The following is a 113,915-nucleotide window of genomic DNA, read 5'->3' as shown; positions in this document are numbered from 1 at the left end:
ATTGGAGGTTCAAGATGGCAGGGAAAGCACAAAGCCCTATCAAAGACGAAGAACTCTATGAAGAACTGCGCGAAGAGGGCAACTCCAAACAGAAGTCAGCACGAATCGCTAATGCCGCAGCTCGCGACGGACGTTCCGCGGTAGGTAAGCGAGGTGGAGAAGCTGGCGACTATGATGACTGGAGCGTTGCCGAACTTCGCAAGCGGGCCGGTGAGATTGGCATCAAGGGTCGTTCCAAAATGGTCAAGAGTGAATTGATCAAAGCTCTACGCAATTCCTAATTCTCGAATCTAGTCAGACAGATCAGGAGATCGTGATGGGTGACCGCAAGAATCCAGAAGAACCAGCACGCACGGCAGAAATTGATGAATCTGTAGAACCCGGCGACGAGCGCGTTGTACGTCGTGGCGAAGTGCAAAGCGACAACGCAGAATCAGCAACCTCAACCGACGATGATCGGTTTGATGCCGGATAGCCACTACGGTTCTGACAAGTAAGCACCGAAAACACCGACCACAGATGCCACTTGTGGCATTGAAATAGATGATCTGCACGCCCCACAGAAATGGAGAAAGATCATGGGATTTTTGGATAAGGTAAAAGATTTGTTCGGCAGTGCTAAAGAAACGTTGAAAGACCCAGACAAGAACTTGGTTGAGAATACCTGGCCAGCCGGGGAGCCAGATGACGAGCATGTCCCTGAGGACGGCGTAGAGCTCACCGAATACTCCGAGACCGACGCAGAACCGGTCACCCCTGATCACGCCGAACCAATCACCGGAGTGGATCCCGAGCTGGACGCTCCAGATGAGGCACAGTACAGACGAGACGAGCGGTAACCCTCTCTGGCGGTAGGGGATAGGTAGTTTCGTACGTAGGTAGCTCCCAGAACATAGCGTTCTGGAATGCCAAGCTGATCCGCCGCTAGTGCAGTGGCGGATCAGCTTTCTAACTTCCAGCTATTTGTCACGGAAAGGATAACCATGAGTGACAACGACATTCTTGATAGGCAACAGGTAAATCAATATCTTGAGGAGCTGCCCGAATGGCGATTAGTTCCCGGAGCTATCGCCGCAGTTTTTCAAACCAAGACTGCAGCTGCAGCCATTGAGCTGTTTGCAGATATTGCCAGCGCAGCGGAGCTAGATAATCATCATCCGGACGTCGACTGGCGATACAACATTCTTTTTGTCACCACAACATCCCATGATGTTGGCTCACAAGTCACCACCCGTGATATCGCCTTGGCGAGCAAAATCTCTGAGCGCGCTGCAGCCTTGGGAGCCTTCGCACGAACCGACCTGATTGGTGTTGTGGAGATCGCGGTAGACACTGCAGACGTGAATGAGATTAGTGCTCAGTGGGCTGCCGGTCTTGGATATAAAGAGAAGGGCGATGGCAGCTTGGCCGACCCTAATCATCGACTGCCAGCCATCTGGTTCCAGGAGACCCAAACGCCGAACGATAACCGTCTGCACCTAGATGTCTGGCGCGCCCATTCCGAGAGCCAGCCGGTGCTTGATGAACTGCAACAAACCGGAGCCAAACTTGATCACGAAAGTGCGCCCAGCTTTGTAGTGGTCACCGATGCTCAGAACAACAGATTCTGCATCTGCACGGAGAAGGACCGGTAACTAACTAGGGTGCCATAAATAGTTAGAGAAGCAAGATCAGGTGCTTGATTAGCGCCTATGATCGGCACCACCAGACCCTGAGATCATGCGGTCTTTTGAGTGACAAGATAGCGATTGACAAAAAACAATCGCAAGGATGATTCTACTTGTCGGTGCACCGGGTTAGACTGGCAATCGCTCTTCAATCATCGCGCCCTTAAACCGAAGTGGCCCCGGTGCCGGAGACCCTGATGTCAGCGAGGATTTTTCCACATGCTTCTCAAGCTCATCTTGAAACACTCCAAGCCTTATACAGGCTGGATTATTGCCGTAATCATTTTGCAGTTGGCGACCACCATGGCCACTCTCTATCTCCCTAGCCTGAACGCCAAAATCATTGACGTAGGCGTGCAGTCCGCAGATATTGACTACATCTGGCGTACCGGCGGACTGATGCTCATTGTTGCTCTCGTTCAGGTAGTCACCGCTGTGGCTGCCGTGTACTTCGGAGCCAAAACCGCCATGAGCGTTGGCCGTGACATTCGACAGTCTGTTTTTGAAAAGGTCTCCACCTTCTCGGCTCAGGACGTCAACAAGTTTGGTGCCGCCACCCTGATCACCCGTGGCACCAACGACGTGCAGCAAATCCAAATGCTGACCTTGATGGCATTAAACTTCATGATCAACGCACCAATCATGTCCATTGGTGGCGTCGTCATGGCTATCCGCGAAGATCCCGGATTGTCATGGCTGGTCTGGGTTTCGGTGCCAATGGTACTGATCGTTGTTGGCCTGCTGGTCATTAAACTGATGCCGCTGTTCCGTGACATGCAGGTACGAATCGATGGGATCAACGGGGTACTGCGCGAGCAGATCACCGGTATCCGTGTTGTTCGCGCCTTTGTCCGTGAAGAGCACGAAACCGAACGGTATGCTGACGCCAACCAGAAGCTGACCAACCTTGGTGTGAAGGTCGGTAACCTGTTTGTGCTGATGTTCCCAGCCATCACCATGATCCTTCACCTTTCCACCGCAGCAGTGCTGTGGTTCGGTGGTCACCGTGTAGATAACGGCCAGGTGGAAGTTGGCGCGCTGACCGCCTTCTTGCAGTACATGCTGCAGATCCTGATGGCCGTCATGATGGGCACCTTCATGGCCATGATGATTCCACGCGCCATGGTTTCAGCTGACCGTATTTCTGAGGTCCTAGATAGCGAGCCATCGATGAAGGACGCGGAAGATCGCGAAGTGGCTCTTCCAGAACCGGGCACCGTTGAATTCAAAAACGTGAGTTTTGGCTACCCGGGTGCAGAAGCCCCGGTGCTGTCCAACGTTTCCTTCACTGCCAAGCCTGGACAGACCACCGCAATTATCGGGTCTACCGGCGCTGGCAAAACTACCTTGTTGAACCTGATTCCTAGGCTCTACGACGCTACCGAAGGTGAGATCCTCATCGGTGGTGCGCCACTGACGGAACTGGGCCGAGAGGCAATTTCGCAGAATATTTCCTCTGTGCCACAGCGCCCGTACCTGTTCTCCGGAACCATTGCCAGCAACCTGCGCTTTGGTGCTCAGGACGCGAGCGATGAGCAGCTCTGGGAAGCCTTGAGAATCGCGCAGTCAGCAGATTTTGTTGCTGAACGTGATGGCCAGTTGGAATCCACCATCGCTCAGGGCGGTACCAACGTCTCTGGCGGTCAGCGTCAGCGACTATGCATTGCCCGTGCCTTGGCTGCCAAGCCAAACACCTACCTCTTTGATGATTCCTTCTCTGCTTTGGACGTGAACACCGACGCCAAGCTTCGCGCGGCCTTGGCTGAACCAACCAAGGAAGCAGCGGTCATCATTGTGGCCCAGCGAGTCTCCACCATTACTGAGGCGGATCAAATCCTCGTCTTGGATCACGGAGAAATTGTGGCCCGAGGAACCCATGAAGAACTCTTGGAATCCTCGGAAACCTACCAAGAAATTGTGACATCCCAGCTGAGCGTGGAGGAGGTGGCCTAAGTGGCGAAAAAACAGAAAAATGTGGAACCAGAGCAACTTGATAGCGAGCTCGCCGCAATTGATGAATTTGAAGTCGCCGCCGGTGCAGACGACTGGAGCGGTGGTGCTCCAGCGCGTAAAGCTGAGCGCTTCTGGCCATCGGCCAAACGCCTGGTAGGACTGATGTCCCCCTATAAGTGGGGCATGGTTCTCGTCTTTGCACTGATCACCGTGTACGTAGTGCTTTCGGTGATTGCCCCTCGCGTTCTGGGTAAAGCCATGGACGTGATCTTTGCTGGTCTGATCGGCAAGAATCTTCCTGCCGGAACTCCTGCCGACGTCATTGTTCAGCAATTGCGTGACTCCGGTCAGGACACCCAAGCTGACATGCTGTCTAAGGTGAATTTTGTCCCCGGTCAGGGCATCGACTTCACTCAGCTCTCGCAGTTCATCCTGATTGTGCTGTCCATGTACTTCGTGGCCTCAGTCTTCTCTTGGGCTTCAGGTTGGTTGCTGAACAAACTGGTCATGCGCGTGGTTTACAACCTGCGTAAGGATGTTGAAGACAAGATCAACCGTCTGCCACTGAACTACTTTGATACCCGCCAGCGCGGAGACATTCTCTCTCGCGTGACCAACGACGTGGACAACATTCAGAACGCATTGCAGCAGGCATTGAGCCAGTTGGTGCAGTCCATCATGACGGTTATTGGCATTGTCATCATGATGTTTGTGGTCTCTTGGCAGATGGCGTTGATCGCGTTGGTGGCGCTGCCACTATCCGGTGTGGCCGCAGGCTTCATTGGTTCCAAGGCACAGAAGCTGTTCACTGCCCAGTGGAAAAACACCGGTGCACTGAACGGCCAGATCGAAGAGTCCTTCTCCGGACATGAGCTTATGAAGGTCTTCGGCCGTGAAGAGGACATGGTTGCACGTTTCACTACCCGCAACGAAGAGCTGTACAAAGCTAGCTTCGGTGCACAGTTTGTCTCAGGCATGATCATGCCAGTGATGAACTTCGTGTCCTACCTGTCCTACGTCGGCATCGCCGTGGTGGGCGGGTTGCGCGTAGCCTCGGGTGCGATGAGCCTTGGTGATGCCACGGCATTCATCCAGTACTCGCGCGAGTTCACCCAGCCACTGGGCCAGATCGCTGGTGTGGCAAATATGCTGCAGTCCGGTGTGGCTTCGGCAGAGCGTACCTTTGAGCTGTTGGATGCCGAGGAACAAGATCCGGAAGACGCGCAGGTAGCACTGCCTGAACGCACCGACGGTCACGTCTCCTTCCAGAACGTCTCCTTCTCCTACGCCCCACAGCAGCCACTGATTGAGGACCTGTCCTTTGACGCTGATCCTGGGCACACCGTGGCCATTGTCGGACCAACCGGTGCCGGCAAGACCACCTTGGTGAACTTGGTGATGCGCTTCTACGAGCTGAACTCCGGGAAGATCTTGGTTGATAACCATGACATCACCCAGCTCTCGCGTGCAGATCTGCGTTCCAAGGTGGGCATGGTGCTTCAGGATGCGTGGCTGTTTGGCGGAAGCATTATGGAGAACATCCGCTACGGACGTCTGGATGCTACCGATGAGGAAGTCATCGAGGCAGCCAAGGCAACGTTCGTTGATCGATTTGTGCGTGCGCTGCCTGATGGCTACGACACCATTATCGATGAAGAAGGTACCAACGTCTCGGCCGGCGAGAAGCAGCTGATCACGATCGCGCGCGCGTTTGTGGCCAATCCATCCTTGCTGATCCTTGATGAGGCAACCAGCTCGGTGGATACGCGTACCGAGTTGCTGGTGCAGCAGGCCATGGCCGCCTTGCGCAGTGACCGCACTAGCTTTGTGATTGCTCACCGCCTGTCAACAATCCGTGACGCCGACACCATTTTGGTGATGGAATCGGGAAAGATTGTAGAGCAGGGCAACCACGAGTATCTGCTGAAAACGCAGGGTGCGTACTACCGGTTGTACCAGTCGCAGTTTGCTGGTCCGGCTGAGGATGTGGATGGAAATCCAGATACCGCCGCCGTTCCTGCAGTAGCTGCTGGTGCTCCGGTGGCTGCTGAGTTGGCGCCGGAAGCAAAGGAAGAAACCGAGTAGGTTTTCTTCGCTTCTAGGACCCCGATATCTGACAGATTTTCTGTCAGATATCGGGGTCCTTTGTTATATCTGACAGTGTCCCGGGCTCGATTGGTATGGCACGCCAGTAGGTCACCAATAGCGTTTCTCATCCCGATGATGATGCAATGTGATCATGATGCTTAGACAGCTGGAATATCTGGTGGCCTTGGCCAATGAAGGGCATTTTGCCCGGGCCGCTGAAGAATGCTCGGTGTCCCAGCCGGCCTTATCCGAGGGGATCCGAAAACTTGAGAAAGAACTCGGTGTCCCATTGGTTAGGAGGAACCACGCGTTCCAGAGCCTGACCCCCGAAGGGCAGACCGTGCTCAAATGGGCGCGAAAACTCTTAAAGGACCGTGAGTCGCTGAAACAGGAAGTTTCTCATCATCTTCATGGTCTGAACGGCACACTGCGCATTGGTGCTGTTCCCGCCGCCTCTTCCACGGTCGCGATGCTCACTGACAAGTTTGCGCGAGCCTATCCCGAGACACGCATCAATGTTCAAGCGAGTCTGCGTTCACAAGAGATTGTCCGACAGATCAGGAACTACGAGCTTGATGCGGGCCTGATCTACGCAGAGCCACAGGATGTGGCCGGGTTGCTGGTGTACCCGCTGTATGCAGAGGAGCATGTGCTGCTCACCGCGACGGGCATGCGTAAGAAAGATGCTGTTGAGTCATGGGCGACAGCATTGGAAATGCCGCTGTGTCTTCTCGATTCTTCTCTTCGCGGACGCCAAGTCTTGGACCAGACCCTCAGCCAGCATTCTTTGGAGGTTTCACCACGAATTGAATGTGATTCGATAGTGACCCTCTTGGCGCATGTGTCGACCGGGCATTGGGCCAGCATTGTCCCTCGCCAATGGCTGCCTCCATTGGGCGCCCTTCCAGGAATCGAGCTAACTCGGCTGGACAATCCGCAAGTCACCTCTCAAATCTCTGTGGTCATGGTCGATGACAAACCGTTAACTTTGATGACGCAGGCGTTAAAGGAGATTATTTTTGACACATTTGAGTTGAGCGATAAGTCAACCACTAGTGATCATAATGAATGATTATTGAATCATTGATTGTGATTGTTGGAATTGATCAAGTCTGATCCTTGATCCTAGAGGCAGACCCGAGCCCCAGAAACGAATCGGGTCATGCAACTAGATGCGGGGACAGTACAGTGGGACAAGTCAGTTCAAACAAGCGGCCAAGTGCCGTGCAGACTAGGTCTACGTGATGCCGGCGGGAAAACCGGCCGACGTTTTTGCGGCCATTCCAAAGGTCAAGTCGAAGATGGCTTCACTCGTGGACTGGCAACTCTTCCTCATCGCGCACAGCCCTGAGATCCGTCCGGCCCTGCGCGTAGGCCTCGGCTTGGGTATCCCAGGCAGTTTGTTGTTGCTGATGGGTCGGGTGGATCTACTTGCCTATGCGGTCTTTGGGTCAATTGTCGGAATGTACGGGCGCGATCCGCATCGTTGGCAACGGCTGAAGAACCAGCTGATTGCCATGGCTTTGATGCTCGGCGCCGGAATCTGCGGGATCGTTGTGGCCCCGATGGCAATACATGGGTGGCGGTTGCTTGCCGGGGCAATGTTTTGGGCTGCCTTCAGCTCGCTGGTCGCCGATCGATTTGGGATCAAACCAGGCGGCGCCTTCTTTCCGCTTTTCGCGTTTGGCGCCTTGGGAACCTTGCCGGTGAAGGACCTGCCCGCTGTGGATGGACTTATGGCGTTTGTGGTCACCGCGCTGTTCAGTGTCTTGCTCGGCCAAGCGACGCGATTCGACCGAGCCGCGCAACGGGTAGTAGCCGTCCACGATATTTATTGGCCAGGCATCCTGCGCAGGGTCAGAACCTACCTGATAGTCATTTTCCTAGCTGGGGCGTTGGGGATTTTCCTCCAGGTTGAGCACCTTCAGTGGACACTGGCTGGAGCGGCCGTTCCTCTGGCCGTCGGCAACGCCCGAGGTCGACTGCAACGAGGAGCCAACCGCATCGCCGGAACCCTAGCCGGCATCGTGGTGTTGATGGGAATTAGCTATCTTCAGCCCAATGAAGTCGCGGCCGGGTGCCTGATTATCGGACTGATGTTCCCGACTGAAGCCTACATGGTGCGTAACTACGGTCTTGCTCTCAGTTTTTTCACCCCGTTGGTCATCTTGATGCTCCAAGCAGCGAATCCGTTGGCAGGATCCCAAATGTTATGGGACTGCGCTATGGGCAATCTCCTTGGCGTTGTGGTCGGTATTCTGGCGGCAGCCATAGTTGAACGTCGGCCTGTAGTCGCATAACTGTCGGTTAGTTCCACCGCTAGTGAGGATTTGTCTTTTGTTACCAGCGTTTGTCACAAGCAACCCCAAAACTGCAGGCAAGCGACCTGACAAGAGAATACTTCGCGAGATGCATCGGAATAATTGGTGAAATCTCTATTCAGGTGTCCTTCGATGGACATAAGCTGACAGTGAACTCGCATTATTCATCGAGGAAAGGGAAAGAACGGATGTCAGACATTGCCGTGCCCACTGTGGGCGCAAAACTCTCGGCAGAATTCTTGGGCACATTTGTGCTGGTCTTCGGTGGCTGTGGTTCGGCCATCTTCGCCGCAAAGGTCATCGCGGATGAATCGGTCAACATGGGGATCGGATTTGTCGGTGTTTCACTGGCCTTCGGTCTAACCGTGCTGGTCATGGCCTACGCGGTCGGCCATATTTCAGGCGGACACTTCAACCCAGCGGTCACCCTCGGAACAGCCTTCGCCGGCCGTACCCCGTGGAAGGACGTTGGACCATACATCGTTACGCAGATTGTTGCCGCTTCGGTAGCAGGTGCCGTGCTGTTCGCGATTGCCTCAGGCAAAGACGGCTTCAGTGCGGTTGAATCAGGATTTGCTTCCAACGGTTATGGCGATCGCTCACCAGATGGCTATTCGCTGGTAGCAGCATTGATTGCTGAAATCGTGCTCACCGCCATTTTCCTATACGTGATTCTGGGTTCCACCGACGAGCGTGCACCAAAGGGCTTCGGTCCAATTGCTATTGGTCTATCTTTGACGTTGATCCACTTGGTTTCCATCCCGGTCACCAATACTTCGGTTAACCCAGCGCGTTCGTTGGGTGTTGCTTGGTTCGCCGGGCCAGAAGCCTTGGGTCAGGTGTGGCTATTTATCCTCGCTCCAATTATTGGTGCGGCCATCGCAGGCGTAACCTACAAGATCCTGTTCCCAGCATTTGTGGACAAGGGTCGCGAAGGTTTCGACCGCAACTAGTTTTGCATTGAGCTAGGGCTACGGCCGTGGCTCGAAGCGACCCCGGGATGAGTGCTGTGCACACAGCACCAGTTCCGGGGTCTGTCATGTCTGCAAGTTCTACGTGAAGCGATTCATAGGCCAGACAGCCTACAGTTTACGAATTCCATAGCTAACGACAGTAGGCTTGTACCATGCAACAGTGGCCCGAACACCCGACTCAGTATGCACCGCTCAGGCCCAAACAACGTGTCTTCAACGCTGGAAAATTCAGCAAGGGCGACCTGTTCACCGTCTTGGCCTACCTGATTTTCTTCATCGGGGGAGCAGCGAGCCTGATCGCCCTGATCCCTGGGTATATGGATGCCTTCGACACCCAAGATCAGGCGTTGTTCGGGATCAACCTGATCCTGTATGTCACGTTCTTTGTGCTGGCCATGATCCAGTGCGGGCCGCAATTTTTCGAGTCCTTCAAGACCATGCGCTACCACTCGTTAGCAAAATGGCTGATGCTGCCCGGTGGCTGGCTGCTGACCATCATGCTCAACGCGCTGGTGGCAGGGCTTACCGGTCAAGCGGTCACCAGCGAAAACCAGGCTGCCCTAGAAAGCATGGCCGGAACCGTCCCATTACCGGTCATGTTGGTTGTCACGGCGTTCTTTGGCCCCTTTGTTGAGGAATACTTCTTCCGTCATCTGCTCATCGGCAAGCTCTCTCGCAAGCTTAATGTCTGGATCACTTTACTGATCTCCACACTCTTGTTTGCCGGAATCCACTTTGTTGGAGCTGGCGTTAGTTCGTGGCTAGAAGTAGTTCCGTACTTCATGCTCGGAATCATGATGGGCCTTGCTTACATCCTCAGCGGTAAGTCGATGGCCTATTCCTACATGTTCCACGTGCTGAATAACACCGTGGCTTTGTTAGTTGTGTATCTGATCTACCCATTACTTCCTGCAGGAGTCTAAAGAAGTGTCTTTTACCGGACATGTTCCACGCACCCCGGCCTATCGTGGCATGCTGCTGGCATTATTTGCTAGTGGTGTTGCCACTTTCTCTCAGCTATACGCGGTGCAGGGACTGCTTCCAGTCATCTCCGACTACTTCCAGATCAGCTCATCTCAAGCTGCCTTGGCCGTCTCTTCGGCCACCCTGGGATTAGCGCTTGCGGTCACCCCGTGGGCCATCATCTCGGATCGAATTGGCCGGCGCAAGGTGATCTGCGCGGCGCTGATCGCGTCGGTTCTACTTGGCTTGCTCAGCACCCAGTCACCTAATTTTGAAACCCTAGTTGCCATTCGATTCTTTGAAGGGCTTGCCCTGGCCGGCGTTCCCGGATCGGCGTTGGCCTTCCTCGTTGATGAGGTTAATCCAAAAGCAGTGGCAGTAGCTAGCGGCACGTACATTTCAGGTACCACCCTGGGCGGGCTGGCCGGACGTCTGGTAGCCAGCTTTATCGGCGAACCCGCAGGATGGCGCTGGGGAATCGCAGCGGTGAGCATTATGGCCGGATTGGCCACTTTGTTCTTCTTGCTCAAAGCCCCGCCGGCCCGAGGTTTTGCCCCAATCCGAGGCCAAAACCTCAAGGGCATCGCCGCGAAGTTTGGGCGGGCACTGCGCGGCAAAATGGCTTTGGTTTACGCCCAAGGCTTCTTGCTGATGGGTGGCTTTGTCGCCGTATACAACTACCTCGCTTTCCGCCTGGAAGCCCCACCGTATCTGATCCCATCCTCGCTGGCAGCTCTCGTATTCTTGGCTTACCTTTCTGGCACCTACACCTCGGTGGCCAGTGGCAAAGTGGTGGCCAAAATAGGACGGCGTAATACCCTTCGCCTGAGCATCCTGCTCAGCGCGCTCGGCCTAGCCTTGACCCTGGCCGGAAACCTCATCGTGATTGTTGTCGGCCTGTTGATCTTCACCGCCGGATTTTTTGCAGCGCACGCGGTGGCCAGCGGCTGGGTTCCTGTCTTGGCTGCGGACGCTCGGGCCCAAGCATCCAGCCTGTACAACCTGTTCTACTACGTTGGTTCATCGGTGCTCGGATGGCTCATCGGTATTCCGTTCATGCACTTGGGCTGGGGCAGCGTTGTCCTCAGCGTCATCACGCTGCAGGCGCTGGCCATGCTTCTGGCGTCCTTCTTATCCAAGCGGGATCCATCCTTGGGTAAGGCCTAGTTTTTCAGCGATCCCCAGCGGACGAGCACTACCAAGAATTGTCTTGCCAGCTGGGCATGAATGGTGAAAGCTAGCGGTGCTTCGTAGAGTGGAGTCTGTGAGCTCATCAACCCCCATCGATTCCCCGAAGAACATCTCGCGGCAGATCCTTGCCCTAGCAGTGCCCGCCCTCGGTGCGCTCATTGCTGAGCCACTGTTCTTGATGGCGGACTCTGCCATCGTTGGCCACCTTGGAGTGAACGAGTTGGCCGGCGCAGCCCTGGGCACCACGGTGTTGCAGACCGCTGTGGGACTGATGATCTTCTTGGCTTATGCCACCACTCCGGCGGTGGCACGTGCCATCGGTGCCGGACGACCAGCCCAAGCCATGGCTGCCGGACGTGACGGCATGTGGTTTGCGGTTGTCATTGGTGTGCTGCTTTCGGTCCTCGGGTACTTCGGCGCCCGACCGCTGGTTCTGCTGATGGGTTCAGATGGGGTGACTGCCGACTTTGCGGTGGACTACATCCACTACTCGTTGCCGGGGTTGACCGCCATGCTGTTGGTGCTCGCTGCCACCGGTGTATTGCGCGGAATGCAAGACACCAAAACGCCACTCGTGGTTGCCACCGTGGGCTTTGGTCTGAATATCGTGTTGAACTTCGCCTTGGTTTATGGCGCCCACATGTCGGTGGCCGGTGCGGGCTTAGGTACTTCAATTGCCCAGTGGTTGATGGCGGCCGTCTACCTGTGGATGTTGCTACCGCGGATCCGTGAACAAGGGATCTCGCTGGCGCCGAGCTGGGCAGGATTTATCTCCACCGGTCAAGTTGGATCCTGGCTAATGCTGCGTAATCTGACCATGCGTGCGGCCCTGCTGCTCACGGTTCTTGTAGCGACGTCTTCGGGGACGCAGACCTTGGCCGCACACCAATTGGTCTTTACCATCTTCAGTTTCCTCGCCTTTGCCCTTGATGCTTTGGCGATTGCTGCTCAGGCGATGATTGGCCAAGAACTAGGCCGCGGTGATGCACAGCGCGTCCGCAAACTCACCGGCATCATGAGTCGTTGGGGAATCTACTTTGGAGCGGCCACCGGCATTCTGCTGCTAGCCACCTCATGGATCTTCCCGATGATCTTCACTCCTGATGAGCAGATCCGTCAGCTAACTACGGTGGGATTGTGGGCTCTGGCCTTGTCGCAGCCGTTGTGCGGGCTGGTGTTTGTACTTGATGGGGTACTGATCGGCGCTGGCGATGCCCGCTACTTGGGGTTGGCTTCCGTGGTGAACCTGGTGGTGTACCTTCCGATGCTGTGGGCTGTGCTGGCTTTGGCGCCCGAACCAACATGGGCAATTTGGTGGATCTGGGTGGCCTTTGCCCTAGGGTTCATGGCCTCACGCGGGGTGACCCTCGCGGTGCGCGCCCGCGGAACGGCCTGGATGCGCTTGGGCGTGTAGCGGAGGTAATTCGCAGCTTTGAAGATGCGAAAACTGAAACTGTTGATGTCCCTCGGCGAGAAGCATCATCACCCTAGGATGTGAGGAACCCCGGTCCAGCTGGCAGTTAGTTCTATGAACGGTAGAATAGAAATTGTGCCTGCACCAACAACCACCCCAGTTCAAGCCCAAGAAGTATTCCGCCCAGTCCTTATGCGCGGTGTCACTGCCGTTATCTACGCTCTGCTCTCCATCTTCTGGATCGGAGCGGACCAGAATGCTCTGGCCTATGTAACTGCAGCGTTCTTCGTGGTCACCGCCGCATTGATGTGGCAATACGTAGCGGTGGAAAGCGCGCCTGCAAAGTCGCGTAGCCCTTACGTTCTGGGTGCTGGGTTGATGATGTTGGCAGGTATCGCGACTATCTTTGTTGATTCGGTCGCCTGGATCAGCTACATTGCTGCATTCGCTTTCCTAGTCTCCGGTATTGCCGAGCTTTATGTCTTTACGAAGCTGCGCGAGCAGTTCCCGCCGTTTAGAAACCAGCTGGTATCCGGTGCAGTAGGCGTGATCTTGGCCATTGCACTGAGCCTGTCCGGGGGCATGGACGCCCATGCGCTCTTCGGCCTGATTGGTGGCGGCACCATTATTCTGGCGGTCTTCGAGCTGATTGCTGGCTTTGGGCATCGCCACGAAATGAAGGCAGCAACCGCGAACGCAAGCGATACACCAGAGCCGGAAAGCAACTAGTCTTAAGGCCTGCACGAAAAGTAGAAACGGAGTTCTTGGTGGGAAACGACAAGAAGAAGCAGCCGTGGAGCCAGTCAATCAAGGGTCCACTGAGCTTTTCGCTGGTCATGGCGCTCATCGCAGGAGTTGTCGGCCTGGTTAGCTCCACCGGCGGATCACAAAATCCTTTGCGCTTTGATATCGGCCTAGCATGCTTCGGCATCGCCTTTATCGCTTGCCTGCTGGTCATCTCGGTGATGACCATGGCCGGCAAGGAGAATGATCCAGATTTGGGCAAGGGAACCGGCGTGAACCGATCTTCCTCGAACCCGGACAAGAAGTTTGAAGACTGATAATAAAGCTTAACCACGCATCACGCGCTGGGACTGTCCACCATAGATAGTCTCAGCGCGTTCTCGTTTGCCGTAACACGTTCAAGGATTCCCCGTGAGTAGCACCAGCACCACCGAGCCATCAGGCAGCACCCCTCTGGGCAAGCAGTTGCGCCGACGCAAATCCATCAAGGCGATGAGCAACGACGCAGCCAACAACGCAGGGCTCGGGCAGCTTAAGCGCTCACTGGGCGTCTTGCAGCTGGTGATGATCTCCGTTGGTGCAACCCTCGGAACCGGCATCTTGGTGATCCTTGGATCTGCCGTTCCAGTGGCTGGTCCGGCGATCTGGATTGCCTTTGTGCTTGCCGGCATCACGGCGCTTCTTTCGGCAGTGTCCTATGCCGAGATGGCTGGCATGGTTCCGGTTTCCGGATCTAGCTACTCGTACTCCTATGCCACCTTGGGTGAAGGTGTGGCATGGATCTGCGGTTGGTGCTTGGTCTTGGAGTACGCAGTTTCAGCGGCCGCCGTTGCCGTGGGCGCTGGCGCGTATGTCAACCAGACCCTGCAAATCTTTGGCCTGTCCTTGCCTGATTCTTTGGCAGGCGGCCCGGGCGAAGGCGGGGTTATCAACCTCTCCGCGCTGATCGTGGTGGTTCTTGCAACCCTGTTGCTGGTACGTGGAGCGCGTGAATCTGCGCTAGCAAACACCGTGATGGTGTTGGCGAAAATCGCCATCCTGATCTTCTTTGTCATTGTTGCTTTTACCGCTTTTGATGCGGGAAACTTTGCTCCGTTGTTACCGATGGGCGCTGCCGGAGTCACCGGTGCAGCCTCCATGGTGTTCTTCTCTTACATCGGTTTTGATGCTGCCTCCACCGCGGGCGAGGAAGCAAAAAGCCCGCAGCGTGATCTGCCCCGGGCCATCATGATCGCCATGGTGCTGGTGACCGCGATCTATGTACTGGTAGCCGTTGCCGCTATTGGTGCCCGCCAGTGGGACTGGTTCGCTACTTCTGAAGCGGCGCTGGTTCAGATCGTTTCGGAGATCACAGGACAGAAGTGGCTGGTGCTGGCCTTTGCGTTAGCTTCGGTCATCGCGATTATCTCGGTAGTGCTCACCACCCTGTACGGACAGACGCGTATCTTGCTCTCCATGGGGCGCGATGGGCTGGTGCCAAAGTTCTTCGCCAAGGTTTCACCCAAGACCCACACACCGGTAGTTGGTACCTGGGTTACTGGATTGGTGGTGGCAATTGCCGCCGCACTGATCCCCTTGGGTCAGCTGGCCGAAGCAACCAGCATCGGTACGCTCTTTGCCTTTGCGCTGGTTGGTGTCTCGGTGATGTACCTGCGTAAAACTCAGCCAGATACCCCACGTACTTTCCGTGTTCCGCTCTACCCAGTCACCCCCATTCTGGGCATCGCAGCCTGCCTGTTCTTGATGTTCAACTTGGCCGGAATTACCTGGGTTGTCTTTGGGATTTGGATGCTTGTGGGCATCGGGATCTACGTTGGTTACGGCCGACGCCATTCACGCCTAGGCGCACTGAACGCTAAGGCCTACCAAGCAGAACTGGATCTGTAACAACTAACTTGTACTGGCTGGTACGTGGGGCACCGATATGCTGTGTTGTGGAACACCTTCGCAGATTCTAAGGAGCCCGAATGCAGCAGGAACCGATTAGCACTGCAGACCTCTATGACCAGCATGGTGAGGCTTTACAGTCCGTTAGTGTGCAATTCCAAGACTTCGGCGGACGCCTATCGTTTAACGGTCCAGCGCGCACAGTGAAGTGCTTTGAAGACAACGGGCTGATCAAGGAGCTCTTGAGCTTCCCCGGTGAGGGTGCAGTCCTGGTCGTTGATGGTGGGGGATCCCTGCGCTTTGCACTGATGGGCGACATGATTGCCGCCAGTGCGGAGCTTAATGGCTGGGCTGGCGTCATTATCCACGGCGCGGTGCGCGACCGCGCAGCGCTGGCGGAGCTTGAGCTGGGCATCAAGGCGCTTGGTAGCAACCCACGCAAGACGGTCAAACGTTCACATGGTGCGGTAGATGAAGTGATCACCATTGGGGACGTGAAGGTGCGTCCAGGTGCGATGGTCCACGCAGACATCGACGGGATCCTTGTTGAGCATTAACCTCAGCGAGCGCTAACCTCGGTTAGTGCTCGCTCACGGCTAGCGTTCTTGGTCGCCTGCGGATTCCCACTCATTACGGAATTCCTCCGGGCTGAGATTTTCTAAGTCTTCGCGAATCTGCACGATCAGGCGTTCGGCCTCTTCCAAACTGGAAGTGGTCATGCGCAACAGTACCGAATCATCCACACGTGAGTGCACAACGACCTGTGGCTCATTGGCTTCGAATTCACCGTCGCCAAAACTTGCTGAAGCCAGTGCCACTACCCAGCGACCAGCGGCCATCAACGGATTGCTGTGACCGGCTTCCAGACGTGCCTCGTAGTCATCTGATGCGTGCGTTCCTTGTGACATGACCTGTCCTTTCAGCTACTACAACTCCGGTGTACTGGTGGTGTGTTCATCATAGGGTGCTGATCGGGTTAAAGGCGAGGAATCACCGAGTCAAAACCGGTGATCACCGTACACAAGCGCAAATTGGGCCGCAGGTGCGTCGCTGGATGTGGTTGCTTAGGCGCCTTCGGTAGGCAGGGCACTGTCTACCTCAGTGATCACAGGACGAGGCTTGCGCCAGGTGCGGTTCACCGTCTTGTGGTGCGCTTTGAGCAACGCTGGGACGGTGATGTAAACGGTCAGCGGAACGACAATCATCGTCAGCACCAGGGAGCGAAGAACTGGATGCCACGGGGGAGCAAGCCACGCCAACACCAACATTCCCGCAGACACCATCGGGAAAATGGCTAGCCATGTTAACGCCGCTCTGGTGTGTACGGAGGGGAGTTTTGGTGGAGTCAGCAAATCTGCATAAGTCTCGTCGGTCGCTAGCTCGTTGCTCGTGGGGGTCATGAATCTCCAACTATATGTGTGAAGTCAGTTTACGTGTCCGGCGGAATAATTACCAAACAACTGTTTGGAGATACGATTGGCTCATGAGCTGGGATACGGAAGCGACTCGTCAAAAATTGCTCACCGCTGCGGTTGGAGAATTTGCAGACCGTGGGTTTGCTGGCGCCCGAATTCGAGAGATTTCAAATAAATCGGGATGCAACCCAGAGCGGATTTACTTCTACTTTGGCAACAAAGAGGGACTCTTTGAGGCGGCCTTGGTGCACGAATTGTCCACGGCCCTTGACGCCGTCACGGTGGTGGGTCAGGGCATCGAAAGTATCGTGGCATTCGCTGAAAAATACTTTGACTTCTCCTCAAAGAACTCAAAAATGGCACGGCTTGCTCATTGGGAAGGTCTTGAACATGGCAGTGCAGCTGGCGCCAAAGAACGCTCGGTGCGAGCTGAATCCAAAGTTCAAGAGATTCGCAATGCTCTGGGTATCAGCAACTTAGAGGACGCGCAGAACCTGCTGTTTGTTGTAGTGTCGCTGTGCAATTCTCTGCTGGCCACACCCAACGTTCACCAAGTGATCTTGGGGAAAAAATCAGTGGCTGGCCACAAGAAAATCGTGGCAGACACGATTCGTTCGCTGGCGCAGGACCTTGTCGAGAACGAATCCGAAGGTCAAATGGGCATGGCCGACAACGCGCAGAACCAAGAGCTCTCCAATGACTGAAGAAGTCAGGTACTCAGGGTAAGAGTACGAGTTTGCCGCAAGCCTTATCTGATTCCATTAGGGCATGGGCATCCTGAACTTCGCTGAGCTCAAAAGTCCGGTCTAGTGGAACGGTGGCGGAACCAGCGGCAACCTGATCCAAGAAGCGTTGCAGTACGGTGGCTGGAAGATCCCTCGATTCACCAGAATAGGCGGAGAGTCGCACACCGCGAGGCAGGTAGTCGATGGGGTAGAAGTCCTTCACTGTCCACTGGTTAGAAAGCATGCCGGTGAAACAAACGGTCCCGTGCATCCGTGTTGCCAAGAGCGTATCGCGAAGTGTCGGGGTGCCGACAAGCTCAACGGCCGCATCAACTCCTTCCGGATAGATTTCCCGTACTTGCTCCGCAACGTTTCCATCATCAATGATGATGTGGTCCACTCCAAGCTCACGCAACCTATCGCCCTTGGTTTTGTCTCGGGTGGTTGAAATGACGGTCATGTTCATCAACTTAGCCAGCACTGCAATGGTCATGCCAATTGAGGATGTTCCGCCCCGAATGAGGATGCTTTGTCCAGGCTGGGCATCCAGACCTACACTCAACGTTCCGTAGGAAGTTTGAAGCATCTCCGGTACTGCGCCAAGAACTTCCCATGGCAACTCGGAGGTAAATGGAATCACCTGGTTGACTGGAACGCAGGTGTATTCGGCGTAACCGCCGTCAAAGGTGCGTCCCATGCCACCCATCATGGTGGCCACCTGAGTTTCGGTGGTAAACGTGCCGCTGGGATCAAGGTCCACTGTGCCAACCGCTTCAATGCCTAGGACTCGAGGCATCTGCACTGAGTCGCCGGCCAACCCAAGCCGGGTGTGAAGTTCTGACCGGTTCATTCCCGCCGCGCGAACGCGGATGCGAATCCAGCCCTCGGTTGGTTCTGGAATGGGTAGGGATTGAAGCTGTAAGTTGGACACTGGTCCGGGCTGAGATAAGACGACTGCACGCATGGTCATTTGGATCATTTTCCTTCGTTGTCATTGAGAAGCTCGCGAATCCACTTGCGTTCTTCATTGCGCAAGGCGCGGGCGCTGCGCTGAGCACCTCTCCGGTATGGATCCGTCATGTCTGCAATCTTCACGCGAACTCCCTCATTTGAGTAGAAGCTGGCTGGTGCTTCGAGAAAGTCCAAGCGTCGCTGAAGCACTGCGTTTCTTTCTTCGGCATCAGGTAAGACAGAAAGGAAAGTGAGGACGGTGAAAAAATGTGTCAGGTCGGTGATGGCTAGTCCGGAAGCGTCCCGCAGAATTGCCAGAAGGCGAACGTGCCCAGCCTCGGTGAGGCCTAAGGTTTGCCGCTGAGCGCCCGCTACTCCGGGTTCGCTTTCTTTAGTCACGTACCCAGCTTTGGCAAGTCGGGTGATGGCTGGATAAAGGGTGCCGTCACTGATCTTGCGGGCGTGCCCACCGAGCTCTTCCATTCGACGTCGAAGCTCATAGCCGTGGAGACGGCCTTCAGACAAGAATCCCAGAATCATCAACTCAATCACGTGAACATCATACCTCGATTCGTGGTATATCGGAACGAGGTATAGAATTATCTGACCGTCTTGACCGGAAAGGTGATCCGGTAGTCAGGTATCGGAAACTGTTGAGCCGAGCTTGGGATCTGATCCTGAACTTGGCGTCACCGTCCAGGAGTGAGAAGGACCAATGGCAAAACCAGCCGGAAATATTGAACCAAAACCAATGCGCTGGGATGCTCAGAAAGACGCCGTTGAACGAGACGTCATCACTGGAGCTGCCGTACTAAAACTCTCGGGAGTCACCCGCACGGTTCGTACGCCGGAGTTCGCAGGAATCGAATTTCATGAAGTCGAATCCAAATCAGCACTGACTAAAGTGCCAGAAACCTCGCGAATGCCGTTTCGCTGGACCATCAATCCTTACCGAGGATGCACGATGGGCTGCCGTTATTGTTTTGCCCGCAGCACCCACGAATACCTGGGGCTCAATAGCGGGCCAGATTTTGACCAACAAATCATCGTGAAAACAAATATTGTTCAAGCGCTGGACCAGGAACTGAGAAGAAAACGTACGTGGAAGCGTGAACTGGTTGCGCTGGGATCAAACACTGATCCGTACCAGCGTGCTGAAGGACGCTATCAACTCATGCCGGGCATCATCCAAACGCTAGCGGCACACGATACTCCGTTTTCCATCCTGACCAAGGGCAGCTTGATTCGGCGGGACATCCCTCTACTCAAGGCGGCACGGGAGCGCGTAGATATTAGTATCAGCATGTCTATTGCGATCTTTGATGAAAGCCTGCGCGAGCTGATGGAACCCGGCGCACCAAAGGCCGAAGCCCGACTAGAGACGGTCAGGTTACTGACCAACGCGGGATTCGACGTCACCGTCTTCTTGATGCCCATCATTCCGTTTCTCTCGGATTCAGCGGAACACTTAGAGCGCGCTATGGAACTGATTGCCAGCTCCGGTGCCAAGGCTGTCATGCACGGGGTGATGCATCTTCGACCGGGCGCTCTCGAATCGATTCAAGCGTGGGTGCGCACGCATCGCCCTGAACTAGGCCCGCAATTTGAGAAGCTGTATGGGCGCTCTTCTAATGCACCGGTTGAGTACCGCCGGCGCATTAGTGAGACGGTACATGTCTTGGCGCACAAGTACGGGTTACATTCACTGGATGATGCGGATCAACCACTCGGACAGTGACTACGAGTGTTTTGCTGCCTTGCGCGCACGATAGGCGCGAACATGCTCACGGTTGGCACAATTGCCGATATCGCAATAGATCTTTGAGCGGTTTCGTGACAGATCTAGCAGGGCGTTGTGGCAATCGGAAGAAGCGCAGATTCGCAGTCGATCTAAACCGCCAGCACGAATGACCTCAGCAAGTGACATGGCTGCGTCCACTGCCAACCGGTCGTAGAGCGGAGTGCTGGTGGTTGTGGCGTGCAGGTGATATCCGAGGTTTTCACTCTTGATCAACTGTGGCTGGGCGTTGGCGTTACGAAGGATCTGATTGACCCTAAATACTGCTTCTTCCTCATCTCCAGTCCAGATGCTCTTGAGCTGGGAACGCAGCTGACGAATGGAACGAAGTTCGGCCTGGTTGTGAGCGCGGGAGCCTTCAAAATTTTCAGAGTCAAGGAACTCATCCAGATCAGCCACGGTGGAGAGCATGTCGATTATTTGCACCTCGGTGTTCAGGAGGTTCACGACGGTCTTAAGTGAGGCTTCGATGTCTGGAGCAAAGGTCATAATTCGTTCCTGAATAAGGGTGGATTGACTGCCTTACAAGCCTAACCGCATCGTGATGCCCGCGTGTTTGGTTGCCCTTGTGTGGGGCGGAAAATTCTTCCCAAAAGTTGTCATTAGGCATGAATGAAACCACTGATCCGAGGTTGCCACCATTGCTGGCACGTTGTTGCCCTTGCTGAGTCTGGCAACCGTAGAGTCCAGGAATCGAGAGGTGCTTTCGCGGAGGTTTTCTTGTGAGTCAACGAAACGTTGAAATTCTGGGTGAAGCAGGAATATAGTTAATGGCGCAGACCCCCCTCATATTCTTGAGATCAAGGGGGTCTAGCTGTTTAACTTTCAGATTTCTTTGCACATCAGGGTTTTTACCTTGCGCTCATCCCTCAGCGTTGCTGTTGCCGTCATGCGGATGTGACGTTCATTCGATTATCGGCTCAAACGGAAATAGTTTCGGGTTGAAATGATATTTTGAAGGGATGAACGACTTTCTGATTCCTCAGTTCCAATGGAACTCCCTGAGCTACCTGACCTCGCGGGCTGGACGTATAGGCACCCAAGAACTCACCGAGCTCATGGAATCAGAATCACTGACACGCAACCACTTCATGATCGTTTGCGCGCTCGCCGAGTTCGGGCCAATGTCGCAAAATGACTTGGCCAAGCATTCAAACCTGAACCGCGGGCACCTAGTGGCCTACTTGGACGAGCTGGCCGAACGAAAGATCTTAGAGCGCAGTGTTGACCCGGCGGACCGCCGGCGCAACATCGTCACACTGACGAACGCCGGCAAGAAGTTCACCGCACGGGCCACCGCCGTGGCGCAACGTAGCGAAGCTGACGTCTTTGGTGCGCTTGACGCCAAGCAACAAGCAACCCTGCGCTCATTGCTTCAGCAAGTAGCCACCAAAGATGGCGAGGCACGCTAATGAAACAACATGTCAAAGAAGTCCTCGCACGCAGTGTTGTTGTCGCGCCACCTAAACCCTCGGTGATCCCGGCCGCTAAGGCAGCGCTGGCACTGACCGTCCCGCTGGTGTTGGTCACCATCACCGGCCACCTGGACTGGGCAATGTATGCCGCCTTTGGTGCTTTCTGTTCGGTCTTTGGACGTTACGATTCCTACGCGCCACGTTTTTGGCAGCAGCTTTCCGTAGGTCTGGTGCAGCTGGCTGCCATGCTGCTCGGAACCTATTTCTCGTACATCCACGCGCCATTTTTCATCTGCGTCGTCGTGCTGGCGCTGATTGGTTTTGGCGCGCACTATGTTTCTCACGCAGCCCGATGGATGCCACCAGGACCTGTCTTTGCGGTCTTCGCAGGTGGCGCTTGCATCACCGTTCCCGCTACAACTAACTCGTTCATCGGTGTGCTGCTCGTTGGTGGCGGAACGATGATCTTCAGTCTGCTGTTCATGCTTGGTCTGTCGCTGCGTCGGGCGCACCTGTTCCACACGTTGGGTCGAGGGATCTCTTGGGCCCCATCGGCACGCGCCCTGCCCGAATCACTCCAGATGGGATCCGGCGTGCTACTGGCAGGCATCGTCGCTCAGCTGGTTGGTGGTGGGCACTGGTACTGGGCCAGCCTTGGTGCCATCGCAGCCGTAACTGGAATTGATACCTATGCGCGGGTGGCCAGAGGGCTACAGCGTAGTGTCGGAACCTGCGTTGGTGTACTGCTGGCCGCCGCGGTTTTTGCCTTCCAGCCGCCCATCTGGGTCATCTTGCTGGTGGCGATTATTGGTCAGATCTGCATTGAGCTGGTCATCTTGCGCAACTACGCCGTTGGCATGATCTTCATGACCGTCACCGCGCTATTGATGGTTCACATGGTCAGCCCGGAACCGGCTTCTAGCTTACTGATTGACCGGATCGCGATGACCGCACTGGGCGCCGGGGTTGGCGCAGTGCAGAGCATCGTGATCGGAGTATTAGCGAGTCGCCGAAAGACCGCCGCGTAGTACTTCCGGTTTGCCCTTGGGTTGGGCAGTGGTTTCTTGATTCAGATTGAGCACCACGCAGCTCAGTCGGTGCGCGTCCGTGGAAATGCGGCGGGCCAGTGAAAGATCCTGCTCGGTAATTTCGGTATTCAATTCATGGGCCAAACGAAGCGTGACAACATCAGCACGCCAATCCACCAGCGGGTGCAGGTCCACCTTCTCAGCGAGCAAGCCCACGAGGGTAATGAATTCTAATGCGGTGCTGCTGGATTCAAATCGGTAGGAAGCTCTGAATGAATCCTCGTCTGCTATCCAATCATCAAGAGCGGCTAAACGCTGCTTCAGATTTAATGCTGTTGGTGATTCATGAAATGGAATCTGTCGAAGGACAGTCATGGTGTATCTCCTGAAGGCGGAGGGTCATCCCATGGTGCTGGCCAGAGGCCGCCAAATTTCATCATCGCAGTAATTAGTCCCGAGGTACAGCGTCCACAGTGAATACGCAGGCTGCCCCGGACCCTAGGCCTAAGGTCCGGGGCAGCCGGCTGTCGCGCTGAGGTACCTTGGGCTACTTATGCGCCTTTTGCTCCAGAACCTTATCCGTGGCTGGAATATCGCGATGGCCAAACGCCTGAGCATCTCGGTAGGCCGCGGCTTCATAGCGTTCGTGGGCCACCTTGCCCACGTGCGCCATACGTAGCGCTTGGTGCCTCGGGTGGCGGCGGATCACGAGGTAGCCAATACCCAGTAGCAGGAACCAGATGGGTGTGACCAGTAGGGCAACAAGAGTATCTGGCTGAGTGGTCAAGGCCCACAGAATAAATCCGAAGAAGCCCAGAACTATGTACGGCATCACTCGACCACCGGGAACCTTGTAGGCCGACGCATCGTGCAGGTGAGGGCGGCGGGCGCGGAACACCAGGTAACTGAGCAGAATGATCGTCCATACAAACATGAAGCACAAGGCCGAAACGGTAGTAACCAACGTGAAGGCTCCCATCACCGAATCGCCACTGTAGAGCAGGACAACCCCGGCCAGCAGGAACATGCACGAGAACATCAGGGCGTTCTTGGGAACTTTGCGGTGCGAAAGCTCGGCAAAGCTCTTTGGAGCATCGTTTTCTAGGGCTAGGCCGCGCAGCATGCGGGAAGTGGAGTAGATGCCGGAATTGGCGCTGGAGGTCGCGGAAGTGAGCACCACAAAGTTGATGATGCCGGCCGCCCCAGCCAGCCCGGCTAGGGTGAACATCCCGACAAATGGCGAGTTTTCCGGGGAGAACAGCTTCCATGGTTGGACAGTCATCAAGATGATCAAGGCGCCGACGTAGAAGAACAGAATGCGGATCGGGATGGAGTTGATGGCCTTGGGCAGGGTCTTCTCAGGATCCTTTGTTTCGGCGGCAGTTGTACCCACTAATTCGATGCCCACAAAGGCAAATACGGCGATTTGGAACCCTGCGACAAAGCCCATGAAGCCCGTAGGGAACATTCCGCCATTGGCCCACAGATTACTCACCGATGCGGTGGCACCATTGTGTTGGAACCCGGTGATGATCATGACTAGCCCAATAATGATCAGTGCGCCGATGGCGATGATCTTGATCAGCGCGAACCAGAATTCGGTTTCGCCGAAGGCTTTCACGGTGGCCAGATTCAGCACGAGTAGTAGCGCGATGCAGCCCAGAGCGGGAATCCATAGTGGTAGCTCACCCCACCAGTAAGCAACGTAGTGGGCGATGGCCACGACGTCGGCAATGCCGGTGACCACCCAGCAGAACCAATAGGTCCAGCCGGTGAAGAACGCCGCCCAGGGGCCCAGCAGGTCTCCTGCGAAGTCGGCGAAAGTCTTGTAATTGAGGTTGCTCAGCAGTAGCTCGCCCATCGCCCGCATGACGAAGAAGAGCATGAAGCCGATGATGATGTAGACAAAGATGACTGACGGGCCGGCGACGGAGATCGTTTTACCCGAACCCATGAACAGGCCGGTGCCGATGGCACCGCCAATGGCGATGAGCTGGATGTGTCGGTTTGATAGTCCGCGTTTAAGTGTGGGATCAGAACTGGTGGTACTCATGCTGGTTGCCTTCCAGGAGTGTGGCGTGACGCCTAGCAACTTGCTTTGCTCAAGACGCCAGATTCGCCGGCTCCGGGAAGGCAACGTCAGCTCGCTGCGCTAAGAGCAGCTACTGCCTATGCCACTGGAGAGAGCCGTCGAATCTAATGCGCACAAAACGTCACTGTTCGTGGTCCCTCCCCAATCTGTATATGAACCTGAGAGTTTTCGCTTCAACCCGACTACTGGGCGAAGCTTGCTCCTTCGGTGAGCGCAGTTCATTCTGCGCTGCTTTCCAGAGTTGCCTTCTCGTGGCGGTACGGGGGCCTGAGAGTTTCCCGGGGAGGAAATTGCTCCTACGGCGCCCGCCCTTGCTGAGGGCGGGACTCTCCCGCCACGTATCAATGGCATTGTGGTGATTACCGTCACAGTATGCCCTGAGCGGTGAATGTGACGCAAGTCTCATGGCGCAAGGTTTCTTTGGGGGGCGTACCGAGGCATTAGTGATACCAAACCGAGGCAGTATCTTTATATCCGGACTCTTGATTAAAGGTCGGGTCAGTTTCATCATTGTGGACGGGAGAGAGGACCCCACAATGAAACCCATTCTCAAGTCGCTATCCAAGGGTGGCGCAGTACTGGCAGCGAGGCTTCTGCTTACCAGCAGTGCAGTTGCCATCGCAGCACCACCTGATCATGCAGGACGTCCGGATCATGTCGGCCCACCGGGCCATGCAGGTCCGCCGAGTTGGGCGCCGGCACCGGAGCATGCCGGACCACCAACTGCCAAGCCAACTCCGACACCTGAGCCAACGGAACCAACCGAAGATCCGGGGGTACCTGGCGTACCGTTTCGCTGTACAACGTCACCTTTGACCTGCCGCAAGACTGGGAAATCGTTGAAGATTGTGAATATGGATGCCAAGACGAGTATTCGGTCTACAAGATCTTGGATTCAAAGAAGAATCTCGCATTGGATCTTGAAACGACTAGTTTCAGGGACACTGACAACCCGAACACCTATAAGCGCGAGGTGCTCGACTCGGCCCCAGCGCCTGATTTGCAGTACGCACCGACCAGTGTGGTCTCCTACTACCGGGAAGCCAGCCTCGGCGACAGGGATTTGAGTGTTGCCGTCATCATCGATGATGTATGGCAAAACTGGACCGAAGCACCGGCAATTGATTACTTCAAAACCAGTGCCGAGGAAACCCCAATCATGGCCATGAATCCTGAGTACCTGCACGCACTGGGACTTGATGAGGACGGGGATACCACCCTCGACGAGGCCAAGACTTTCGTGGCAAGTGAGCAGTACTCAACTCTGAAGAAAGTCCTGACCAGCGTCAGGGAGACTCCGTAACCGCCGGGCTATTTGCCAAAGCTGCGAAGGCGCAGTGAGTTGGCAACCACCAGAACGGAGCTGGCTGCCATAGCGGCACCAGCAATCATTGGATTGAGCAAACCCAAGGCCGCGATCGGGATACCCGCAGTGTTGTAGGCGAAAGCCCAGAACAGGTTCATCTTGATCGTGGCCAAGGTTTTGTCCGATAGATCAATGGCGGCAGCGACCTGATGAAGGTCATTGCCCATCAGAGTAATATCTGCAGCTTCAATGGCAACGTCGGTGCCGGAGCCCATGGCGATGCCGAGATCGGCTTGAGCCAACGCCGGAGCGTCGTTCACACCGTCACCCACCATGGCCACAACCTTGCCCTGCTCCTGCAGCGAAGAGATAGCCTTGGCCTTTTCGCTTGGCAGTACACCAGCAAAAACATCGTCAGACTTGATGCCAACTTGTGTTGCCACCTTGGCGGCCACCGATGGGTTATCACCGGTAAGTAAAACTACCCGCAGACCACGGGATTGCAGTTCATTGATCGCTTCTGAAGAAGTTTCTTTGACTTGATCACCAACGGAAATCACCGCTTGGAACTGGGCATCGACCGCAACCAGAATCGCAGTGGCGCCGGCTGCTTCAGCCTCTTCGAGCAAAGAGCGGGCCGAGGAATCAAGTAGCGTTCCCTGGGCTTCAAGCCAGCTGGGCCGGCCAACAACAATGGTCTTCCCAGCCACGGTTCCCGATACTCCGCCACCGGGCTCCGAGCGGAAATTACTCACCTCGGGAAGCGTGCCAACGTTGGCACCGGCGGTGGCGATAGCCTGGGCAATTGGATGTTCTGAATGGTGTTCCACTGCTGCGGTCAACAGCAAAACTTCAGTTGCGTCCACTCCAGCGGCGGTGGTTGTGCCCGTATGTGTCATCACTCCGGTGGTGACGGTGCCGGTCTTATCTAGAACAATCGTGTCCAGTTTGCGTGTGTCTTCCAAAACCTGTGGGCCACGGATCAAGATACCCAGTTGAGCTCCACGGCCGGTACCCACCAACAAACCGATGGGGGTGGCAAGACCTAAAGCACAAGGGCAAGCAATGACTAGCACAGCAACAGCTGCACTGAATGCTTGATATGGATCAGCGGAAACCAGCCACCAAATAACAAAGGTGAGTACTGCGATGCCCAGAACAATCGGCACAAAGACGGCCGAGATACGGTCGGCAAGCCGCGCAATGGGTGCCTTGCCGGACTGTGCCTCGGAGACTAGCTTGCCCATCTGGGCCAGGGTTGTTTCTTCACCTACGCGGGTGGCTTCAATTACTAGACGGCCAGAAGTGTTCAGGGTTGCCCCGGTAACTTCGGAGCCCACGCGAACCTGTTGCGGTACGGATTCGCCAGTGAGCAATGAGGTATCTACCGCGCTATCACCGTGGGTGACCGTGCCATCGGTGGCGATTTTCTCACCGGGGCGCACCACAAAGTGATCTCCTGGCTGCAATGCACTGGCCGAGATCTTCACTTCTTGGCCATCACGCAGCAGTACAGCTTCCTTCGCTCCCAGACTGAGCAAAGATTTCAGCGCGTCAGATGCTGAGGTTTTGGCGCGATGCTCCAGAAAGCGTCCAAGCAACAGCAAGGTAGCCACAACGCCTGCGGTCTCAAAGTAGAGGGCATGCTCGCTCATGGGCATACCCACGTGTGCCGTCATCTGCGGATCCAGAACAAGCTGGGTTGCCGAGAAGAGATAGGCGGCCAGCACACCGAGAGACACCAAAGTATCCATGGTGGAGGACAGATGCCGGGCGTTGATTGCTGCTGCCTTATGGAAAGGCCACGCACCATAGAAGACCACTGGGGTGGCCAGGGCAAAGGCTACCCATCCCCAATGCGGGAACTGCGCGGCTGGGACCATGGAGATCACAAACAGCGGGATGGTGAAAGCCGCCGAAATGATCAGCCGTCGCAACAGATGGTTGGGGACCAAATGCTCATGACCCGAATGTTCATCCCCTTCGTGGTGATGCTGCTCAGGCTGCGCTGGCTTTTTTACCGAGGCGCCGTAGCCGGCAGCTTCAACGGTATTGATCAGCGTTTCGTCGCTGACATCCACCGGTACCTGAACCTTTGCTGTTTCCAGCGGGAGGTTTACCAAGGCGCTGACACCGGGCAGCTTGCCCAGTTTGCGTTCCACTCGGTTCACGCAGGAAGCGCACGTCATGCCTTGAATATCAAGATCGACGGTACGCAGTTCTGCGATTGGCTTCTGAGGTGCGTGGGAGCTCATTATTTCTACCTTGCACTTTCTGGCCCGTTGTTTACGGGCTGTGCCTGGCGCGGGTGGCTAGGCGTTGATTGCTTCGAGGGTGTAACCGGCCTCGTCGATCGCTTCGCGCAGGCTTGCTTCGCTCAGCTGCTGCGTTGCGGTGACGGTGGCCGTGGAGATGCCCTTGGCATCGAGTACGACGTCGACGTTTTGTACGCCGGAAAGTTCCTTGAGTTCTTCGGTGACCGAGGCGACGCAGTGGCCGCACGTCATGCCGGAGATCTTCAGTTCCGTTTGGATGTTTAGGGGAGTTGCCTGATCACGAGTGGTGATCTGTAGGCCCTGGGAGGTCTTCGAGTTGTTCTCATTGGAGCATCCGCAGTTGCATTCGTGGCTCATGATCTTGCTCTCTTTCGATGAATTTTGTGTGAATCGGAAATCTAGGCGAAAAAACGCTTAGCGGACCAGCCTCGATATTGCGGCGGTGGCCTCAGAGATTTTCTCCTGCACAATGCTCGGGTCCCCGGTTTCCAGCGAAGACTTCGCCGCATCAACCACACAATGGCCGATGTGGTCATCGATCAGCTGCACGCTGACCTTGTGTAATGCTGCGTTGATCGCCGAAATCTGGGTCAAGATATCGATGCAGTATTTGTCTTCATCAACCATCTTGGCCACTCCGCGAACTTGGCCTTCAATACGTTTCAGTCGGCGTTCCAGCGCGGCTTTATCCGCGTGGTAGCCATGATGTTGTGCATGCTCATCAACGCTCTGCGTGGTTTCCATACTCCTAGAATACCCCTATGGGGTATTAAGTCAAGTACCCCCTAGGGGTATTCAACCTCCCTACTTAAGTCCACGAAGCACGATAAGATTTCACCCGTGAGCCACAACGACCTGCACGTGCGTCCGATTACCAGCGCCGAACACTCAGTTTTCCTTGAGACCGCCCTCGACGTCAGCTTTTTGCAGCGTCCAGAATGGGCCCGAGTCAAGGGCGGCTGGCGTGGTGAATCCATCGGCTGGTTTGACCAAGACGAACTGGTAGGCACCGCGCTAGTACTGCACCGCGCTGCCCCAGTCATCAAGAAGACCCTGGCCTATGTGCCGGATGGTCCAGTGATTGACTTCCAGGCGCACCCAGCCGAAAAGGTCATCCGCCCGCTGGCTGCGTACCTGCGCAACCGTGGTGCCTTCCAGTTGAAGATGGGCCCAGGCCGCGAAGTACGCACCTGGGCAGCCGGCGATGTACGCAAAAACCTTGGCAAGGAAGGCTTCGCCCAGCTTTCGGACCTAGAGCTGAAAAGCTCCTCGGTCCAAGCGTTGGCCTTGAACGATGCCCTGCTAGATTTGGGCTTCACCAAGGAAGACGTCGGCCTAGACTTCGGCGCAGGCCAGCCCGAATACGTCGCTCGGGTAGCCCTGCAGGATGAAAATGGCACCCAGCTGGACGTTGAACAAGTGATGGCCAGCTACTCCGCGACCACCCGCAACGAAACTCGCAAGGCGCTCAAGAGCACCTTGGAAGTTGAAGTGGGAGGCACCGCGGACATGGCTCGATTCCATGCTCTGTACAACACCACCGCAGACCGCCAAGACTTCACCGGCCGTCCACTGAGCTACTTCGAGACCATGCACAAGGTGCTCAACGAAGCCGTTCCAGGTTCTTGCACCTTGTACATCGCGAGTAACGAAGGCGTGGATTTGGCCGCCTCCATCGTGATCCGCTCTTCTAACCTGGCCTGGTACCTGTACGGTGCCTCCTCCAATGAGCAGCGCAAACTCTTTGCCCCTAAGGCGATTATGAACCGCATGGTGGAAGACTCCATCGCTGCCGGTTGCCGCTACCTTGACCAGGGCGGCGTGAGCGCAACCCTGGATAAGGAACACCACCTCTCGGGTCTGACCAAGTTCAAAACCAATACCGGCTGTGACATCGTGCAGACCAACGGCGAATGGGACCTAGCGCTGAACAAGCCGCTGGCCTGGGCCTTCGAAAAGTACATGAACTGGCGCAAGAAGTAGGGAAAACAGTACTCATGGCAATCGAAGAAACCCAGCCATTCGTCCCCGTCATTCTCGGCGGCGACATTGGCACCTACACACTGGCGCGCGAATTTTATGAAGCCTACGGAGTTCGCTCGGTAGTCCTGCCCGCAGCAGGTAACGGAGTTATCGAGCATTCGGTGGCCATCGAACTGCGCCCCATAGGCTCCATGGCTGATGAAGACAGCGTCGTGTCAGCCCTGATCGAGCTGGCCGCCGAACTCACCGCAAACACTGCGCGCCCACTGATGCTCTTCGGCTCGTTGGACTTCCACATCATGCTCATTGCCAAGCACCGTGAGCAGCTCGAAGCACACTTCGTGATTCCCTACCCAGAGCTGGAGATCATTGAAGCGGCCGCGCTGAAGGAGAACTTCTACGCACTGGCGGAAAAGTTTGAGATCGCGCACCCACGCACCACCGTGTACTACCCGAGCAATGACCTTGAATTGATGGCCAAGGAGTTCACCTATCCGGTGATCGGTAAGCCATCAAGCTCCGCGGATTGGATCGCTGCGAAGTTCGAGGGTAAGCAGAAAATCCACACCATCAATAACCGTGATGATCTGGAAACACTGTTGTCCAAGATTGACGCCAGCGGTTATGCCTCCGGCTACGTCCTGCAGGAATACGTGCCTGGCGGGGACGACGCTATGCGTTTGTGCACCTACTTCGCTACCAAAGAAGGCAAGGTCATCTTTGCTGGCTATGGGGAAGTCGTCATTGAAGAACACGCCCCGCTGGTACTGGGCAATTCCGCGGCAATCGTCACCGGTCAAAATGATCAGATGGCCGCCGATGGTGCGCGCATGCTTGAAGAACTCGGATGGCGCGGTATCGCAATGATTGATGCGAAGTTTGATCGCCGTGATAACACGGTGAAATTCTTCGAGATCAACCCACGCTTGGGCCGCAACCACTTCTATCTGACCGCTGCTGGGGTGAACCCGGCCCGTTTCTACGTCACCGAATTCTTGGGTCCTGAATTTGATAGCGGTGACCCACAAACCGATGCAGTCATGGAAACGCCTGCTGGCGTGCTGCAGTTGCGTCGTGAGCACCTGTTCACCGTCCTGCCACACCACCTGCTGGGACGTTTCTTGGGCAGTGCAACCGGGAAGAAGGCAGCTGCCCTGCTCAAAGCTGGCAAGGTATCCAACCCGTTGAAATTCGCTGCAGAGAAGCACCCACGCCGTAAGGCTTACCTAGTGCTCAATGCGATTAACCACTACCGCAAGTACAAGAAGTTCCCGCCGCGCGAGCAGTAGTCTGCGCAGTTCGGTACCCCTAGATGGCTGGCCGCTAACCGGAAGAATCCGGTAGCGCCCAGCCATCTAGTGCTTGAACCCACGGGCTCTGGCTGACTTCGCCGCCGTCTAGAATGTCCAAGCTAGTTGCTGATTGTTCATACATACTGGCAAGCTCGGTGGCGCTAAAACCTGAAGCTGCGCTGATGCGCAACCTCGTAGTTTGATCCGGGTCGTTGGCCGTGGACATGGCCTTCCACTGCAAGGCAGACAAGATGCTTTCACCAGCAGGAATCACAGCGCGCTGAGATTGAATGTGTGGCATCTTAGTTAGCGTGACGTCCTGCTGTGGCTCACCGTCAGCGTTGAGAAATTGAATCTGCGGATAGCCATTAACTGCGCAGGCACCGCCAGAAATGTTCTTGGCATATACGGCCATGTAGCGTGAACCTGTTGCTGCATCGGGAGAGCCGAGGCTTAGGGCAAGATCTTTGTCAGTGCAGATTTGAGCGGCAGCATCCTGCGGCCAAGGCGTCACAGCTTCAGGCAACCGCGCAGGCCTAGCAATCAGGGATTCAGGAATTTTGTCTCCAAGCCAACCTTGGATGATGTCGGCAAAACCGGGGCTGGATAAGGTGAATGCCATCGGTTCTTTGAGAGGCTCATGCTCGGTCAGCCACTTCTTGATCTGAGCGGTTTCCTTCGAATCAGCAGCAGTTTTGGTATGCACCGAAAGCCCAGACGAATCCATGATTGCCGATTCCACGGGTCCAAGGCCTGCAGCTTCAATAGCTAAAGCAAGCTGGGCAATATCAAACCCTGTGGTGGGCGTATACCGAATGGAACCATCGGCTAGTTCTAAGGTAATTGGAGCACCCTGGTTCGAAGCGTAGTCTGCCAAGGCCGTCAGCACTTGAGTATTTTCGGCGGTCGCGGAATTCTGGCCGACTTTTTGTGCGCCGAGCTGATGTAGCGCAAAGCCCCGTGCGACTTGAGCCTTGGCCTCTGAACTATCCGAGACGTCCAACGGATATAACTTGAAGTCAGGAATCGATGATTCTTGGGGTTCTCCAGCGACAAAACGCAATGAGCTTTGTACCAACGGGCGAGAAGCGATGAAGCTTTGGACTTGTGCCGAAACAGCGGAAGCGAGTTCGCCGGCCTGCGCACTGTCAAGATCTTCAGCTAGCTCAACGGTCCAACGGACCGTTGAGCGGTCGCCATCTTTGGCATCAACGGCAGTAACTTCATAGTCCACAGCGGTTGCTTCGACGCCATCCTTTTCTTCAAGCTGGGAAGCTAAAGCGCAGAATTCATCGGGAGCATGACAACTATCTAGCAGCTTCCATGGTTTGGTGATCACGATGAGCGCCACTACGAGGATGAGGGCCGCGACTATCGCGCCAGCACGCAGTGGTTTCATGAAGTCACCATACCAAGAAGCAAAAATGCGGTGGCTTAAAGCGAGTAGAGTTTCAAGCACACGTACTTTGAAAGCGAGTCCCCATGAGTTTGAAAGATCGCCTGCGCGAAGACAGCATCGTCCACCTGAAAGCAGGCAACGAGCTGGAGAAGACCACCCTACGCAATATCCTCAGCGCTATCGGCACTCGTGAGAAGTCAGGGAAGAACCCTAGCGAGCTGAACGATCAGGACGTAGAGAATCTGTTGCGCAAGGAAGTTGGCAACCGCGAGGAAACTGCTGAATTGGCTGCCAAGGATGGTCGCTCCGAGCTGGCCGAACGTGAATTGGCAGAAGCAGCATTCATTTCTACCTACCTGCCAAAGCTGCTTGATGAAGCCGAAGCTCAGGGCATCGTTGACAGGGTGATGGCAGAACTTTCTGCTGATCACGAGTTGACCATGAAGGATATGGGACAGGCCATGAAACTGGTCGGTGCCGAAATTGCTGGCCGCTTTGACGGCAAGGCTGTATCGCAGATGGTTCGCGCCAAGCTGGGCTAGTAATGCCGAGAAGTAGTGATCAGGGTCGTTCTTCGGAACGGCCCTCTGTCATATCTTCCGTTGCGTAGGGCGAAAGAAGGCAGGGAACGGGTAGAAGAAATTTCCACTTAGAAAATCTGACTCGGAATTTTGGGGCAATATTTCCAGTAAGAGGCCTTAGCTAGCTACTTCTCCCGCAGGCCCGTTGGACTCAACATCTTTGCCAAAGCCGAGATCCGCACGACTTCCCGCCACCCGGCCGGCCAAGGCAGCGTTCAAACTACCGGAGGCCGCGCGATTACGGCTGCGACGCAAGGATGGATATTTGTCGCTGACAAATTCGTCAACCTGTTCCTTGCGACTAACGAGCACAAGTTCAGTGCCGCTGCCGCTGTGTTCGCTTTCCTCTTGGTAAAGCCCGCGAATGCGCTCAGCAACTTGCAGATAAAAACTTCGCTGGAATTCGCGGCGCTCAATGACCTTCTCAGAATCGGTTCGATCCCAAGCGATGTGTCGGCCTTCTTCACTCCACCAGTGACTCATCGCGAGGCTCGCCTGAATGACTAATGAGGAGAACAAGTTTTTCACGGTACTGACGTCTGACTCATGACCAATGATGTACAAACGACAGAAGTTCGAATAGTTCGTTTGCAGCAGTGTCACGGTGCGGAAAGCATGCCCGACGGTAGCTAGCCCGTCGCGTTGTCCTAAGCGGTAGGTACCTCTCATGTCGAAGCGTTCTTCAATGATCGGTTCTTTTTTCTTGTCCGGGCCGGTGGCCATCGCATCAAGTTCTGCGCGACCAATACCGTAACGAACCATGAGGCGCTCAGCATGCTCTTGGAAGGTCTGGGCTTCAGCGGGGAAGTTGGTGTTTTCAGCCTTATTAAGCAGTAACGCGATGCGTTCTTTGAGTCGCTGAAGCTTGTGTTCAGAGGTGCTCATGACGCCTTCTTTCCGGGCTTTGCTTCGGGCAACGAAGCAAGTTTTGTGGGTTCATTGCCCCAGTGTGGCAGGAGAGTGAAAATACTGCTTGACGGGCTGTGGGTAACTGTTTGGCAACGGCTCTAGCCGGTAGTGATATCCGCGCGTAGAGTGAAGGCACCAAGCAGGTCCAGCATGCCCCGCGACCCTGGTTCGGGGCCATTTGAGAAGAGGTTCTGATGGGTGATTTTCGGACGTACACCATGGAAGAGCGGGGCACTTACTTAGCTCCTTCCTGCCAACGTTGTGGACAGCATCGCCACATCGTGTGGGAAAAAGTTGAAGGCACCGAAACCTACAGGCCACGTGATGCTGGATGCTCCAATGAGGCCTGCACTGCCTAGGTGCAGATGAATCAACCCATCACTCAGGTGCTTAGTTCAACCGAATCCCTAACGCCTGTGAAATGCGTTCGGAAGCGTTGGTGAGCACCTGGGCGATGTGCTTCTCATCCAACTCTAGTGGCGGATAGATGACCGCGATGGCTGCCGGTTTATTCTGCGGCAACAACAGCGGAACCGCAATGGAGGTCAGGCCCGGGATGACTTCGTCGTGGCTGGATTCAAAGTCCTTGGCTGGATACTGTTCAGGGTTCAGTTGCGAACGGATCACTCGGCCAGGCGCACCATTATCAATGGGGTGACGAGTCCCGGGGCGTTGAGCCACCGTGGCATCGGCCATCCGGGGTTCCGCGGTACTCAAGGTGACAGCAGCTTCACCATCAAAGACCACCAGTATGGCGGTCATGCGCAGTTCATCAGAAACCGTGGCCAAGTGCGGCGCCGCTGCGGACTGCAACGACTTGGCGACATTGCGTGCCAGCGCGCCGAGGCGTGCTCCGAGTTCAAGATCGCCTGAGGCCAAGCGTTCTACAAAGCCGTACTGTTCAAAGGTCTTGACCAGGCGGTAGGCCATGGAGCGGTGGATCCCGAGCTGCGTGGCAAGCTCAGCGACACTCAGTGGCCTCTGCGATTCACCGATGAGGGTCAGCGCTTCGAGTCCGCGGCCCAAAGTTTGGGACCCGCCTTCGGTGGATTTGGTCATAACTTCATCATTTCATCTCGTCCGCGCCTTGAGCGACAAGCTACTTACTCGTCCGAACTATATTTGCTCACAGCCTAGCTCAATGCTTTGGCATGGCTTGCTTTGAACTTAATCAGAAGCCAAAGGCCCGCCCCACCAAAACTTGGTGAGACGGGCCTTATCTGCGAAGCGTGACCGAAAGGAAGCTGTTAGCGGATGGGCGGATCGGCTGGCAATAGGTGCTCGCCGGTTCGGTCCGTAGCCAGTGCCAGTGAGGATATGTACTGCAGTTCTCCGTTCGGACCAGGGACCGCCGAGGCCAGCATGTCTGGACGCTCGAAGCGCAAACCGGTCACGCAGCAGGTGTAGAGCTCATCGCTCGGGTTGCCTTCAGCATCCAGTAGTGGGCTGTTGATACCGTCGTCGCTGCGGCGCAGGTAGTAACGACCCTTGGTGACGATGGCCAAAATTGGTGGCAGGAACAAGGCCAGAGCTACGGCTACCAGTGGGCTGAACGGCTGGAGCTCAGGGCCGAGCAGTCCGAAGAAGACCGCGATGGAAGCGATGGCGGAGACCAGCATCGAAACGAAGCCCACCGGGTTGACCGCGTAAAGCATGCCGCGACGGAACTCTGGCACCTTGGGGGAGAGCTTAAGCAGGTACTTGTTGATCGCAATGTCGCTGGCCACGGTGACCACCCAAGCCATCGCGCAGTTCGCGTAGAAGCCAAGCACGGTATTGAGGAAGTCGAACATATTCGATTCCATCAGGATCAGGGCGATGCCCAGATTCACCAGCACGAAGACCATGCGGCCGGGATAGGTTTTGGTCACGCGGGTAAAGGAGTTGGTCCAGGCCAGTGATCCCGAGTAGGCGTTGGTGACGTTGATCTTGATCTGCGAGATGACCACAAGAACCACGGCCAAGCTCATGGCCAACCAGGCCGGCATCATTTCACGGTAGACACCGAGGAACTGGTGCACCGGCTCGTTCGCGGTAGCCGAGGCCTGCGGATCCAGCGTGGCAATCAGGTAGACGGCAATGAACATACCGGTGATCTGTTTGATCGCACCGAAGATGACCCAACCCGGTCCGCCAAGAATCACTGCGGTCCACCATTTGCGTGCGTTGGCTGAAGTTTTTGGTGGCATGAATCGCAGGTAGTCGATCTGTTCTGCGATCTGCGCCATCAGCGAGAGGCACACACCGGCGGCCAGCATGGCCGAGGCGAAGTTCACGCCCTCGCCGGTGCCCTGTGCGCCGGCGTAGTTCACAAAGGTATCTACGGATTCGGGGTGGCTAGCCACAAGATACACCATGGGTACGACCATCAGGATGAGCCAGAGCGGCGTGGTCCACACCTGTAGTTTGGCCAAAGTCTTCATGCCGTAAATAACCAGCGGGATGACCATAAGCGTTGAAATTGCATAACCCAGCGCCTTAGGGATTCCGAGTCCCAGCTCCAGACCCTGGGCCATGATGGCACCTTCTAAAGCGAAGAAGATAAAGGTAAAGGTCGCGAAGATGACATTGCTGACGATTGAACCGTAGTAGCCGAACCCGGAGCCACGGGTGATCAAATCCAGATCAAGGTTGTAGCGGGCCGCATAGTAGGCCAGCGGGAATCCGGTAACGAAGATGATGACCGCTGCGATGAGCACACCGGTAATTGCGCTCGCCGTTCCGTGGGCCAAAGCGATATTCGCGCCAATGGAGAAGTCCGCGAGGTAAGCGATACCGCCCAGTGCGCTGGTGGCCACTACCGAAGGAACCCATCGACGGTAGGAGCGTGGGGCAAAGCGGAGGGTGTAATCCTCTAAAGATTCCTTGGCCGCGTTCAGTTGGTCTTGCCCGGCAGTAGCGCCGGTGACTACCGATGCCTGCTGTTGTTCATTCGTCGCTGTCATGTTTCTCAGCTTATGGATCTGATGTTTCGCCGATTGCCGTCGTTCTGTGTCCGGCACGTAAATTACGTCCACCCCACGTGAACCCTTGGTTACGTGAGTGACTGCCCAACTCCGTGTGCAGTCTGATTTATGGCTCACGGTTGTTTGCTCAGCAAAGAGGTCAAGGAGCATGGTGTAAGTGGTCGCATGAAGCTACACTTGTTTCTATAGTTAGAACAGTGTCGCAACTATAGAGACAATGACGTTTTGCGGCACAGAACTAGGAGTCGGGTAATGCAGATTCACCACCGGGGATATGTTTCGGGGGATCCACGCGTCAAAAAGGCCGCAGGTTATGGAATCAATCGATCAACAGATATTCCTGATCAAATGGACGTGCTGATTGTTGGCACCGGCCCGGCCGCCTCCGTGGTGACCGCTCAGCTTTCTCGCTTCCCTAGCATCAACGCTCGCGCCATCGAATTACGCCCCGGTCGCCTCGACGTAGGACAGGCCGACGGGATCCAAGCCCGTTCAGTGGAAACATTCCAAGCTTTCGGCTTTGCCAATGAAGTTATTGAAGAGGCCTACCGCAATGTGGAGATGTGCTTCTGGACCCCTGATCCGGAAAATCCAGCGAACATTAAACGTCACTCACGGGCAGCCGATGACGCCAACGGCATTAGCGAATTCCCTCATATCTATGTGAATCAAGCACGCATCCTTGACTACTTCCTGCGTGATGCAGAACGTGCCCCGGGCAAGATCACCCCGGACTACGGTGTGGAATACCTCGGCTGCGAAATCGACCCCAGCGCCGAATACCCGGTGACCGCGACGATCAAATATGTTTCCGGTGAGCGTGCCGGTGAAGAACGCACCGTGAAGGCTAAGTACCTGGTTGGTGGCGATGGTGCTCGCAGTCAGGTGCGCCGCTCGCTGGGCCACAAGCTGCATGGCGATTCGGCGCTACATGCGTGGGGCGTCATGGATGTCATGGTCAATACCGACTTCCCAGACATTCAGGTTAAGTGCTCCATCCAGTCCCATGATGCGGGCAATATTCTTTTGATTCCCCGCGAGGGAGGCTATCTGGTCCGCTTCTACGTTGACCTAGGAGAGCTGAGCGCCCAGGACGCTGGAGCGGTCCGTAATACTCCGGTGGAAGATATCGTGGCCACCGCCAACCGCATCATCCACCCGTACACCATGGACGTGAAAAACGTAGCGTGGTTCTCTGTCTACGAGGTGGCGCACCGTATCACCGATGGCTTTGACGATGTCTCTGACCAAGAGCGTGGAACCCGTGCTCCGCACGCCTTCATCATGGGCGATGCCTGCCACACCCACTCGGCCAAAGCCGGTCAGGGCATGAACGTTTCCATTCAAGACGGCTTTAACCTCGGCTGGAAACTCGCCGCAGTGCTCGAAGGCCGTGCCCCCGAAGCGCTGCTAGATACCTACGCTGAGGAGCGCAAGGTGATTGCCCAGAATCTTATCGACTTCGACAAGGAGTGGTCCTCACTGATGGCCAAGTCGGTAGATGACTGGGAAGACCCGGACGAACTGGAAAAGTACTATCTGAAGACCATGGAATTTCCTGCCGGCTTCATGACCCAGTACACCGAATCAACCATCACAACCGGTGTAGAACACCAGGATCTGGCAGTTGGATTCCCTATAGGTAAGCGCTTCAAATCTGCTGAGGTGATTCGCCGAGCCGATAACCGTTGGCAGCACTTAGGTCACCAGCATGAGGCCGATGGACGCTGGCGCGTTTATGCTTTCGCTGATGCCACAGCTCCTGCGCTTCAAGGCACGGCCATGGCTGACTTCGCCACCTGGTGGGAGGCGGATCTTGCTTCCCCGCGCAACCTCTACACTCCGGTTGATGGAGACCAAGACGCGGTCTTTGACACCAAGGCCATCTACCAGCAGGACTACACCGAGGTTGAACTGCATGATGTGCCTAAGATTCTCCAGCCGTTGAAGGTGCCCTTTGGGCTGCACGACATCAACCAGGTATTTGCTGCCGGACATGGACGCGACATCTTCAGCGAACGGGAAATCAACCGCGATGGTGCCATCGTCGTGGTTCGGCCGGATCAGTATGTCGCAGGCATCTTCCCGCTGGATGCCCGTGAGGAAATCAGCGAGTTCTTCGCCCGGAACATGCTGCCGGTGTCCTGAAGCTGAATTCGATACCTACCAAAGAGTCGTCATGCGCCATTGCGGATGGCGACTTTTTAGGACGAGGGTATCAACAGCTGTAGCTTCCTAAGCCATGAGAAGTTCAACTTCCACGCCTGCGAGGTAATCAACAATTCTGTCGAATCCCGGACCGGCTGCGTAGATACGTCCTTGCTCCGGCACAATATCTAAGTCTCTGTCGGTCACTCTGTCGCCAAAAAAGACGTAAGCGCGATCAGTATTTCTTCGATCGCTCATCCACACCAGTCCGTCAAAACCTGCGGCGTGGGCAGCTTGTGCCCATAAAACTGTGCGGTGATATTCCGAGGACATTGTTCCAGTTACGTGCCTTGCCTCGGTACCAAGTTTCCGCAAACCGTCGCCCATGAAGGACGCCAGTTTCAGGACTCGGGTAGGCGTTATTTGCGCGCAGACCTTGTTCTTGACGTCGTCATACAGCACATACCCTGGCCCCGGCGGCACATCATGCAATATGGTTTCGCAGATTGCGGCCTCTTCGGTTTCGGCCGCATACAGAACGGGGACTAGGGGATCGCCAAAGAAAGCGAAGCGGGTTGGGGACCCCAAACCCGGGTTGAATTCCAAGGGTCCAGTCCTCTGGTTACTGAAAACTCGGTAAAGCTGCGCATCTGGTTGGAGCTCATAAGTCATCGGATCAAATTGATCGCCCGGTTCACGATTCACCATTGGATTTCGAAGGCCTGTTTTGCGACCTCCAGAACTCTCTCAGGATCCGAGAATCTATCAACCGGACGGTCTCCGTCGAGATATCCGGTTGGCCGAATGATCCATAACGCCAAGCTCGATTCGCTCCGTCCAGCAGCTTGGGCCAGAGCGATCAGCTCTTCGATCACAGGAAGAATTGCGTGCTCTGACCTGTCGAATTGATAGCCCGGATAGCGCAGCCCCTTAGGACGTTTCACCGCAATCAACTTCCCTTGGGAACGCTGATTTGATGCATAGGAGCGATTAGGCGAATCGGAACCGACAAGATTGGACACCTCTGTGCTGGTGAGTAGACCGAACTCGCTCTCAAGCTCACGCCAAGCCTGTTCGGTTGCAGCGCTCGCGCGGGCCAGCTGCGGTGACACGGATGTTGGTATCTTCGCCAATGCTGGGCCCAACGAGGAAAGGCTTTGCTCCATCTCGACTGCGATACCTACGAACGATGGATCGCTACGATCTTCTATGCCTGCTTTATGGTCTTCATCCTGCAAACGATGATTGTGCCGGACCTTCACGGCTACACCTTCGAAAGCCTCGCTCGCTTTGTTGGTGATGACTGTTCTTTGCTTAACAGTGATCCCGCGCAGGCTTTGATCGTCCTGCGCCATTTTCTGATCCAGGGCAGAGCGAAACTCTCCAACTAGCTTTCTAACGCCGGTTGCTTTCGATCGCACGATGGCCTTGGGGGCCCGTCTTTTCGGAACTGATCGCTTTGGGGTGCTCATCGCATCCTCCTGACGGTATGTACATTTACTCTACGCGTCAGGAGCGTCAGTGAGAAGAGTTGGGGCGAGGAACGCAGGGTGAAAGTGCGTGAAACAGACTCGTCTTGTCATACGGGTTGGCATTCTCGGGGCATGAACCCGTTCCTTGATTTCTTGCCGATACGCCACATCGATGAGCATCCCAAAGAGCCCATGGACCGTACCGCTTGGGCGTCCTAGGTCCAGGGCGTGCGCCAGGTCTTGGGATAGCTACTCCCTGAAAGGAATGTCTGAGGAGAATTAAGTACAGGTCCGTGGCGTCAGTTCAAGAGTTCGTTGACAGCATCTACGGCTACTTATGCACACAATTTGAAGCTTGCCCTGATCAAACGGACATAACCCTGAGAGCATGAATTAAAAGCAGAACCCCGGCCGTCTGATCGGTCTACCAAAAGACTACAGGGACGGTTCCGGGGTGTTCTCTTCCATTCTAGACGAGGTGGTTATCGATGGGCAACCTACAATCCTGGGACTTTTACGAGTTTCACTTTGGGGCTGCGCGTCTCAAACACTATTTAGTTGAAAGCCATGACGTACAAAACCAAGCAATGCTCCTTTATGAATGGAACTCCGATATCTCCGCGGCTTTTTGGGGATCGCTGGGCCACCTAGAAGTCGGGCTGAGAAACGCCATTGATCGACAGATGAATTTACGACATGAAGCTAAAGGGCGATCAGGAAATTGGATTTTTGATGATTCCCGAGAGCTAGGACGTAACGCAGGCAGGGGACAGCGAAATCACGCCTATCCATACGCCGATATTGATACAGCAATTTCTCGTGTACGTAGGAACCGTATGCCTATTGACCCAGGACAGGTCATCTCTGAAATCTCGTTCGGGTTTTGGCACCAAATGGTTTCGAAAAGTCAGATGTTCCTGTGGCCGGACCTCGTTGCGGCCTTCCCCTATATGAAAGGACGCAATCAACTGCTAGTCAGCACCAAAGTTGGAGAACTACGCGAGTTGCGAAACAGGATTGGGCATCACCACCGAATCTGGGCCTCAGATCTGGATCAAAAATTTAAGGACCTCGTTGCTCTAGCCGGTTACATACATCCAGATTTCGGGCGTTGGATCAAGGTCGAAAGCCGAGTGCCACTTATTCTGTCGGAGCGGCCCATATAACGCGGGCCGATGTCATGCGGCAGGCCATGCAAGCCCCCAGTACCAACTTTCATTTACTGACAACCAATATGCAATGGCCCCGTCATATGCAGTCCCAGATCCGACGCCCGGCAACTCGTCCTGTCCTACGGGGCTGATATTCTCTGGGGCATGAACGTGTTCTTTGATTCCTTGCCGATACGCCGAATCTCAGAGCATCCCAAAGAGCCCATGGATCGTTCCGATTGGGCGGCTCAAATCCCAGCGGTACAACAAGTCTTGGACGAAGGTCTGGACTTGGGACAGCTGACCGTGTTGGTTGGTGAAAATGGTGCCGGCAAATCAACGCTGGTTGAAGGTATCGCGGGGGCCTTCGGGCTGAATCCAGAGGGTGGAACCCGCGATTCCATGCACCATACCCAAATGACCGAATCAGGGTTATCCTCACACCTGCAATTAGAACGCGGAGCCGGGGCTTCGAAGGCAGGGGTCTTTTTGCGTGCCGAAACCATGCATGGGCACTTCGCCTATTTGGGTTCCGTCGGCTCGCGCGGCAAGCACAACTTCCAGAGCCATGGTGAATCCTTCATCGAATTCTTCACTCAACGCTCCAGCGTCAACGGGCTCTGGGTTTTTGACGAAGCCGAATCCGCGCTCTCCTTTAACGGCTGCCTGATGTTGCTCTCGCACATTTCCGATCTGCTGCGCAGCGGATCCCAAGTCATTCTCTCCACCCACTCACCCATTCTCGCCTCGCTGCCGCAGGCAAAAATTTACGAAATCGGCCAGTGGGGGATCCGCCCGGCCAGTTATGACGACTTGGAAATGGTCAGTAACTGGCGTTTATTCCTTGATGCACCAGGACGCTACCTGCGCCACTTTGACGCGTAGGTTCATCGAATTGCCCTTCAGTTATTGAGGCAGGCGCTCTTCCCCTAAGCTTTAAGCAAAGGACAACGAAGGGACGCACCATGGCACAGAAGCGCTCAATTTGGGCTCGAATGTTCGGAATCGGCAAAGCCAACGCCAACGCGGCACTGGACGCCCTCGAGGATCCAAAGAAGATGCTGGACCAGACGGTCCGCGACTACACCAGCAACATTGCTCAGGCAGAGCAGGCCGTTGCCCAGACCATCGGCAACCTGCGCATGGCCGAGGACGACTACGCCAAGCTACAGCAGGAATCCACCGAGTGGGGTTCAAAGGCCGTCGCTGCCTCCAATAAGGCTGATGAATATGCTGCCGCAGGAGATGCGAACAGCCAGCAGAAGTTCAACCAGCTAGCCACCGTTGCTATCCAGCGACAGATGGATGCTGAGAAGAAAGCTACTTCGCTGCAGTCGACCATCGCCACCCAGCGCGACGTCGTAGATAAGCTCAAGACCGGTCTGAACACCATGCAGGCCAAGCGCCAGGAACTGGTGGCCAAGCGCGATGAGCTGGTGGCTCGTGCACGCAATGCCAAGACTCAGAACCAGATGATGGACACCATGAAGGCTTTGGACTTCAACGATCCATCCAGCGAAATCAGCCGTTTTGAGCAGAAGATCCGTCAGGACGAGGCCAAGGTTCGTGGTGCTCAGGAACTCGCAGCTTCGTCGCTTGACGCGCAGTTTGCTCAGCTTGAAGATCTGGGTGCGGCTTCCGAAATTGATGCCCGTTTGGCTGCGCTGAAGTCCAACAACAATCCTCAAGATGTCATCGAGCAGGCACCGGCTGATCCTCAGCTGGAAGCAGCTGCGCCAGATCTTTCAGAGGTTGAAGCACGTTTGGCTGCGCTGAAGAACAAGCAGGCCTAAGCTTTTCTTTAGACACGAACAGCATGGGCTGCAGATGATCAAATCTGCAGCCCATGCTGTTTGTGTTCTCGGATTAGTTATTCCAAGGACCAGGGCCAGAATCCTGTGGATGGAAGGTGGCATTGCCAGCCGAAACATTGACCGAGATCTTATTCGGTGAATCCATATCCGTTGCTAGTTTGTTGCTCACGTCCCCGGCTGAGACATCTTGACGCAGGTCATAGGTGACGTCGGGGAGCTCAAGTTCCAAGGAACCGGCGCTGACTTCAGCGTTGATTTGTTTCGGTGCCTTGCCGGATAGGGTGCCTTGAAGCTGCCCTGCGGAAATATCAAAGTCAGCTTGTTCAACATCCTCTAAGGACACTTCAGCGTCTCCTGCTCCGATCTGCACTTTGGCGTTCTTCGCTGTTCCGGACAAGTCCAAAGAACCTGCACCAACTTCAACCTCGAGATTCTTATAGGAACCGACAGCATCGAGTTCACCGGAGGAGAGGTCAAAGTAGGCATCCATACTTCCATCATTCATGGATTCAGGTAGCGTGAGCACCGCTTTATTTTCATAAGAACTGCAGCCAAAGAAGCACCAGTCACCCCATGAATCCGGAGAATCAACGGATAACTTGTTGCCTTCGCGCTTCAGCTGCCACTCCTGAGAATCCGAGCTATCCACTTCCAACGTAGCTTCTTGGACCTTGGCAAAGTGCAGGTCAAAGCGTCCAGAACCGGCACTAATTTCTAAGTTGGTGACACCGGCAATGTCGGCACTCTGTGTGGAGTTTTCACGGCTCAAGGTGGCAAAGGCGCTACGCGCGGAGCTGATCAACAAGGTGAGGATCACCAGCGCACCGATCACAGCGAGGATGATATTCAGTGCTGTGCCGTTGCCGTTGGACGTAGGGGGAATCGGTGGCCTCGTCGTGGTTTGTGTATCAGTCATGATCCGTTCCGATCTGTGTGGTTGGTGCCCAGGTTTTGTATATGTGCCAGGGCGGCCAGCACACGCCGGTTGCCCGTTCCGTCGGCCTCTAAGCTGAGCTTCTGGAAGATGGAGGTGATGTACTTTTCAACGCTGGCTTCCGAGAGGAAAAGCAACGCAGCAATTGCTTGGTTGGATTTTCCCTCGGCCACCGCGGCCAGGACGCTGCGTTCCCTATCGGTCAGTCGTTGCATTCGGTCATCATGATTGCGGCGAGTTAATAGCTGAGCGACAACTTCCTGATCCAAAATCGTGCCGCCGGCAGCGATCTGTTCCAACGACGCAATGAACTCACTCACATCAGCCACCCGGTCCTTGAGCAGGTAGCCAATGGCCCCTGACTGAGTGGAAATCAGCTCCGAAGCGTAACGCTCCTCAACGTATTGGGAGAGCACCAGCAACGGCAGATCCGGATAGGCTTTGCGCACTTCAAGAGCTGCTCGGATGCCTTCATCGGTGTAGCTCGGCGGCAGCCGAACATCCAAGATGGCGATCTGTGGGAAGTCTTCGGCATCCACCGATTCCAAGAAACTCATTAGCCCGGTGGCGTCGGGCAGATCCACAACCACGCGGTGACCGCTGTGATCGAGTAAGCGCACCAGTCCTTCGCGCAGTAGTACCGAATCCTCACAAATTAGTACGCGCATGGCACGCTCACTTCCACTGTTGTTGGTCCGCCGGCCGGACTTTGCAGAAGCAGGGTTCCACCGGCTGCCAGCACCCGGTTGTTGATTCCATCTAATCCGCCACCGGCAGTGATGTGTGCGGAGCCCACGCCGTTGTCTTCAACTCGCGCCCACAAATGTGGCTGACCGTTGGTTTCGCGCACCCTTACGGTTACTTGGCAGCGTTGGGCTCGTGAGTGTTTGGCCGAGTTGGTCAAGGCCTCAGCGATGGCGAAGTACACGGCTGCTTCTGCCACCCGCGGGTAGCGACCTTCTAACTGCACATCAAGCTGGACCGGAATATGTGAACGTCCGGCCACGGCCGAGAGTGCTGCGTCCAGGCCACGATCATCGAGCACTGAGGCGTAGATGCCTCGGGTCAGTTGACGTAGCTCGGTGATGGCGGATTTGGTGGAGGCGTGAGCTTCGGCCACCAGCTCCTTAGCCTGTTCGGGGTTGGAATCGATCTGCTGATGCGCCAGCCCCAAGGTCATGGCCACGGAGACCAGTCGTGGTTGGACGCCGTCGTGTAAGTCGCGTTCGATCCTAGTGCGTTCCACTTCGGCAGCACGCACCGCGCCTTCCCGCTGTACCGCGGTGCTGCGTACCCGTTCGGTGAGCGCGGTTTCCCGGGCTAAGGATCCAATGATGCCAACGGTGATGCTGCGGTGCAGGAAAGCTAAGGCGATGACTATGCTTGCGCCGGCGATGGCCAGGAGCATCAGCCATGGGGCCTGGTTTACAGGGGTGTCCACGTTGAACGGTCCGGACACTGTGTCTGTGCCGGTGAGCGGAGCGAAGGAAAGAATCGCGAAGTGCACACTCCACTGCAGAACTCCGAGCATGATGGTGCCGGTGATGCAGGAAAGCACCAAGCTGCCCAGCGCCGCCCACATGCGTGATTCGGAGACCGCCCGGCCCAGAGTACGGACATACCCGCCAAAGCCTGGACCGCGTCGAGCCGGCCAACGCAGTGGCACCGCATCTATTCCGTACAGTCCGCCGATTCGTGAAATTTCAAATCGGGCCACAACGAACATCGCGCCGAGCAAGCCAACAAGTACAAGCAGGCCAATACCGAGCAGTGAAATGAGCCCAATTCCTAGGGCCAGCCAGGTAACCAGCAGGCAAAGCCCGATGACACCGAAAGTGCCCATCACTGCTAGATGTAGCAGCGTGAAGCCTAATCTCAGTGGTGGGCGGGAGCGCGTAGTTCCCGGGGAAGACAGTGATGTCGAAGTCATAATTCAACAGTAGATTGCGCAGATCAGCGCCGATACACAGGGAACCATACAAGTTCATTATGGAAAACCCGAAGTATTTGGCTTCAGCGACTTGGTAGCCAGCCGGATGTCGGGACTGAACATGTCCAAGGAGTTTTTGACTGCGTGCTGATTCCAGCATTTACCCGGTGTTCAACTCGAATCTGATCGCCATGCACATTGACCCAATAGCGTCTTTAGTATGGGACGGCTATTTATGGCGCTAGGTGATTCCTTCACCGAAGGAGTAGGGGACTGGGAGCCTCGGTTACCTAACGGGGTGCGCGGCTGGGCGGACCGAGTGGCCAAACAGCTGTCTAAAGCGGATCCGCAGTGGCAATACATGAACCTGGGGATTCGCAGCCGCCGACTTGAACAAATCATTGAAGAACAGATCCCTGTGGCCCTTGAGCTCAAGCCGGACGTGATCACTTTTTACGCTGGCGGAAACGACATCTTAGAGTTCCGCAAAGACATGAGATTTTTCCTTGAACGATATTCGCAGGCAGTGGATGACCTAGTCTCCACCGGTGCCAAAGTACTGTTGTTCACCGGATTTGATATCCCAGTACATCCGGTGCTGGCACCGTTTAAACGTCGCAACTGGCGGTTTAATGACTGCGTGCGTACGTTGGCGCAAAAGTATCCGGAGAGTGTCGTGCTGGTGGATTACTGGCAATGGGATGCCTACCGAGACCGGCGCATGTGGGATATCGACAAGCTGCATATGAATCGTGCGGGCCATCGTTATATGGCCATCCGAATTCTTGAGATTTTAGAGTCTGAGCACCAGTTGGAATTTGATCCGCTGGCACATGCCGAGCGCGCGGGATTCTGGCAGGCCACCCAGCGGGACGTGGAGTGGTTGCGACAATGGGTGCTACCAATGTTTGGTCGACGGATGCGCGGAGTGACGTTGGGGGACGAGCTTGCACCACGTTGGCCGGAACCCATGTACCCGGCCAAGGGCATGAAAAAACAATTCCGCAAGCGCCGCGCCTCGTTCGTGGCGCAGCCTTTGCGGAATTCAGAAGTTTCTTGAGTACTTAGCCTGCTGGAGCTTCCATGGCTTCAGGGCTCATCCAAGCAATTTCCCACACGTGTCCGTCAGGGTCCTGAACTGCTGCCTGATACATGCCCGGGAATGGTTCGCTGGCTGGACGGTAGGTCTTGCCGCCGCCGGCCTGAGCGCGGGAGACAAAATCATCCACGCCTTCACGAGTCTCGGCTGTCAGGGAATTGAGTGCTTCGCGGAATCCTGAATCCAGTCCTGGCTTATCGCCATTGACTAGGAAAGTAGCGAAGAATTCTTGCTTCAAGCTCATCACAAAGATGTTTTCATCGATAACCCACGAGGTTGCATGATCATCGGAGAAGGTGGGGTTCTTGGTGAATCCAAGCGCTTCGTAGAACTTGTCTGCTGCGGCCAGATCTGCGGTTGGCAGATTGACGAAAATCATTTGTCCCATGGTGATGCTCGCTTGTCTCTATGCGGGTGATATCTAACGGCAAGATCTACTTTGCGGGATGCTGTCAGCTAGATCAAGTGCTTTGCCTCAACTGCCATGGACGAAGCACAAGACCTCGACCCGAACACATTAGATGTGTTCGGGTCGAGGTCTTGGAAGCACCCTGAATGCAGTGTGGGCTTAGGGTCTTTGGTACTGAAAGTTAGATGAGCGCAGTGGTGATTTCCAGCGGGATGCGATCCCGGGTGTAGGTGATGTGGTCGAAGCCGTGTGGCTGTGGCTTACCGTCTTCACCGATATTCACAAACACGATCTTTTCGATGGTCAGGATTGATTCCTGAGTGAAGATGTTGCGTACTTCTGCACGCAAGGTGATCGAGGTGCGACCGAAGTCGATGGCCGTGAGGCCCATTTCAATGAGGTCGCCTTCCTTAGCCGAAGCAATGAAGTTGATCTCGGACATGAACTTGGTGACAACATGCTTGTTGCCCAGCTGGATGATGGAGTAGATCGCCGCTTCTTCATCAATCCATCGCAAGAGGCTACCGCCGAATAGCGTGCCGTTTGCATTCAGATCTTCTGGGCGAACCCACTTACGCGTATGAAAAGTAATACCCTTAGCCATACTCAAAATGCTAAGTCAGATACGGGTCATTGCGCTGTTATGTGATCCACACTGTCGCCGAAAACACATAGCCTTACCGTGGAACCGGGCCTTGTGCTAGCGATAGCGTTCTTTAGGTTGCGACTTTTGGTGCCAATAGGCAGAGCTGTTGGTAGTCTCAAGTCAGATAGGCATGATTAGGCATTTTTTAGAAGCAGAGGCAGGTGGCATTGAACTATCCTTCGGAAGGCAATAACGAGACCATTCCTACGGATTTTGACGACGTAGTTCAGCAGGTATCTACCGGTGCGCTGAAAAATGACCAAATCGACAAACTGCTCAAAGAAGCCCATGAACGTTACGCAGATGTAGATGAAGGCCTGCTGGCGCACTACATTCCGATTCTCGGACAAGCGGACCCAGGACTCTTCGGTATCGCTATGTCGCACGTGGGTGGCTCGATGCACTCGGTGGGCGACTGCGCTCATCCATTCTCCATTCAGTCGATTTCTAAGATGTTCGTTTACGCGCTGGTCCTTCAGGAACATGGGCGCGAAACGGTTCGCGAACGCATTGGCGTGAACAACACCGGAATGTCCTTCAACTCGGTGATGGCTGTTGAACTCAATAATGGGCACCCAATGAATCCGATGGTTAATGCTGGCGCAATTGCCACCACCTCGTTGATTCCGGGAAAGACGGCAGCCAAAAAGTGGGAGAACGTGCAGGAAGGTCTCTCCGCTTTTGTTGGTCACTCGCTGAGCTTGGATGACGAGGTGTATCACTCCGAGTCCTTGGCCAATGAGCGCAACAAGGCTTTGGGACGTCTGCTCAAAAGCTATGGTCGGCTAGAGGATGACCCGTTCGACGCCGTGGATGTTTACACAAAGCAGTGCTCACTGAACGTCACGGCACATGACCTAGCCATCATGGGCGCAACCCTGGCCGATGGCGGGGTGAATCCGGTGACCGGCAAACGAGTGGTGGATGCCGATGTTTGCCGCGATACCTTGGCTGCGGTGGCATCCAACGGACTATATGAGCGCTCCGGTGAATGGCTCTTTGAAATTGGTTTGCCAGCAAAGTCTGGTGTTTCCGGTGGCATCGTTGCAGTGGCCCCGGGTAAGGGTGCTATTTGTTCGTTCTCACCACCTCTAGATATGGCGGGAAACTCGGTGCGAGCTCAGTTGGCTATCGGTCAGCTTTCGCGTGCCATGGGTTTGAACCTCTTCGCTTCTGCGCCCAGCCTACTGCGCTGAACTCAAGCAAGTGAGCTCTGAAGACCGTCCAAGATGATGTCCAAGCCGAGTCGGAACGTTTCCACGGAGCGGTCCTGAACATCTTGGCCTGAGTCCAAGGCTTGCCTGAAGGCGGTGGAGACCTCGGTGTCGGCAACCCAGACTTCACTCGGGGCTGCCGCGTCGAGGGCTGAGCCCAGGACGAAGGAATCAATAATGGTGATCGCTTGCAACCGCTGTTTTGGTTCAAAACCGGCAGCTGCGAGGGCTTCGGCCAAGGCATCGTAAACACGCAGTGTGGTGCTATCGCGCACCGTATAGCTGGTCATCAACGGGATGAGCCTCGGGTGCTTTGAATACGAAGCCCAGTACTCGATGGCGATTCCTTGAACGGTGTCTTGCCATGAAGAATTCTCTAGGTCAGGCAGCTTGATGGCAGACATCGCTTGGCCACGCATCAACTCAATGATTTCATCGCGACCCTGAACGTGGTTGTACAGCGAGGAAGCGGAAACCGACAAAGCCTTGGCTAACTGGGGCAGGGTGAAATCTCCGTGGGCATCCACTAATTTCAGGGCTGCCTTAGCGATGGCGTCGGTGCTCAGCTTGGGTTGTGATGGCCGGGCCATACTCACTCCTGTAGGTGGAAATCTCTTGACATGAGCATACACAAAATAAACGAAAAGCATTCGTTAAACCTCTTGCTTTCACCCCGCGGAAGCATCTACGCTATAAAACGAATCACATTCGTTTAAAACCGTGAAGGTGAACCATGCAAGAAATTCTGGCCCTAGAACCACCGGTGTCCCCGGCCCGCGCCGAAGAAGCCACCCGAGGCACACTGACCGTAGCGTTGGTCCAGCACCGCTGGCATGAAAACCCGGCAGACACCGAAGCCGAACTAGAAGAAGGCATCAAATCGGCAGCCAAGCACGGCGCCAAAATTGTCTTCCTTCCCGAGCTCACCTTGAGCAAGTACCCGGCTTTTGAAATCCCGGATGCCAACGCAGCGGACGCAACGGCGGAAGATCTGCTCACCGGCAGGACCTTTAGCTTCGCGAAGAAAATGGCCGCGATCTACCAGCTGCAGGTTCACATTTCACTGTTCCGCAAGGCCCCAGAGGCCGACGGTTTAGGACTGAACACCGCCATTATTGTTTCTCCGGAAGGTGAGCTGGTGGCAGCGACTAACAAGCTGCACATTCCGCGCACCGCTGGCTACTACGAGGACAAGTACTTCCGCGAAGGACCCAACGAAGATCCCTATCCGGTACACCGTATTCCAGCCCTAGGGGATGTGGCCATGGGCCTGCCCACTTGCTGGGATGAATGGTTCAGTGAGCCACCACGCATCTACTCGCTGGCCGGTGCGGATCTGCTTGCCTACCCAACGGCTATCGGCTCGGAGCCAGATCACCCGGACTTTGATACCGAACCACTGTGGCGTCAGACCATTGTTGGCAATGGCATTGCCAATGGTCTGTTCATGGTGGTCCCTAACCGGTGGGGAGATGAAGGAGCATTAACCTTCTACGGTTCTTCCTTCATTTCTGATCCCTACGGACGCATCCTGGCCCGCGCACCACGCGATGAATCTGCGGTACTGGTCGCTACGCTAGATCTTGACGCCCGCCGAGACTGGCTGACGCTCTTCCCATTCCTACGTACCCGCCGGCCAGAAACTTACGCAGCGCTTCGTGAAGCGCGCGAAGAGACTGGTTTGGGAGAACGGAGCAGCAGCAATGTCTGAGTTTTTCATGCCTGCAGAAACCGAAGCCCATGATCGAATCTTCATGGCCTTCCCTGCCAGTGGCTACACGCTGGGGGATACCGAAGAAGAAGCAGAAGCGGCGCGATCCACCTGGAGTCAGGTAGCCCGGGCCATCACCAAGTTCACCCCGGTGACCATGGTGGTGGATCCTTCGAGCGAAGCCGACGCGCGCCGCCACCTAGGGGACTCGGTCAGCTATTCGTTCCATGAACTAAACGATGCATGGATGCGCGATATCGGACCAACCTTTGTGCGCACCGCACACAATGAACTGGCCGCCGTGAACTGGAACTTCAACGGCTGGGGTGCCCAAAGCTGGGCGAGCTGGGACAAAGACCAACTCATCGCAGATCACCTGGCGCAGCTAACAGAACTGCCCGTTGCCCGCGCGAACATCACCAATGAAGGCGGCGGAATCCACGTTGATGGTGAAGGCACCATCTTGGCTACCCGCAGTGTGCAGCTTGATCCAGGACGAAATCCTGAGGCCAGTGAAGTGCAGATCGAGGAGGAATTCGCCCGGTTACTGGGCACCTCAAAGGTGATCTGGTTGGACCGGGGATTGACGCGCGACAATCAGGAGTTTGGTACTCGCGGGCACGTGGATATTGTGGCCTGCTTTGCCGCCCCAGGCGTGGTGCTCTACCACGATCAGCAGAACCCAGAACATCCAGATTTCCTGATTTCCCAAGAGGTGCGCACACGTCTTGAAGAATCAACGGATGCCAAAGGCCGAAAGCTCAAGCTCATTGCCGTGCCCGCACCCACGGTGCTGCGCGACGACGAAGGATGGGTGGATTACTCCTATATCAACCATCTCGTGACCAACAGTGGAGTCATCGCTTGTGCCTTTGATGATCCCAATGATGCGCAAGCAGCAAAGATCCTGGCCGAAGCGTATGAAGGCCGGGAAGTAGTCAGCGTAGATGCACGCGAACTATTCGCCCGCGGTGGTGGCATCCACTGCATCACCCAGCAGCTGCCACGCAGTTAGCGGATATCTAGTTAGCTGATCCCCAGCGCGCGCCGACGTTCTAAGAACAATGGCTCGCGCTGGGTCCGGCTGGCTGAGAACAATTCTTCTGTGCCGCGACTGCCCAAGGCCAGTTGGGCGAGGTACTCACCGATAGCCGGAACAAACTTGAAACCGTGACCACTGAAGCCCGCACCGATGGTGATCGGTCCAAGACGATCCAAGATGAAATTCTCGTCATCAGTATTGGAATAGGTGCAGGAAATCGATTCATAGATTTCCGAATCCACCCCAGGTAGCCAGCGCTGAGCGTAGTCTTGCAATCCGCGGATCTGTTCCTCGATGACCTGATGTTCACGGTGGTTAGGATCGGTCAGTCGCCCGGAGCCATGCCAACCGACCTTGATCCCCAGTCCCGGAGTATGCATGCCGTACACGGGACCGAAGACCGGGGAACCAATATCCCGCGTGCCGTCCAAAATATGGTTAAAGCCGGGGAACTTGGCCTCGGAGGAACGCAATGCGAAGTGCACGGGATGCTCTTCGGTGACGTGGATGGCTGGCAAATCATGCTGACCCAGTAGCTGATGGGTCCAAGCTCCAGCGGTGACGATCAAATGTTTGGCAAACACAGTGCGCTCGCCGGACTCATCACGAACGCGCACCGCTACCTGTTCGTCGTTGATCACCTCGATGCCTACGACTGGGTGCTCATGCTGGATTCTTGCGCCGGCCTCGGCCGCCAATCGCTGCATTGCGGCCACGGCGGCATCAGCGTTGATCTGCCCGCCCGCTGGAATGTGCAGCACTTCGGTTTCAAACTTCATGCCACTAAAGCGTTCTTGAGCCTCATCGATGCTCAACAGTTCGCTAGCAAAACCTGCACCGGCCAGTACCTCATGCATGTGCCGTTGTTCCGCGACAACGCCGTGGTTGACCAGCCCGGTACGAGTCAGCAGTGGGGTGTTTGCCTGAGCCGAGATGTCATCCCAGAGGATATTGGCTCGCTGTAGCAGTCGCAGGTACTCGGACCGTGCGTAAGCAGGATTAAAGTTGCGAGTGCTGCCATGGGAAGCGCCCTGCTGATGCCCCGGTTCAAAGCGCTCAAGTAACAACACTTCGTGCCCGCTCTGCGCCAAAGATAACGCAGTTGCTGAGCCCATGGCCCCGCCGCCGATGATCAAAAATTCTACGTTGTTGCTCACGTTTAAAGCTTAAAACCTTAGTCAGTGCCTAGCTGCGCAATGAGTCGTATTCTCGCTGGGCTAACGTAATAGTCAGGACATCCAAAGACACAGAGGAAGAGTGGGTTTGAGCGGGGAATTAGCAACGGTGCTTTTGCTGGTAGCAGCAGTATTCCTTGGAGCCTCCACTCAGCGCATCTCCGGAATGGGCTTCGCCATGGTGGCCTCCCCATTCTTGGTCTTGCTACTCGGACCGCATGCAGGAATTACCTTGGTCAACCTGCTCGGAGCGTGTAGTAGCCTGATGATTTTTGTTCAGGTCTTCCGAAAGGTGCAATACAAAAAGGTTGCACTGATCTTGATTCCGGCAATGCTCATGACCATTCCCGGTGCCTGGGTAGCAGCCCGAGTTCAGGGTCCGTGGTTATCCATTGGCATTGCTCTGATGGTGTTTTTGGCACTGGGTTCTAGCTTTATGATCCGCAACCTTCCCGCGGCCCAAGGCAAGTCACTGGCTATTGGCGCCGGCGCAGTCTCTGGGTTTATGTCGGTGACCGCAGGGGTCTCGGGTCCTGCCATTGCCGGCTACGCGGTGGCCAGTCGTTGGCCACAACGCCAATTCGCTGTCTCGGTGCAGCTGTATTTCCTGGTGCTCTCGTGCACCTCCTTGGTAGCTAAAGGCGGACTGCCACATTTACCCGCTGGTCAGTGGATCGGTTGTTTCACTGCCATGCTGATAGGCATCTTGCTGGGTAATTATTTGGCACCAAAGATCCCGTCCAAATACAGTCGCGCATTTGTTGTGCTGATTGCCTTTGCCGGTGCGCTGAGTCTGATGGTTGAAGGAATCACCGCGCTCGCAGCTCGCTGATGGCTAGCGGTGCCACGACAGTTTCTCTACGGTAATGAGAGAATAGAACACGTGCCATACCAGTATTCCGAAGTCCCAGCTAACCGCCGGATCAGCGAGCTTGCTATTGAGCGGCGTGCGCTGTGGGCCGGACTGTTCTGTTCTCTTTTTGGCCTGACCGCGGCGCTGATCTTCTTTGCCGGTGAACGTCCCGCACTTTTTGGACGTTGGTCGGTGGGCTTTGTATCGGCGGTCTGCGGTGCAACCGCAGCAGCATCAAGTAGTGCCTATGCTTTCCGTTCGATCCTTAGATATCGCGAACCGTGGTTGCGGCGCATCCCGGTATGGCGCCAATTGGTCACCGGTATCGGGTTGATCCTGGTGCATATGGCCAGCTCAGCCATGATCATTTTGGTGGTCTTCCACCTGTTCCAACAAGCATTTTTTGGTTTGCACCTTGATGTTCTTGCTGGGGCGTTGGCGGTCAGCGCGGTGACTGGATTGACGGCCTACCTATGCTTGGTGGCCACCGCTCGTACGAGTGCTGAAACGCTCTCGGTGGTCTTGGGAATCTTCATGGCCGCCGGTGTTTTGATCAGCATGTTGCTGGCTGAAGAACAAGGCTGGTGGCGCAGCATGTTTTCCTTCTTGGGTACTGCGCAGGCTGGCCGAGGATCCTTCTGGACGTTTAACCTGACGCTGATCATTTCGGGTTTGGTCTTGGCGGCCTTCACCGAGTTCCTCACCCGTGATCTTATGTTGCTCTCTCGGACCTATCGCTGCCGACCAGCACTACGCAGATATAAACTTGCACGGAAACTACGTCCCCGTCCAAGGATTGTGCGCTGGTGCTTGGTAGTGGTGGCCGTGGGCATTATCGGGATCGGTCTGGTGCCGGTGAATGTGTCTATGGAAATACATTCGGTATTTGTGCAGCTCGCTTCGGTAGCAATGATCATCCTTTTGGCAGGTACGGCAGTCTTGCTGCCGGGTTATCCTGCCGTATTCCATCTGATGTCCTATGCGGCTGTTGGTGCAGTTTGGGTGGCCTTCCTGCTGTGGAATGACTGGGCTTACTACAACTTGACCGGGTTTGAACTCTCCGTCGTAGCCATCATGTTTGCGTGGATCTCGGTGTTCATTCGTACCACAGCGGCGATGACCCGAGATGGTGAAGAACGTGAACCTGCCGGTTTTTCGCAAGACTCTGCGACAAAAATTAGTTCCTAATATCCGTCGAAATGCTGAGGACTGAGCATTGGTCGGGTAGGTAGCCTGTAGGCATGCTGATCTCAGAAAAGCTCTACCTACTGATGGCCGATAATCAACAGAAGCCCGAAGCGGTGATGACAGCTGCCGGCTACGGGATGAATGCCGCAGTACTTTCTGACTTAATGATTGCTGGACGGGTTGCGCTCAGTGATGACACGGTTCCACGGATCAAACTCATTGGCGCCGGTCCTTGCCCGGATCCGGTCTTGGCTTCTTCGCTGGAAAAGTTGGAGAAAAAGGGCAGTCTCACCTTAGACGCTGCGGTCAAGATTCCAGGTCTGTGCAATGTTCGTCGGGTTACCGATTCTTTAGCCAAGCAGGGCATCGTTGAATACGGTTCGCGGACAATGCTCGGTTTGGGTAAAGAGCGGGTCAATATTCTCAACGAACAAATTGAGCGTCAGATGCGCGCGGATTTCAGCGCCCAGATCCACGGCAAGCGGCCTTCGGGGATCAGTGACACCACGGTGCTAGCAATCCTGCAAGCATTGGGAATCGCTCAAAAAGTACTAGCCGATGAGATCTCTCCGATGAGTTCCGGGCAAGCACAAACGCGTATCGCTGAACTAGCCCAAGACTCGCCGGCAGCAGATTCTGCCCAGCGGGCTGTGGCCGAGATGAATGCGATCATCACCAGCGCGCAAGTCATCCCTCCCGCGACGGGATCCAAGTAGAAAACCCCGGTGGCGGGTAACTAGGTCATAACAACTACGACTCGTTTTGATCACTTACGTGAACGGATCTGCCTTTTGGGTCCTCGCTCCCACCGGAATTCTCCCTGCAGTGGCCAGCCATGGATTCCACTGACGGGAGTCGAATGAGTGTCTTGAATCAGCGACGGAACTTCGTGGCTTCGAACCGACATGACGACGCGAAATTTAGTTATGCCAAATTCGCTTTTCTGACCGCTGGTAGGTCTAGGAACCGTAACTGTTATATCAATCTATTGCATTAATGGTGTGAGGAGTTGGAGACTGGCTGAGCCTACATTCGCGTGCAACGGCGCATGCGGAGAAAGAAGGGAATCAGCATGAATACGAAGATTCGCGGAGTTCTGTCCGCAGCTGGGGCGCTCGCGCTAGCAGTGACCGCATTCGCACCTGCCTCTGCAGCGCCACCTGAAAAGAGCAACGTCACCTGGGCCACTGCCGAGATTGCGCAGGTGGGGGAACTAGAAGGGTTCACTGGCACCTCGCACCTGATCGGATTTTCCGGGAACACCGACGGCTTTAGTGACGTTTCGGTGGTGAGCTTCAACTGCCCTGAGGGTCAACTTCCATCATGGGATCCGGACAGCGGGTGTGAAGAAGTGGGGATAGTTGGCATGTATGGCTACGCCGCTGATGTCAGCATCAATAAGAAGCTGTCACAGGCCACGGTTGATTCAACGGTTCGCGTCTACGAAGGTGAAACTGAATCAGGTGAGCCGATCTGGGGCCAAGCTCGACAGCTGAACTTCACCATGCAGGCCACCGGTGATCTCGTGACCACGAAGGACCGGCAGGACGGATACGTTCGCACCGATAGGGAACGTCCTGCCGTGGTCACCAGTGGTCAAGTCGGTGAATTGGACCTGGCTGGCAGCGTGGGAAAGATTGAACAGGTGAAAGAAACCTACAAGTACTAGCCGCTCGAATCAATTGGTGCTGCATTGTCGCTAAGCTGACGGTGCAGCACCATTAGCGCGTGCCCAAACTCACCGCCAAGACGCTTCCGATACGTGAAACAATAGGTAGTAATGACTTCCATCGATTCCACCCCACTTTCCGCTGACGAACGCAAGGCACTGCGCACCGAGCAGGCCGCAGCTCAGCGCGCCCAGCAGCTGCGCATCTCCAAGTCCCGAGCCGACGCCGAAGGGCGCGCCCAGGTCATCCCAACCGCTGAAGGTTGGAAGCAGGAGATGGGTGCCGATGGTCGTCCCGAACTACAGTTCGCGACCAAGCGCCGCGTCTCCCAGCCGCCAACGCACCTAGCCGACCTGTCGCTAGCTGAGCGTCAGGCCAAGCTGAAGGAACTGGGTCTGCCAGGATTCCGCGCTAAGCAGCTTTCGGTGCACTACTTCCAGCACTACACCACCGATCCTGAGAAGATGAGTGATCTTCCTAAGGAGCGCCGTGCGGAACTGGCCGAGGCCATGTTCCCGAAGCTGCTCACCGAGGTTAAGCGCCTAGAGACCGATGATGGCAAGACCATCAAGTTCCTTTGGCGTCTCTTTGACGGTTCGCTCGTTGAATCCGTATTGATGCGTTACCCAAACCGCATCACCCTGTGCATCTCTTCGCAGTGCGGTTGTGGCATGAACTGCCCATTCTGCGCCACCGGACAGGCGGGCCTGACTCGCAATATGTCCACCGCTGAGATCCTGGACCAGATCGTTCAGGCTAACCGCGTGATCGCCGAAGGCGGTCTGGGTGGACAGCAGCACCCAGAGGAGCGCGTTGGCAACATCGTGTTCATGGGTATGGGTGAGCCACTGGCTAACTACAAGCGCGTCATGAACGCCGTTCACCGCATGGTCGCTGAAGCTCCTGAAGGCCTGGGTATGAGTGCTCGCGGCATTACCCTCTCCACCGTTGGTTTGGTTCCTGCCATCCGCAAGCTGACAGAAGAGAACGTCCCAGTGACCTTCGCTCTGTCGCTGCACGCACCAGATGATGAGCTGCGCGATGAGCTGATCCCAGTGAACTCACGTTGGAAGGTCGATGAGGCATTGGATGCCGCGTTTGACTACTACGTGAAGACCGGACGTCGTGTCTCAATTGAGTACGCGTTGATCAAGGACATGAACGACCACGAGTGGCGTGCAGAAATGCTAGCCAAGAAGCTCAACGCTCGCGGTCGCGGATGGGTTCACGTGAACCCAATTCCGTTGAACCCAGTACCGGGTTCCATCTGGACCCGAAGCGAACCGGACATCACTTCCAAGTTTGTGCGTCGCCTCGATGAGTTGGGTGTTCCAACCACCTTGCGTGATACTCGCGGCAAGGAAATCGACGGAGCATGCGGCCAGCTCGCAGCTGACGGCGACAAGTAAGCAAAGAAAAAATCGGGACCCGAAAGGGTCCCGATTTTTTTTAGTTAAGCTCAGTGAGCTGGAAGCTACAGCTTTTCCTGCGAGTCAACGTTGCGAGCGGCCGCAGTGAAGCGACGCTCAAATTCTTCGGCGGAGACCAATTCGCGCTCAACGCGGAAGGACGATTCCGGAATACCAAGCACCGCTGCAATCAGGGTGCGGGTATAGCCAGCAATCTTGCGTGACTTTCGGGTGCAGGTTACCTGATCAATTTCCGGGACCCAGATGTTCCACCAGCCGCCTTCTTTGCCGACGACGGCTTGGAATACTTTTTGCTTGCTCATGTGTTGCCTTTGCTCTCTGCGTTGTCGGGGCAGAATCCTGCCGTCTGCGTTAATAGTCCACCATACTCGTCCTTGATGGTCAGTTGCCCGGCCGCAATAAAGCTCTGATCTCTACGCCTTGATAGATTTGGTGAAGTAGGGATAAGGGGATGGTATGAATCAGAATGATGACCAGAATTTTGACCCGATGATTTACGACGTCATGCGCGAATTGACGACACAAATTGTCGGCAGATATTCGGCTTGGCAAAGGGAAGCTGCAACCGAGCGTGAAGCGAATCATTGGCGCGAGGAATGGCTACGAGTCCGAACGGAAGCACGCGAGGTCGACCCGCGCAGCCGCGCAGCCATTGAAGCTAAAACGGCCGAACTTCGTCAGGTCCTGCTCGAGTTGCCTGTAGATGCGCCGACGCTTGAGTAGTGCTCAGGATCAAGATCTCAAGATGAAGTGGACGACTGATTGGCACTATGCGCTTGGCTCAAGGCCAGCCGGTGTAGCGTTGGAGGCTGAGAGTTAGGCGCAGGTCAAGCGCGAGTGCAAGTAGTGAGGACAAAAAGTGCAGGTATCCCAGCGCGCCCAAGTTGCTCCCTTTGAAGTGATGCAAATAGTTGATCAGGTTTCCACAATGCGCCAAGCGGGTCACGACGTGATCTCCTTATGCGTCGGCGAACCTGGTGGGGGAGCACCGGCTGCGGTCAATGGGCTTGCGGCGCAACTGCACGCTGAGCAGGCCGACTTTGGGTACACCTCTACTGCTGGTTTGGCTGAAACCCGCCAAGCCCTCGCCGAGCATTACCGCAATTCTTACGGCGTGCAGATTCCGGCGAAGAACTTCGTGATGACCACTGGCTCCTCGGGTGCTTTCCAGCTGGCGTTCCTCGCGGCCTTTGATGCCGGAGATGTCGTCGCACTGGCACGTCCGGGCTACCCGGCCTACGCCAACATCCTCAGAGCGCTGGGCCTGAAGGTAGTGGATCTTCCTACCAACGCAGAACAACGCTTCCAGCCGACTATCGCCAACTTGGAACAGGCCAAAAATGAGCATGGCCGTTTGGATGGGCTAGTAGTCGCCTCGCCAAATAATCCCACCGGAACCATGTTCAGTTCCGAGGAGCTGAACGAGTTGGCTACGTGGTGCGAATCCAATGGGGTTCGGTTAATCAGCGACGAGATTTATCACGGCATCGAGTTTGATCCTGAGCGTAAGGGGCACACCTCATGGGAGTTCTCCGAGACGTCCATTGTTGTCTCATCCTTCTCTAAATATTGGGGAATGACTGGTTGGCGGCTGGGCTGGATGGTTGTTCCCGACGATCTGCTGTCAGCCGTTGACGCCTTGGCTTCCAATCTTGCGTTGTGCGCACCTGCGCCAGCGCAGCGAGCTGCGGTTGCCGCATTTACGCAGGAGAGTCTGAAGGAAGCAAACCAAAGAGTTGAAGAGTTCGCTCGCACTCGCACTCTGGTTCTTGAAAACCTGAAGAGGCTAGGAATCGCTGAAGCCGCACCGGCTGATGGCGCGTTCTACCTCTACGGACGGTTGGCTCCGGAAGTACTGGAACATTTTGGTTCGGCTAGCGAGTATTCTCAGGCAGTCCTTGAGCACGCACATGTTGCTCTGACCCCTGGTGGAGACTTTGATCCGTTTGAAGGTCACCTGTTTATCCGGCTGTCTTTTGCCGCCGGATATGAGCAAGTAGCTGAGGCTCTGGAACGAGTAGATGCCTTCTTGCGGCAGAGCCTTGCTGGAGCATAGATGTCCACAACTCGTGAGCCTTAGCGTGCTGGGCCGGCTCAAAGCTGGAAAGTAATGGCAGGAGCAACAAATTGGTTGCTCCTGCCATTACGTCTTTAAGGAGTTCTGATGTCCCAGCTGCCATTACCGGTTGAACACGAATGTCTGCCTTGTTATCTGTACCGGGTTGCCGGGTCGCAGTCCTGCGATGGGACCCTGCAGATGCTCAGTCACTACCGGGACCAATGCGCCCCGCGGGCCAGTGCACTGGAGAAAAAGATGCGGTTGTTGGGCGGGTATTGCGACTGCGAGGTGTTGCTCAACGCGGTGCGGCCAGCATCTACCCAGGCCATGCGTTTGATTGATGCGGGCGAAGATTTGGTCTGTAAAGGAGTACGCCGCGGCACAATCCAACCGTGTGAGAACTGGTTGATGCGCCGCGGCGTACAGTGGGGTGGCGGTCGTTTTAGCCGCCGAAGTGCTTAGAAATTAGTCTTCGATGTTCTTGCTTGGCTTGCGGGACTTGAGCAATTCAATACCGATCGGGATGACCGAGACCAGCACGATCAAGATGAAGATGATGTCGATATTTTCTTCGATCCAGGTGAACTGTCCCAGCCAGTAACCCAGCATGGTGACGCCGATACCCCATAGGGCTGCGCCGATCAGGTTGAAGGTGGCGAAAGTCTTGTGGTCCATCTTCGCAACACCGGCAATGACCGGGACGAAGGTACGTACCACTGGGACAAAGCGTGCGAGGATCACTGCGCGGCCACCGAACTTTTCGAAGAATTCGTGGGCGCGTTCTACGTTCTTCTGCGAGAAGAAGCGTGAGTCAGGCTTGTTGAAGATTGCCGGGCCGGACTTCCTGCCAATCATGAATCCAGTTTGATCTCCTGCAAAAGCGCTGATGAAGATTGCTAGCGCGAAGAGCCACAGTGGGATGTGGATGGTGCCAGTTGCGATGAGCATACCCACGGTGAAAAGCATTGAGTCACCAGGTAGGAAGAAGCCAACTAGCAAGCCGGTCTCAGCGAAAACGATGGCGCAGACAAGCACGACGACCCATGGGCCGAGGTCTGGGTTATCTAGGAAAACCGCAGGGTTAAGCCAGTCCGGTAGGAACGCGGCACCCATAGTTGGTGAGGCGTAATTCGTCAGCGTGGAAAGGAAAGAAGTTTGATCAAGCACAGAAAAAATCCTACGGGAAGTCACTGTGAGTTTCCCATAGGACTCGGCAGAGAAAGGTTTGTTCGACCGGAGATTCACAAGGCAAGAGATCGGCCTTTTGATCGCTAACCGGCATTGATCACTACTTCTGTGAAATTCTCACTCCAACAGCCTCGGTCCACTTCGCGACCAACTGTTGTCTAAGTCACAGCGTTTATTAAAGCTCAGGCCAGATGGTTGTTTTGTTGCAACCAGTTTGTTGAAGCCATGACAACTGTCATGCGTAGGTCATGACATTCCGCTCTTCTGTGGTGTTGTTCTGAAGCAAAGAATAGAAATATGGAAACGATAATTGGGGCCAATGCCATTTCGTTGAGTGCGGTGGAGAAAACGTTCACGTCGGGAAAAAGTACGGTTCAGGCAGTAAGAGGGATAAACCTTCAAATCGAGCAGGGACAAATTGTCGCGCTACTGGGCCCAAATGGTGCCGGGAAAACCACCACTATCGACATGATGTTAGGGCTGATTTCTCCCTCGTCTGGATCCATCCGAGTATTAGGTAACAGTCCCCACCAAGCAATCTCTTCTGGAAACGTTTCGGCAGTACTCCAAACCGGAGGACTGCTGCGCGACCTGACCGTGAGGGAAACCATTAAAGTCATCGCAGCCATGCAAGAGTGCACAGAGCGAATCGACTCGGTAATGGAACGAACTAGTCTGAATAAGATTGCCAAGCGCAAAGTTGGCAAATGCTCCGGTGGCGAACAGCAACGCATCAAATTTGCGTTGGCTCTGCTACCAGACCCAGACGTGCTGATCTTGGACGAGCCAACCGCTGGCATGGATGTGATGGCGCGTAGAGAGTTCTGGCAAACGATGCAGAGCGAGGCTACAGCAGGGCGCACCATCATTTTTGCCACTCACTATTTGGAAGAAGCCCAAAATTTTGCCCAACGCACCGTCTTGATGAGCCAAGGACAAATTGTGGCGGATGGGGCAACAGAAGAATTGCGGCATCTCATCTCTGGCCGTGTAGTTAGTGCCAGTTTCACTACTGAATCCCAGGCAGACCAAGCGCGCAATTTTGACGATTCGGTCTTCATCACCGAACGTCAAGGGCTGCGCTACACATTCCAATGTGCCAACTCTGATCAGTTCACGCTGGCGCTGTTGCAACACTTCGGGGCGCGAGATATTGAGATCTCGTCCCCGAGCCTTGAAGACGCTTTTATCCAACTCACCAAGGTTGCATCATGATGACTACCTACATCCAAGTGGAGTTTGCTCGGCACTTCCGCGACGGCTACAACTTAGTTTTTGCATTGTTGTTACCGGCGGCAATGTACATCCTCTTCGGAAACATCCCGAGTTACGGACAATCCGAGCTTGGGGGAGGAAACGTCAAGTTTTATCTGATGATCTCCATGGCTGCCTACGGTGCAGCGGTGAGCACTGTTTCTATCGCAGGAACGGTGGCCACCGAAACAATGCAGGGCTGGGGCAGACAAATCGCGTTGACCAGAATGTCTCCTACCACTTTTGTTGCTAGCAAGATGATTGTCGCCGCCACCGTTGCCGCAATTTCTGCGGCCGTCGTTTTCGTTCTAGGTGCGGCCACCGGCGCGGTGGTTCTAGACAGCTGGATCTGGAGCGTTAGTTACCTAATCACCTTGCTCGGAGCCATGATCTTTGCATGCTACGGAATCGGAATGGGCATGATTCTTAAGTCGGAGTCCGCTTTAGGTCTGGCGTCAGGGCTGATGGTGTTCTTCGCATTCTTTGGTAACGTCTTCATGCCGTTGGAGGGAGTGATGCTAGATGCGGCCCGTTTCACACCAATGTTCGGTTACGTAGCCCTTGCCCGTTATCCGATGCTCGCTGATATTCCTGCTGACGAGCCTATGAGCTCAGACCCATTGTGGATGATCGCTACTAACCTAGTGGTATGGGCAATGATCTTCGCCGTCTTCGCGGTACTCGCCACGCGCCGGGCCAAGGCGCGTCAGTGAACAACAGCGCGGGTAACGCAATGGATGCCGAAGAGCAGTTCTGGCGCCGTTGGGGATGGATGCTATCCGGCGTATGGCTTCTTTTCTTGATCTTCCCAATTCTTCAGTTGTTGCAGAACCCGTACCCAAGCCATGTGCGAATTATCGGGCTCGGATTGCTTGTCATATTTTCCTTCACGTACCTGAGGGGCTTCAGAAAATATTCGCATCTTGTGGGGCAAGGAGGCACCAATGAGCCAGAAGCGCTACTCAGCTTCTTGCTCTTGGCCGTCTTAGTAGTTCCCGCGATTTTCTTCATCGAAGTCAATGCTCTAGGACTGCTCCCGTTCATTACCTCCTTTGCTGCCTTCTTGCTGACGAAGCGCTGGGTGATTGCCACCTATGCTGTTGCGGCCGCGCTGAGCATTGGACTACCAATATTTTTAGGTCAGTTCTCGGATGGACTGTTCCTCATTGGTCTAAACCTGGCAATGATGGTGGTGTATGCGGTGACCGTGGCAGCGATTAGCAGATCCGTTGCCTCTGAAGAGTTGCGTGGCGACTATCTGGTGATGGCTGAACAGGAGCGAGTGGCCCGCGATGTTCATGATGGAATTGGTCATTCACTCACAGCTCTGAATCTCAAAGCACAGTTAGCCCTGCGTTTGATTGATGCCGGACAAATTGATCGGGCCCGCACGGAAGTTCAACAGCTCTCGACATTGGCGCTCGATGCGCTTGCTTCGGTGCGGACCACCGTTCAAGGACTGGAGCGTCAGGACCTAGACGCGGAGCTGGCTCTACTTCGCAAAGTCTGTGACGATTCGGGACTGTCTTTCACTTTGGTGGGTAACGCCGAGCAGATTGAGCTACGGTGGCGTTCTCATACCGCTTGGATTGTGCGCGAGGCGCTCACAAACGTTCTACGCCATGCTCACGCTGGTGCAGTGCGAGTCACGATCACTGCCGTTGAGGTGACTGTTGATGATGACGGAGACGGGTTGCGGGAGCAGGATACGGGACACGGTATCCGGGGTATGGTCGAACGTGCCAAGCAGATCGGAGCAACAGCTACCGTGGGCCCATCGCCCTTTGGTGGAACTCGTCTTCAATTGATTTTTGCGAGCAGCATCAAGGAGCAACAGTGATTCGAGTATTGATTGCCGATGACCAGCACTTGGTGCGTGGCGCCATAGCGGCGTTGTTGAATCTGGAAGATGACCTTAATGTCGTGGCTGAATGCGCTGACGGTGACGAAGTGGCAGCTGCCCTAGCGACCCATCCAGCTGATGTAGCACTTCTGGATATTCAGATGCTTCGACTTGACGGGTTACAAGTAGCCGAGCAACTTCGCTCCACGCACCCTGAAGTGAAGGTGCTAATTCTGACGACCTTTGATCGGCCTGGATACTTCCGTCAAGCCTTTGAAGCTGGAGCCAGCGGGTTCCTCGTAAAGGATGCGCCGCCAGCTGAGCTGATCGCGGCGATCCGCAAAATCCATGCTGGTAATAAAGTAGTTGACCCAAAGCGAGCGATGCTGAGCGTGGAGAGCAAACGAAATCCGCTCACCGAGAGGGAACGCGAAATCCTTGAGCATGCGGCTACCGGCGCCCCGGTATCTCACATCGCCGCCAGCGTGCATCTTTCTACTGGGACAGTGCGCAACCACCTGTCTAACGCGATCGGCAAAACCAATACTGCCAACCGGATCGAAGCCGCCCGCAGGGCCAAGCAGATGGGCTGGCTCTAGCGGGTCGCGAAGTGCGCGATTAGCCCGATCACCCAAATGGATGAAGCCAAAAGTACGCAGCCGAATTCAACTACGATGCCTAGTCCCATAGCCTTCAGTGCGGCCCAAGAAGAACTGAACGCACCGGAGACTTCACGACGCCGCACGCTCTCTCCGAGGAACAGGCCCACAGCAAAGCCGATGAACAAACCCAACACGGGGATGATAAAGGCTCCGGCGATGGCTCCTATCACCGCAAAGAGAATTGTTCCCTTGGGAACCTGGTGCTCTTTGAGTTTGCGTCCGGTGAGGACTGCGGAGGCTGACCATCCCAAGAAGGTAATAGCCATACCTAGGCCAGCTGCCCACCATGAAGCGCTGGAACCTAAGAGCCAACCCCACGCAAGCAGGGTGCCGATGGTCAATAATGAACCGGGCAGCACCGGGAAAATGGTGCCGAAGGCCGAAACTACCAGCAGTAGTCCGGCAAGGATGGTGTAAATAATCTGTGTATCCATGAGCCAAGTTTCGCACGGTCAATGCCATGAGAAACTCGGTAACAAATGGAGAGTTCGCCTGTCGGATAATCTTTGACGAATCAAGGGCTGTTTCTTTTGCAATAATGAGCTCATGATTTCCTCGCAAACCGCAATCGATAATGACGCTCGGCGCCCTCCGTCGATGTCAGATGTTGCGGCGAGGGCAGGGGTGTCACATCAGACGGTTTCGCGAGTTTTGAATAATCCGGACCAAGTTCGACTTGATACCCGCGAGCGGGTTCAGCAGGCTATCGATGAGCTCGGCTATCGGCGCAATGGCGCAGCTAGGGCCTTGGCCACCGCTCGTTCGAGAACCATTGGTATCCTCACCATCGGCAATGCGCATTTTGGCCCCTCGAGCACGGTGAATTCCGTAGAATCCGCAGCGCGTTCGCGAGGATATTTCGTCTCCGTTAGCTCGCTGGAATCCTCAGGTGAATCGGCGGCGCACCGGGCGTTGGCACAATTGGTTGATCAAGGCGTGGACGGGATTATTGTGGTGGCGCCCTTGATGGATGTCGCGCAAGTGGTCGAACGGGCTGCTCCTAGTGTGCCGGTAGTGGTAGCGGCTGCAAATCCGAACGCTGAACCGACGAAGATGGTGCGCTACGTCTGCGTTGACCAGCGCGCCGGGGCGCGTCTCGCAGTGGAATACTTGATCCGATTAGGACATCGAAAAATAGCCCACGTGAGCGGGCTGGACTCCTGGATTGATGCTTCTGAGCGGTTGGCCGAATTCCGCAACGTCGCCAATGAGAATGACATCGAAGCGCTGGAATTCCCTGCCGACGGATGGGCGGCAGCTGATGGATACGCGGTAGGTCTGCAACGTGCAGAACAGATTCGCTCGGAGCAAGGGCCAACAGCAATTTTCGCTGCCAATGACTACATTGCCCAGGGTCTATTGCGAGCTTTCTGGGAATGTGGAATCCGAGTTCCACAGGATATTTCTGTCATCGGATTCGATGACGTCGAAAGCTCGGAATACTTTATACCGTCGATAAGTACAGTCCGTCAGCCCTTCGATCTTTTGGGGCAAGCCGCTATGGAAGCACTGACCTCAGTTCAGTTAGGTGATGCGCCAACTGGTGGTCGCTTTGAAGCCGTCCTTGAGCCTGAATTGATCGTTCGAGGAAGTTGTGCGCCAGCACCCAGCACGCAAAGTTAGCGTCTAAACTGGCGTCCTTTTTTCGATTACCCCTATCGAAAGACCAAAGATTTACCTAGAACGCCTAGTGGAGAGCTCCGGGAACTGGACTCAGAAATTTTTGGACATTTTCAGGCAAAAAAAGAATTTTCTCTCCGACTCTTCCCACCCTGAAATGTTAGCGCTAACATTGTGATCACCGACACAGTAATCCCGCATTCGGCACCTATCACTCGACAGTCGGCGGGGACCCACGAGAAGGAAATCTCAATGAAGCGAAAGACCTTTTTACGCGCCGGAATTGCAACGCTTTCGGTTGCAGCAATGGCGGCAATGAGCGCATGCTCGGGCTCAGCATCCAGCGAACCAGCTGCAAGCGGAGCCGCGTCAGAAACGATTTCGATCGGATTCTCGCAGGTTGGCGCCGAGTCAGGCTGGCGCGCAGCTAACACGAAGGACATTCAGGACACCCTCACCGAAGCCAACGGTTTTAAGCTCAGCTTCTCCGACGCGCAGCAAAAACAGGAAAACCAGATCCAAGCTCTTCGTTCCTACATCGCCCAAGGTGTCGATGTATTGGCTTTCTCGCCGGTCGTTGAAACCGGCTGGGATGCAGTACTCCAGGAAGCAAAAAACGCCAACATTCCCGTCGTCCTCACAGACCGAGCTGTCGACACCACCGATGAGTCGCTCTACGCCTCGTTCATCGGCTCCGATTTTGTTGAAGAAGGCAAGCGCGCTGGTGACTGGGTAGCTGAAAACTTCAAGGACAAGGAAATCAACGTGGTTGAGTTGCAGGGCACCACTGGCTCTGCACCGGCTATCGACCGCAAGGAAGGCTTCGAAAAGGCTATTGCTGGTTCGGACATCAAAATCGTTGATTCTCAGACCGGTGACTTCACCCGTGCAGGCGGAAAGCAGGTCATGGAAGGGTTCCTGAACTCGCATGATGACATCGACCTCGTTTTCGCGCATAACGACGACATGGGACTAGGGGCAATCGAAGCCATCCAGGCAGCGGGCAAGAAGCCAGGTGTTGACATCAAGATCGTCACCATCGATGCCGTCAAGGACGGAATGAAGGCCCTAGCCGACGGAAAGATCAACTACATCGTCGAGTGCAATCCGCTCCTTGGTGAGGACCTCGCGCAAATCGCCAAGAAGGTTGTCGCCGGGGAATCGGTAGAGAAGCGCATTGTCGTCGAAGACGCAGCTTTCAACCAGGAAGAAGCCGCCAAGGCCTTGCCAGATCGCAAGTACTAAGCGACAACAACCCCTCGAACCGGCGGATGGAATTTCCGTGCGCCGGTTCTTCACCTAGCGCCACATCACGCATCTTCAGAGGCAACATAATGATTGCATCCACACCTCAGCAACGGCCGACAGCGGCCACCGAAGCTGAGCACCAACCAACTTCTCCGATAGTCCAGATGAGTGGAATCACCGTCGAGTTCCCCGGTGTTAAAGCCCTGGAGAACGTCGACTTCAGACTCTTCCCTGGCGAAGTACACGCCCTCATGGGGGAAAACGGGGCAGGAAAATCTACCCTGATCAAAGCACTTACCGGAGTGAACCAGATAGCCTCCGGAAGTATCACCGTCAACGCGACACCAATCCGCTTTAGTGGACCTGCAGATGCTCGAGAAAATGGGATCTCGACGGTCTACCAAGAAGTGAATTTATGCACCAACCTGACCGTCGCGGAAAATATCATGCTCGGCAGCGAACCCCGCCGCTTCGGTGGGCTGGACTGGCGCAGTATGCGTCGCCAAGCAGCGGTATTCCTGAAGCGTATGGGACTAAATATTGATCCCGGCAGCTCCTTGGGCTCCCACTCCTTGGCCGTCCAGCAACTAGTAGCCATTAGCCGTGCCATGGTGGTTGATGCCAAGGTACTCATCCTCGACGAGCCCACGTCCTCCTTGGACACTGACGAAGTGGAACAGCTCTTCGCCGTCATGCGTCAGCTACGCGAAGACGGAGTGGCAATCCTTTTTGTCTCACACTTCTTGGACCAGATCTACGCGATCTCAGACCGAATTACCATTCTGCGTAACGGTGCACTTGTGGAGGAACGGCTGACCGGTGAATTACCACAGCGCGAACTCGTCTCCTTGATGATTGCAGGCACTTCAGACGCCACCGTCGGGCAAGTCATTGAACGCAACGTGGTCAGCGCGCGCAAGTCAGATGCCAAACCGCTGTTGCAGGCCGTGGGCCTGGGTCGCAAGGGTGCGGTGCAACCGTTCGACCTAGAGCTGTACCCCGGTGAAGTTATTGGCATGGCCGGGCTGCTAGGTTCTGGGCGCACTGAATTGGCCCGGTTGCTTTATGGCGCTGACAAAGCAGATGAAGGCTCAATCCAGCTACATGGTGTCCAAGCGAAACTGCGCACACCGCGTCAGGCTCTGGGGCATAAGATCGCCTACACCTCCGAGGACCGAAAGGGTGAAGGAGTAATCGGTGATCTGAGCGTTGCCGAAAATATTATCCTCGGTTTGCAGGCGGCCCGAGGATGGACCAGACCGTTGCCAGCTACTAAAGCGGCGCAGGTTGTCGATGCGTACATCAAAGCATTGGGTGTGCGTCCGGCGAATCCGCAGGCGTTGCTCAAAAACCTCTCCGGAGGAAACCAGCAAAAAGTACTGTTGGCTCGCTGGCTAGCCACCGCACCAAAGCTCTTGCTGTTGGATGAGCCTACGCGCGGTATCGACATTGGCGCCAAGACCGAGATCATGAACCTGGTTTCGGAATTGGCCGAACAGGGGATGTCCGTGGTTTTCATCTCGGCCGAACTAGAAGAAGTGTTGCGTCTTTCCGACCGCATCGTTGTCATGCGTGACCACACTAAGGTTGCCGAAATTCCAAGCAGCCAAGATGTGGATGTACCACGCCTAATCGAAATCATCGCCACCGGGGAAGAAAACACATGACCCGTATATATAAGCATCGGCTGTTCTGGCCGTTGGTAGCATTGGCAGCATTGTTGCTGGCCTGCAGTATCAAACGCCCAGATATTCTGGGGATTACCGTTCTGGATGGCCACCTATTTGGTGCACCGATCGATATTTTGCGCAACAGCGCACCGCTTCTTTTGGTGGCCCTTGGCATGACTTTGGTTATTGCCACCCGAGGAATCGACCTGTCTGTGGGCGCAACTGTGGCCATTGCCGGTGCCGTGGCGCTGACCTTCATTGCCAGTTCGGATCAGCCAGGCTCGTTGGGTACTGCGCTGGGTGCCATCTTCGTGGCCGTGGGATTGTGCTTTTTACTTGGCTGCTTCAACGGCTTACTGGTGGCCAAGTTTGGTATCCAGCCCATCATCGCAACGCTCATCTTGATGACTGCTGGACGTGGCATGGCCATGTTGATTACCAATGGGCAGATCACCACGGTCACTAGCGCACCCTTTAGCTCTCTAGCTTCCGGCTTCCTGATGGGACTGCCGGTGGCGGCAATCATCGCTTACGGCGTGTACCTTGTGGTGTCCATATTGGTACGACGCACCGCTTTGGGCATGCTGCTGGAATCGGTGGGCATTAACCCTGAAGCCAGCCGCTTGGCCGGTGTGAAATCCAAAACCTTGGTCTTCACCGTTTACGCTCTGTGCGGGTTGCTCGCCGGGCTAGCCGGACTGATCTTCGCTTCCAATACGATGGCGGCAGACGCTAACAATGCCGGCCTGTTTATTGAGCTGGACGCGATCTTGGCCGTAGTCATTGGTGGAACTTCGCTGGCTGGAGGAAAGTTTAATCTTTCTGGCACGCTGATCGGCGTGCTCATCATTACTACCTTGAGCCTTACGGTGACCGTACTTGGCGTTTCGCCGCTGGTCACTTCACTGTTCAAAGCAATCGTAGTCATTGCGGTCACGCTGATGATGTCCACGCGCTTGCGCACCATGTTAGCGGGACTGCGTGAACGTCGACGTTTCCAGGAGGTCAGCGCATGAGCGTTGCAACTGCCACGGTCAGTGGCCGCGTTACACCTAAGCTGTCCCTAGACCGGCGTTACCTCCCGGTCATTGGCACCGTCGTCGTATTCCTATTGATGTTGCTGGTCGGAGGGGTGCGTTACGAGAACTTCCTGTCACCGGCTGTGATTTCAAACCTCTTCATCAACAACGCTCACCTCATTGTGCTGGCCACCGGGATGACCTTCGTGATTCTTACCGGTGGAATCGATCTATCGGTCGGCGCAGTCCTTGCCCTGTCCTCGGTAATTACGGCTACCTTGCTGCAAGCCGGTATTCCGCTGATCATTGTTTTGCCGGTGGCTCTGCTCGCTGGTTCAGTGATCGGCTTGGGTATGGGAGTCATGATCCAATACTTTGAAGTGCAACCCTTTGTGGCTACGCTCGCCGGAATGTTTCTGGCTCGTGGACTGTGCTTCATCTTCGCCCCACAGTCGGTCCCAATTCGTGATCAGGGATTTGTTTCCCTGACCAACTGGGGCCTGACAGTTGGTCGCTGGCGGTTGACTGCGGCCGTGGTGATTGCCCTGCTGGTGGTAGTTGGCGCGTTGTGGGTACTGCACAGAACCCGCTTTGGCCGCACTGTTTACGCAGTTGGCGGTGGAGAACAGTCGGCAACTTTGATGGGGTTGCGAGTGGCAAGAACCAAAGTATTGGTTTACGTCATTTCTGGAACCTGCGCTTCACTCGCTGGCATTCTATTCGCGATGTTCTCCCGGTCCGGCTACGCACTCACCGGCGTTGGTATGGAACTGGATGCGATTGCCGCAGTGGTCATTGGAGGCACACTTTTGGTGGGAGGCATGGGATTTGTCGCTGGCTCTTTAGTCGGCGTCATGGTTCTAGGCCTAATCCAAACGATCATCACCTTTGAAGGAACCCTGAGTTCCTGGTGGACCAAGATCGTGATCGGTGTTTTATTGCTGGTCTTCGTGATCTTGCAACGAATACTTTCCCTGCGGCGAACCTAAATGCCGTAGCGAAAAAAGTTCAGGGTCCGGCATTACCGTGCCGGACCCTGAATCATATCCAGCCGCCTTCCGGCGGCGAATATCCCTTCCGAGAACGGTGTTTTATGTAGGAACCCGTCCTCGTCATCACGACGTTAGCACGTCGAACTACCTCACGGAGGTTTAAGTAAGTGATGCATCCTCGTCAACGATGGGCCGTGCCGTTAGCACTGCTCGTTTCTCTGTCTTTCCCTGCCTCGGCACTCGCCGCGGTTCCGCATGTGAGCAGGCCGAATATTGCGCTCACAACAACACCTGGCAATGAAGCCGATCGTGATTACGCGGCCTATGTTTTCCCCTATTTCACCGGTGAGAGCACCGATGATGGCGAGAAAATACATATGGCCGTCTCGCAAAAGAACGACCCCAATAGCTGGTACACGCTCAACGACGGCAAACCCATTTTGGAGTCAACACTGGGTACCAAAGGGCTTCGAGATCCATTCTTGATTCGATCCCAAGACGGTTCCAAATACTACCTACTGGCTACCGATCTTAAGATGTACGGGGGTGGCAGTTTTGGCGACGCCCAAGAAACCGGTAGCCACTCGTTGATGATCTGGGAATCATCTGATCTGATCAACTGGTCACAGCAGCGCGAGGTCAAAGTGGCCTCAGATAATTCAGGCAATTTGTGGGCTCCTGAGGCGCACTGGGATCCGGTCACCGAGCAATACATCGTGTATTGGGCCTCAGCGCTTTATCCGGATGATGTTCCAGCAGATCAGCGCGATATTAAGAACTCCTATCAGCGCATGATGTATTCAACGACCAAAGACTTTAAGGATTTTTCAGAACCAAAGGTGTGGATTGACGAACGTCAAGGTCCGGGCCTAGGAATGATTGATTCAACAGTGGCTGAGGTCGGTGATACTTTTTATCGTCTGACCAAGGATGAAGGCGACATGAGTGTGCGCATGGAATCTTCATCGGAACTCCTGCGGACCCAAGGGGTCAGTGAAGGGGACGGTTGGGATATGGTCACCGAGCACATCGGTGTGGGCCAACCTAATCCATGGGGCGGGACTTTCACATCCGGTGAAGGACCAACCATGTTCCCCTCGCTGACAGACGACAACTGGTATCTGATGATTGACCAGCCCTCGTACCACGGTGGCAAGGGTTATATGGTTTTTGAAACTGATGATCTCGCCGGAGGCGACTGGACGAGCGTTCCCGATGCAAAACTGCCTACGAGCCCACGTCATGGAACTGTTTTGCCGATTACCGCCGACGAACAACAGGCCCTGATTGCAGCCTACCCACCGGGCGAAGTTGAAGAGCCTCCAGGTCCGGTAGTTCCGGGTCCTGACCCGGAACTTCCCGATGGTACCTTCAGCGAAGAGTTTGATTCAACGGAGCTTAATCAGCGATTCTCAATCCTCAATGAGCAGGCTGGTGCGTGGAAGCTGGAGGATTCGGCGCTGAAGCTGACCTCTCAGCGAGGGGACACTTGGCAAGATTCGAATGACGCCAAGAACCTCTTCATGCTCGACGTTCCCTCCGGTGACTTCTCGGTGGCCACCCACCTTACTGCACCGGTCTCGCAAGACTTCCAAGGCGCCGGGCTGCTGGCATGGAAAGACTTCGATAACTATGTACGAGCTGGCCTGGCCCATGTATCCAGCGCCCCCAACGGACCAGTAGTGATTGAAAGTGCTGCCGAGTCAGCCGGAGTGTATGGTTCGCAGTTCACCGCGCGCCCCGGATCCACTACCGAGTGGCTTCGTTTGGATCGTAAAGGTAAAGAAATCACTGTTTACTACGGGGATTCCCAAGGGCAATGGGCAAAAGCCGCAAGTTTTAATTTGGATTGGAACGCTACCAAGGTAGGGCTTTACGCATTGGCAGCCCAAGATGGGACCGCACATACAGCGTCCTTCGACAGCGTCTGGCTTAACGAGGCTGGCCCTGCAGATCTGGTTCCTACCGAGCCGTTTACGCTGAGCGCCACAGGTGCCCAAAGCTATGTCACTACCGATAAACAACAACGGCTAAAGCTGGAGTCAACGCGACCAAAATCGGTACTGCGCTTTACCTCGCAGGCCGCAGATGGCGTGACCAGCGACGACCACCACCCACTGGTGCTCACTACCCCAGCAGGCAACATGGACGTTCGCAACGGGAAACTCCAATTAACCAAGGGCTCCACAACGTCTTGGCGTTTGGTGGATGCTGGTGGCGGAAAAAGCTATCTACGCTTGACCGGAGCCAGCGATGAAGATTCGGCCTGGGTAGTGCGCCATGAAAATGGTTCCCTGCGTCTAGGATCCAAAGCTAAAGCCGCAAGTTTTAGTCTTGGTTCAGCCACCGTTGGGCAGCAAGAACTGTCGATTGACGGCGATGGCACCAGCCACGAAATCAGCGACACAATGTACGGAGCGTTTTATGAAGATATCAACTACGCTGCTGACGGCGGACTGTACGCCGAGATGGTGCGCAACCGTTCTTTCGAGTTCAACAGCTCAGATAATAAGGACTTCACAGCACTGACCGGATGGAAAGCAGTAGGTACCGCCGGGAACCAAGTGAGTTCTGAACGAGATCAGTGGCTCAACGACTCCAACCGCGCATATCTACAACTCAATGCCAAGGCCAAGGGTGATGGTGTGCAGAACCTTTCCTTTAACAAAGGAATGGCGCTGAAGAAGGGAGCAAAGTACGACTTCAGTGTTTTTGCCCGAGCACAGAAGGATCAAAAACTGGAAATAAAGCTCACCGATGCTGACGGTTCCGCAGTGTTTGGATCCACCACCATCACCGTGGACGGCAACGATCAATGGAAAAAATATAGCGCGACGATGACTGCACTATCCACCGTTGACACTGGTCGACTAGAACTGCTGGCCGATACACCGGGGAGTGTGAACTTGGATATGATTTCGCTATTCCCTCAAGATACGTGGGTTGGACCAGTGAATGGTAAGTCCGTGCTGCGCAAGGACCTAGCCGAAAAAGTGGCGGACCTGAATCCGAGCTTCCTTCGTTTCCCGGGTGGCTGCGTGACCAACGTGGGTACTTTTGATACGTACTTGCAGTCCGATGGAAAGGACCGTCAACGCACCTTCCAATGGAAAGAGACCATTGGTGCCGTGGAGAGCCGGCCGACCAACTGGAACTTCTGGGGCTATAACCAGACTTACGGAATTGGCTACCTGGAATATCTGAAATGGGCTGAGGACTTGGGTGCCACCGCGTTACCGGTGGTTTCTGTAGGCGCCAACGGCTGTGGTTCAAATATTGCTGAGATGACAGATCAGCCGCGCATTGATCGTTGGGTACAAGACACCTTGGACTTGATCGAATTTGCTAACGGAGACACCACGACAACGTGGGGTGCTAAGCGTGCACAGCTCGGACACCCCAAGCCGTTCGATTTGAAGTACATCGGGTTGGGCAATGAAGAAGTCACCAAGACTTTTGAAGCTAACTTCCCGAAATTCCGTGACGCGATCGCTGCCAAATATCCCCAGATCACCATCATCTCCAATAGCGGCCCCGATGACACCGGAACCCGTTTTGATGAGCTGTGGAAGTTTAACAAGGCTCAGGGCGTGGACATGGTTGATGAACACTATTACAACGATCCCTCATGGTTCTTAGGCAATGACCAACGGTATGATTCCTACGACCGTCAAGGTCCGGAGGTGTTCCTAGGCGAATATGCCTCACGTGGTAACACCTTTGCCAATGCGCTTTCCGAAGCTGCATATATGACTGGATTGGAACGCAATTCAGACGTCGTGAAGCTAGCCTCTTATGCGCCGATGTTTGCCAACGAGGACTATGTTCAGTGGGCACCAGACATGATGTGGTTCGACAACGACCAGTCGTGGGGTTCGGCTAACTACTACAACCAGAAACTCTGGATGAACAACGTCGGTGAACAGGTGGTGCCTTCGACCCTTACCGGCAAAACTTCCACCGCCCCCGATCTCTCCGGTGGTGTTTTCCTGAGTAGTTGGCAGACGAAAACTTCCTACGACAACCTGCAGGTGACTGAGAACGGTACAGGGGAAACCCTGTTCAGCGATGACTTCACCAGTGATGCGAACTGGGAAGCTCAACGCGGGAACTGGGCAATTGCTGATGGGCGTTATGTGCAGTCCGATACCGGTGTGGAGGACGCACGTAGCCTGATCACCGGTGCCTATGACAAGGACTGGAAAAACTACACAATGGAGCTGACCGCACGAAAGGAAGCTGGGAAAGAAGGCTTCTTGATCGGCTTCGCGGCCGGGGCGGAAGATCAGTTCTACTGGTGGAATCTTGGCGGTTGGGGCAATACCCGCTCTGTGCTGGAACGTGCCGACTCGGCTCGTCAAGGCGAGGTCGCCGCTGGACCGAATACCACCTTGGAAACCGGCAAGGATTACAAGGTCAAGATTGTGGTCGATGGAAACACCATCAAGCTCTACCTCGATGGTGAATTCCAGTTTGAGTACACCGAGCCATCAGCCAAACCGCTCTACCAAGTGGTTACCCGCGATACCAAGAAAAATGAGCTGATCGTCAAACTGGTGAACCCAACGGCCACGGTTTCGCAGACCAAGATTGCGGTAGACGACGTCAAGGTTGGTTCCGTGGTCAAGGTTACCGAACTGGTCGCTGCGCCAGAAGCTCAGAACACCAAGCAGGACCCCACTAAAGTGGCGCCCCGTGAGTTCAAATTGAAGGCCGAAGCTCATGGTCTTGATTATGAGGTTCCAGCCTATTCAGTCACGTTCTTGAGACTGGCGGTGAAATAACAGTCGCCAAGAAATAGCAGTGCTCATGCCCTCTACCCGCGATGATTCGCAGGTAGGGGGCATGAGCATGTTCTCAAGTTTTGCCAAGTGAAGGGCGTGAGGATCGCGACCTGCCTGGGAGCGTTGTTCCTTGAGACGGCTATTCCTGGTCGAACTGCGCGATCAGTTCTCGCTTGAGGATCTTACCGCTGGGGCCCAGCGGGAATTCTTTGACTATCTCGATGAAGCGCGGGTACTTGTAGGCAGCCATCTGCTCACTGGACCAACGGATTAGCTCTTGGACACTGAGTGTTGAACCCTGCACCAAGGTCACCGAGGCAACTACTTCCTGACCGTGCTTGTCATGAGGTACTCCGTAGACGGCGGCGTTGGAAATTTCCGGGTGGCTGGTGAGCACCTCTTCAACTTCGCGCGGGTAGACGTTATAGCCGTTACGCAGAATCATGTCTTTGGTTCTATCTAGGATCCGCAAGTAGTCCTCTTCGTCCTTGGTTCCCAAGTCTCCGGTGCGGAACCATCCATCCACTACTGCTTCGGCGGTTGCGTCGGGGCGGTTGAGGTAGCCGGAGAAGAGGTTGTGACCACGTACCACCAGTTCACCCAGTTCTCCGCGTGGCATCAACCGGATCTCGTTGGGGTAGGCGGGGTCAGCAATTTCCACGTCCACGCCCCATACCGGGGTGCCTACGGTGCCTGGGCGAGGTTCCCGCCCGACATGGTTAAAGCAGGCTACCGGTGAAGTTTCAGTCAGTCCGTAACCCTCGTAGATCTGTGCGCCAAAACGCTGTTCAAAGGCGGAGAGTACCGACAGCGGCAGGGAAGCGCCACCGGAAATGGCATAACGGAGATTGGTTGGTTTGCCTTCGCGATTCGCGCCCGCCTCAACGAGCGCAACATACATGGTTGGTACACCGAAGAACACGTCAATCTCGGCATCCAGTACAAGATCCAAGGCAGCATCTGCGGTGAACTTGGGCAGCAACATAACTTCGGCGCCAATTCTCAGGCCAGTGTTTAGTACGCAGGTCTGGCCGAAGGTATGGAACAGCGGCAATCCGCCAAAGAGCTTGTCACCTTGTCGAACGTCCATGGTGTTCAACAGCGTGGAGTGGGTCTGCTCAATCAATGCCAGATGTGTCCCCAGGGCGCCCTTGGGTTTGCCGGTGGTGCCTGAGGTGTAGAGGATCGTGGCAATGTCTTCGGCTTTGCGAGGCAGATAGGTGGTAATCGGTTCGGCTTTGGCTGCCAAGTCTTCTAATCGAGTGGTTTGCCCTGCTTCAGGTTCCATTACGCTCAGGAGGTTTATCCCTGAGTTCTGTGCTCCCTTGGCACCCTCACCCAAGAGCCCCGCAGCGCAGACCAAGATCTTGGCTTCAGCGTCTTCTAAGACGTAGGAGATTTCGCGGGCCTTGAGCAGCGCGTGGATGGGAACTGCTGTGGCGCCGAGGGATAGCACCGCGTAGTAGACGCGGGCGAAGTCGGTGACGTTGGGAATGAGCACTGCTACTCGGTCACCCTCGGTGATGCCCTGTTCTTTGAGGGCTCCTGCGTAGGCTTTGGTTTCCTCCCAAAGTTCACGGTAGGTGGTGCTTACGCCGTTCATGGTGATGGCGTTCAGATCTGGAAAACGGGTGGCCCCCTCGGCCACGATGGCGGCTACCGAAAGGGTGAGGTTTGAAGTGGTCATAGAAGTCTCCTCGACGCTGCAGAGTGTAGGTGTGCCCCATGTCACAAACAAGCCTAATGGAACCGCGATTCAAATCAAGGTACTAAGTTTCGTAATAATGCTCGTTTCAGCAATGAACCGGAATAGACTCAGCGCATTGAGCTGGTATGAGCGCGAAATGGGGTAGCGATGCCGGTAGTCAGAGGTCCACGAGCCGAACCTTGCTGGGTGGATTTACTCACCAGCGATATTGATGGTGCCATCGAGTTTTACTCGGAACTCTTTGGATGGAAAATTCACGATGACCCGCAAACTCGCAGTGACGGATACCTTCCAGTCACGTTGGATGATCAACCGGTCACCGGCCTTGTGCTCAACGACCAAGATTCGGCTGCCCCGGATGCGTGGACCACGTATCTGAATGTGGCCGATATTCATGCGGCCGTCTTTGCCGCCCATTTACATGGCGGTCAGCGTTATCTGAAACCTGTGGCCATGCCCGGTCAGGGGACCGTGGCCCTAATTGGGGATCCCGCAGGTATCGGAGTGGGACTTTGGCAGTCCTTTGACCCGACTAACTATCCGGCACGGAAAATTCACGGTCACCGCATCTGGAATGAGCTGCATACCAAACACTTTGAAACCGCCTGCCGGTTTTACCGCGAAGCCTTGGGGTGGGATCTAAACCAGGTCGTTGATTCTCCCGGCTTCCGTTACTACACCCTGGGCCAAGGAGCCGATGCGGCCGCAGGACTCTATGACATCAGCGGCCAAGACTCTACCGAGGGCTGGCGAACCTACTTCGCGGTTGATGATGCAGATCAAATAGCGCAGCTCTGTACGAGCCTGGGCGGGCAAGTAGTGATCGCACCGCATGACTCGTACTTTGGGCGCACCGCCATGCTCAGTGATCGGGGTGGCGCCGAATTTGCGGTGATCGCACCAGCTCACAAATAGCTCGCGCGCAACTAACTACACTTCGCGATTCCAAACGTATGGCGTGGTGGTGGAAACTTTGAGCAGGCCCTGGCTTTCCAAAATAGGGCGCGAGTATTCGGTGGAGTCACTATGGACGTAGCGCAAGCCGTGGGACAAGGCGCTGCGTGCCCGAGCGTCGGTGAGCGCGCGGTAGATTCCGCGGCCGCGGTACTCGGGTAAAACGCCGCCACCCCATAGACCAGCAAATTCGGTACCCACTACCGGCTCCAAACGCCCCGCGCCCACCATGTGTCCACTGATGGTTGCTACCCACAACTCCATGCCATCGTTTCTGGCTGACCGAGCGACTAATGCATCAGTGGTGGCTGGGTCATAAGGTTCACCAAAAGCCTGGGCGACCATGCGACACATTTTTTCAATCTCGACTGGCGTCGTCACCTGCCTGACTTCCACACCTTCGGGCGTGGGCTGATCACTGATCAGCGATTGCATCAATCCGATCATGACTGACTCGGTAGGTTCAGCACTAAAGCCCAACTCCTCAAGGCGCTGAGCCAAACCCGGTGCGTGGTCGTGACCGCGAGTTTTGAATTCCACCGTACGGATCTCAGGTTGTTTGATGAAGTGGTCCAGTGCCGCAGGGGCCAGGTCCGCCAAGGACTGCGGTGCATTGTGCGTGATATGCGGATAGGTGATGAACCCGCGCCCGTGGGCAAAGGTAACCAAACGCAGTTCGCCGAGCATGGTCACGGACAGCGCACTGGGCGTCTCCGCGTCGGTTCGCAGCTGCGCGTCGTAGAGCGCTAGAAATTCTTCACTTGGTACAGGCATTTGCTCAGTCTACGATCGACCGGCCTACTGCATTGCCCAATTCACGATAATCGGCGGTAAAAACAGTATTACCAAAGTGTAGACCCACAATTCGCGGAACGAATTCGCGGCGGTCAAGGGTCACAATGAGATACTTGACCGCCACGTAATGAGCGTTTGAATATTACGGCGCGAACTTAGGCACTACTTCATCGATGAAGATCTGCAAGGATCGCTTCTTTTCTTCGTGGCTCATGGCGTTGTCGCTCCAGAAGCTGTATTCGCTCACGCCTAGTTCTTCATAGCGTCGCAAGCGGTTAATAACTACATCGGGAGTGCCGATCATTGCTGTCTCATGTAGCGACTCGGTAGTGAATTCTTCGCGTCCCGCAAACTTTTCTTCAGAACTCGGGGCAATGAATCCGTTGATAGGCGCCACCTTGTTGCCGAAGACGGCATCAAAGGTACGGTAGAACTTCTGGATGCCTTCGGCCGCCGGGCGCCATGCCTCTGGCTCTTCGGCGGAGTGCAGGTAGGTGTGGCGCAGGACCATTATGTCGGGACGCTGCTCGACCTCCGGGTGTGCCGCGATGGCACTCTCGTACTTCTCGACCAGAGCCTCGACTTCGTCATCCCCCTTCATTAGCGGCGTCACCATGACATGGCAACCGTTGGCCACGGCGTAATCGTGGGACTCCGGACTTCGGGCGGCGACCCAGACCGGAATCTGCTTCTGCTTGGGCTTCGGCACCGAGGTGGAGGTTGGGAACTGCCACACTTCGCCGTTATGGGCGTAGTCGCCCTCCCAGAGATTTTTCACCGCAGGGATGAGTTCCTGCATGGCCTGGCCACCGTCGGTGGCCTTCATGCCGTCGGTCATCCGATCAAATTCGAACTGGTAGGCACCACGCGCCACGCCCAACTCGGCTCGTCCGTTGCTAATAATATCTAGCAGTGCGAGTTCTCCGGCGGCTCGAATAGGAGTCCAGAATGGGGCGATAATGGTGCCTGCACCCAACCGAATGGTGGAAGTTTTGGCTGCAAGATAGGCCAACTGTGGGATCGGGCTAGGGGAGACCGTGTACTCCATGGAGTGGTGCTCACCGATCCACACCGTGGAAAAGCCGCCGGCTTCGGCCAACTGTGTCAGTTCAACGAGGTTCTCAAAATGCTGTTCGTGGCTGATCGAGTCGTCGTAGCGTTCCATATGGATGAACAGTGAAAAACGCATGTCTATCCTTCTTTCGGTTAACGGGAGCCCTTAGGCAGGAGTCTGGGTGTTATTGCGTTCGGCGATGGTGGTGTTGGTCCGTGACCAATGCTCATGCTCGACTTCGCGCACAATGACGGTGATGTTCTCGCTGGCAGCGTCCACGGTGTTTTCGGCCGCTTCGTGCAAGGCTTTGATGAAGGCCCGCAACTGCTGTGGGGAACGACCTTTTGCGATGGATACATCAATGAGTGGCATTTGTTGCTCCTTCGTTAGCCGCGCATGACGAATGGGTCAGCTACCGGGGATTCATCGGTATTGATCCAGACGCTCTTCAGACGGGTGTATTCGTTCATAGATTCCAGGCCATGTTCGATGCCAACACCGGAGCTCTTGAAGCCCTGACGAGGGGACATCGGAGACATCGCCCGATAGGTGTTGACCCAGATGGTGCCGGCCTCAAGTCGGCGAGCCATGCGATGGGCGCGTGCCAAATTTTGGGTCCAAACTCCTGCGGCCAGACCATATTCAGTGTCGTTGGCCATGCCCAGTAGTTCATCTTCGTTTTCGAATGGCATGATCGCGGCCACGGGGCCAAAGATTTCCTCGCGCACCACACGCATGTTGTTATTAACATCGGTGAGTACAGTCGGTGAGAAGAAGTACCCTGGCAGTTCTAGGCCCTCAGGACGCGTTCCGCCAGCCAAGACGGTGGCACCTTCATCGGCGCCGATCTTCACGTAGCCAGACACCTTATTCAGCTGATCGGCGAAGGCCAGCGGCCCGAGCTCGGTAGCGTCATTCAGCGGGTCGCCGATCACGATGGACTTCGCTCTTTCGGTAACTCGTTCAAGTAGCTCGTCGTACACCGACTTATGTGCGAAGACGCGACTTCCTGCGATGCAGGTTTGGCCGGCCGCAGCGTAGATTCCTGCAACTACTCCCATAGCTGCATTGGCGACGTTGGCGTCATCGAAGATGATGTTGGGGCTCTTGCCACCCAATTCCAATGTGCAACCGATGAAACGACTGGCGGCTTCGGAAGCAATCCGAGAACCGGTTACGGTGGAACCGGTAAAGGAGATCTTCGCTAATAGCGGGTGCGAGACCAATGCGGCGCCAGCTTCGGCTCCGTAGCCGGTCACCACATTCACGACTCCCGGCGGGAAACCAGCTTGGTCCGCTAGTTCTGCCAGCAACAGCACGGTACGCGAAGTGTATTCACTGGGTTTGATGACCACGGTATTGCCTGCGGCCAGAGCAGGGGCAATCTTAGAAGTGGTCAACGTCAGTGGCGAATTCCACGGCGTAATGGCACCAACGACGCCTAATGCCTCACGCTGGGTGTAGTTCAAAATGGCCGGGTTCATTGACGGAATCTGAGATCCTTGGACCTTGTCCGCTAAGCCGGCGTAGTAATAGAAATACTCGGGCAAAGTGGCCAGCTGACCGCGCATTTCGCGCAGTAGCTTACCGTTATCTAGCGATTCGTAGCGTGCTAGCTTCTCGGCGTTCTCTCCAATGAGATCACCAAGTCGGCGAAGTAGGTGTCCACGCGCTGTGGCGCTCAGCGAACTCCACGCGGTAGAAGTGAATGCCTTGTGTGCGGCTTTGACAGCCCGATCCACATCGTGCGCATTGCCGCGGGCAACCTCGTAGAGTTCTTCAAGTGTTGCCGGGTTGGTGCTGGTGAAGAAACGATCTTCGCTGGGAGCTACATGCTCACCGTTGATGAAATGCAGATACTGCTCACTCATGCGTGTTCCCCTTCAATGTCGCTGAAAAAGCTATTTAGTTCAAAAGCTAGAGCCGCCGGGTTCTCGACCGGAAGCATATGTCTGGCGCCTTCGATGATTCGCAGCCGTGAGTTGGGCACAGCGTCGGCCAACCGGCGGGACATCTGCGGCGTTGAACCTGGATCTTGTTCGCCGGTGATTGCTAGCGTCGGCGCCTTTATTTGAGCTAGTTCACCGGAAATCTCACGGTCCCCGTGGGCAAAGACCGCGTAGGCGTGAAGATATGATTCGAGGTCATTGCCGGACATCGTTGTTCGAATTCCCTTGATGATCTGCTGATCAACTTGGGTTTCGCCTGCCGGGAACCACCGCTCAATAGCGCGATCCACACCCTGAGCAAAATTCACACCAGCTGTTGCCAATCGTTGTTCGACGGAGGCTGCCTCTTCCTCGGTACGTTGGCAGACCGAATTTATGGCGCTCAGCGTGAGTACTCGCTCGGGTGCGAATCGCGCGATGTGTTGCGCGATCAGTGCGCCTAGAGAGAATCCCACCAAATGAACTGGTTCCACGGTTTCGAACCGCTCAAGGACATCCTCCGCCAGGCTCTTCAAACCCTGCGCGGAACGTAGCGGGGGCTGCGCGCCGTGACCTGGCAAGTCAATTGCATTCGAATCATGAACCAGAAGTTCGCGCAGTGGGTCCCACATCGTGCGGTCTAACCCCACGCCGTGCAGTAAGAGAACCTGCGGTCGTTTGGTGCTTTTCATCGGTGCTTTGCTCCGTGGTCGAATATTGCCGGGGACTACTGCTCGGTGCTCAGTGCGGCGAGGCGTTCTTGAGGACGTCCTCGGGTGGCACCGGCTAGAGCGATCAGAATTTCGCCCGAATGTGGAGCGTCGGAGATCTTCACTTCAATGCTCTGGTGGTGCGAACGGATGGTTGCGTCCGTGAAGTGCTTGAGCGGAATATCGAACTGGACTCCTGCCGGCCCACGCTTTTCAACAGCGGGAAGTAAGGTCGTTGCCTTAGCGGCGTCACGGAAGTGATTGCCGAATTTCAAAGTGTGGATAAGCGCTGAGCCATGCTCAATTTCGCCGTCTAACCCGACGATTGCTGCCTTCCCGTAGGCTTCGAGCGGCGCACCTAGAGCTTCAATAACCCGAGGCGCCAACAGTGCGCCGAGGCTCGATGCCACAGAGTCAATGCCTGGGTTCAGATCTTTGACGAATCCTTGGCCCGCCCATGGGTTATCGATAACTGCAGCGACGATGGCCACGCGTGCCACAGGGTCTACAGCTTGGCCACCTTCGGTGCTGATTTCTTCAACGATTGTCACTAGCTTGCGGTAGTTCATAGTTTGATTCCTTTCAGAATTGCAGAGGTAATGGGGCGGTCTGTGCTTCTGTCGCCGATGCGAGCGTGGGGTCGTGGCCCACCGGATGCTGCGGCGACGACGGCGATCTCTGCGGCATGCGGCGCATCAGGCAAAGAGATCTCGATGGTCTGGTAGTGGGTGCGGGTTGCCGCTGCGGTCTTGTGCCACATGGGTACTCGCAAGGTTTCGCCAGGTATCCCGCGACCGTCAACGAAGCAGATGATTGAGGTTCCTTGTAAGGCTTCGCGCAACAAATTGCCGAAGAACGGAGTATGGATCAGCGCTCCCGCGTGCTCCAATTCGCCCGCAGTGCCCACAATGGCGGCTTTGCCGAAGGCTTGTATTTGTTCGGCACCGCCGAGCGAATACAGAAGCCGGTCGGAGAGCAATTTGGCCAGTAGCGGAGCGATCGCTTCAGTGCGTTCGGACAAGTCATGTTCCGTGTTGGTGCCGAGCCAAGGGTTAGCGATTACGGCTGTAGCTGTAGCGCGAGTGATCGTTCCTAGCTGCGGGTGTGGAACCTCTTCTGCGGTGCTTGTGATTTTGCGAAGTCCGGTGGCAGTTGCAAGATCCGAATAATCCGTGAGCGTTGAACGGCGGCTCAAATCAACGGGCTGGGTTGAAACGACCAAGGGAGAGTTCATTTGATAATCCTTTGCGTGATGATCTGAGGATGGGGCTAGTTGGACTGTCCTTCATCCTCTTTCAAGGCGGCGATGGCTGCTAATTGGCTTGAAGCGGCAACATGTCTACGCATCACGAGTTCAGCGGCCAGCGGGTCCTTGGAACTGATGGCATCGATAATTGCTTGATGCTCCTTGACCGAATTTTGCAGACGGCCAGGCTGGCTTAGCGTCTGGGAGACTATTCGCTGGTAGGCAAGCTGATTCATTAGCAAGTCGTAGTGCTCGGAGAGTTTTCTGTTGTCGGCTCCAGCAACCAAAGTGCTGTGGAAGTCGTGCACTAGTTGCGAATACTCTTGTGCGTCACCGTGTTCCACTGCTTGCTGGCTGCGAGCGACATTCTCTTTGAGATGTTCAAGTTCAGGAACTGGCCCACGCTTAGCCAAAAGGCCGGCAGCAAGACCTTCGAACGATTCTTTGAGCTCAAACATCTCGTGGATCTCGCGCTGTGTTGGCTTTCGAACGAAGGTTCCGACCCTGGCGCGTACCTCTACTAGTCCTTCACGCTCTAGCTGCTTGAGCGCTTCTCGAATCGGAGTGCGGCTGACCTCAAACTCTTGAGCCAGTGCCGTTTCCGCCAAAAGCGCTCCGGGCATCACTGCACCGGTAACGATCATTTGGCGCAGCCGACTCAAAAGTGACGTATCTGTTGCGACGCTGCGTTTTACCTCAGCTACTGAACTCTGTTGCATACAAGAACAGTAACCATAGTTCCTCTTGCATGCAAGCAATCCTTGATAATTCGCTGAATTTAAAAGAAATTTGAAAATCTGTTGACTCTGTCACACGCTTTGCTAGCATTTCATGCATGCAACAAACCAATTATTCTCTCCAGCAAGTCAAAGAATCACTGCTCACCGCATGGGAGGCAGCATGGGATCGTGGCCACGTTGATTCGCTCGACAATGTTTTCCATCCTGACTTCCAGCGCATCAGCAACAAGTCCAAGAACATCTCGACCGCTCAGGCGCTGAAACAGGACATCCTGACTGTTCGCGAAGCATTCCCGGATCTGGTCACCACCATCGATCACCTATTGGTGGATGAAAGCAAAGAGTCAATCGCGATTTTCTGGCGTACCAACGGAACCTTCACCAATGACCTTCAAGGCGTACCTGCCACCGGAAATAGCGTTGAGACTCGCGGTTCAAATCTCATGAAGGTCAAAGAGGGAAAGATTATTTCCGAAGAAGTGACTTGGGATCAGAGCGAATTATTGGAAGACGTCGGAGTCCCGTCACTAAAATCGGCATTCGAGTCCGCCGAAAATGGCGTGGTGGTAGATGATCTGAGCGGAGTCCCCGACCTGGCCGCGCTCAAAGGCTTCAACCGTCAGTTCATCACTGGGGTGACCGTAGTAACCACCAAAGACGAATGTGGAAAGCCACGAGGACTGGCCGCAAATTCCTACGTTTCGGTTTCGTTAGAACCGCCTCTGGTACTCGTCTGCGTACAGAAGACGACCAGTACCTATGCGTCGCTATTCAAATCCACGCATTTGGGAATCAACATCATGAGCAACGATCAGCGCGAAACGATCGGTGTCTTCGCCTCCAAGGGGGACGACAAATTTGCTGACCTGCAGTGGCATGAAGGTCCGGACGGTAGCCCACTGCTCGATGGCTCAGCCGCTTCAATCGAGGCCGAGATCAAGGAACGTTTCCAAGCCAAAACCCACACCGTATTTATTGCGAAGGTCAAGCACTCGGAGGTCGCGGAGCTGGAACCCATGATCTACAAGGCTGGTCGGTTCTTCGACGGTGCCGAATTGCAAGCTCTCTAAAACAGCAATCAGAAGGCTCCACCAATTTTAAGGAGTGCCAGAGACATGAATACGGACATCGATGAGAATCAGGGCCAAGGCCCTCGTGGAGGGCCCACGCTGACCGGCGGTGAGCTTCGCCGAGCCAGTAGCCGGATCGAATCCAAAAAGGTATATCAGAAACTTTATGGTCCGGGCAGCGTGCTGGTCATCTCCCTAGTACTAGTTGCGGTATTCGTGCTCTGGGCAGCATTCGCACCGGAGCAGCTCAATGGACTAATGTCCACTGCCTCCACCTGGTCCGCGCAATATATAGGCTGGAGCTATCTGCTGGTCACACTGGGCTGCATTTTACTGATGCTGTTCTTAGCCTTTTCGCGTTTCGGCGGCATCCGGCTCGGGAAGGACAAAGACCGTCCAGAATTCTCCACATGGGCCTGGATCGCAATGATTCTAGGGGCCGTGATGGGTATCGGATTGATCAGTTATGGTGCCGCCGAGCCCATGAGTCACTTCATGGATCCTCCACATAACCGAGCTGAGCCAGGAACCATGGATGCCGCGGTGCTAGCGCTGCAGTTCTCTTACTTCGACTGGGGGCCGAACGCTTGGGCCTTGTTTGGTGTCTTTGGGCTAGCTATTGCCTACTCAACTCATCGGCGTGGAAATTCCGGTCTCGTGTCGGTGATGCTGCGACCCGTACTTGGCAAGTCCATGGACGGACTGTTGGGCAAGGCTATTGACGTGTTTACCGTCCTTGCTACATTGTTCGGCACAACAACTTCCTTGGGATTGGGAGCTTCACAAATTGCCGAAGGTTTTAACCGACTGTTCGGTGTTCCGACGGACATCTTCGTGAAGATCGTCATCATCGCCGGTGTCACCATTATCTTCACTCTCTCTGCCTTGTCTGGTGTGGGTAAAGGTATTAAATGGCTCAGCCAAGGCACCATGATTGGTGCTGCTGTGATCGGTGTATTTGTTCTTATATCTGGTCCCACGGGCTTCATCAGCAATATCTACTTCCGATCAGTGGGTCAGTTCCTTGCAGAATTTCCTGCCGTCGCGCTACTGACTCCGTCGAATGCGGAAGATCTGCAATGGATGCAGTGGTGGACTTACTTTATGATGGCTTGGTGGCTGAGCTGGGGCGCATTCGTCGGAATTTTCTTGGCACGCATTTCCAAGGGGCGCACGATCCGAGAGTTTGTTATCGCCGTAATGGGTGTTCCCTCGCTAGTTTTCAGCATTTGGTTCAGCATTTTTGGTGGTACTGCTATTCACCAAGAAATGAACGGTTCCACAGGGATTGGACAAGCTACGCTCACTGATACGAACAGTACGTTCTTCGCAATGCTCGCGGAGCTACCGATGCCTGCGGTTACCTCAGCTTTTACCGTGATACTCGTTGTTTTGTTCTTTATTACTGGTGCAGATTCCAACACCTATGTCCTGGGAACATTGACCTCGGGCGGCAACATGTATCCAAAGCGACCGGTGCTGACAGTGTGGGGATTGCTAACCGGTGTCTGCGCGATTGTGCTGCTCCTGGTGGGCGGGCTCGAAGCGCTGCAGCAAGCAGCCATTCTTTCGGCGGTGCCGTTTACGATCATCGTGACTCTGCTCGGAATGTCACTGGTCAAAGAGCTACGGTGCGACACGAGACTGCCTGTATCAACGGTCCTGATTCAAGGCGAAAAGTAGCACCGGAACTGCGTTTATGCCCGCGGTGTGCGAGTATTGCCCTGAGCACTGTGAAGCACCGCAAGGAGCAACCAAATGGGTCGAAAGATCGTTCGCCGTCGAGTTATTCGTGCAACCCGTGAAGGCGGCTGGCGTACCCGCGAGGAGAAACTGGCGGGCGAAGAGCCGCTGGAAATTCGTTTTGGGCACACCTCCTACACCACTTCTATGCGCACCCCCGGGGACGACTTCGATATGGTCTCTGGCTTTTTGGTGGGCGAAGGGGTTATTCGCAGCGCAGAACAACTCGTTTCCATGCGCTACTGCGCGGGCACCGATGAAGAAGGTAACCAGACCTTTAACGTCATTGAGGTGCAACTGGCTGCCGGAGCTACGCCGCCAGATCTAGCGGCAGCACGCAATGTGGTAACCAGTTCTGCCTGCGGGATCTGCGGAACCAATTCCATTGATGAGGTGCGAAAAAAGGCCGGATTTAAGCTGGCTGATCGCAGCGGGATCATTGATGTCAACACCTTGCTGGACCTACCCGATACGCTACGTGAATCCCAGCAACTCTTCTCTTCCACCGGGGGAGTGCACGCCGCGGGGCTGTTTGCAACGGACGGTGAATTACTGATCCTGCGTGAAGACGTAGGTCGGCATAATGCGGTGGACAAAGTCATTGGCGCAGCTTTGCGCCAGGGGATGCTGCCATTAAACGATGCGGTGCTGCAGGTTTCGGGGCGTGCATCTTTTGAGCTGGTTCAGAAGGCAGCGATGGCCGGGATCGGATTGCTCACCGCGGTGAGCGCACCGTCGTCTTTGGCGGTAGATTTGGCTGAAGAAACAGGTCTAACGCTGGCGGCATTTTCGCGCAGTACCAGCGTGAACATATATACCCATGCGCATCGCGTGATCAAGGCGTAGGCTTGTAATATGTGAGCTGGATATCAGTATTCGTTCGCACAACCCAGAGGAGGGCCCCATGCATCGTTCGGCACCGAAAAAAGACATCAACGAAGATGAGCTGAAAGTCAGCGAACCAGCCCATGCGGCGGCGGGACTCAAAGCCGTCATGGTGTCGATGGAGCGTGGATTCTCTCAGGCCGGCCCGAGCCGCACCCTGCGCTCAATGCTGCGGGTCAACCAACACAACGGCTTTGACTGCCCGGGCTGCGCTTGGCCCGAATCCATTACCGAACGCCGCAAACCTGCAGAGTTTTGTGAAAACGGCGCCAAGGCGATCGCAGAAGAAGCCAGTTCCCGCACCGTCACTCCACAGTGGTTCGAAGAGCACCCAATTTCAGTACTGCAGGACAAGACCGAATACTGGTTGGGGTCACAGGGCCGCATCACCAACCCCATGATCATCCACGAGGGTGAAAGCCACTACCAGCCGATCAGCTGGGGCGAAGCTTTTGAGACCATCGCACAACACGTGCATGACTCCACCCCTGAACGTTGCGTTTTTTACACGTCCGGCCGTACCGCCAACGAGACAGCATTTATGTACCAGTTGTTGGCTCGCAGCTTGGGGACCAACAACCTGCCAGACTGCTCAAATATGTGCCATGAATCTTCGGGTACCGCACTGAACCCAACGATTGGTATCGGCAAGGGCACGGTCAGTCTTGAAGACTTTGAACACACCGAACTGATTTTTGTTGTGGGTCAAAACCCCGGCACCAACCACCCACGGATGCTCTCGGCTCTCTCCGATGCACGCAAGCGCGGGGCCCGAGTTGTCGCGGTTAACCCACTGCCAGAGGCCGGATTCTTCGGATTCAAAGATCCCCAGACCGTTAAGGGAATGCTGGGCACTCCTGACCCAGTGGCCAGTGATTTCCTGCAGATCAAGGTGGGCGGTGACTTGGCACTGTTCCAAGCCTTCGGACATCTTTTGCTCGAAGAAGAAGCCAAGAACCCTGGCACCGTTGTGGACCACAAATTCATTGATGAAGTCACCGATGGTTTTGACGCCTACCAAGAAGCTCGCGCAACCCTGGACTGGGACGCTACTGAGCAAGCCACCGGTCTCACCCGTGCAGAAATCACCGAAATAGCCGGGCTGCTGATCAAGTCCAAAGCAACCATTATTTGTTGGGCTCTGGGACTGACCCAGCAGCCGCACTCGGTGCCGACGCTCAAAGAAATCATCAACCTTCTGTTGCTTCAGGGCAACTTCGGCAAGCCCGGGGCCGGAGCCTGCCCTGTGCGTGGTCACTCCAACGTTCAGGGCGACCGCACCATGGGCATTTGGGAGAAGCCGACCGAACAACTGTTGGCTTCCATTGATAAAGAATTTGGCATCACCTCACCACGCGCGCATGGTTATGATTCCACCGAAGCGCTACATGCCTTTGAAAAAGATGAGGTTGATGTTTTTGTCTCGATGGGCGGAAACTTTGCTCTAGCCAACTCGGATACCGAGGCGTTGGAAGCGGGCATGCAACGGGCCAAACTAACCGTGCATATTTCGACCAAGCCCAACCGATCGCACGTGGTGCATGGCAAGACTTCGTTGATTCTTCCTACCTTGGGGCGCACCGACAAGGACAACAAGCACCCGGGCGGTGCGCAGTTCCTTTCCGTGGAAGACTCCATGTCGGTCATCAAATCAACCCAAGGGCGGCTGGCCCCGGTCTCTGACCACCTTTTGGCGGAACCCGTAATTGTGGCGCGTATGGCGCAAGCAATTCTGGGCGAAGAGCACCCGATCAACTGGCGCGCCATGGCTGAAGACTATGACGTCATCCGCGACCACATCGAAAAGGTGTTGCCCGGATTTGAGGACTTCAACCGCCGGGTGCGCGAGAAGAATGGCTTTGTCCTTCCCAACCCGCCACGCGATACTCGGTCCTTCGCCACGGACATCGGCAAGGGACGCTTCACCGTCTCGGACTTTGAAGCGCTGGAAGCCCCCGAAGGTCACCTCATCTTGCAGACCATGCGAAGCCACGACCAGTACAACACCACCTTCTACGGGCTTGATGACCGCTACCGCGGCATCAAGGATGGGCGCCGTGTCATCTTGATCAACCCTGAAGATCTGGCGGATACAGGATTTGTCGACCGTGATTTGGTGGACGTGATTTCCACCTTCGCCGGCACCGAGCGTCGTGCCAATCGATTCCGTTTGGTTTCCTACCCGACTGCTAAGGGGTGCGTTGCTGCCTACTATCCAGAAGCTAACGCACTAGTGCATCGTGACTTGGTGGCCCGTGAATCCAACACCCCCGGCTTTAAAGCAATGATGGTGCGTTTCGTCGAACATACCCAACAGCCGGGCGCAACATTGGACTCCTAGCGCCTAAGTTCCACAGGTCAGCGGTGGTGATGGGCGAGAATTGAAGGCATCATCCACCGCAGCGACCTGAAGAGGAACAACCCCATGAGTGCTGCCAGTAGCCAACCGGTGCTGAGTGCAAGACCTGAAGATGAACGCCTGAGCCCCGGTCGCACGGTGGCCTACGGCTTCCAACACGTGTTGACCATGTACGGCGGAATCATCGCCCCGCCACTGGTTATGGGTGGCGCTGCAGGAATGGATACGGCACAAATGGGTGTGCTGGTTGCCTGCTGCTTGTTTGTTGGCGGCTTGGCTACCATCTTGCAGACCTTGGGCATTCCATTCTTCGGAGCTCAGCTGCCATTGGTTCAGGGCACCTCGTTCTCCGGTGTGGCAACGATGATCGCCATCATGAACGGTGGCGGTGGCATGCCGGCGGTCTTTGGTGCGGTGCTAGCAGCCGGTGCGATCGGTATTGTGATCGCACCATTCTTCGCCAAACTCTTACGGTTCTTCCCGCCGGTGGTCACCGGAGTGGTGATCACCATTATTGGGGTTTCGCTCTTCCCGGTGACTGCAGACTGGGCCATGGGCGGAGCCGCTGCGGGGGAGAACTACGGGTCGATGAAAAACATTGCCCTAGCTGCCATCACCCTAGTAATTCTGTTGGCTCTGTCGAAGTCCGGGGTCGCAGCTCTTTCGCGCTTATCGATTCTGCTCTCCATCGTCTTGGGTACGATTGTGGCTGTTTTTATGGGGATGACCGATTTTTCTCAGGTGCTTACCGGTGACATTTTTGCGGTGCCAACACCCTTTGCTTTTGGTGCTCCGGTCTTTGAGATCAGTGCCATTATTTCGATGATGATCGTCATCCTAGTTACCTATACCGAAACCACTGCAGACATGCTCGCGGTCGCCGAGGTGACTGGATCTAAGGTTGATGCCCGTCGTATCGCCAACGGCCTGCGCGCCGATATGCTTTCCTCCACCGTTGCCCCAGTGTTCAACACCTTCACCCAGTCAGCCTTCGCGCAGAATGTTGGCCTGGTGGCAATCACCGGTGTGAAGAGCCGCTTTGTTGTGGCTACTGGCGGTGGCATCCTGGTCATTCTGGGCTTACTGCCGGTACTTGGACGTGTTATCGCCTCTGTTCCGCAGCCCGTACTCGGCGGCGCCGGAATTGTGCTTTTTGGTTCGGTGGCGGCCGCTGGTATTCGCACCCTGGCCAAGGTCAAAGATGACAACATGAACATGCTGATCATCGCGACCTCGCTGGCCTTCGGCTGTATCCCTATGGTGAAAGCTGACTTCTATGCTGCCTTCCCTACTTGGGTGGGCACTATCTTCCAGTCCAGCATTTCGTCGGCCACCATCATGGCGGTACTGCTGAACATTATCTTCAACGAACTGTCCTGGGGGAAAAAGACAATCTCCCAGCGTGCAGTCTACAAATATCAGATTGCCGGGCTAGAAGACGGTGACCGTCTAATCGATGGCAAACTCTATGACCACCAGGGTCTTGAAGTGCAGATCATCGCCGAACAGCCAGGCCAAGCCGGTGACCGGCCGATGCCGCAAGGCTAGAGCCTCAGTATCTAGGTACAGCAATGGCTCCAACAAAATGTTGGAGCCATTGCTGTACCTGCGTGAAGTTACTTGGACTTCTGATCACCGGTCATGGTGATGGGCTGAACTCCCGAGTTAGGGAAACAACCGATAGGGCTCTGGTTGGATTCAGCAACGATGTCCAAACACTTGGAAGTCAGAGTCTCAGGAGTCAAGGAGCGTTCCAAGATCTTGTTGGCCTCTGCCTCGGCGGTGCTGGTCTGCTTACGCTGTTGCGCTACGCGAGTCTTAGCAGCTTCTGACTGCAGCTCATTGATTCGGTTCTGCGTTGGCTCATCAAAATTGATGATTGGCAGGGTTACCGAGCGGATCGCAATCTGAGTTTTGACCTTGGCCTGCATCTTTTCCTGAACGGACTTAGCTAGTCCTTCAAGGTCCTGACCGCCCTTGGACGGTTCGGTGTAGGCCAGTGGATCATAGGTGGCCATCACTTCATTCAATGCGGCGCGGAAGTTTCGATCAACAAGGTTCGACTGAATACCTTCAAAGGTGCGGTAATCCAGGAACACGTCCATGGCGTCGTCGGTCTTCAGCTGCCATTGGATCGAGGCATCAACGTCGGCACGACCGTTGTTTCCCAAACGAACTGGAATGCCACTATCTGCGGAGTAGACATCGTTCTGGACCGAACCGTCTAATTTCTCGACCTTTTCCCAAGGCCACTTCAGGTGGAAGCCGTTGCTAACCACCGAGGTCGGCTTGCCCAATGCAACCTTCACTCCCACGGTTCGTGGCTGAACGATGGTGACACACATAAACGCGAGGACAATCAGCGATACGAAGAATATGCCAAAGCCGGTGAGCCTGGTGGAAGTGCGGTTTTTGTTTTCAGGCTTCAATGCCTTGCCGACGAGCATGACAATCACGCCAATGAAGGCGCAGATGATCGTTAAAATTGCGAGAAACATGATCTCCTCAGTGTTGTGATGACAACCAATATTCTATCGAATGGAACATAAAGTTATTGGTTGAAACACCGCCGTTGGTATCGTTAATAGCTAAGGCACCATAGACTCGGAGCTATGCAAAATAGAGAACTTGGACGCACTAACCGCACGGTATCCGTCATTGGCCTAGGAACGTGGCAGCTTGGAGCTGACTGGGGATCGGTCGATGAAGCAGACGCCCTAGCAGTATTAGATGCCGCCTACGAGGCTGGCGTGAGCTTCTTTGATACTGCGGATGTCTACGGCGACGGACGCAGCGAAGAGGCGATTGGTAAGTGGCTCAAAGCAAACCCAGAAGCTGGCATCACGGTGGCCACCAAAATGGGCCGCAGGGTTGAGCAGGTACCGGAAAACTACAACCTTGATGCCTTCCGAGCTTGGAATGACCGCTCGCGTAAAAACCTTGGAGTGGACACCCTGGATTTGGTGCAGTTGCACTGTCCGCCAACTTCGGTGTATTCCACCGATGCCGTCTATGACGCGCTGGACACGATGGTGGATGAAGGCCGCATGGCCAACTACGGCGTTTCGGTAGAAACCGTGGATGAAGCATTGGCTGCCATTGCTCGGCCGAACATCGCAACAGTGCAGATCATTATCAACGCCTTCCGACATAAGCCTTTAGAAGTTGTCCTGCCAGCAGCACGCGAAGCCGGCGTAGGAATCATCGCTCGTGTTCCTTTGGCCAGCGGGCTGCTCACCAATCGATACAACTTGAACACCGAATTTGCCCAAGACGATCATCGAAACTTCAACCGTGACGGTTCGGCCTTTGACGTAGGCGAGACGTTCTCCGGCGTGGACTACGCCACCGGGGTAGAGGCTGCTGGTCAGTTTGCACAGTTAGCCAAAAATGAATCCCCAGAATCTACCAGCGCGCAGGTTGCGTTGGCTTGGTTGGCGGCTCAAGAGGGAATCAGCACCATCATTCCCGGGGCACGCAATGAGCAGCAGGCACGTGCTAATGCCGCGGCCGGTTCACTAGAGATCTCCAGTGAGTTCAACACTGCGGTTCGTGATCTCTACGATGCCAAGCTGCGCGCACAAATCCACCCGCGCTGGTAACAGCTCGAAACTGTAAGCGCGGGTGGATTTGGGGGTACTTAGTGCTGGGTTACTTAGTGCTGGGGTGCTCCGATGGGGATGTGGGTGCCTAGCGCCACCGGCTCGGCCGGACGCTTCTGGCCACGCTCTGGAACGTAGGCCAAGTCGGTATCTGGCTCTGCGGTGTTCACGAAGGAGCGGAAGCGCTTGAGCTTGACTGGGTCAGCCAGGGTAGCGGCCCACTCATCCTCATAGTTGGCAACGTGGCGTTCCATGGCCGCTTCCATCTCTTCGGCCAGACCCAGGGAATCGTCGATTACTACCTGCTTCACACGATCCAGTCCGCCATCCAGATCCTGCAACCAGTGCGCGGTACGCTGCAGCTTGTCTGCGGTGCGGATGTAGTACATCAGGTAGCGGTCGATGTATTTGAGCAGGGTGGCGTCATCTAGGCCACCGGCCAGCAGCTGAGCGTGGGCCGGGTTGGCTCCACCATTACCGCCAACGTAGAGGTTCCAACCTTCGGCGGTGGCGATCACGCCAATGTCCTTGGCCCGAGCCTCGGCGCATTCACGGGCGCAGCCCGAGACACCCATCTTGAACTTGTGCGGGGCTCGCAACCCGCGGTAGCGCAGCTCCATTTCGATGCCCATGGCCACCGAGTCGAGCATGCCGTAGCGGCACCAGGAGGAACCGACACAGGTTTTCACATTGCGTAGGGACTTGCCGTAGGCCTGACCGGACTCGAATCCGGCATCCACTAGTTCGCGCCAAATTTCAGGCAGCTGGTCGAGTCGGGCGCCAAACATATCGATACGCAGGCCGCCGGTGAGCTTGGTGTACAGGCCGTATTTCTGTGCCACCGTGGCAATCACTGCGAGCTTCTCTGGGGTGATTTCACCACCTGGAATACGTGGGACTACCGAGTAGGTGCCATCCTTTTGCATATTGGCCAGTGCGCGGTCGTTGGTATCCTGGGCGCCGGCTAGACCTGCATCCATTGGGTGCACCGAGGTCTGCGAAGAAAGGATGTTGGCGATGGCCGGCTTGCAGATATCGCAACCTGGCCCGGTACCGAATCGTTCCATCACTTCATCGAAGGTGGCCGCACCGGCAACGCGGATGGCTTCGAAAAGTTCTGGGCGGGAGAAGGAGATGTGTTCGCACAGATCCGTGGAAACCTCGGCTCCGTCCTTCTTCATCTGGGATTCCATCAGCTTTTTGATCATCGGGACACACGAACCACACTGAGTTCCGGCACGGGTGCAAGCCTTCAGGCCAGCCACCGTGGTGACTGGATCCTTGCCCTCACAGCTGCCACAACCGGAGACTGCGTCGCGGATGTCTCCAACCAAAACATTGTTGCAAGAACACATCACCGCGTCATCGGGCAGTTCACCTTCCGGTGCTTCTCCGCCAATTGCGCTCAGGTAAGCACCGGGTTCGGCAGCAAGTTCACGGCCAAGCATGGGACGCAGGGACTGGTACGGGGTCGCATCTCCAACAAAGATGCCACCGAGCAAGGTTTTTGCGTCGGCAGAAACAACAAGCTTTTGGTACAGGCCACGCGGTGCGTCAGCGTAAACAACTTCCAGCGCACCTTCGGATTGTGCAAAGGCATCACCGAAGCTGGCGACATCTACTCCGGAGAGCTTGAGCTTGGTGGCGGTATCAAAGCCAGGGAATTCTGCGTGGCCGCCGGAGAGCTGTTCGGCCACAATTTCAGCCATGGAGTTGGCTGGAGCGACCAGACCGACGCACATTCCGTCGAAGTTGGCGACTTCACCGATGGCCCAGATGTTCTGGATCCCGGTTGAGCAGTTCGGTTCGATAACCACACCGCCACGTGGGCCCATGCCGAAGCGGGGAGCTTCGCTGCCGGCCTGATCTAGAGCGTTGTTGTAGGTGCGGGCCAGCTCATCACGCGGGGAGACACCGATGGAAGCGATGACCATATCTGCGTCGATAACTTTATCGTTGGTGAGCAGGACGCCGGTGACCGCGCCGTCGTGGGTGATGATTTCCTTAGGGCGGAACCCGCCGTGCACGGTGAAGCCGGTTTCCTTGATCAATCGGCCCATCGCCTGACCGGCACCTTCATCGAGCTGGGAGCGCATCAACCAGTTACCACTATCAATAACTAGCGCTTCGGCACCTAAAGCCTGTGCGCCGGCGGCAGCTTCCAAGCCGAGCAGACCGCCACCAACGGTGGCTACTACTGGAGTACGGCCAAGGGTAGTTTTGAGTTCCTCGATCTTTTCCGCGATAGACCAAACATCTTCTAGGGTGCGGTATACAAAACTGTGCTCGTTGCCTGGGATTTTCAGTGCGGTGGCGTCGGAGCCGGTGGCGAGTACTAGTTCGTCGTAGCCGAAGGTTCGGCCGTCCTCGGTGGTGACGATGCGCTGGTCACTATCGATGGCTACCGCTTTAGCGCTGGTCTCCAAAGTGACATGCTCTGCTTCCCACAAGGTGGTGTCGCCTAAGGTGAGATCAACAGTGCGGTCGGTCAGTGCCTTAGAGAGAGCAACTCGATCATAAGGTAGGTGGACTTCTTCGGTCAGCACCGTGATGTTTAGGTTCTGTGGTGCGCGGCTGGACAGCGACTCCGTGAAACGGTGTGCTGCCGGTCCGCCACCAATTACTAGGACGCGGCGTGCGATGTTCGTTGTACCCATGATCAAATTCGACTTTCGCTTGGAAACGAGGAGTTTCAGGCTGATAGCTCTACTGTAGAAAGTCGTTTTTGCAGTCCAATTTCTCTTGTGTTTCGGTCGATGTAACTTTCTTCCCCAACAGATTTTGGGGCAGTGAAACTCATGAAACATCGTGGACTCATTGCACTGATGATCGCCTTACTTGGGCAGGCCGCGACAGATCAAAAACGTGGAAATGACGGTAATTTTGCGGTCTCACTCTGCCAATTGTGAATGTTAGTCAGGGTTTACGACCTAGCAACCGCTCACGGCGTTGAGCGAAACATGAGACTTCTATGCTCGGTATATCAGCGAACGTCCACTAGTAGAGGAACAGGTTCATGAGCACGCAATTTGCCGAAGAAACCCTAGAGAAGTCAGTCAGCTTCGCGCCGGTATGCCGTAGCGAAGAACTTGAAGCAGGCTGGGGCGAAGCCCTCTTGCTTGATGGTGCTCAGCTGGCACTCTTCCGCACCGAATCCAATTCTTTTTACGCTGCTTCACACCACTGCCCGACCACCGGCGCCAAGGTGATGGCTCGCGGAATTCTGGGTGGCACCATGGTTGATGGTCAGTCTGTGGCAACGGTTGCTTGCCCGCTGCACAAAGAGGTTTACCGTTTGGATACCGGCTCATGCTTGAACGCGGATTCACCGGCACTTCAAATGCATGAACTGGTTGAGGTCGCCGGCCAGCTGTGGCTGGAGAAGACCAAATAAACGTCGCACCCAGGAATCACAAACCACCAGCCAACAACGACATAGCAAAAAGGAACGCAGGGACTTCGGTCCCTGCGTTTTGGTTGCGTAGAAAGTACTGATTCGGTGGTATTGATTCCAGGCACAGAGAATTCACGCTGGTCGTCAATGGATAGTGACGACGTACGTGAGCTCATTTGTCTATGTTTTACGCGCCCAACCGCGAGCGGGTTTAGGCCAGCGCGGGAGCCTTCTTGAGTAGTTCCTCAATCTTGGATTTGCAGCCACCGCAACCGGTGCCAGCACGGCAAGAGTCACCAACCTGCGCGACAGTGGTGCAACCTTCACCTACTGCATGGGTAACCTGCCCGTAGGTAGCTCCCGAACAACGGCACAACTGATCTTCATCGCTAGGAACTACGGAGCTCAAGTCCAAAGCGGCAGGATCATCCAGGCGCAGAAGCGTTGAGCGATCAACAGGCAATTGATTTCCGCGCTCATAAGCCAAGACCAGCTCGGCGCTAGTCTGTGGCAGTCCGATGGAAAGGAAACCAGTCACCACACCATCGCGAGTGACCACTTTGAGATAACGTCCGGCCGATGGGTCAGCAAATACGGTGGCCTGTAGTTCCGGTTTATCCCAGAAGCCAGCGCTGACATCTCCGGCGGCGGCCACCTCAATACCTTGACCTTTGAGCATCAACACATCAGAGGCAGAAAAATCTGGGGCCGGAACTTCGGTAGGTGTGGATAGGTGCTGGGCAAGCCAGCTGGCTTGGGCCCAGCCCGGAGCCAACAGGCCGACAGGGGCTTGGCCGTCCACTTCGGCGCAGTCACCCAAAGCGTAGATGCGCTGTTCGGTATCGGCGCAGAGGAATTGGTTGGTTTTGATTCCGCGTCCTACCGCCAGGCCACAACCTTCGGCCAGTTCGGTGCGTGCGCGAACACCGGTGGAAATCAGCAGCGCACCGCCGAGGATCTCTCCATGGGTGGAGGTGGAAAGAGCGGCAAATCCATGTTCATCTTTGCTGATACCGGTGGCTTTAACTTCAGAGATCACTTCAACGCCGGCGTCTTTGAGACAGCGGGTGAGCAATGCTCCGCCGTCACCATCGACAACTCGGCCTAGGGGAGCGGCCCCGTGGTGAACCAGTACGGGCTTGCCTCCGCTGGCGGCAATGGCTAGGGCAGCTTCGATGCCGAGGATTCCGCCACCGAGGATCAAGATTCGTCCGCCGATGCTCAGTGAATGTTGCAGCTTTTGGGCATCATCCACGGTGCGTAAAGCGAAGACTCCGTCAGGCAACGCGGTATCGGCGTGCGGGTCAAAGTTCAGTCCATTCAGTGACGGGATCATTGCCCTAGCGCCGGTAGCAAAGACCAGACGGTCATAGGACACCGGTTCGTGATCGCGGACCAGCACCCGGCGGCGTGCACGGTCAACACCGGTGGCCTGAGCGCCAAGCAAAACGTTCACTCCAGCGGCATCAAGACGTGCGGCATCCACCATGAGCAGGTGCTCAAGTTCTGCAGCCCCGATAGCTAGTTCGGCCAGAAGCACACGGTTATAGGCCAGGTGCTTTTCGGCGCTGATGACGGTCAGTTCGCAGTCGCCAGCGGTGACCGAGGGCAGCAGCCCTTCGATCAGTGAGGCTGCTACCGGACCGAAGCCGATGATGACAATCTGTTCAGGACGCTTCATGATTCCCCTTTAATCGGGTTCAGAGACACATGGGCATGTTTAAACTCGGGCATCTTGCTGAATGGATCCACACTTGGATCGGTCAGCAGGTTGGCGGTGCCGGTATTCGGGAAGTGGAAGGGCAAGAACACCGTGTCCAGACGCATATCCGTGCTCAGCTTTGCACGGGCAATGCTGGTGCCACGCTGGTTGGAAACCTTGACCATTTGCCCGTCACTGATCTGGTGGGCCAGGGCAGTGCTCGGGTGGATTTCCAGGGCTGCCTCAGGTGCGGCGGTAGCCAGCTCATCAACTCGACGGGTCTGCGCCCCTGACTGGTAGTGCTCCAGCAGGCGACCGGTCACCAAGGAAATCTGCTTGTTTGGCAGCTGGTTAGGTGCGTAGACGGCGATGATCTGTGCCTTGCCATCACTGTGCGCAAAGCGGTCGAGGAACAACCTCGGGGTGCCGTTGCGCTCGCCGGTCTTGGTACTGATTTCACTGCCTTCGGGGCAAGGCCAGTAGATGGCTGCACCCTGATCCACGTCCTCCCAGTTCACTCCGGAGTAGTCGGCAATGCCGCCGGCGCTGGCAAGCTTTAGCTCGTCGAAGACCTCAGAAGCATTGGGGGAGAAAGTGCCTGGGGCATTGAGGCGTTGGGCCAGTTGGGAGAAGATCCACAATTCGCTTTTGGCTTGGCCGGGGGCTGGCATCGCGGCGCGGCGGCGAAGGATGCGGCCCTCTAGATTGGTCATCGTGCCTTCTTCTTCAGCCCACTGCAACACCGGCAGGACCAGATCCGCCTCGGCGGCAGTTTCGGAGAAGAAGAAATCGCTGACTACCAAGAAGTCTAGGCGGCGTAGGGCGGCAAAAATCTGGTTGGCATCCGGTGCGGAAATGACCGGGTTGGCACCGTGAACCATGAGCATACGTGCCCCGGACTTGGTACCCAAAGTGTTCAGAAGTTCAACGGCTGGGATCCCTGGACCGGGAATGATCTCTGGGTCAACGCCCCAGACCTTGGCCACGTGGGCGCGGTGTTCCGGGTCAGAAATTTTGCGGTAGCCAGGCAGCTGGTCGCACTTTTGGCCGTGTTCGCGTCCGCCCTGTCCATTGCCCTGACCGGTGATGGTGCCGTAGCCGCCCGCCAGTGTTCCTGGCAGGCCCAAGAGCAGTGCAAGGTTGATGGCTGCGGTGACGGTATCGGTACCGTTGGCATGCTGTTCAATGCCACGTCCGGTAAGAATGTAGACAGGGTTGCCACCGTTTTTGGCGCTCTTGGCCGCAGCGGCCAAGGCGCGAGCGGTGCGACGGATTTGATCGGCTGGAATACCGGTAACTTTAGCGGTGCGCTCCGGCCACCAGCTGGCTACCGAGGAACGCAGTGAGTCTAAGCCGACGGTGCGCTCTGCCAGGTAGTGGGTATCGGCCAAGGACTCGGTAAGCACCACATGAGCTAGGCCCAAAAGCAACGCTAGGTCACTTGATGGGGTGGGCTGCAGGTGCCAGCCGGCGCCTTCATCGGCCAGCTTTGCGGTGGCCGAACGGCGCGGATCCACCACAATCAGGCCACCGCGTCCACGCACCGTTTCCAGGTGGCGGACAAAGGGTGGCATGGTGTCGGCTACGTTGGAGCCAAGCATCAAGATCATGGCCGCGTTATCAAGATCGGCCAAGGGGAATGGCAGGCCGCGGTCCAGGCCGAAAGCCTTGTTGGTTCCCGCAGCTGCCGAGGACATGCAGAACCGGCCGTTGTAGTCGATCCGTGAGGTGCCTAGGGCCAGCCGGGCAAACTTGCCCAACTGGTAGGCCTTTTCATTGGTTAGTGAGCCTGAACCAAACATTGCCACTGCGTCTGCGCCAGACTCGGCGCGGATTTCTAATGCCTTGTGGGCAATCAAATCCAGTGCGGTATCCCAATCCACCGGCGCAAAACTACCATCGGCTTGGCGTTGCATCGGGTTGGTGATGCGTTGCGGGTGCTCTAGCAATTTAGCGGCGCTGAATCCTTTGCGGCACAGTGCACCACCATTGGTCTCGAAGTCCCGGCCACGCAACGAGGTTTGCGCGCCGGTGCCTTCGAGGGTGATGCCGCACTGCAGTGCGCAGTAGGGGCAGTGGGTGTCGGCCATTTTAGACTCCATGCTGGGCGAAACGGGTCCCGCGACGAGCGTAGTTGAACCAAGTCATCAGCATCAGCCCGAGGTAGGCCACGATGAAGACGATAAACGCTGGGGTGTAGGAACCGGCGTTGGACATCGATAGTCCCAGGGCCTGCGGAATCAGGAATCCACCGTAGGCGCCAATGGCTGAGATCAGGCCCAGGGCAGCTGCCGACTTGCGTGATGCTTCGGCACCCTTGGAGCCGACACCGAGGGCAAATACTGCGGGGATCATGCGGTAGGTGGAACCGTTACCGATACCCGTGGAGGCGAAGAGCATCAAGAACAATACAAGGAATAGCCAGAAGTTCGCCAGTGGCAAGGTCACCACAACCAGTGCGGTAATCAGAGCCATGGTGGCCAGGGCGGCCACGGTGACCTTTGCTCCACCAATGCGGTCAGCCAGCTTGCCACCATAAGGGCGGGAGAGCGAACCGACCAGTGGGCCCAGGAACGCCAAGGTAATGGTTGCGGTGCCCAGTGGCAGGTGAGAGAAGGCCGGGAAGGTATCAACGATCAGCTTAGGGAAAACCGCAGCAAACCCGATGAAAGAGCCGAAGGTTCCTACGTACAGGCAGGAGATGATCCACAGGTGCTTTTCCTTCAGGCAGGCAATCGCTCCACGAACATCTGACTTAGCTGAAGTCAGGTTGTGCATGTAGCGCCATGCGCCATAAGCGGAGATGAGGATCAATGGAATCCAGATGACACCAGCTAGTGGCAACTGCAGAGATCCGGCTGCAAAAACGGTGATGGCGATGGGTACCAACAGCTGAGCTACCGCGGCACCGAGGTTACCACCGGCCGCGTTCAGGCCCAGCGCCCAACCCTTTTGGGCTGCTGGGTAGAAGTGGGTGATGTTAGCCATCGATGAGGCGAAGTTGCCGCCACCAAATCCGGTGAGGGCCGCCAGGAGCAGCATGACACCGAATGGGGTGGAGGTGTTGGCCAGAGCCAAGGACAGTCCGACCGCGGGGATCAGCAGCAGCAGAGCCGAAACGATGGTCCAGTTGCGTCCGCCGAAGCGAGCAACCATGAAGGTGTATGGGATGCGCAGGGTGGCGCCGATCAGGCTTGGCATGGAGATGAGCCAGAAGAGCTGGGAGGTGCTGTAGGTGAATCCTGCCGTTGGCAGGTAGACAACCACGATGGCAAAAAGCTGCCAGATGCTAAAGCCAAGGAACTCGGCGAAGATGGACCATTTGAGGTTACGGCCGGCGGTCGTTTGACCAACGCCGTTCCAGAAGTTGGAATCTTCAGGGGTCCAGTTGTTGATCCAGCGTCCAGGGCTGATATCAAGGGATGGTGCGCTGGAGGTGCGCAGTTGCGTACCTGGGTCGACTTGTGAACTCACGGCGGTTTATCCCTTCGCAGATGACTGATGCTTAGAGCATGACAAACCGGTATTTCACTTACGTGCGGTGGGTGTTGCACCGAGGGGAACTTAATCTCACCGACCACAATTTTGGGCCGATAGAGATTGGTAATCCGTTGGAAACGCAAAAAACAGCGATTTATTCATAATGTGAAAAAACAATCTCAAAAAGATTGCGAGCCCCAGATCACACTGATACTCTCATACGTGTCTATGGCGGGCACCCATCAATGGGTCGCTATCTACCGGGCGTGCAACTGATAAATTTCAGCAGCCAAGTACGGTCGGGTCGTGGTGGGTTACCTCGTGATGCGTCGTGCTTGACGAAAGCATGAGGAGACACGCGATGAGCGTTAATACCACTGGCCAGGACTATCTTTCGATGGCCATCGACCTTGCCACCCAGAACGTGAACAATGCAGGCGGCCCCTTCGGCGCCGTAGTGGTCACGGCAGACGGACAGGTCTTCGAAGGAGTCAACCGCGTTACCGCAACCAACGACCCATCGGCTCACGCCGAGGTAGTTGCCATCCGCACCGCGGCCGCAGCACTAGAAACGTTCGACTTGAGCGGCTGCGTTCTCTACACCAGCTGCGAACCTTGCCCCATGTGCTTGGCCACCTCATTGTGGGCTCGCATCGGTAAGGTGTACTTCGCCGCTGACCGTCACGATGCTGCAAAAGCAGGCTTTGATGACGCAGTCTTCTACGAATATTTCGAACAGGAATCAAACCGTGCGCTAATGCCGGTGCAGCACTTCGAGCACGAATCAGTTCAATATCTCAAGCCTTTCCAGGCTTGGGACTCCTTGGAATCCCGCACCGATTACTAGGCGCCGGTCATGACAACGCTTAGTCGTCAGCAAGCCCCTGTCGCATCCGCACCAAAACCAAGCGGACCAAAGAAGATTCTCGATTCCTTCTTCAACATCACCGGCCGTGGATCCACCGTCGCCCGCGAGGTCCGCGGCGGGCTGGTGACCTTCTTTACGATGGCCTATATCGTCATCCTCAACCCGCTGATCCTTGGTGGATTCAGCACCGATGCAGCACCGCTGGACGTGGCAGGAAACTGGTTGCCGGCAGCCCAGGTGGGAGCGATGACCTCGCTGACCGCTGGGGTGATGACCATCCTGTTTGGCATGGTCGCCAACCTTCCCTTCTCACTGGCCGCCGGGCTGGGGATGAATTCCTTCCTGGCCGTTTCGGTGGTCCAAGATGTCACCTGGCCAGAAGCCATGGGACTGGTAGTGATCAACGGTGTATTGATTGTCATCTTTGGAATGACCTGTATCCGTACTGCGATTTTCCGGGCCATCCCCAAGGACCTGAAGGCTGCCATCACCGTAGGTATCGGACTGTTTATCACCTTCATTGGCTTTGTAGATTCCGGGTTTGTCACCCGCACCCCGGCCGGACCTCCGGTGCAGCTAGGGGAGGGTGGATCAATTGTTTCGATACCGACCATGATCTTTGTCCTCGGACTGCTGATCATGGGGGCGCTGGTAGCCCGCGGAGTACAGGGCGGGATCCTGATTGGCATCATCATCTCTACGGTGCTGGCGGTCATTGCTGAACAGGTCTTTAAGATCGGACCGAGCAGCGATAGCAATCTGCACGGCTGGCATCTGAACATGCCCATACTTCAGGGCAATATTGTTTCGCTGCCAGATCTGTCATTGGCCGGGAACTTTGACTTGCTCGGCTCCTTCAGCCGAATCGGAGTGTTGGCAGCCACCATGCTGGTCTTCACTCTGGTCTTCACGAACTTCTTTGACGCCATGGGTACGATGACGGGTTTGGCCAAAAACGCCGGACTAGCCAGCAAGGACGGCACGTTCCCACGGCTCAAGGCAGCCTTTGTGATCGAAGGTTTGGGAGCGGTTGCTGGTGGTGCTGGATCTAGTTCGTCCAATACGGTGTACGTTGATTCGGCCGCCGGCATTGGCGAAGGCGCAAGGACCGGACTGGCTTCGTTAATCACCGGAGTATTGTTCCTTGGCTCCATGTTCTTCACACCGCTCACCTCGGTGGTGCCCATGGAAGTGGCCGCCGCAGCGCTGGTCTTGGTAGGAACCATGATGTGCGCGCAGATCCGAGAGATCAACTTTAAGCGGTTCTCTTCAGCCATGCCAGCATTCCTGACCCTGATCACCATGCCGTTGACCTATTCAATTGCCAACGGAATTGGTGCTGGGTTCATCGCCTGGGTTGTGGTCAATACTGCAGCAGGGCGCCACAAGAAGGTGCATCCACTGATGTGGGTCGTGGCCTTCGGATTCCTGATCTACTTTGCCAGAGGACCGCTCACGCTCCTGCTTGGGTGATGTGATCCGGGTTATATTTGAGTTCAGTACGCAGTTGAAGGAGAAACAACCCATGGGTGAAACCACCGCCTGGTCCAAGGGCCAGATCGCGCACGGACACTAACCGCGGTACGTCCCGCACAGTATCCATTTCATTCATGGTGCACCCATTTAGCTGGGTGCAGGAGGTGTTAACGGCATGAGTGCCGAAAATTCACTACAAACCGATTGCCAGATCACGGTCAACGGCAACCCACTGGACTTCAATGGTCCGCCACACAGCAACGCACTAGATTTTTTGCGCAACCAAGGTTTGGTTGGCAGCAAGGAAGGCTGCGCTGAAGGCGAGTGCGGTGCGTGCGCCATTTTGGTGGCACGCACCGATGCCGACGGCAGCCGTTGGACCTCGGTGAACGCCTGTCTAGTTCCAGCCGCGGCCCTAGACGGCCAAGAAGTGGTCACCTCTGAAGGCTTGGGTTCTGTTGAAAACTTGCACCCGGTCCAAGAAGAGATGGCTGATCGTGGAGGGTCGCAGTGCGGTTACTGCACCCCGGGCTTCATCTGCTCGATGGCAGCTGAGTACTACCGTCCAGAGCGTTCGGCGCAGGGCACAGCGGAGCCAGACCATGAATGCGGACCCAACGGTTTTGACCTGCACGCACTATCTGGGAACCTGTGTCGTTGCACCGGCTACCGCCCGATTCGCGACGCCGCTTACGCACTGGGGGAGCCTGCAGCAGATGATCCGTTAGCAGCCCGCCAATCCAACAGCGCACCGGCACCGGTAGCCACCGACCTGTACACCGCCGATACTCCCACCGGTGAACTTGGACGCTTCCGCCGCCCAGCCTCACTGAGCGAAGCGTTACAGATCTTGGCCGATGAACCGCAATCCACCGTCGTGGCTGGCAGTACCGACTGGGGTGTTGAGGTCAATATTAAAGGCGCTCGCGCTCGCAGTGTGGTGGCGATTGACCGGTTGGAAGAATTGCGTCAAATTCGTTGGGAGGATGACTTTCTTGAAATTGGTGCAAGCCTGACCTTGAGCGAGGTGGAACGGCACCTCGCTGGCCGCGTGCCGTTGTTGGGTCAGCTCTTTGGACAGTTTGCGTCCAGATTGATTAGAAACTCGGCCACCATTGGCGGAAATCTTGGCACCGGCTCGCCCATTGGTGACACACCACCGGCCTTACTGGCCTTGGAAGCGCAATTAGTTTTGACCAGCGTGCAAGGTCAACGAGTGGTGGAGCTAGCCCAGTACTTCACCGGCTACCGACAGACCGTGCGTAGTGCAGGCGAGCTGATTACCGCGATCCGCATTCCGCTGCCGCTGGCTACACACACCAGTTTTCAGAAGATTTCCAAGCGACGCTTTGACGATATTTCATCTGTTGCCGTGGGCTACGCGCTGACCGTGGTGGACGGAGTGATCAGCACAGCTCGAATCGGTTTGGGCGGTGTGGCCGCAACCCCGCTCCGTGCGGTGGCCACCGAGGCCATGCTGGAAGGCAAGGCCTGGAATATCACCACGATTCGTGAAGCGGCCGCCATGATGGCTGAAGAAGGCACACCAATGGATGACCATCGGGCCAGCGCCAAGTATCGCAAAGCGATGCTTGCCTCGTCGCTTGAACGTTTCTACGCCCAACAACTAGCGGTGCAAGCCCCTATGAAGGAGGCGAAGTAATGAGCCAGCTATCTCAACGACCCGAAGCGCCCATTGTTGGTCAGCGTCAACGCCATGAATCGGCCGCTGCCCACGTCACGGGCACCGCGCTGTACACCGATGATCTGGCCCACCGACTTTCGGGAGTATTACACGCCTACCCAGTGCAATCCACCGTGGCCCACGCCAAAATCTTGAACCTGGATACCAGCGAAGCGCTGCATATCCCGGGCGTTATCAAGGTCATCACTGCAGGGGATATTCCCGGAGTTAATGACCAAGGCGCCAAACACGATGAGCCACTGCTGCCGGTAGATGAGGTCATGTTTTATGGCCAACCGGTGGCTTGGGTACTCGGCGAAAATCTGGAAGCAGCCAAGGCCGGAGCCAAAGCAGTTTCCGTGGACTATGAGCCGCTGGAATCCTTGATCACCGTGCAAGATGCCATCAAAGCCGGTAGCTTCCACGGTATTCAGCCGGTGATCCAAAAGGGCGATTGGGATGCAGGTTTTGAACAGGCAGCACACGTGTTTGAAGGTGACTTCGACTTTGCTGGGCAGGAACACTTCTACCTAGAAACGCAGAACTCGTTGGCGCTGATTGATGAGAGTGGACAGATTCTGATTCACTGCTCAACCCAGCATCCCACCGAAACTCAAGACATCGTTTCGCACGTGCTTGGAATACCAGCGCACGAGATTTCCGTGCAGGTGCTGCGCATGGGCGGCGGTTTTGGTGGCAAGGAAATGCAGCCACACGGTTATGCAGCGGTAGCCGCTTTGGGCGCCAAACTCACTGGGCGTCCGGTGCGGGTGCGGTTGGACCGCACCTTGGATATGACCATGACCGGCAAACGTCATGGCTTCTATGCCAGCTGGAAAATCGGTTTTGATGACCAAGGCCGAATCCTTGCCTTAGACGCGCAGCTCACCGCTGATGGCGGGTGGAGCCTGGACCTGTCAGAGCCAGTGCTGACCCGCGCCATGTGCCATATCGACAACTCGTACTGGATCCCTAATATTCGGGTTGCCGGGCGGGTAGCTAAATGCCACAAAACCTCGCAGACCGCATTCCGTGGATTTGGTGGGCCCCAAGGCATGCTGGTCATGGAAGATATTTTGGGACGGGTCGCCCCGCAACTTGGTATCGAAGCCAGAGAACTGCGCCGACGTAATTTTTACACCGAAGGCCAGGACACTCCCTACTTCCAGCCGGTGCGTCATCCAGAACGTATTGATGCTGCCTGGCAGCAGGTGCTTGATTCGGCAGATATAGCTGGGCGTGAAGCAGAGATTGCCCAGTTCAATGCCAATAATCCGTACAGCAAGCGAGCGCTGGCTATCACCCCGGTGAAGTTCGGTATCTCGTTTAACCTCACTGCCTTTAACCAAGGTGGGGCACTGGTGCTGGTCTATAAAGACGGATCAGTGCTGGTTAATCACGGTGGCACCGAGATGGGTCAAGGCCTGCACACCAAGATGCTGCAGGTGGCCGCGACCAGTTTGGGTGTTCCGCTATCCAGCGTGCGCATCGCTCCCACACGTACCGACAAGGTGCCCAATACTTCGGCCACCGCCGCCAGCTCCGGCAGTGACCTTAACGGTGGTGCGGTCAAGGACGCTTGTGAGCAGATCCAAGCTCGACTGGCTCACGTGGCGGCCGGAAAGTTTGGGGTTCCAGCTGCAGATGTTCGTTTTGCCCACGGCAAGATCACCGCGTTGGGCAAAACCGAAGAACTGGAATGGAATGACGCTGTCCGTGATGCCTATATGCAACGCATCCAGTTATCGGCTGCCGGGTACTACCGCACCGAGGGACTGCACTGGGACCTGGCACGCATGACCGGCAGCCCGTTTAAGTACTTCTCTTATGGTGTAGCAGCCAGTGAGGTAGAAGTCAGCTGCTTTGATGGTTCCTACGTCTTGCGTCGAGTCGATATTGTGCATGACGTTGGAGATTCGCTCTCGCCCATGATTGACCTAGGACAAATCGAAGGTGGGTTTGTTCAAGGCACCGGTTGGCTGACCCTTGAAGATCTACGTTGGGACACCTCTGATGGTCCAGGGCGTGGACGGGTAGCAACCCAAGCGGCCAGCACCTACAAGATCCCGAGCTTCTCCGAGATGCCCGAAGTCTTTAATGTTGCCTTGCTGGATAAGGCGCATGAAGAAGGCGTGGTGTACGGTTCCAAGGCCGTTGGTGAACCGCCATTGATGTTGGCCTTCTCGGTACGCGAAGCATTGCGCCAAGCCGTTGCCGCTTTTGGTCCGGAAGGTAGCTCGGTCACCTTGGCGTCCCCGGCAACTCCCGAAGCGGTGTTCTGGGCTATCGACTCGGTGCGTGAGTAACAGTGGAATCGTGGATTGATGCGGTCAGCACTTTGCGCAACCAGCGCCGGGCCGCGGTCTTGTTGACGCTCACTTCAGTGCGTGGGCATGCCCCGCGCGAGGCGGGGGCCAAGATGGTCATCTCCCAAGATAAAACCTTTGGCACGGTCGGTGGTGGCAACCTGGAAATGGCGGCCATCACCCGTGCCCGTCAGCTGATCAGTGAAGGTGTAACGGGACCGGAAACCATGGAGCTGCGGCTTAATGACAAGACCCCGGCCACCTATGGTCGGCAATGTTGTGGTGGGGAAGTGAAGCTTTTGCTTGAACCGTTGCCGGTACCAAAAACTGTGGCGATTTTTGGGTTGGGACATGTGGGCATGGAGCTGGCCCGTATCCTCTCCCGCCACCCGATTGACCTGTATCTCACGGACTCGCGTCCTGAAGCGATCGAAGCCGCTTCCTTGCTGCAACCCAGTGTTGCTTCAATTCAGGCTCAGGTGGCGGTCATGGGTGAACAAGTGCTCAGTACTCTTCCGGAGGGAAGTCATGTGCTGATCATGACTCATGATCATGCAGAGGACTTCCACCTCAGTGACGCTGCGTTAGCTCATCCTTCGCTGGGTTCCATCGGGTTGATTGGTTCCAAAGCCAAATGGACCCGTTTTCGCAAAAACCTGAGCGACAGTGGACACAGCGAACAAGAGATTTCACGGATCCAGTGCCCCATTGGCATTCCTGAGGTCACCGGCAAACAGCCTGCGGTGATCGCGGTGAGTGTTGCCGCGCAGCTAATGCAGCTCTTGGGAGATCACCATACGCAAAGCCATTCTCAGAGCCACAACGTGGTTGAGCTGCGCGCCTAGTCGCCGGCCGGATGCCCAACAAGGTGAGCAGTACGTGGTTTCTGCCTAGAGGTACTGGCAACAACCACGTACACCACCAAGCCAAGGACGGTCATGGCCGAGGCTGCCAGATTTATTGCCGTGAAGCTGCCGGAGGAATCCAGTATGAATCCACCGAGCAATGAACCGAGCATGATCCCTGCGCCCAATGCTGCGGTGTTGGCCGTTCCGACCAAAGGGGAGTCTGATCCTGCAAAACGCAGCACAAAAGTTTGCAACGGAGTGAGCAATCCAAACCCGCACGCACCAAGCAAGAATAATGACGGAATGACCACCGTTTTATGGGTGGCGCCAAAAGCCAAGACAGCTAGTACCGTAGCCAGCAAAAGTAATAGGACCACCGTGGTGCGGACCAATGCGCGGTCTGCGGCTTTGCCTGAGAGCGAATTGCCCACTACCAATCCAGCGCCATAGATTCCCAATAGCCAAATCACCTGGCCACTGCTGAACCCTGAAACCTGTGTCAGCATCGGTTCAATAAAGGTAAATGAGGCGAATAGTCCTCCGAAGCCGATCGCAGTGGCGCTCAAAGCCACCCAAAGGCGAGGATTCGTGAAGGGGCGCAAACTGTTTCGGTAGCTAACCGGTTCGAGACTGCGATCGGCAGGCAACAACAAGGCCAGGCCCACCAAACTGATCAGGCTAATGATGGTGACTACTACGAAGGACGCTCGCCAGCCGGCGGCCTGACCGATCAACGTGCCTAAGGGCATGCCCAAGAGCATCGACAGGGTCAACCCGGTGAATACCAGCGCGATGGCGCTGCCCTGCTTTTTGGCTGGAACCAAGCCGGAAGCGGCCACGGAGGCAACGCCGAAAAACGCTGTGTGGGACCACGCGGTGACAAAACGGCTGCCCAGCAAAAATCCGAAGCTCGGGCTTAAAGAGGCGAGGAAGTTGCCCACGGTGAAGATCGCCATGAGTATGAGTAGGGTGCGTTTTGTTGGAAGACGCAGCAACGCCAGCGCCAGAACTGGTCCACACATCTGACCCAACGCGTAAGCAGTACTGACCATGCCGGCTTGCGCAATGGTGACGTCGAATTCGCCCGAGAGCGATGACAACAGTCCATTGGTCAGAAATTCTGTGCTTCCGATGGCGAAAGCGCCAAGAGCTAAAGCGAGCAGAGCCAGAGGCATAAGAGTGCGGGATCCTTAATGGGTAGTTATTGTCTTAGAATCCATGCTCGCTGGTTTTTCCCGGCGCAAACAGACACCTGCTTTTGGTACTACTGGCAGGGTTACCTTGATCTTCGTCCGGATGCTAGGTGGAGGACTAGACTGTCCGCGTGACGCAAACCAATGATCTAGGAACCTTCCTCAAACACCGCCGGGCCGCCGTTTCGCCAGCAGACCATGGCATTTCAGTGCGTGGAGGACGCCGGGTATCGGGCCTGCGACGAGAGGAAATTGCCCACCTTGCAGGTGTGAGCGTTGCTTATTACACACGTTTGGAACAGGGCAGTAGTACCAACGCTTCGGAACAGGTACTAGAAGCGCTAGCTAAGGTGCTGATGCTCGACGAACCTGAGCGTGCACATCTGAAGGATTTGAATGGTGCGCGGCCCGCCGTAAAGTTGCGCCGACCCAAGGCGGAAAGTGCACCGGAACCGATGTTGGATTTACTGGCTGCGATGCCGCAGGTGCCGGCACTCTTGTTGGGCCGTCGCAATGACATCCTTGCGTGGAATCAGCTCGGGCATCAATTACTTGGATGCCATTTAGACTTTGACGCACCGTTGAACCCAGCAACGCGTCCATCGAC

At 55.6% G+C, this 113,915-nt stretch carries 106 protein-coding genes and 2 riboswitches (1 of these 108 cut by a window edge); of the genes, 64 read left to right on the top strand and 42 right to left on the bottom strand.

Annotated features, from left to right (window positions below; genetic code table 11):
- Window positions 1-14 precede the first annotated feature (14 nt).
- The 16 genes from EYR88_RS09270 to rraA all read left to right on the top strand — a co-directional run bounded on the left by EYR88_RS09270 (window position 15) and on the right by rraA (window position 15,759).
- Window positions 15-281, top strand: coding sequence for a Rho termination factor (locus EYR88_RS09270; protein WP_131089352.1), 267 nt, complete (start codon window positions 15-17; stop codon window positions 279-281).
- A 35-nt stretch (window positions 282-316) separates the two neighbouring features.
- Window positions 317-475, top strand: a complete 159-nt coding sequence (locus EYR88_RS16015; protein ID WP_165477307.1) for a hypothetical protein — start codon at window positions 317-319, stop codon at window positions 473-475.
- Window positions 476-578: 103 nt separating this feature from the next.
- On the top strand, window positions 579-839 hold the full coding sequence (locus EYR88_RS09265) for a hypothetical protein (protein WP_131089351.1): 261 nt from the start codon (window positions 579-581) through the stop codon (window positions 837-839).
- Window positions 840-983: 144 nt separating this feature from the next.
- The gene (locus EYR88_RS09260) at window positions 984-1,634 is read left to right on the top strand and encodes a 4a-hydroxytetrahydrobiopterin dehydratase (RefSeq protein ID WP_131089350.1); all 651 of its coding nucleotides are present in this window, start codon (window positions 984-986) and stop codon (window positions 1,632-1,634) included.
- A 252-nt stretch (window positions 1,635-1,886) separates the two neighbouring features.
- Window positions 1,887-3,620 carry an ABC transporter ATP-binding protein gene (locus tag EYR88_RS09255; RefSeq protein WP_131089349.1) on the top strand — a complete coding sequence of 578 codons (1,734 nt, stop codon included), beginning with the start codon at window positions 1,887-1,889 and terminating at the stop codon, window positions 3,618-3,620.
- A gap of 57 nt (window positions 3,621-3,677) precedes the next feature.
- Complete coding sequence (locus EYR88_RS09250; protein WP_242632557.1) at window positions 3,678-5,705, top strand: ABC transporter ATP-binding protein; 2,028 nt, start codon at window positions 3,678-3,680, stop codon at window positions 5,703-5,705.
- A gap of 154 nt (window positions 5,706-5,859) precedes the next feature.
- Window positions 5,860-6,780, top strand: coding sequence for a LysR family transcriptional regulator (locus EYR88_RS09245; RefSeq protein WP_131089846.1), 921 nt, complete (start codon window positions 5,860-5,862; stop codon window positions 6,778-6,780).
- Between the two features lie 172 nt (window positions 6,781-6,952).
- Window positions 6,953-8,008 carry an FUSC family protein gene (locus EYR88_RS09240; RefSeq protein ID WP_131089347.1) on the top strand — a complete coding sequence of 352 codons (1,056 nt, stop codon included), beginning with the start codon at window positions 6,953-6,955 and terminating at the stop codon, window positions 8,006-8,008.
- Between the two features lie 209 nt (window positions 8,009-8,217).
- Window positions 8,218-8,982: an aquaporin Z gene (aqpZ, locus tag EYR88_RS09235; RefSeq protein ID WP_131089346.1), complete on the top strand. Its 765-nt coding sequence runs from the start codon at window positions 8,218-8,220 to the stop codon at window positions 8,980-8,982.
- 173 nt (window positions 8,983-9,155) lie between these two features.
- Entirely contained in the window at window positions 9,156-9,926 is a 771-nt protein-coding gene (locus tag EYR88_RS09230) for a type II CAAX endopeptidase family protein (RefSeq protein ID WP_131089345.1), read from the top strand.
- A 4-nt stretch (window positions 9,927-9,930) separates the two neighbouring features.
- Window positions 9,931-11,133 carry an MFS transporter gene (locus EYR88_RS09225; RefSeq protein ID WP_131089344.1) on the top strand — a complete coding sequence of 401 codons (1,203 nt, stop codon included), beginning with the start codon at window positions 9,931-9,933 and terminating at the stop codon, window positions 11,131-11,133.
- A gap of 97 nt (window positions 11,134-11,230) precedes the next feature.
- The gene (locus EYR88_RS09220; protein WP_131089343.1) at window positions 11,231-12,571 is read left to right on the top strand and encodes an MATE family efflux transporter; all 1,341 of its coding nucleotides are present in this window, start codon (window positions 11,231-11,233) and stop codon (window positions 12,569-12,571) included.
- Between the two features lie 135 nt (window positions 12,572-12,706).
- Window positions 12,707-13,300, top strand: coding sequence for a DUF308 domain-containing protein (locus tag EYR88_RS09215; protein ID WP_165477306.1), 594 nt, complete (start codon window positions 12,707-12,709; stop codon window positions 13,298-13,300).
- 38 nt (window positions 13,301-13,338) lie between these two features.
- Window positions 13,339-13,632 (top strand): hypothetical protein, encoded by a 294-nt coding sequence (locus tag EYR88_RS09210; protein ID WP_242632502.1) that lies wholly within the window; start codon window positions 13,339-13,341, stop codon window positions 13,630-13,632.
- Window positions 13,633-13,807: 175 nt separating this feature from the next.
- Window positions 13,808-15,202: an amino acid permease gene (locus EYR88_RS09205; protein ID WP_242632555.1), complete on the top strand. Its 1,395-nt coding sequence runs from the start codon at window positions 13,808-13,810 to the stop codon at window positions 15,200-15,202.
- A gap of 80 nt (window positions 15,203-15,282) precedes the next feature.
- Window positions 15,283-15,759 carry a ribonuclease E activity regulator RraA gene (gene rraA, locus EYR88_RS09200; RefSeq protein ID WP_131089340.1) on the top strand — a complete coding sequence of 159 codons (477 nt, stop codon included), beginning with the start codon at window positions 15,283-15,285 and terminating at the stop codon, window positions 15,757-15,759.
- A 39-nt stretch (window positions 15,760-15,798) separates the two neighbouring features.
- Here the strand turns inward: rraA and EYR88_RS09195 are convergent, their stop codons facing one another.
- Both EYR88_RS09195 and EYR88_RS09190 read right to left on the bottom strand, forming a co-directional pair.
- Complete coding sequence (locus EYR88_RS09195) at window positions 15,799-16,110, bottom strand: hypothetical protein (protein ID WP_131089339.1); 312 nt, start codon at window positions 16,108-16,110, stop codon at window positions 15,799-15,801.
- Between the two features lie 156 nt (window positions 16,111-16,266).
- Window positions 16,267-16,602, bottom strand: coding sequence for a hypothetical protein (locus EYR88_RS09190; RefSeq protein WP_207306481.1), 336 nt, complete (start codon window positions 16,600-16,602; stop codon window positions 16,267-16,269).
- Window positions 16,603-16,685: 83 nt separating this feature from the next.
- Here EYR88_RS09190 and EYR88_RS09185 point away from each other — a divergent pair, with 83 nt between their 5' ends.
- The gene (locus EYR88_RS09185; protein WP_165477305.1) at window positions 16,686-17,321 is read left to right on the top strand and encodes a TetR/AcrR family transcriptional regulator; all 636 of its coding nucleotides are present in this window, start codon (window positions 16,686-16,688) and stop codon (window positions 17,319-17,321) included.
- Window positions 17,322-17,334: 13 nt separating this feature from the next.
- Here EYR88_RS09185 and EYR88_RS09180 read toward each other — a convergent pair whose 3' ends face one another.
- Both EYR88_RS09180 and EYR88_RS09175 read right to left on the bottom strand, forming a co-directional pair.
- The gene (locus EYR88_RS09180; RefSeq protein ID WP_242632501.1) at window positions 17,335-18,312 is read right to left on the bottom strand and encodes a zinc-binding alcohol dehydrogenase family protein; all 978 of its coding nucleotides are present in this window, start codon (window positions 18,310-18,312) and stop codon (window positions 17,335-17,337) included.
- Between the two features lie 5 nt (window positions 18,313-18,317).
- Window positions 18,318-18,845: a PadR family transcriptional regulator gene (locus tag EYR88_RS09175; RefSeq protein ID WP_131089337.1), complete on the bottom strand. Its 528-nt coding sequence runs from the start codon at window positions 18,843-18,845 to the stop codon at window positions 18,318-18,320.
- 163 nt (window positions 18,846-19,008) lie between these two features.
- On the opposite strand from EYR88_RS09175, the gene EYR88_RS09170 reads away from it, so the two are divergent.
- On the top strand, window positions 19,009-20,031 hold the full coding sequence (locus EYR88_RS09170) for an Rv2578c family radical SAM protein (RefSeq protein WP_131089336.1): 1,023 nt from the start codon (window positions 19,009-19,011) through the stop codon (window positions 20,029-20,031).
- Here EYR88_RS09170 and EYR88_RS09165 read toward each other — a convergent pair whose 3' ends face one another.
- A complete protein-coding gene (locus EYR88_RS09165; protein WP_131089335.1) occupies window positions 20,032-20,580 on the bottom strand; it encodes a CGNR zinc finger domain-containing protein in 549 nt (182 codons plus the stop codon).
- A 473-nt stretch (window positions 20,581-21,053) separates the two neighbouring features.
- On the opposite strand from EYR88_RS09165, the gene EYR88_RS09160 reads away from it, so the two are divergent.
- Both EYR88_RS09160 and EYR88_RS09155 read left to right on the top strand, forming a co-directional pair.
- Window positions 21,054-21,503: a MarR family transcriptional regulator gene (locus EYR88_RS09160; RefSeq protein ID WP_131089334.1), complete on the top strand. Its 450-nt coding sequence runs from the start codon at window positions 21,054-21,056 to the stop codon at window positions 21,501-21,503.
- Window positions 21,503-22,534: an FUSC family protein gene (locus tag EYR88_RS09155; protein WP_131089333.1), complete on the top strand. Its 1,032-nt coding sequence runs from the start codon at window positions 21,503-21,505 to the stop codon at window positions 22,532-22,534. Before EYR88_RS09160 ends, EYR88_RS09155 begins: the two co-directional genes overlap by 1 nt.
- Here EYR88_RS09155 and EYR88_RS09150 read toward each other — a convergent pair.
- The 3 genes from EYR88_RS09150 to EYR88_RS09140 form a co-directional block, all read right to left on the bottom strand.
- Window positions 22,505-22,909, bottom strand: coding sequence for a 4a-hydroxytetrahydrobiopterin dehydratase (locus tag EYR88_RS09150; RefSeq protein ID WP_131089332.1), 405 nt, complete (start codon window positions 22,907-22,909; stop codon window positions 22,505-22,507). The two genes, EYR88_RS09155 and EYR88_RS09150, sit on opposite strands and share 30 nt — an antisense overlap.
- Before the next feature lie 172 nt (window positions 22,910-23,081).
- The gene (cycA, locus tag EYR88_RS09145) at window positions 23,082-24,587 is read right to left on the bottom strand and encodes a D-serine/D-alanine/glycine transporter (protein ID WP_131089331.1); all 1,506 of its coding nucleotides are present in this window, start codon (window positions 24,585-24,587) and stop codon (window positions 23,082-23,084) included.
- A 175-nt stretch (window positions 24,588-24,762) separates the two neighbouring features.
- Window positions 24,763-24,871, bottom strand: a riboswitch (glycine riboswitch).
- Window positions 24,872-24,970, bottom strand: a riboswitch (glycine riboswitch).
- Between the two features lie 253 nt (window positions 24,971-25,223).
- A complete protein-coding gene (locus EYR88_RS09140; RefSeq protein ID WP_131089330.1) occupies window positions 25,224-25,436 on the bottom strand; it encodes a hypothetical protein in 213 nt (70 codons plus the stop codon).
- 103 nt (window positions 25,437-25,539) lie between these two features.
- On the opposite strand from EYR88_RS09140, the gene EYR88_RS09135 reads away from it, so the two are divergent.
- Entirely contained in the window at window positions 25,540-25,929 is a 390-nt protein-coding gene (locus EYR88_RS09135) for a hypothetical protein (protein ID WP_131089329.1), read from the top strand.
- Between the two features lie 8 nt (window positions 25,930-25,937).
- On the opposite strand, the gene EYR88_RS09130 is transcribed toward EYR88_RS09135, so the two are convergent.
- From EYR88_RS09130 to EYR88_RS09120, 3 genes are read right to left on the bottom strand one after another with little or no spacing between them, the layout of a single operon-like run.
- Window positions 25,938-28,187, bottom strand: a complete 2,250-nt coding sequence (locus EYR88_RS09130) for a heavy metal translocating P-type ATPase (protein WP_131089328.1) — start codon at window positions 28,185-28,187, stop codon at window positions 25,938-25,940.
- A gap of 57 nt (window positions 28,188-28,244) precedes the next feature.
- Entirely contained in the window at window positions 28,245-28,565 is a 321-nt protein-coding gene (locus EYR88_RS16240) for a heavy-metal-associated domain-containing protein (protein ID WP_131089327.1), read from the bottom strand.
- Window positions 28,566-28,622: 57 nt separating this feature from the next.
- A complete protein-coding gene (locus EYR88_RS09120; protein WP_131089326.1) occupies window positions 28,623-28,952 on the bottom strand; it encodes a metal-sensitive transcriptional regulator in 330 nt (109 codons plus the stop codon).
- Window positions 28,953-29,048: 96 nt separating this feature from the next.
- Between EYR88_RS09120 and EYR88_RS09115 the strand changes: the two genes are divergently transcribed.
- Window positions 29,049-30,191 (top strand): peptidoglycan bridge formation glycyltransferase FemA/FemB family protein, encoded by a 1,143-nt coding sequence (locus tag EYR88_RS09115; RefSeq protein ID WP_131089325.1) that lies wholly within the window; start codon window positions 29,049-29,051, stop codon window positions 30,189-30,191.
- Between the two features lie 14 nt (window positions 30,192-30,205).
- The gene (locus EYR88_RS09110) at window positions 30,206-31,480 is read left to right on the top strand and encodes a carbamoyl-phosphate synthase (protein WP_131089324.1); all 1,275 of its coding nucleotides are present in this window, start codon (window positions 30,206-30,208) and stop codon (window positions 31,478-31,480) included.
- Window positions 31,481-31,514: 34 nt separating this feature from the next.
- Here EYR88_RS09110 and EYR88_RS09105 read toward each other — a convergent pair whose 3' ends face one another.
- Window positions 31,515-32,882: a DUF4232 domain-containing protein gene (locus EYR88_RS09105; protein ID WP_131089323.1), complete on the bottom strand. Its 1,368-nt coding sequence runs from the start codon at window positions 32,880-32,882 to the stop codon at window positions 31,515-31,517.
- An 83-nt stretch (window positions 32,883-32,965) separates the two neighbouring features.
- Between EYR88_RS09105 and EYR88_RS09100 the strand changes: the two genes are divergently transcribed.
- Window positions 32,966-33,424, top strand: coding sequence for a GatB/YqeY domain-containing protein (locus tag EYR88_RS09100; RefSeq protein ID WP_131089322.1), 459 nt, complete (start codon window positions 32,966-32,968; stop codon window positions 33,422-33,424).
- A gap of 156 nt (window positions 33,425-33,580) precedes the next feature.
- On the opposite strand, the gene EYR88_RS09095 is transcribed toward EYR88_RS09100, so the two are convergent.
- The 3 genes from EYR88_RS09095 to EYR88_RS09085 form a co-directional block, all read right to left on the bottom strand.
- Window positions 33,581-34,348 carry a DUF2786 domain-containing protein gene (locus EYR88_RS09095; RefSeq protein WP_131089321.1) on the bottom strand — a complete coding sequence of 256 codons (768 nt, stop codon included), beginning with the start codon at window positions 34,346-34,348 and terminating at the stop codon, window positions 33,581-33,583.
- 414 nt (window positions 34,349-34,762) lie between these two features.
- On the bottom strand, window positions 34,763-35,431 hold the full coding sequence (locus EYR88_RS09090; RefSeq protein WP_131089320.1) for a helix-turn-helix domain-containing protein: 669 nt from the start codon (window positions 35,429-35,431) through the stop codon (window positions 34,763-34,765).
- A gap of 188 nt (window positions 35,432-35,619) precedes the next feature.
- Window positions 35,620-37,317 carry a hypothetical protein gene (locus EYR88_RS09085; protein WP_131089319.1) on the bottom strand — a complete coding sequence of 566 codons (1,698 nt, stop codon included), beginning with the start codon at window positions 37,315-37,317 and terminating at the stop codon, window positions 35,620-35,622.
- A 273-nt stretch (window positions 37,318-37,590) separates the two neighbouring features.
- Between EYR88_RS09085 and EYR88_RS09080 the strand changes: the two genes are divergently transcribed.
- A complete protein-coding gene (locus EYR88_RS09080) occupies window positions 37,591-39,486 on the top strand; it encodes an FAD-dependent monooxygenase (protein WP_131089318.1) in 1,896 nt (631 codons plus the stop codon).
- A gap of 87 nt (window positions 39,487-39,573) precedes the next feature.
- On the opposite strand, the gene EYR88_RS09075 is transcribed toward EYR88_RS09080, so the two are convergent.
- Together EYR88_RS09075 and EYR88_RS09070 are read right to left on the bottom strand one after the other, a co-directional pair.
- The gene (locus EYR88_RS09075) at window positions 39,574-40,158 is read right to left on the bottom strand and encodes an RES family NAD+ phosphorylase (RefSeq protein ID WP_278184786.1); all 585 of its coding nucleotides are present in this window, start codon (window positions 40,156-40,158) and stop codon (window positions 39,574-39,576) included.
- A 29-nt stretch (window positions 40,159-40,187) separates the two neighbouring features.
- Window positions 40,188-40,958, bottom strand: a complete 771-nt coding sequence (locus tag EYR88_RS09070; RefSeq protein WP_131089316.1) for a hypothetical protein — start codon at window positions 40,956-40,958, stop codon at window positions 40,188-40,190.
- A 488-nt stretch (window positions 40,959-41,446) separates the two neighbouring features.
- Here EYR88_RS09070 and EYR88_RS09065 point away from each other — a divergent pair, with 488 nt between their 5' ends.
- From EYR88_RS09065 to EYR88_RS09055, 3 genes are all read left to right on the top strand, one after another.
- Window positions 41,447-42,124, top strand: a complete 678-nt coding sequence (locus tag EYR88_RS09065) for an Abi family protein (protein ID WP_131089315.1) — start codon at window positions 41,447-41,449, stop codon at window positions 42,122-42,124.
- A 150-nt stretch (window positions 42,125-42,274) separates the two neighbouring features.
- Window positions 42,275-42,994: an AAA family ATPase gene (locus EYR88_RS09060; RefSeq protein WP_131089314.1), complete on the top strand. Its 720-nt coding sequence runs from the start codon at window positions 42,275-42,277 to the stop codon at window positions 42,992-42,994.
- A gap of 80 nt (window positions 42,995-43,074) precedes the next feature.
- Window positions 43,075-43,902, top strand: a complete 828-nt coding sequence (locus EYR88_RS09055; RefSeq protein WP_131089313.1) for a PspA/IM30 family protein — start codon at window positions 43,075-43,077, stop codon at window positions 43,900-43,902.
- Between the two features lie 73 nt (window positions 43,903-43,975).
- Here the strand turns inward: EYR88_RS09055 and EYR88_RS09050 are convergent, their stop codons facing one another.
- Genes EYR88_RS09050 through EYR88_RS09040 form a run of 3 tightly spaced genes read right to left on the bottom strand, consistent with a single transcriptional unit; the run spans window position 43,976 to window position 46,787 of the window.
- Complete coding sequence (locus tag EYR88_RS09050; protein ID WP_131089312.1) at window positions 43,976-44,839, bottom strand: DUF4097 family beta strand repeat-containing protein; 864 nt, start codon at window positions 44,837-44,839, stop codon at window positions 43,976-43,978.
- Window positions 44,836-45,525, bottom strand: coding sequence for a response regulator transcription factor (locus EYR88_RS09045; RefSeq protein WP_131089311.1), 690 nt, complete (start codon window positions 45,523-45,525; stop codon window positions 44,836-44,838). The genes EYR88_RS09050 and EYR88_RS09045 overlap by 4 nt, the downstream gene beginning before the upstream one ends.
- On the bottom strand, window positions 45,513-46,787 hold the full coding sequence (locus tag EYR88_RS09040; protein ID WP_131089310.1) for a histidine kinase: 1,275 nt from the start codon (window positions 46,785-46,787) through the stop codon (window positions 45,513-45,515). Before EYR88_RS09040 ends, EYR88_RS09045 begins: the two co-directional genes overlap by 13 nt.
- A gap of 220 nt (window positions 46,788-47,007) precedes the next feature.
- Between EYR88_RS09040 and EYR88_RS09035 the strand changes: the two genes are divergently transcribed.
- Window positions 47,008-47,847, top strand: coding sequence for an SGNH/GDSL hydrolase family protein (locus EYR88_RS09035; RefSeq protein WP_131089309.1), 840 nt, complete (start codon window positions 47,008-47,010; stop codon window positions 47,845-47,847).
- Window positions 47,848-47,851: 4 nt separating this feature from the next.
- Here EYR88_RS09035 and EYR88_RS09030 read toward each other — a convergent pair whose 3' ends face one another.
- Both EYR88_RS09030 and EYR88_RS09025 read right to left on the bottom strand, forming a co-directional pair.
- Complete coding sequence (locus EYR88_RS09030) at window positions 47,852-48,265, bottom strand: VOC family protein (RefSeq protein WP_242632500.1); 414 nt, start codon at window positions 48,263-48,265, stop codon at window positions 47,852-47,854.
- Window positions 48,266-48,476: 211 nt separating this feature from the next.
- A complete protein-coding gene (locus EYR88_RS09025) occupies window positions 48,477-48,899 on the bottom strand; it encodes a hotdog domain-containing protein (RefSeq protein ID WP_131089307.1) in 423 nt (140 codons plus the stop codon).
- 209 nt (window positions 48,900-49,108) lie between these two features.
- On the opposite strand from EYR88_RS09025, the gene glsA reads away from it, so the two are divergent.
- Window positions 49,109-50,137 (top strand): glutaminase A, encoded by a 1,029-nt coding sequence (glsA, locus tag EYR88_RS09020; RefSeq protein ID WP_131089843.1) that lies wholly within the window; start codon window positions 49,109-49,111, stop codon window positions 50,135-50,137.
- Between the two features lie 2 nt (window positions 50,138-50,139).
- Here glsA and EYR88_RS09015 read toward each other — a convergent pair whose 3' ends face one another.
- Entirely contained in the window at window positions 50,140-50,745 is a 606-nt protein-coding gene (locus EYR88_RS09015) for a TetR/AcrR family transcriptional regulator (protein ID WP_131089306.1), read from the bottom strand.
- A gap of 143 nt (window positions 50,746-50,888) precedes the next feature.
- On the opposite strand from EYR88_RS09015, the gene EYR88_RS09010 reads away from it, so the two are divergent.
- Window positions 50,889-51,866 carry a nitrilase-related carbon-nitrogen hydrolase gene (locus tag EYR88_RS09010; RefSeq protein WP_131089305.1) on the top strand — a complete coding sequence of 326 codons (978 nt, stop codon included), beginning with the start codon at window positions 50,889-50,891 and terminating at the stop codon, window positions 51,864-51,866.
- A complete protein-coding gene (locus EYR88_RS09005; RefSeq protein ID WP_131089304.1) occupies window positions 51,859-52,881 on the top strand; it encodes an agmatine deiminase family protein in 1,023 nt (340 codons plus the stop codon). Before EYR88_RS09010 ends, EYR88_RS09005 begins: the two co-directional genes overlap by 8 nt.
- 11 nt (window positions 52,882-52,892) lie before the next feature.
- Here EYR88_RS09005 and EYR88_RS09000 read toward each other — a convergent pair whose 3' ends face one another.
- On the bottom strand, window positions 52,893-54,065 hold the full coding sequence (locus tag EYR88_RS09000; protein ID WP_131089303.1) for an FAD-dependent oxidoreductase: 1,173 nt from the start codon (window positions 54,063-54,065) through the stop codon (window positions 52,893-52,895).
- A 106-nt stretch (window positions 54,066-54,171) separates the two neighbouring features.
- Between EYR88_RS09000 and EYR88_RS08995 the strand changes: the two genes are divergently transcribed.
- The 5 genes from EYR88_RS08995 (at window position 54,172) to rlmN (ending at window position 59,203) form a co-directional block, all read left to right on the top strand.
- Complete coding sequence (locus EYR88_RS08995; RefSeq protein WP_131089302.1) at window positions 54,172-54,915, top strand: sulfite exporter TauE/SafE family protein; 744 nt, start codon at window positions 54,172-54,174, stop codon at window positions 54,913-54,915.
- 51 nt (window positions 54,916-54,966) lie between these two features.
- Window positions 54,967-56,124, top strand: a complete 1,158-nt coding sequence (locus EYR88_RS08990; protein WP_131089301.1) for a hypothetical protein — start codon at window positions 54,967-54,969, stop codon at window positions 56,122-56,124.
- A gap of 53 nt (window positions 56,125-56,177) precedes the next feature.
- Complete coding sequence (locus EYR88_RS08985; protein ID WP_131089300.1) at window positions 56,178-56,840, top strand: GPP34 family phosphoprotein; 663 nt, start codon at window positions 56,178-56,180, stop codon at window positions 56,838-56,840.
- Window positions 56,841-57,196: 356 nt separating this feature from the next.
- The gene (locus EYR88_RS08980) at window positions 57,197-57,793 is read left to right on the top strand and encodes a hypothetical protein (protein WP_131089299.1); all 597 of its coding nucleotides are present in this window, start codon (window positions 57,197-57,199) and stop codon (window positions 57,791-57,793) included.
- Between the two features lie 111 nt (window positions 57,794-57,904).
- Window positions 57,905-59,203 (top strand): 23S rRNA (adenine(2503)-C(2))-methyltransferase RlmN, encoded by a 1,299-nt coding sequence (rlmN, locus tag EYR88_RS08975; RefSeq protein ID WP_242632499.1) that lies wholly within the window; start codon window positions 57,905-57,907, stop codon window positions 59,201-59,203.
- A gap of 65 nt (window positions 59,204-59,268) precedes the next feature.
- Here rlmN and EYR88_RS08970 read toward each other — a convergent pair whose 3' ends face one another.
- Window positions 59,269-59,526: a hypothetical protein gene (locus EYR88_RS08970; protein WP_131089298.1), complete on the bottom strand. Its 258-nt coding sequence runs from the start codon at window positions 59,524-59,526 to the stop codon at window positions 59,269-59,271.
- Window positions 59,527-59,680: 154 nt separating this feature from the next.
- On the opposite strand from EYR88_RS08970, the gene EYR88_RS08965 reads away from it, so the two are divergent.
- The 3 genes from EYR88_RS08965 (at window position 59,681) to EYR88_RS08955 (ending at window position 61,745) form a co-directional block, all read left to right on the top strand.
- The gene (locus tag EYR88_RS08965; protein WP_131089297.1) at window positions 59,681-59,947 is read left to right on the top strand and encodes a hypothetical protein; all 267 of its coding nucleotides are present in this window, start codon (window positions 59,681-59,683) and stop codon (window positions 59,945-59,947) included.
- Between the two features lie 136 nt (window positions 59,948-60,083).
- On the top strand, window positions 60,084-61,280 hold the full coding sequence (locus EYR88_RS08960) for an aminotransferase class I/II-fold pyridoxal phosphate-dependent enzyme (RefSeq protein WP_131089296.1): 1,197 nt from the start codon (window positions 60,084-60,086) through the stop codon (window positions 61,278-61,280).
- Between the two features lie 108 nt (window positions 61,281-61,388).
- Entirely contained in the window at window positions 61,389-61,745 is a 357-nt protein-coding gene (locus EYR88_RS08955; protein WP_131089295.1) for a DUF2695 domain-containing protein, read from the top strand.
- Window positions 61,746-61,748: 3 nt separating this feature from the next.
- Here the strand turns inward: EYR88_RS08955 and EYR88_RS08950 are convergent, their stop codons facing one another.
- Entirely contained in the window at window positions 61,749-62,396 is a 648-nt protein-coding gene (locus EYR88_RS08950) for a VTT domain-containing protein (protein WP_131089841.1), read from the bottom strand.
- Window positions 62,397-62,768: 372 nt separating this feature from the next.
- Between EYR88_RS08950 and EYR88_RS08945 the strand changes: the two genes are divergently transcribed.
- The 4 genes from EYR88_RS08945 to EYR88_RS08930 are packed head-to-tail and all read left to right on the top strand — an operon-like array spanning window position 62,769 to window position 66,167.
- Window positions 62,769-63,686 carry an ABC transporter ATP-binding protein gene (locus tag EYR88_RS08945; RefSeq protein ID WP_131089294.1) on the top strand — a complete coding sequence of 306 codons (918 nt, stop codon included), beginning with the start codon at window positions 62,769-62,771 and terminating at the stop codon, window positions 63,684-63,686.
- Window positions 63,683-64,438 (top strand): ABC transporter permease, encoded by a 756-nt coding sequence (locus EYR88_RS08940; RefSeq protein ID WP_131089293.1) that lies wholly within the window; start codon window positions 63,683-63,685, stop codon window positions 64,436-64,438. The genes EYR88_RS08945 and EYR88_RS08940 overlap by 4 nt, the downstream gene beginning before the upstream one ends.
- Complete coding sequence (locus EYR88_RS08935; protein ID WP_131089292.1) at window positions 64,375-65,565, top strand: histidine kinase; 1,191 nt, start codon at window positions 64,375-64,377, stop codon at window positions 65,563-65,565. Before EYR88_RS08940 ends, EYR88_RS08935 begins: the two co-directional genes overlap by 64 nt.
- Window positions 65,562-66,167 (top strand): response regulator transcription factor, encoded by a 606-nt coding sequence (locus tag EYR88_RS08930; protein WP_131089291.1) that lies wholly within the window; start codon window positions 65,562-65,564, stop codon window positions 66,165-66,167. The genes EYR88_RS08935 and EYR88_RS08930 overlap by 4 nt, the downstream gene beginning before the upstream one ends.
- On the opposite strand, the gene EYR88_RS08925 is transcribed toward EYR88_RS08930, so the two are convergent.
- Window positions 66,164-66,664 carry a DUF456 domain-containing protein gene (locus EYR88_RS08925; RefSeq protein ID WP_131089290.1) on the bottom strand — a complete coding sequence of 167 codons (501 nt, stop codon included), beginning with the start codon at window positions 66,662-66,664 and terminating at the stop codon, window positions 66,164-66,166. The two genes, EYR88_RS08930 and EYR88_RS08925, sit on opposite strands and share 4 nt — an antisense overlap.
- A 112-nt stretch (window positions 66,665-66,776) precedes the next feature.
- Between EYR88_RS08925 and EYR88_RS08920 the strand changes: the two genes are divergently transcribed.
- The 6 genes from EYR88_RS08920 to EYR88_RS08895 all read left to right on the top strand — a co-directional run bounded on the left by EYR88_RS08920 (window position 66,777) and on the right by EYR88_RS08895 (window position 77,563).
- Entirely contained in the window at window positions 66,777-67,853 is a 1,077-nt protein-coding gene (locus tag EYR88_RS08920; RefSeq protein WP_242632498.1) for a LacI family DNA-binding transcriptional regulator, read from the top strand.
- A gap of 249 nt (window positions 67,854-68,102) precedes the next feature.
- Entirely contained in the window at window positions 68,103-69,095 is a 993-nt protein-coding gene (locus EYR88_RS08915; RefSeq protein WP_131089289.1) for an ABC transporter substrate-binding protein, read from the top strand.
- Window positions 69,096-69,262: 167 nt separating this feature from the next.
- Window positions 69,263-70,765, top strand: coding sequence for a sugar ABC transporter ATP-binding protein (locus tag EYR88_RS08910; RefSeq protein WP_242632553.1), 1,503 nt, complete (start codon window positions 69,263-69,265; stop codon window positions 70,763-70,765).
- A complete protein-coding gene (locus EYR88_RS08905) occupies window positions 70,762-71,784 on the top strand; it encodes an ABC transporter permease (protein ID WP_131089287.1) in 1,023 nt (340 codons plus the stop codon). Before EYR88_RS08910 ends, EYR88_RS08905 begins: the two co-directional genes overlap by 4 nt.
- A complete protein-coding gene (yjfF, locus tag EYR88_RS08900; RefSeq protein ID WP_131089286.1) occupies window positions 71,781-72,776 on the top strand; it encodes a galactofuranose ABC transporter, permease protein YjfF in 996 nt (331 codons plus the stop codon). The genes EYR88_RS08905 and yjfF overlap by 4 nt, the downstream gene beginning before the upstream one ends.
- 173 nt (window positions 72,777-72,949) lie before the next feature.
- Window positions 72,950-77,563 carry an alpha-L-arabinofuranosidase C-terminal domain-containing protein gene (locus EYR88_RS08895; protein ID WP_242632552.1) on the top strand — a complete coding sequence of 1,538 codons (4,614 nt, stop codon included), beginning with the start codon at window positions 72,950-72,952 and terminating at the stop codon, window positions 77,561-77,563.
- A 139-nt stretch (window positions 77,564-77,702) separates the two neighbouring features.
- Here EYR88_RS08895 and EYR88_RS08890 read toward each other — a convergent pair whose 3' ends face one another.
- On the bottom strand, window positions 77,703-79,250 hold the full coding sequence (locus EYR88_RS08890; RefSeq protein WP_131089284.1) for a long-chain fatty acid--CoA ligase: 1,548 nt from the start codon (window positions 79,248-79,250) through the stop codon (window positions 77,703-77,705).
- 207 nt (window positions 79,251-79,457) lie between these two features.
- Here EYR88_RS08890 and EYR88_RS08885 point away from each other — a divergent pair, with 207 nt between their 5' ends.
- Complete coding sequence (locus tag EYR88_RS08885; RefSeq protein ID WP_165477303.1) at window positions 79,458-80,186, top strand: VOC family protein; 729 nt, start codon at window positions 79,458-79,460, stop codon at window positions 80,184-80,186.
- A gap of 15 nt (window positions 80,187-80,201) precedes the next feature.
- Here EYR88_RS08885 and EYR88_RS08880 read toward each other — a convergent pair whose 3' ends face one another.
- The 8 genes from EYR88_RS08880 to EYR88_RS08845 form a co-directional block, all read right to left on the bottom strand.
- Window positions 80,202-80,999 (bottom strand): GNAT family N-acetyltransferase, encoded by a 798-nt coding sequence (locus EYR88_RS08880; RefSeq protein WP_131089282.1) that lies wholly within the window; start codon window positions 80,997-80,999, stop codon window positions 80,202-80,204.
- Between the two features lie 163 nt (window positions 81,000-81,162).
- Window positions 81,163-82,209: an LLM class flavin-dependent oxidoreductase gene (locus tag EYR88_RS08875; protein WP_131089281.1), complete on the bottom strand. Its 1,047-nt coding sequence runs from the start codon at window positions 82,207-82,209 to the stop codon at window positions 81,163-81,165.
- 30 nt (window positions 82,210-82,239) lie between these two features.
- Complete coding sequence (locus tag EYR88_RS08870; RefSeq protein ID WP_131089280.1) at window positions 82,240-82,446, bottom strand: tautomerase family protein; 207 nt, start codon at window positions 82,444-82,446, stop codon at window positions 82,240-82,242.
- A 14-nt stretch (window positions 82,447-82,460) separates the two neighbouring features.
- Window positions 82,461-83,945, bottom strand: a complete 1,485-nt coding sequence (locus EYR88_RS08865) for an aldehyde dehydrogenase (protein ID WP_131089279.1) — start codon at window positions 83,943-83,945, stop codon at window positions 82,461-82,463.
- Window positions 83,942-84,694, bottom strand: coding sequence for an alpha/beta hydrolase (locus EYR88_RS08860; RefSeq protein WP_131089278.1), 753 nt, complete (start codon window positions 84,692-84,694; stop codon window positions 83,942-83,944). Before EYR88_RS08860 ends, EYR88_RS08865 begins: the two co-directional genes overlap by 4 nt.
- Window positions 84,695-84,729: 35 nt before the next feature.
- Entirely contained in the window at window positions 84,730-85,281 is a 552-nt protein-coding gene (locus EYR88_RS08855) for an amino acid synthesis family protein (RefSeq protein WP_131089277.1), read from the bottom strand.
- Window positions 85,278-85,946 (bottom strand): amino acid synthesis family protein, encoded by a 669-nt coding sequence (locus EYR88_RS08850; protein ID WP_131089276.1) that lies wholly within the window; start codon window positions 85,944-85,946, stop codon window positions 85,278-85,280. Before EYR88_RS08850 ends, EYR88_RS08855 begins: the two co-directional genes overlap by 4 nt.
- 35 nt (window positions 85,947-85,981) lie before the next feature.
- Window positions 85,982-86,677, bottom strand: coding sequence for a GntR family transcriptional regulator (locus EYR88_RS08845; protein WP_131089275.1), 696 nt, complete (start codon window positions 86,675-86,677; stop codon window positions 85,982-85,984).
- A gap of 116 nt (window positions 86,678-86,793) precedes the next feature.
- Here EYR88_RS08845 and EYR88_RS08840 point away from each other — a divergent pair, with 116 nt between their 5' ends.
- From EYR88_RS08840 to EYR88_RS08820, 5 genes are all read left to right on the top strand, one after another.
- Complete coding sequence (locus EYR88_RS08840) at window positions 86,794-87,768, top strand: flavin reductase (RefSeq protein WP_131089274.1); 975 nt, start codon at window positions 86,794-86,796, stop codon at window positions 87,766-87,768.
- A 45-nt stretch (window positions 87,769-87,813) separates the two neighbouring features.
- Window positions 87,814-89,451, top strand: coding sequence for a BCCT family transporter (locus tag EYR88_RS08835; RefSeq protein WP_131089273.1), 1,638 nt, complete (start codon window positions 87,814-87,816; stop codon window positions 89,449-89,451).
- 75 nt (window positions 89,452-89,526) lie between these two features.
- Complete coding sequence (gene fdhD, locus EYR88_RS08830; protein WP_131089272.1) at window positions 89,527-90,357, top strand: formate dehydrogenase accessory sulfurtransferase FdhD; 831 nt, start codon at window positions 89,527-89,529, stop codon at window positions 90,355-90,357.
- Window positions 90,358-90,415: 58 nt separating this feature from the next.
- Complete coding sequence (locus EYR88_RS08825; protein WP_131089271.1) at window positions 90,416-92,737, top strand: FdhF/YdeP family oxidoreductase; 2,322 nt, start codon at window positions 90,416-90,418, stop codon at window positions 92,735-92,737.
- Window positions 92,738-92,821: 84 nt separating this feature from the next.
- Window positions 92,822-94,303 carry a nucleobase:cation symporter-2 family protein gene (locus EYR88_RS08820; protein WP_131089270.1) on the top strand — a complete coding sequence of 494 codons (1,482 nt, stop codon included), beginning with the start codon at window positions 92,822-92,824 and terminating at the stop codon, window positions 94,301-94,303.
- Window positions 94,304-94,371: 68 nt separating this feature from the next.
- Here the strand turns inward: EYR88_RS08820 and EYR88_RS08815 are convergent, their stop codons facing one another.
- On the bottom strand, window positions 94,372-95,253 hold the full coding sequence (locus EYR88_RS08815) for an SPFH domain-containing protein (RefSeq protein ID WP_131089269.1): 882 nt from the start codon (window positions 95,251-95,253) through the stop codon (window positions 94,372-94,374).
- Between the two features lie 114 nt (window positions 95,254-95,367).
- Between EYR88_RS08815 and EYR88_RS08810 the strand changes: the two genes are divergently transcribed.
- Window positions 95,368-96,357, top strand: a complete 990-nt coding sequence (locus tag EYR88_RS08810) for an aldo/keto reductase (RefSeq protein WP_131089268.1) — start codon at window positions 95,368-95,370, stop codon at window positions 96,355-96,357.
- Between the two features lie 53 nt (window positions 96,358-96,410).
- On the opposite strand, the gene nirB is transcribed toward EYR88_RS08810, so the two are convergent.
- A complete protein-coding gene (nirB, locus tag EYR88_RS08805) occupies window positions 96,411-99,014 on the bottom strand; it encodes a nitrite reductase large subunit NirB (protein ID WP_131089267.1) in 2,604 nt (867 codons plus the stop codon).
- Window positions 99,015-99,373: 359 nt separating this feature from the next.
- On the opposite strand from nirB, the gene nirD reads away from it, so the two are divergent.
- The gene (gene nirD / locus EYR88_RS08800; RefSeq protein ID WP_131089266.1) at window positions 99,374-99,751 is read left to right on the top strand and encodes a nitrite reductase small subunit NirD; all 378 of its coding nucleotides are present in this window, start codon (window positions 99,374-99,376) and stop codon (window positions 99,749-99,751) included.
- 211 nt (window positions 99,752-99,962) lie between these two features.
- Here nirD and EYR88_RS08795 read toward each other — a convergent pair whose 3' ends face one another.
- Genes EYR88_RS08795 through EYR88_RS08785 form a run of 3 tightly spaced genes read right to left on the bottom strand, consistent with a single transcriptional unit; the run spans window position 99,963 to window position 104,927 of the window.
- Window positions 99,963-101,432: an FAD-dependent oxidoreductase gene (locus EYR88_RS08795; protein ID WP_131089265.1), complete on the bottom strand. Its 1,470-nt coding sequence runs from the start codon at window positions 101,430-101,432 to the stop codon at window positions 99,963-99,965.
- The gene (locus EYR88_RS08790; RefSeq protein WP_131089264.1) at window positions 101,429-103,543 is read right to left on the bottom strand and encodes a molybdopterin oxidoreductase family protein; all 2,115 of its coding nucleotides are present in this window, start codon (window positions 103,541-103,543) and stop codon (window positions 101,429-101,431) included. Before EYR88_RS08790 ends, EYR88_RS08795 begins: the two co-directional genes overlap by 4 nt.
- Window position 103,544: 1 nt before the next feature.
- Window positions 103,545-104,927, bottom strand: a complete 1,383-nt coding sequence (locus EYR88_RS08785; RefSeq protein ID WP_131089263.1) for an MFS transporter — start codon at window positions 104,925-104,927, stop codon at window positions 103,545-103,547.
- 367 nt (window positions 104,928-105,294) lie between these two features.
- Here EYR88_RS08785 and EYR88_RS08780 point away from each other — a divergent pair, with 367 nt between their 5' ends.
- From EYR88_RS08780 to xdhC, 5 genes are all read left to right on the top strand, one after another.
- Window positions 105,295-105,780, top strand: coding sequence for a nucleoside deaminase (locus EYR88_RS08780; protein WP_131089262.1), 486 nt, complete (start codon window positions 105,295-105,297; stop codon window positions 105,778-105,780).
- A gap of 9 nt (window positions 105,781-105,789) precedes the next feature.
- A complete protein-coding gene (locus EYR88_RS08775) occupies window positions 105,790-107,274 on the top strand; it encodes an NCS2 family permease (protein WP_131089261.1) in 1,485 nt (494 codons plus the stop codon).
- Between the two features lie 178 nt (window positions 107,275-107,452).
- Entirely contained in the window at window positions 107,453-108,940 is a 1,488-nt protein-coding gene (locus tag EYR88_RS08770) for an FAD binding domain-containing protein (protein ID WP_131089260.1), read from the top strand.
- Window positions 108,940-111,267 carry a xanthine dehydrogenase molybdopterin binding subunit gene (gene xdhB, locus EYR88_RS08765; RefSeq protein WP_131089259.1) on the top strand — a complete coding sequence of 776 codons (2,328 nt, stop codon included), beginning with the start codon at window positions 108,940-108,942 and terminating at the stop codon, window positions 111,265-111,267. Before EYR88_RS08770 ends, xdhB begins: the two co-directional genes overlap by 1 nt.
- Window positions 111,268-111,269: 2 nt before the next feature.
- The gene (xdhC, locus tag EYR88_RS08760) at window positions 111,270-112,112 is read left to right on the top strand and encodes a xanthine dehydrogenase accessory protein XdhC (RefSeq protein ID WP_131089258.1); all 843 of its coding nucleotides are present in this window, start codon (window positions 111,270-111,272) and stop codon (window positions 112,110-112,112) included.
- Here the strand turns inward: xdhC and EYR88_RS08755 are convergent.
- Window positions 112,109-113,290 carry an MFS transporter gene (locus tag EYR88_RS08755; protein WP_131089257.1) on the bottom strand — a complete coding sequence of 394 codons (1,182 nt, stop codon included), beginning with the start codon at window positions 113,288-113,290 and terminating at the stop codon, window positions 112,109-112,111. The genes xdhC and EYR88_RS08755 overlap by 4 nt on opposite strands.
- Before the next feature lie 149 nt (window positions 113,291-113,439).
- Here EYR88_RS08755 and EYR88_RS08750 point away from each other — a divergent pair, with 149 nt between their 5' ends.
- Window positions 113,440-113,915: the 5' portion of a helix-turn-helix transcriptional regulator gene (locus EYR88_RS08750; protein WP_131089256.1), read on the top strand. The gene runs 364 nt beyond the window's last position; only the first 476 of its 840 coding nucleotides appear in the window; it begins with the start codon at window positions 113,440-113,442; its stop codon lies beyond the right edge, outside the window.

Source organism: Arthrobacter sp. S41 (genome assembly GCF_004320535.1).
Lineage (GTDB): Bacteria > Actinomycetota > Actinomycetes > Actinomycetales > Micrococcaceae > Glutamicibacter.
This window is presented reverse-complemented; position numbering and strand designations above follow the sequence as displayed.

Excerpts from the sequence above, each read along its gene's own strand:
- EYR88_RS09270 (WP_131089352.1), top strand. The coding sequence starts at position 15 with ATGGCAGGGAAAGCACAAAGCCCTATCAAAGACGAAGAACTCTATGAA.
- EYR88_RS16015 (WP_165477307.1), top strand. The coding sequence starts at position 317 with ATGGGTGACCGCAAGAATCCAGAAGAACCAGCACGCACGGCAGAAATT.
- EYR88_RS09265 (WP_131089351.1), top strand. The coding sequence starts at position 579 with ATGGGATTTTTGGATAAGGTAAAAGATTTGTTCGGCAGTGCTAAAGAA.
- EYR88_RS09260 (WP_131089350.1), top strand. The coding sequence starts at position 984 with ATGAGTGACAACGACATTCTTGATAGGCAACAGGTAAATCAATATCTT.
- EYR88_RS09255 (WP_131089349.1), top strand. The coding sequence starts at position 1,887 with ATGCTTCTCAAGCTCATCTTGAAACACTCCAAGCCTTATACAGGCTGG.
- EYR88_RS09245 (WP_131089846.1), top strand. The coding sequence starts at position 5,860 with ATGATGCTTAGACAGCTGGAATATCTGGTGGCCTTGGCCAATGAAGGG.
- EYR88_RS09240 (WP_131089347.1), top strand. The coding sequence starts at position 6,953 with ATGCCGGCGGGAAAACCGGCCGACGTTTTTGCGGCCATTCCAAAGGTC.
- aqpZ (WP_131089346.1), top strand. The coding sequence starts at position 8,218 with ATGTCAGACATTGCCGTGCCCACTGTGGGCGCAAAACTCTCGGCAGAA.
- EYR88_RS09230 (WP_131089345.1), top strand. The coding sequence starts at position 9,156 with ATGCAACAGTGGCCCGAACACCCGACTCAGTATGCACCGCTCAGGCCC.
- EYR88_RS09205 (WP_242632555.1), top strand. The coding sequence starts at position 13,808 with ATGAGCAACGACGCAGCCAACAACGCAGGGCTCGGGCAGCTTAAGCGC.
- rraA (WP_131089340.1), top strand. The coding sequence starts at position 15,283 with ATGCAGCAGGAACCGATTAGCACTGCAGACCTCTATGACCAGCATGGT.
- EYR88_RS09195 (WP_131089339.1), bottom strand. The coding sequence starts at position 16,110 with ATGTCACAAGGAACGCACGCATCAGATGACTACGAGGCACGTCTGGAA.
- EYR88_RS09190 (WP_207306481.1), bottom strand. The coding sequence starts at position 16,602 with ATGACCCCCACGAGCAACGAGCTAGCGACCGACGAGACTTATGCAGAT.
- EYR88_RS09185 (WP_165477305.1), top strand. The coding sequence starts at position 16,686 with ATGAGCTGGGATACGGAAGCGACTCGTCAAAAATTGCTCACCGCTGCG.
- EYR88_RS09180 (WP_242632501.1), bottom strand. The coding sequence starts at position 18,312 with ATGACCATGCGTGCAGTCGTCTTATCTCAGCCCGGACCAGTGTCCAAC.
- EYR88_RS09170 (WP_131089336.1), top strand. The coding sequence starts at position 19,009 with ATGGCAAAACCAGCCGGAAATATTGAACCAAAACCAATGCGCTGGGAT.
- EYR88_RS09165 (WP_131089335.1), bottom strand. The coding sequence starts at position 20,580 with ATGACCTTTGCTCCAGACATCGAAGCCTCACTTAAGACCGTCGTGAAC.
- EYR88_RS09160 (WP_131089334.1), top strand. The coding sequence starts at position 21,054 with ATGAACGACTTTCTGATTCCTCAGTTCCAATGGAACTCCCTGAGCTAC.
- EYR88_RS09155 (WP_131089333.1), top strand. The coding sequence starts at position 21,503 with ATGAAACAACATGTCAAAGAAGTCCTCGCACGCAGTGTTGTTGTCGCG.
- EYR88_RS09150 (WP_131089332.1), bottom strand. The coding sequence starts at position 22,909 with ATGACTGTCCTTCGACAGATTCCATTTCATGAATCACCAACAGCATTA.
- cycA (WP_131089331.1), bottom strand. The coding sequence starts at position 24,587 with ATGAGTACCACCAGTTCTGATCCCACACTTAAACGCGGACTATCAAAC.
- EYR88_RS09130 (WP_131089328.1), bottom strand. The coding sequence starts at position 28,187 with ATGAGCTCCCACGCACCTCAGAAGCCAATCGCAGAACTGCGTACCGTC.
- EYR88_RS16240 (WP_131089327.1), bottom strand. The coding sequence starts at position 28,565 with ATGAGCCACGAATGCAACTGCGGATGCTCCAATGAGAACAACTCGAAG.
- EYR88_RS09120 (WP_131089326.1), bottom strand. The coding sequence starts at position 28,952 with ATGGAAACCACGCAGAGCGTTGATGAGCATGCACAACATCATGGCTAC.
- EYR88_RS09110 (WP_131089324.1), top strand. The coding sequence starts at position 30,206 with ATGGCAATCGAAGAAACCCAGCCATTCGTCCCCGTCATTCTCGGCGGC.
- EYR88_RS09105 (WP_131089323.1), bottom strand. The coding sequence starts at position 32,882 with ATGAAACCACTGCGTGCTGGCGCGATAGTCGCGGCCCTCATCCTCGTA.
- EYR88_RS09100 (WP_131089322.1), top strand. The coding sequence starts at position 32,966 with ATGAGTTTGAAAGATCGCCTGCGCGAAGACAGCATCGTCCACCTGAAA.
- EYR88_RS09095 (WP_131089321.1), bottom strand. The coding sequence starts at position 34,348 with ATGAGCACCTCTGAACACAAGCTTCAGCGACTCAAAGAACGCATCGCG.
- EYR88_RS09090 (WP_131089320.1), bottom strand. The coding sequence starts at position 35,431 with ATGACCAAATCCACCGAAGGCGGGTCCCAAACTTTGGGCCGCGGACTC.
- EYR88_RS09085 (WP_131089319.1), bottom strand. The coding sequence starts at position 37,317 with ATGACAGCGACGAATGAACAACAGCAGGCATCGGTAGTCACCGGCGCT.
- EYR88_RS09080 (WP_131089318.1), top strand. The coding sequence starts at position 37,591 with ATGCAGATTCACCACCGGGGATATGTTTCGGGGGATCCACGCGTCAAA.
- EYR88_RS09075 (WP_278184786.1), bottom strand. The coding sequence starts at position 40,158 with ATGACTTATGAGCTCCAACCAGATGCGCAGCTTTACCGAGTTTTCAGT.
- EYR88_RS09070 (WP_131089316.1), bottom strand. The coding sequence starts at position 40,958 with ATGAGCACCCCAAAGCGATCAGTTCCGAAAAGACGGGCCCCCAAGGCC.
- EYR88_RS09065 (WP_131089315.1), top strand. The coding sequence starts at position 41,447 with ATGGGCAACCTACAATCCTGGGACTTTTACGAGTTTCACTTTGGGGCT.
- EYR88_RS09060 (WP_131089314.1), top strand. The coding sequence starts at position 42,275 with ATGAACGTGTTCTTTGATTCCTTGCCGATACGCCGAATCTCAGAGCAT.
- EYR88_RS09055 (WP_131089313.1), top strand. The coding sequence starts at position 43,075 with ATGGCACAGAAGCGCTCAATTTGGGCTCGAATGTTCGGAATCGGCAAA.
- EYR88_RS09050 (WP_131089312.1), bottom strand. The coding sequence starts at position 44,839 with ATGACTGATACACAAACCACGACGAGGCCACCGATTCCCCCTACGTCC.
- EYR88_RS09045 (WP_131089311.1), bottom strand. The coding sequence starts at position 45,525 with ATGCGCGTACTAATTTGTGAGGATTCGGTACTACTGCGCGAAGGACTG.
- EYR88_RS09040 (WP_131089310.1), bottom strand. The coding sequence starts at position 46,787 with ATGACTTCGACATCACTGTCTTCCCCGGGAACTACGCGCTCCCGCCCA.
- EYR88_RS09035 (WP_131089309.1), top strand. The coding sequence starts at position 47,008 with ATGGGACGGCTATTTATGGCGCTAGGTGATTCCTTCACCGAAGGAGTA.
- EYR88_RS09030 (WP_242632500.1), bottom strand. The coding sequence starts at position 48,265 with ATGATTTTCGTCAATCTGCCAACCGCAGATCTGGCCGCAGCAGACAAG.
- EYR88_RS09025 (WP_131089307.1), bottom strand. The coding sequence starts at position 48,899 with ATGGCTAAGGGTATTACTTTTCATACGCGTAAGTGGGTTCGCCCAGAA.
- EYR88_RS09015 (WP_131089306.1), bottom strand. The coding sequence starts at position 50,745 with ATGGCCCGGCCATCACAACCCAAGCTGAGCACCGACGCCATCGCTAAG.
- EYR88_RS09010 (WP_131089305.1), top strand. The coding sequence starts at position 50,889 with ATGCAAGAAATTCTGGCCCTAGAACCACCGGTGTCCCCGGCCCGCGCC.
- EYR88_RS09005 (WP_131089304.1), top strand. The coding sequence starts at position 51,859 with ATGTCTGAGTTTTTCATGCCTGCAGAAACCGAAGCCCATGATCGAATC.
- EYR88_RS08985 (WP_131089300.1), top strand. The coding sequence starts at position 56,178 with ATGCTGATCTCAGAAAAGCTCTACCTACTGATGGCCGATAATCAACAG.
- EYR88_RS08980 (WP_131089299.1), top strand. The coding sequence starts at position 57,197 with ATGAATACGAAGATTCGCGGAGTTCTGTCCGCAGCTGGGGCGCTCGCG.
- rlmN (WP_242632499.1), top strand. The coding sequence starts at position 57,905 with ATGACTTCCATCGATTCCACCCCACTTTCCGCTGACGAACGCAAGGCA.
- EYR88_RS08970 (WP_131089298.1), bottom strand. The coding sequence starts at position 59,526 with ATGAGCAAGCAAAAAGTATTCCAAGCCGTCGTCGGCAAAGAAGGCGGC.
- EYR88_RS08965 (WP_131089297.1), top strand. The coding sequence starts at position 59,681 with ATGAATCAGAATGATGACCAGAATTTTGACCCGATGATTTACGACGTC.
- EYR88_RS08955 (WP_131089295.1), top strand. The coding sequence starts at position 61,389 with ATGTCCCAGCTGCCATTACCGGTTGAACACGAATGTCTGCCTTGTTAT.
- EYR88_RS08950 (WP_131089841.1), bottom strand. The coding sequence starts at position 62,396 with ATGGGTGCCGCGTTCCTACCGGACTGGCTTAACCCTGCGGTTTTCCTA.
- EYR88_RS08945 (WP_131089294.1), top strand. The coding sequence starts at position 62,769 with ATGGAAACGATAATTGGGGCCAATGCCATTTCGTTGAGTGCGGTGGAG.
- EYR88_RS08940 (WP_131089293.1), top strand. The coding sequence starts at position 63,683 with ATGATGACTACCTACATCCAAGTGGAGTTTGCTCGGCACTTCCGCGAC.
- EYR88_RS08935 (WP_131089292.1), top strand. The coding sequence starts at position 64,375 with ATGGGCAATGATCTTCGCCGTCTTCGCGGTACTCGCCACGCGCCGGGC.
- EYR88_RS08925 (WP_131089290.1), bottom strand. The coding sequence starts at position 66,664 with ATGGATACACAGATTATTTACACCATCCTTGCCGGACTACTGCTGGTA.
- EYR88_RS08920 (WP_242632498.1), top strand. The coding sequence starts at position 66,777 with ATGATTTCCTCGCAAACCGCAATCGATAATGACGCTCGGCGCCCTCCG.
- EYR88_RS08915 (WP_131089289.1), top strand. The coding sequence starts at position 68,103 with ATGAAGCGAAAGACCTTTTTACGCGCCGGAATTGCAACGCTTTCGGTT.
- EYR88_RS08910 (WP_242632553.1), top strand. The coding sequence starts at position 69,263 with ATGAGTGGAATCACCGTCGAGTTCCCCGGTGTTAAAGCCCTGGAGAAC.
- EYR88_RS08905 (WP_131089287.1), top strand. The coding sequence starts at position 70,762 with ATGACCCGTATATATAAGCATCGGCTGTTCTGGCCGTTGGTAGCATTG.
- yjfF (WP_131089286.1), top strand. The coding sequence starts at position 71,781 with ATGAGCGTTGCAACTGCCACGGTCAGTGGCCGCGTTACACCTAAGCTG.
- EYR88_RS08895 (WP_242632552.1), top strand. The coding sequence starts at position 72,950 with ATGCATCCTCGTCAACGATGGGCCGTGCCGTTAGCACTGCTCGTTTCT.
- EYR88_RS08890 (WP_131089284.1), bottom strand. The coding sequence starts at position 79,250 with ATGACCACTTCAAACCTCACCCTTTCGGTAGCCGCCATCGTGGCCGAG.
- EYR88_RS08880 (WP_131089282.1), bottom strand. The coding sequence starts at position 80,999 with ATGCCTGTACCAAGTGAAGAATTTCTAGCGCTCTACGACGCGCAGCTG.
- EYR88_RS08875 (WP_131089281.1), bottom strand. The coding sequence starts at position 82,209 with ATGCGTTTTTCACTGTTCATCCATATGGAACGCTACGACGACTCGATC.
- EYR88_RS08870 (WP_131089280.1), bottom strand. The coding sequence starts at position 82,446 with ATGCCACTCATTGATGTATCCATCGCAAAAGGTCGTTCCCCACAGCAG.
- EYR88_RS08865 (WP_131089279.1), bottom strand. The coding sequence starts at position 83,945 with ATGAGTGAGCAGTATCTGCATTTCATCAACGGTGAGCATGTAGCTCCC.
- EYR88_RS08860 (WP_131089278.1), bottom strand. The coding sequence starts at position 84,694 with ATGAAAAGCACCAAACGACCGCAGGTTCTCTTACTGCACGGCGTGGGG.
- EYR88_RS08855 (WP_131089277.1), bottom strand. The coding sequence starts at position 85,281 with ATGAACTACCGCAAGCTAGTGACAATCGTTGAAGAAATCAGCACCGAA.
- EYR88_RS08850 (WP_131089276.1), bottom strand. The coding sequence starts at position 85,946 with ATGAACTCTCCCTTGGTCGTTTCAACCCAGCCCGTTGATTTGAGCCGC.
- EYR88_RS08845 (WP_131089275.1), bottom strand. The coding sequence starts at position 86,677 with ATGCAACAGAGTTCAGTAGCTGAGGTAAAACGCAGCGTCGCAACAGAT.
- EYR88_RS08840 (WP_131089274.1), top strand. The coding sequence starts at position 86,794 with ATGCAACAAACCAATTATTCTCTCCAGCAAGTCAAAGAATCACTGCTC.
- EYR88_RS08835 (WP_131089273.1), top strand. The coding sequence starts at position 87,814 with ATGAATACGGACATCGATGAGAATCAGGGCCAAGGCCCTCGTGGAGGG.
- fdhD (WP_131089272.1), top strand. The coding sequence starts at position 89,527 with ATGGGTCGAAAGATCGTTCGCCGTCGAGTTATTCGTGCAACCCGTGAA.
- EYR88_RS08825 (WP_131089271.1), top strand. The coding sequence starts at position 90,416 with ATGCATCGTTCGGCACCGAAAAAAGACATCAACGAAGATGAGCTGAAA.
- EYR88_RS08820 (WP_131089270.1), top strand. The coding sequence starts at position 92,822 with ATGAGTGCTGCCAGTAGCCAACCGGTGCTGAGTGCAAGACCTGAAGAT.
- EYR88_RS08815 (WP_131089269.1), bottom strand. The coding sequence starts at position 95,253 with ATGTTTCTCGCAATTTTAACGATCATCTGCGCCTTCATTGGCGTGATT.
- EYR88_RS08810 (WP_131089268.1), top strand. The coding sequence starts at position 95,368 with ATGCAAAATAGAGAACTTGGACGCACTAACCGCACGGTATCCGTCATT.
- nirB (WP_131089267.1), bottom strand. The coding sequence starts at position 99,014 with ATGGGTACAACGAACATCGCACGCCGCGTCCTAGTAATTGGTGGCGGA.
- nirD (WP_131089266.1), top strand. The coding sequence starts at position 99,374 with ATGAGCACGCAATTTGCCGAAGAAACCCTAGAGAAGTCAGTCAGCTTC.
- EYR88_RS08795 (WP_131089265.1), bottom strand. The coding sequence starts at position 101,432 with ATGAAGCGTCCTGAACAGATTGTCATCATCGGCTTCGGTCCGGTAGCA.
- EYR88_RS08790 (WP_131089264.1), bottom strand. The coding sequence starts at position 103,543 with ATGGCCGACACCCACTGCCCCTACTGCGCACTGCAGTGCGGCATCACC.
- EYR88_RS08780 (WP_131089262.1), top strand. The coding sequence starts at position 105,295 with ATGAGCGTTAATACCACTGGCCAGGACTATCTTTCGATGGCCATCGAC.
- EYR88_RS08775 (WP_131089261.1), top strand. The coding sequence starts at position 105,790 with ATGACAACGCTTAGTCGTCAGCAAGCCCCTGTCGCATCCGCACCAAAA.
- EYR88_RS08770 (WP_131089260.1), top strand. The coding sequence starts at position 107,453 with ATGAGTGCCGAAAATTCACTACAAACCGATTGCCAGATCACGGTCAAC.
- xdhB (WP_131089259.1), top strand. The coding sequence starts at position 108,940 with ATGAGCCAGCTATCTCAACGACCCGAAGCGCCCATTGTTGGTCAGCGT.
- EYR88_RS08755 (WP_131089257.1), bottom strand. The coding sequence starts at position 113,290 with ATGCCTCTGGCTCTGCTCGCTTTAGCTCTTGGCGCTTTCGCCATCGGA.